The 115,343-nt window shown below is 31.0% G+C and carries 89 protein-coding genes, 1 riboswitch and 1 other annotated feature (1 of these 91 running past the window's edge); of the genes, 15 read left to right on the top strand and 74 right to left on the bottom strand.

The features are described from left to right. Window positions 1-228: 228 nt before the first annotated feature. The 5 genes from BUB36_RS04075 to BUB36_RS04095 all read right to left on the bottom strand — a co-directional run bounded on the left by BUB36_RS04075 (window position 229) and on the right by BUB36_RS04095 (window position 6,846). Window positions 229-1,410, bottom strand: a complete 1,182-nt coding sequence (locus tag BUB36_RS04075; RefSeq protein WP_073147304.1) for a transposase — start codon at window positions 1,408-1,410, stop codon at window positions 229-231. Between the two features lie 333 nt (window positions 1,411-1,743). Next, window positions 1,744-2,952, bottom strand: a complete 1,209-nt coding sequence (locus BUB36_RS04080) for a stalk domain-containing protein (RefSeq protein ID WP_073147306.1) — start codon at window positions 2,950-2,952, stop codon at window positions 1,744-1,746. 513 nt (window positions 2,953-3,465) lie between these two features. After that, window positions 3,466-4,659, bottom strand: a complete 1,194-nt coding sequence (locus tag BUB36_RS04085; protein WP_073147308.1) for a YcxB family protein — start codon at window positions 4,657-4,659, stop codon at window positions 3,466-3,468. Window positions 4,660-4,662: 3 nt separating this feature from the next. After that, window positions 4,663-5,160, bottom strand: a complete 498-nt coding sequence (locus BUB36_RS04090; protein WP_073147310.1) for a YcxB family protein — start codon at window positions 5,158-5,160, stop codon at window positions 4,663-4,665. A gap of 168 nt (window positions 5,161-5,328) precedes the next feature. Next, window positions 5,329-6,846 (bottom strand): peptidoglycan-binding domain-containing protein, encoded by a 1,518-nt coding sequence (locus tag BUB36_RS04095; protein ID WP_073147312.1) that lies wholly within the window; start codon window positions 6,844-6,846, stop codon window positions 5,329-5,331. A 580-nt stretch (window positions 6,847-7,426) separates the two neighbouring features. Here BUB36_RS04095 and pyrB point away from each other — a divergent pair. The 3 genes from pyrB (at window position 7,427) to BUB36_RS04110 (ending at window position 10,143) form a co-directional block, all read left to right on the top strand. Next, entirely contained in the window at window positions 7,427-8,353 is a 927-nt protein-coding gene (pyrB, locus tag BUB36_RS04100) for an aspartate carbamoyltransferase (protein ID WP_073147314.1), read from the top strand. Window position 8,354: 1 nt separating this feature from the next. After that, a complete protein-coding gene (locus BUB36_RS04105) occupies window positions 8,355-8,783 on the top strand; it encodes an aspartate carbamoyltransferase regulatory subunit (protein ID WP_073147316.1) in 429 nt (142 codons plus the stop codon). 76 nt (window positions 8,784-8,859) lie between these two features. After that, entirely contained in the window at window positions 8,860-10,143 is a 1,284-nt protein-coding gene (locus BUB36_RS04110; RefSeq protein WP_073147318.1) for a uracil-xanthine permease family protein, read from the top strand. 404 nt (window positions 10,144-10,547) lie between these two features. Here BUB36_RS04110 and BUB36_RS04115 read toward each other — a convergent pair whose 3' ends face one another. The 12 genes from BUB36_RS04115 to BUB36_RS04170 all read right to left on the bottom strand — a co-directional run bounded on the left by BUB36_RS04115 (window position 10,548) and on the right by BUB36_RS04170 (window position 25,829). Then, window positions 10,548-11,672: a DHHW family protein gene (locus BUB36_RS04115; RefSeq protein WP_073147320.1), complete on the bottom strand. Its 1,125-nt coding sequence runs from the start codon at window positions 11,670-11,672 to the stop codon at window positions 10,548-10,550. Between the two features lie 132 nt (window positions 11,673-11,804). Further along, complete coding sequence (locus BUB36_RS04120) at window positions 11,805-13,076, bottom strand: MBOAT family O-acyltransferase (RefSeq protein ID WP_330390405.1); 1,272 nt, start codon at window positions 13,074-13,076, stop codon at window positions 11,805-11,807. A gap of 265 nt (window positions 13,077-13,341) precedes the next feature. Continuing rightward, the gene (locus BUB36_RS04125) at window positions 13,342-13,881 is read right to left on the bottom strand and encodes a DUF4358 domain-containing protein (RefSeq protein WP_073147324.1); all 540 of its coding nucleotides are present in this window, start codon (window positions 13,879-13,881) and stop codon (window positions 13,342-13,344) included. A gap of 179 nt (window positions 13,882-14,060) precedes the next feature. Beyond that, window positions 14,061-14,702 (bottom strand): lactate utilization protein, encoded by a 642-nt coding sequence (locus BUB36_RS04130; RefSeq protein ID WP_073147326.1) that lies wholly within the window; start codon window positions 14,700-14,702, stop codon window positions 14,061-14,063. A gap of 136 nt (window positions 14,703-14,838) precedes the next feature. Next, window positions 14,839-15,060 carry a hypothetical protein gene (locus BUB36_RS04135; protein WP_073147328.1) on the bottom strand — a complete coding sequence of 74 codons (222 nt, stop codon included), beginning with the start codon at window positions 15,058-15,060 and terminating at the stop codon, window positions 14,839-14,841. Window positions 15,061-15,381: 321 nt separating this feature from the next. Then, window positions 15,382-17,757, bottom strand: a complete 2,376-nt coding sequence (locus BUB36_RS04140; RefSeq protein ID WP_084111674.1) for a glycogen/starch/alpha-glucan phosphorylase — start codon at window positions 17,755-17,757, stop codon at window positions 15,382-15,384. A gap of 8 nt (window positions 17,758-17,765) precedes the next feature. Further along, window positions 17,766-19,244 carry a 4-alpha-glucanotransferase gene (gene malQ, locus BUB36_RS04145; protein WP_073147330.1) on the bottom strand — a complete coding sequence of 493 codons (1,479 nt, stop codon included), beginning with the start codon at window positions 19,242-19,244 and terminating at the stop codon, window positions 17,766-17,768. Next, window positions 19,241-21,418, bottom strand: coding sequence for a TIM-barrel domain-containing protein (locus BUB36_RS04150; RefSeq protein ID WP_073147332.1), 2,178 nt, complete (start codon window positions 21,416-21,418; stop codon window positions 19,241-19,243). The genes malQ and BUB36_RS04150 overlap by 4 nt, the downstream gene beginning before the upstream one ends. A 14-nt stretch (window positions 21,419-21,432) precedes the next feature. Continuing rightward, the gene (locus BUB36_RS04155; RefSeq protein ID WP_073147334.1) at window positions 21,433-22,260 is read right to left on the bottom strand and encodes a carbohydrate ABC transporter permease; all 828 of its coding nucleotides are present in this window, start codon (window positions 22,258-22,260) and stop codon (window positions 21,433-21,435) included. Next, window positions 22,260-23,126 carry a carbohydrate ABC transporter permease gene (locus BUB36_RS04160; RefSeq protein ID WP_073147336.1) on the bottom strand — a complete coding sequence of 289 codons (867 nt, stop codon included), beginning with the start codon at window positions 23,124-23,126 and terminating at the stop codon, window positions 22,260-22,262. The genes BUB36_RS04155 and BUB36_RS04160 overlap by 1 nt, the downstream gene beginning before the upstream one ends. Window positions 23,127-23,206: 80 nt before the next feature. Beyond that, the gene (locus tag BUB36_RS04165) at window positions 23,207-24,580 is read right to left on the bottom strand and encodes an ABC transporter substrate-binding protein (RefSeq protein ID WP_073147338.1); all 1,374 of its coding nucleotides are present in this window, start codon (window positions 24,578-24,580) and stop codon (window positions 23,207-23,209) included. Window positions 24,581-24,791: 211 nt separating this feature from the next. Continuing rightward, window positions 24,792-25,829 (bottom strand): LacI family DNA-binding transcriptional regulator, encoded by a 1,038-nt coding sequence (locus BUB36_RS04170; protein WP_073147340.1) that lies wholly within the window; start codon window positions 25,827-25,829, stop codon window positions 24,792-24,794. A gap of 363 nt (window positions 25,830-26,192) precedes the next feature. Here BUB36_RS04170 and BUB36_RS04175 point away from each other — a divergent pair, with 363 nt between their 5' ends. Together BUB36_RS04175 and BUB36_RS04180 are read left to right on the top strand one after the other, a co-directional pair. Beyond that, window positions 26,193-26,534 carry a hypothetical protein gene (locus BUB36_RS04175; RefSeq protein WP_073147342.1) on the top strand — a complete coding sequence of 114 codons (342 nt, stop codon included), beginning with the start codon at window positions 26,193-26,195 and terminating at the stop codon, window positions 26,532-26,534. Window positions 26,535-26,951: 417 nt separating this feature from the next. Further along, entirely contained in the window at window positions 26,952-27,272 is a 321-nt protein-coding gene (locus BUB36_RS04180; protein ID WP_131821207.1) for a hypothetical protein, read from the top strand. Window positions 27,273-27,358: 86 nt separating this feature from the next. On the opposite strand, the gene asnS is transcribed toward BUB36_RS04180, so the two are convergent. The 46 genes from asnS to BUB36_RS04420 all read right to left on the bottom strand — a co-directional run bounded on the left by asnS (window position 27,359) and on the right by BUB36_RS04420 (window position 86,353). Next, complete coding sequence (asnS, locus tag BUB36_RS04185; RefSeq protein WP_073147346.1) at window positions 27,359-28,750, bottom strand: asparagine--tRNA ligase; 1,392 nt, start codon at window positions 28,748-28,750, stop codon at window positions 27,359-27,361. A 222-nt stretch (window positions 28,751-28,972) separates the two neighbouring features. After that, window positions 28,973-29,229, bottom strand: a binding site (T-box leader). 94 nt (window positions 29,230-29,323) lie between these two features. Next, the gene (locus tag BUB36_RS04190) at window positions 29,324-30,643 is read right to left on the bottom strand and encodes an aspartate kinase (RefSeq protein ID WP_073147348.1); all 1,320 of its coding nucleotides are present in this window, start codon (window positions 30,641-30,643) and stop codon (window positions 29,324-29,326) included. Window positions 30,644-30,959: 316 nt separating this feature from the next. Then, complete coding sequence (gene pyrE / locus BUB36_RS04195; protein WP_073147350.1) at window positions 30,960-31,592, bottom strand: orotate phosphoribosyltransferase; 633 nt, start codon at window positions 31,590-31,592, stop codon at window positions 30,960-30,962. Window positions 31,593-31,801: 209 nt separating this feature from the next. Next, entirely contained in the window at window positions 31,802-35,008 is a 3,207-nt protein-coding gene (gene carB / locus BUB36_RS04200) for a carbamoyl-phosphate synthase large subunit (RefSeq protein ID WP_073147352.1), read from the bottom strand. 18 nt (window positions 35,009-35,026) lie between these two features. Then, window positions 35,027-36,082 carry a carbamoyl phosphate synthase small subunit gene (locus tag BUB36_RS04205; protein ID WP_073147354.1) on the bottom strand — a complete coding sequence of 352 codons (1,056 nt, stop codon included), beginning with the start codon at window positions 36,080-36,082 and terminating at the stop codon, window positions 35,027-35,029. A gap of 473 nt (window positions 36,083-36,555) precedes the next feature. Then, on the bottom strand, window positions 36,556-37,122 hold the full coding sequence (locus BUB36_RS04210; RefSeq protein WP_073147356.1) for a hypothetical protein: 567 nt from the start codon (window positions 37,120-37,122) through the stop codon (window positions 36,556-36,558). Between the two features lie 578 nt (window positions 37,123-37,700). Then, window positions 37,701-38,300 (bottom strand): transposase, encoded by a 600-nt coding sequence (locus BUB36_RS04215; RefSeq protein WP_073147358.1) that lies wholly within the window; start codon window positions 38,298-38,300, stop codon window positions 37,701-37,703. After that, on the bottom strand, window positions 38,261-38,926 hold the full coding sequence (locus BUB36_RS04220; RefSeq protein ID WP_073147360.1) for a transposase: 666 nt from the start codon (window positions 38,924-38,926) through the stop codon (window positions 38,261-38,263). The genes BUB36_RS04215 and BUB36_RS04220 overlap by 40 nt, the downstream gene beginning before the upstream one ends. A 71-nt stretch (window positions 38,927-38,997) precedes the next feature. After that, window positions 38,998-41,223, bottom strand: a complete 2,226-nt coding sequence (locus BUB36_RS04225; RefSeq protein WP_073147362.1) for a S8 family serine peptidase — start codon at window positions 41,221-41,223, stop codon at window positions 38,998-39,000. 343 nt (window positions 41,224-41,566) lie between these two features. After that, complete coding sequence (locus tag BUB36_RS04230) at window positions 41,567-42,781, bottom strand: hypothetical protein (protein ID WP_073147364.1); 1,215 nt, start codon at window positions 42,779-42,781, stop codon at window positions 41,567-41,569. Window positions 42,782-42,842: 61 nt separating this feature from the next. Continuing rightward, on the bottom strand, window positions 42,843-43,427 hold the full coding sequence (locus BUB36_RS04235) for a hypothetical protein (protein WP_073147366.1): 585 nt from the start codon (window positions 43,425-43,427) through the stop codon (window positions 42,843-42,845). Window positions 43,428-43,470: 43 nt separating this feature from the next. Further along, complete coding sequence (locus BUB36_RS04240) at window positions 43,471-44,031, bottom strand: hypothetical protein (protein WP_073147368.1); 561 nt, start codon at window positions 44,029-44,031, stop codon at window positions 43,471-43,473. 531 nt (window positions 44,032-44,562) lie between these two features. After that, complete coding sequence (locus tag BUB36_RS20505; RefSeq protein WP_084111678.1) at window positions 44,563-45,354, bottom strand: sensor histidine kinase; 792 nt, start codon at window positions 45,352-45,354, stop codon at window positions 44,563-44,565. Next, entirely contained in the window at window positions 45,335-45,520 is a 186-nt protein-coding gene (locus BUB36_RS20620; protein ID WP_084111680.1) for a LytTR family DNA-binding domain-containing protein, read from the bottom strand. The genes BUB36_RS20505 and BUB36_RS20620 overlap by 20 nt, the downstream gene beginning before the upstream one ends. Continuing rightward, window positions 45,505-45,693: a hypothetical protein gene (locus BUB36_RS04255; RefSeq protein WP_073147372.1), complete on the bottom strand. Its 189-nt coding sequence runs from the start codon at window positions 45,691-45,693 to the stop codon at window positions 45,505-45,507. The genes BUB36_RS20620 and BUB36_RS04255 overlap by 16 nt, the downstream gene beginning before the upstream one ends. Next, entirely contained in the window at window positions 45,694-46,086 is a 393-nt protein-coding gene (locus tag BUB36_RS04260) for a response regulator (RefSeq protein ID WP_073147374.1), read from the bottom strand. A gap of 299 nt (window positions 46,087-46,385) precedes the next feature. Then, window positions 46,386-47,258, bottom strand: a complete 873-nt coding sequence (locus tag BUB36_RS04265; protein ID WP_073147376.1) for a transposase — start codon at window positions 47,256-47,258, stop codon at window positions 46,386-46,388. 691 nt (window positions 47,259-47,949) lie between these two features. Further along, window positions 47,950-48,216 carry a putative glycoside hydrolase gene (locus BUB36_RS04275; RefSeq protein ID WP_073147380.1) on the bottom strand — a complete coding sequence of 89 codons (267 nt, stop codon included), beginning with the start codon at window positions 48,214-48,216 and terminating at the stop codon, window positions 47,950-47,952. A gap of 68 nt (window positions 48,217-48,284) precedes the next feature. Then, complete coding sequence (locus BUB36_RS04280; protein WP_073147382.1) at window positions 48,285-48,701, bottom strand: hypothetical protein; 417 nt, start codon at window positions 48,699-48,701, stop codon at window positions 48,285-48,287. 355 nt (window positions 48,702-49,056) lie between these two features. After that, window positions 49,057-49,890: a hypothetical protein gene (locus BUB36_RS04285; RefSeq protein ID WP_073147384.1), complete on the bottom strand. Its 834-nt coding sequence runs from the start codon at window positions 49,888-49,890 to the stop codon at window positions 49,057-49,059. Window positions 49,891-50,451: 561 nt separating this feature from the next. Further along, entirely contained in the window at window positions 50,452-51,969 is a 1,518-nt protein-coding gene (locus BUB36_RS04290) for a putative glycoside hydrolase (RefSeq protein ID WP_242655713.1), read from the bottom strand. A 298-nt stretch (window positions 51,970-52,267) separates the two neighbouring features. Continuing rightward, window positions 52,268-53,806 carry a L,D-transpeptidase family protein gene (locus BUB36_RS04295; RefSeq protein ID WP_073147386.1) on the bottom strand — a complete coding sequence of 513 codons (1,539 nt, stop codon included), beginning with the start codon at window positions 53,804-53,806 and terminating at the stop codon, window positions 52,268-52,270. 472 nt (window positions 53,807-54,278) lie between these two features. Continuing rightward, window positions 54,279-55,985, bottom strand: coding sequence for a methyl-accepting chemotaxis protein (locus tag BUB36_RS04300; protein WP_084111682.1), 1,707 nt, complete (start codon window positions 55,983-55,985; stop codon window positions 54,279-54,281). A gap of 332 nt (window positions 55,986-56,317) precedes the next feature. Continuing rightward, on the bottom strand, window positions 56,318-57,217 hold the full coding sequence (locus tag BUB36_RS04305) for a fumarylacetoacetate hydrolase family protein (protein ID WP_073147388.1): 900 nt from the start codon (window positions 57,215-57,217) through the stop codon (window positions 56,318-56,320). A gap of 451 nt (window positions 57,218-57,668) precedes the next feature. After that, complete coding sequence (locus BUB36_RS04310) at window positions 57,669-58,241, bottom strand: biotin transporter BioY (protein ID WP_073147390.1); 573 nt, start codon at window positions 58,239-58,241, stop codon at window positions 57,669-57,671. A 948-nt stretch (window positions 58,242-59,189) separates the two neighbouring features. After that, a complete protein-coding gene (bioA, locus tag BUB36_RS04315) occupies window positions 59,190-60,539 on the bottom strand; it encodes an adenosylmethionine--8-amino-7-oxononanoate transaminase (protein ID WP_073147392.1) in 1,350 nt (449 codons plus the stop codon). A gap of 9 nt (window positions 60,540-60,548) precedes the next feature. Continuing rightward, the gene (bioD, locus tag BUB36_RS04320; protein ID WP_073147394.1) at window positions 60,549-61,250 is read right to left on the bottom strand and encodes a dethiobiotin synthase; all 702 of its coding nucleotides are present in this window, start codon (window positions 61,248-61,250) and stop codon (window positions 60,549-60,551) included. A 251-nt stretch (window positions 61,251-61,501) separates the two neighbouring features. Then, window positions 61,502-62,485, bottom strand: a complete 984-nt coding sequence (gene bioB, locus BUB36_RS04325; RefSeq protein ID WP_330390406.1) for a biotin synthase BioB — start codon at window positions 62,483-62,485, stop codon at window positions 61,502-61,504. Window positions 62,486-62,546: 61 nt separating this feature from the next. Next, window positions 62,547-63,128, bottom strand: coding sequence for a biotin transporter BioY (locus BUB36_RS04330; protein WP_073147396.1), 582 nt, complete (start codon window positions 63,126-63,128; stop codon window positions 62,547-62,549). Window positions 63,129-63,341: 213 nt separating this feature from the next. Then, a complete protein-coding gene (locus tag BUB36_RS04335; protein ID WP_073147398.1) occupies window positions 63,342-65,033 on the bottom strand; it encodes a C45 family peptidase in 1,692 nt (563 codons plus the stop codon). Between the two features lie 36 nt (window positions 65,034-65,069). Further along, window positions 65,070-65,852, bottom strand: coding sequence for a creatininase family protein (locus tag BUB36_RS04340; RefSeq protein ID WP_073147400.1), 783 nt, complete (start codon window positions 65,850-65,852; stop codon window positions 65,070-65,072). 118 nt (window positions 65,853-65,970) lie between these two features. Continuing rightward, window positions 65,971-66,987: an ABC transporter ATP-binding protein gene (locus tag BUB36_RS04345; RefSeq protein WP_073147402.1), complete on the bottom strand. Its 1,017-nt coding sequence runs from the start codon at window positions 66,985-66,987 to the stop codon at window positions 65,971-65,973. Next, window positions 66,987-68,021 carry an ABC transporter ATP-binding protein gene (locus BUB36_RS04350; protein ID WP_073147473.1) on the bottom strand — a complete coding sequence of 345 codons (1,035 nt, stop codon included), beginning with the start codon at window positions 68,019-68,021 and terminating at the stop codon, window positions 66,987-66,989. Before BUB36_RS04350 ends, BUB36_RS04345 begins: the two co-directional genes overlap by 1 nt. Before the next feature lie 5 nt (window positions 68,022-68,026). After that, window positions 68,027-68,899 carry an ABC transporter permease gene (locus BUB36_RS04355; RefSeq protein ID WP_073147404.1) on the bottom strand — a complete coding sequence of 291 codons (873 nt, stop codon included), beginning with the start codon at window positions 68,897-68,899 and terminating at the stop codon, window positions 68,027-68,029. 34 nt (window positions 68,900-68,933) lie between these two features. Then, window positions 68,934-69,911 (bottom strand): ABC transporter permease, encoded by a 978-nt coding sequence (locus BUB36_RS04360; protein ID WP_073147406.1) that lies wholly within the window; start codon window positions 69,909-69,911, stop codon window positions 68,934-68,936. Window positions 69,912-70,053: 142 nt separating this feature from the next. Next, window positions 70,054-71,766: an ABC transporter substrate-binding protein gene (locus BUB36_RS04365; protein ID WP_073147408.1), complete on the bottom strand. Its 1,713-nt coding sequence runs from the start codon at window positions 71,764-71,766 to the stop codon at window positions 70,054-70,056. Continuing rightward, the gene (locus tag BUB36_RS04370) at window positions 71,756-72,529 is read right to left on the bottom strand and encodes a gamma-glutamyl-gamma-aminobutyrate hydrolase family protein (protein ID WP_073147410.1); all 774 of its coding nucleotides are present in this window, start codon (window positions 72,527-72,529) and stop codon (window positions 71,756-71,758) included. The genes BUB36_RS04365 and BUB36_RS04370 overlap by 11 nt, the downstream gene beginning before the upstream one ends. 129 nt (window positions 72,530-72,658) lie before the next feature. Next, window positions 72,659-74,731 carry a sigma-54 interaction domain-containing protein gene (locus BUB36_RS04375; RefSeq protein ID WP_084111688.1) on the bottom strand — a complete coding sequence of 691 codons (2,073 nt, stop codon included), beginning with the start codon at window positions 74,729-74,731 and terminating at the stop codon, window positions 72,659-72,661. 129 nt (window positions 74,732-74,860) lie between these two features. Next, entirely contained in the window at window positions 74,861-76,798 is a 1,938-nt protein-coding gene (locus BUB36_RS04380; protein ID WP_073147412.1) for a TRAP transporter permease, read from the bottom strand. A 135-nt stretch (window positions 76,799-76,933) separates the two neighbouring features. Beyond that, the gene (locus BUB36_RS04385) at window positions 76,934-77,926 is read right to left on the bottom strand and encodes a TAXI family TRAP transporter solute-binding subunit (protein ID WP_073147414.1); all 993 of its coding nucleotides are present in this window, start codon (window positions 77,924-77,926) and stop codon (window positions 76,934-76,936) included. 223 nt (window positions 77,927-78,149) lie between these two features. Further along, window positions 78,150-79,493: a sigma-54-dependent transcriptional regulator gene (locus BUB36_RS04390; protein WP_073147416.1), complete on the bottom strand. Its 1,344-nt coding sequence runs from the start codon at window positions 79,491-79,493 to the stop codon at window positions 78,150-78,152. Continuing rightward, window positions 79,478-81,436: a transporter substrate-binding domain-containing protein gene (locus BUB36_RS04395; protein WP_073147418.1), complete on the bottom strand. Its 1,959-nt coding sequence runs from the start codon at window positions 81,434-81,436 to the stop codon at window positions 79,478-79,480. The genes BUB36_RS04390 and BUB36_RS04395 overlap by 16 nt, the downstream gene beginning before the upstream one ends. A gap of 96 nt (window positions 81,437-81,532) precedes the next feature. After that, window positions 81,533-82,594, bottom strand: a complete 1,062-nt coding sequence (locus tag BUB36_RS04400; RefSeq protein WP_073147420.1) for a 4Fe-4S dicluster domain-containing protein — start codon at window positions 82,592-82,594, stop codon at window positions 81,533-81,535. 314 nt (window positions 82,595-82,908) lie between these two features. Further along, on the bottom strand, window positions 82,909-84,063 hold the full coding sequence (locus BUB36_RS19055; protein ID WP_084111692.1) for an anti-sigma factor domain-containing protein: 1,155 nt from the start codon (window positions 84,061-84,063) through the stop codon (window positions 82,909-82,911). After that, window positions 84,032-84,796 carry an RNA polymerase sigma-I factor gene (gene sigI / locus BUB36_RS04415; protein ID WP_165613026.1) on the bottom strand — a complete coding sequence of 255 codons (765 nt, stop codon included), beginning with the start codon at window positions 84,794-84,796 and terminating at the stop codon, window positions 84,032-84,034. The genes BUB36_RS19055 and sigI overlap by 32 nt, the downstream gene beginning before the upstream one ends. Before the next feature lie 132 nt (window positions 84,797-84,928). Beyond that, a complete protein-coding gene (locus tag BUB36_RS04420) occupies window positions 84,929-86,353 on the bottom strand; it encodes an S-layer homology domain-containing protein (protein ID WP_073147422.1) in 1,425 nt (474 codons plus the stop codon). Window positions 86,354-86,487: 134 nt separating this feature from the next. Between BUB36_RS04420 and BUB36_RS04425 the strand changes: the two genes are divergently transcribed. The 3 genes from BUB36_RS04425 to BUB36_RS04435 are packed head-to-tail and all read left to right on the top strand — an operon-like array spanning window position 86,488 to window position 90,148. After that, the gene (locus BUB36_RS04425) at window positions 86,488-87,585 is read left to right on the top strand and encodes a GerAB/ArcD/ProY family transporter (RefSeq protein ID WP_073147424.1); all 1,098 of its coding nucleotides are present in this window, start codon (window positions 86,488-86,490) and stop codon (window positions 87,583-87,585) included. Continuing rightward, a complete protein-coding gene (locus BUB36_RS04430) occupies window positions 87,566-88,705 on the top strand; it encodes a Ger(x)C family spore germination protein (RefSeq protein ID WP_073147426.1) in 1,140 nt (379 codons plus the stop codon). The genes BUB36_RS04425 and BUB36_RS04430 overlap by 20 nt, the downstream gene beginning before the upstream one ends. A gap of 12 nt (window positions 88,706-88,717) precedes the next feature. Continuing rightward, a complete protein-coding gene (locus BUB36_RS04435; RefSeq protein ID WP_073147428.1) occupies window positions 88,718-90,148 on the top strand; it encodes a spore germination protein in 1,431 nt (476 codons plus the stop codon). Between the two features lie 169 nt (window positions 90,149-90,317). Here the strand turns inward: BUB36_RS04435 and truA are convergent, their stop codons facing one another. The 5 genes from truA to BUB36_RS04460 form a co-directional block, all read right to left on the bottom strand. Continuing rightward, entirely contained in the window at window positions 90,318-91,055 is a 738-nt protein-coding gene (gene truA, locus BUB36_RS04440; protein WP_073147431.1) for a tRNA pseudouridine(38-40) synthase TruA, read from the bottom strand. Between the two features lie 120 nt (window positions 91,056-91,175). Further along, window positions 91,176-93,137: an endonuclease MutS2 gene (locus BUB36_RS04445; protein ID WP_073147433.1), complete on the bottom strand. Its 1,962-nt coding sequence runs from the start codon at window positions 93,135-93,137 to the stop codon at window positions 91,176-91,178. A 978-nt stretch (window positions 93,138-94,115) separates the two neighbouring features. Next, on the bottom strand, window positions 94,116-94,349 hold the full coding sequence (locus tag BUB36_RS04450; RefSeq protein ID WP_073147435.1) for an FmdB family zinc ribbon protein: 234 nt from the start codon (window positions 94,347-94,349) through the stop codon (window positions 94,116-94,118). Window positions 94,350-94,434: 85 nt separating this feature from the next. Further along, window positions 94,435-97,974, bottom strand: a complete 3,540-nt coding sequence (gene nifJ, locus BUB36_RS04455; protein ID WP_073147437.1) for a pyruvate:ferredoxin (flavodoxin) oxidoreductase — start codon at window positions 97,972-97,974, stop codon at window positions 94,435-94,437. Window positions 97,975-98,135: 161 nt separating this feature from the next. Beyond that, window positions 98,136-99,302 carry a class I SAM-dependent methyltransferase gene (locus BUB36_RS04460; RefSeq protein ID WP_073147439.1) on the bottom strand — a complete coding sequence of 389 codons (1,167 nt, stop codon included), beginning with the start codon at window positions 99,300-99,302 and terminating at the stop codon, window positions 98,136-98,138. Between the two features lie 600 nt (window positions 99,303-99,902). Next, a riboswitch (SAM riboswitch) is annotated at window positions 99,903-100,006 on the top strand. A 267-nt stretch (window positions 100,007-100,273) separates the two neighbouring features. Here BUB36_RS04460 and BUB36_RS04465 point away from each other — a divergent pair. From BUB36_RS04465 to BUB36_RS04475, 3 genes are read left to right on the top strand one after another with little or no spacing between them, the layout of a single operon-like run. After that, complete coding sequence (locus BUB36_RS04465; RefSeq protein WP_073147441.1) at window positions 100,274-101,269, top strand: methionine ABC transporter ATP-binding protein; 996 nt, start codon at window positions 100,274-100,276, stop codon at window positions 101,267-101,269. Continuing rightward, the gene (locus BUB36_RS04470) at window positions 101,262-101,912 is read left to right on the top strand and encodes a methionine ABC transporter permease (RefSeq protein ID WP_073147443.1); all 651 of its coding nucleotides are present in this window, start codon (window positions 101,262-101,264) and stop codon (window positions 101,910-101,912) included. The genes BUB36_RS04465 and BUB36_RS04470 overlap by 8 nt, the downstream gene beginning before the upstream one ends. A gap of 12 nt (window positions 101,913-101,924) precedes the next feature. Next, window positions 101,925-102,749: a MetQ/NlpA family ABC transporter substrate-binding protein gene (locus tag BUB36_RS04475; RefSeq protein ID WP_073147445.1), complete on the top strand. Its 825-nt coding sequence runs from the start codon at window positions 101,925-101,927 to the stop codon at window positions 102,747-102,749. A gap of 131 nt (window positions 102,750-102,880) precedes the next feature. Here the strand turns inward: BUB36_RS04475 and BUB36_RS04480 are convergent, their stop codons facing one another. From BUB36_RS04480 to nuoE, 4 genes are read right to left on the bottom strand one after another with little or no spacing between them, the layout of a single operon-like run. After that, a complete protein-coding gene (locus BUB36_RS04480; protein WP_073147481.1) occupies window positions 102,881-104,647 on the bottom strand; it encodes an NADH-dependent [FeFe] hydrogenase, group A6 in 1,767 nt (588 codons plus the stop codon). Between the two features lie 19 nt (window positions 104,648-104,666). Then, on the bottom strand, window positions 104,667-106,319 hold the full coding sequence (gene nuoF, locus BUB36_RS04485) for an NADH-quinone oxidoreductase subunit NuoF (protein ID WP_084111698.1): 1,653 nt from the start codon (window positions 106,317-106,319) through the stop codon (window positions 104,667-104,669). A 27-nt stretch (window positions 106,320-106,346) separates the two neighbouring features. Next, on the bottom strand, window positions 106,347-106,739 hold the full coding sequence (locus BUB36_RS04490) for a (2Fe-2S) ferredoxin domain-containing protein (protein WP_073147447.1): 393 nt from the start codon (window positions 106,737-106,739) through the stop codon (window positions 106,347-106,349). Further along, window positions 106,739-107,266 (bottom strand): NADH-quinone oxidoreductase subunit NuoE, encoded by a 528-nt coding sequence (nuoE, locus tag BUB36_RS04495; protein WP_073147449.1) that lies wholly within the window; start codon window positions 107,264-107,266, stop codon window positions 106,739-106,741. The genes BUB36_RS04490 and nuoE overlap by 1 nt, the downstream gene beginning before the upstream one ends. Before the next feature lie 357 nt (window positions 107,267-107,623). Between nuoE and BUB36_RS04500 the strand changes: the two genes are divergently transcribed. Next, complete coding sequence (locus BUB36_RS04500; RefSeq protein WP_073147451.1) at window positions 107,624-108,787, top strand: PucR family transcriptional regulator; 1,164 nt, start codon at window positions 107,624-107,626, stop codon at window positions 108,785-108,787. A gap of 137 nt (window positions 108,788-108,924) precedes the next feature. Beyond that, complete coding sequence (locus BUB36_RS04505; protein ID WP_073147453.1) at window positions 108,925-109,818, top strand: DMT family transporter; 894 nt, start codon at window positions 108,925-108,927, stop codon at window positions 109,816-109,818. 229 nt (window positions 109,819-110,047) lie between these two features. Here the strand turns inward: BUB36_RS04505 and BUB36_RS04510 are convergent, their stop codons facing one another. After that, window positions 110,048-110,548 carry a hypothetical protein gene (locus BUB36_RS04510; protein WP_073147455.1) on the bottom strand — a complete coding sequence of 167 codons (501 nt, stop codon included), beginning with the start codon at window positions 110,546-110,548 and terminating at the stop codon, window positions 110,048-110,050. An 86-nt stretch (window positions 110,549-110,634) separates the two neighbouring features. Beyond that, a complete protein-coding gene (locus BUB36_RS04515; RefSeq protein WP_073147457.1) occupies window positions 110,635-111,435 on the bottom strand; it encodes a hypothetical protein in 801 nt (266 codons plus the stop codon). 1,347 nt (window positions 111,436-112,782) lie between these two features. On the opposite strand from BUB36_RS04515, the gene BUB36_RS04520 reads away from it, so the two are divergent. Together BUB36_RS04520 and BUB36_RS04525 are read left to right on the top strand one after the other, a co-directional pair. After that, window positions 112,783-113,157 carry a lactococcin 972 family bacteriocin gene (locus BUB36_RS04520; RefSeq protein ID WP_073147459.1) on the top strand — a complete coding sequence of 125 codons (375 nt, stop codon included), beginning with the start codon at window positions 112,783-112,785 and terminating at the stop codon, window positions 113,155-113,157. Window positions 113,158-113,257: 100 nt separating this feature from the next. Further along, on the top strand, window positions 113,258-115,343 hold the 5' portion of the coding sequence (locus BUB36_RS04525) for a hypothetical protein (RefSeq protein ID WP_073147461.1). Its footprint extends 104 nt past the window's final position; only the first 2,086 of its 2,190 coding nucleotides appear in the window; its start codon is at window positions 113,258-113,260; its stop codon lies off the right edge, out of view.

Raw genomic sequence — 115,343 nt, forward strand, 5'->3', positions numbered from 1 at the left:
TTGGGAATTTTGCTAAGTGTAACTAATAAATTTATACCCGTTTAGATAGTTGCAACACTAACTAGCCGTTAGAATAAGGAATAGATAAAAGGTAAAAATAGCAATGGAATAGCTAAAATCTATAAAAAAAGTAAAATTCAGAATGCGATAGCATAAAAAAGAGCATAGGAAAGCTAAGGTATTAGAAGATACTTAATACCAATATTTTAAAGAAATTAACAACAAAATTTATAATTGAGTTACAATAGACTTTATAGCTCTCGGATGATTGGTATTATTTGTTCTATAAAGAATAATTAAAGAAATAAGCTGAGTAATTCCAGCGAGTAAAATGTTAGATTTAGGGCAAAGCCATTTCAACCTATCTGCACGACCTTTTTCTCTAGTAACACCATCAAACTTCATAGTAAGAGAATGGTCGTTTGGACAGGTAGGAACTCCAAGCTCATTAAAGCCAGTTTCAGGTAAATCACTTTGATTGCGAGGATTGATAGAGATTATTGGAATAATACCTTTATCTTTACAAAGGTATTCATAATTATCACAAGCATCAAATCCAGAATCACCTAAGAAGTATTTATAAGAAAAACTAGGATGAAGAGAAGAAAAGTTCTCAAGTACTGGAATAAGGGTTTTAGAGTCATATTTATCTTTGAGGCTGTCAGGAGAATCTACATTACAATCTTCATCTGGCTCATAAAAATCAATATGCCTAACAATACCGAGATCATCTGTAACAATGTTAGCCTTAAGATAGTAACCAAAATGACCATTCAAATAGCATAGTTTAATATCATCATTAGCAGATGAGGTTTTTGGCATTTTAGAATAAGCATGATTATGAATATTAAAGTCCTCACCTTGACCTTTGCTCTTAAGTACTTTAGCAAGTGTTTTACTGGCTTTTAAAATAGAATTAAAGAATTTAGGATTATTTTCCTTAACATAGCCTTCAAAGCCTGTAGTATCAGAAATTAAAATAGAAGATTTAAAAGGATCAATTTCTTCACAAATTGGCTGTGTAATATCTACTAGCCTATGGAACATAAGATTTATCTCATGGTAAAAATCCGTCATAAATCTTGAGAATTGAGATTTGTGAGGAACTGATGTAAAGCCACATGCACTGCGTAGTTCAGAAGATATAGAGAGAAAAAGAATAAGGATTGAAATTTTTGGTAGAGAAAAGAAGCACTTAAATATAAGGGCTAAAATCATTGCTTGTAGAGAGTAGTCTCTTGGACGACCAGTACTAGAATAATAGCTTTCATAAAATTCATGAGGTATAAAAGACTTAATATCAATATAATTTTCAAAAAGTTCTAGAAACATTGGTTTTTTAGTATTTACAAAGTCATCAAAGTTTTCAAAAAAATCATTAAAGGTTAGTTGTTTGCAATTTGCTTTCATAAGGATTTCTTTCCCTTTCTAGACTATTTATGTGTTTTGCTATATATTAATAATTCGACATCTAGTGGGGGAAATCCTTTTTGAAAGCGTTAAAAAATATAGTTTTTTTTAATAGTTGTAGAGTTTTGCAACTGACTATTATACCCATTTTTAAGGGGGTGGCAAGGTTTTGATATAAATTTTAAGTAAAATCAATGGGTTAAGTTGAAGATTATGTTTAAATCTTTGACAATACCTAATCTAGGAAAGGGAAAAGAAAATGAAAAAAAGTAAGCCTCCAACAAATTCTTTATCCGCTGGTGGTCTTATTTTTTGATAAATACTGGTGTTTAACTACTTCTCATCAAAAGAATTTTCATCAAATATTATATTATCTAGATCTATTTGATTAGGTTTATTTGTAAAAACCTTTATCTTATTTCTCAATACATTTGAATCCTTTATTGTTATTTTATCATCTGATGAAATATCAAACAACGCTTGATCATAATCGCTAGTCTTTGTAAGATTATCTGTAAAATCACATTTAGTAAAAATTGCTGCGCTATTATTTATATCAATCATTGTATCAAGGCTTTCATTTTCTATAAATTTACTATTATCAAAACTTATATTCTTAGAGTTAGAAATAATCATAATTCCATAACTACATTCTGTGATTATAGAATTGGTAAATTTAAACCCATCTACTCCTGATAAGTCTAAGCCCAAAATTCCACAGCCAAATAGCCTAGTATTTTCAATGTCAATATCTATACAATCATTAAATACAAATACTCCCCCTTCACAATATCCTTTATCTGGGGTATGCCCTGCATTAATATTTATGATTTTTATATTTGTACAATTATTAAAAGTAAGAACATCTGCATATCTAGGTTCAACTAATATATTGACATTAACATCTCCAGCACCTTCGATTGTTAGATTATTTACATCTCGGATTACTAATTCATAACCGTCATATTTATTATTCCAGTATATATAAGGATTTTCAATATTATATATGTTTTCCCCAGTTAGATTAAAATCTTGGTTTTCCTTCAATATAATTTTTTTATTTGGACCTATAGCACTTATAAACTCTTCAGCATTATTTACCATAACTTCTTCTATCTCAATTGAAATAAGTACAGTATTACTATCTGCATCCCAATCAACCTTTGCCCCAGTGTTTTCAGCTATAAATCTTAAAGGAACCATAGTTCTTCCATTAATGATTGTAGCAGGTACTTCAACTTCGATTATTTCATTATTTTTAATAGCTATTCTACTATCTATGGGAAGTTTTAGGTTTAACCCTCTTTTATCACCAATAACAGTTCGAGTTTTCTCATCCCATTCAACTTTCATATTTAGCTTTTCAAAGATTGCTCTCAAAGGAACCAAGGTTCTTCCTTCTAATATAACAGGTTTTACATCGAATTCTATAGGTTTATTGTTTAGTTTAACCTGGATATCCTTACCTTCAGCACTTATATTTAGTGGATTTAACATACTGCATAATAATATTAAGAGCAATAATCCCATTGTTTTTTTCATATAATTTCCTCCTCGTATAATATCTTAGATGACATATTCAATAGAATTACCAGTAAAAATATGGAATGAAGCTGTTGAATATTCATCCATTAACTAGCCTTGTATATTTTAATCTACTGCAAGAAGTATAAAACCCATGGGTAGCTAGGTTTTAGCATCTTTTCTGGGGTGCTTAAAGTGAAGGCAACCATTAACTTAGCGAAGTTGTTTTGTGTGATAAACTTATATATTGCTGATGAGTTAGTGGGATGATATCTTTTCTGGGTCCCATCAGCTCACTTACTACATATCACACAAAATTAGCTAAGTCATGGTGGAGATTTGCGAAAGCAAATACTACCTTGACTTTGCTAAAACATAGCGGTGGCACAACACTCAAGGAAAAAATGGGGTCAAGGTTGAAAAGTTGAATTAACATAGTATGCTAAAAACAAGTGATAAAAAATAGCAAGAAAACTAAGAATTAATATAATTAAAAAGCAATTCAAAGCTAAAAAGAAGATATTACCTTCTCTAATAAAATTTAGATGCCACGCCTAAAGCAGTGTATATATATTCTAGTGGTTCATCAGAGAATATACCTACAGTTTCATCCTCATACTTCTCTCTAAAAAATTTGCTTATACTTCTATTATATGACAAAGAATACCATCCAAAAACAATCATTCTATTTTTAACCGTATTTATATCTTTTGTTAATAGGTATTTCTTCGCATCAACAGTCATTTTAAACAATTGCGTCGTAAAATCTTCATTAGCCTGCCTGTCAAAATATTCTTCATTTCTTACAAAGTAGTATGCATCAAGCTCTTCCTCATCGCCTTCATAAAATCCAGTGTTTTCAGGTTCAACTGGTCTTGGAAAAACGGGCACTAATACAGGACAATTAACACCGTATTTAGATGACTCGGCTACCCATCTTTTTAACATTATTTTTGCATCTTCTAAATCGTCGCTATGATAATACTTCTCTCTACAAGCGGCGTTAGGTCTTACTATTAAGTAGGTTTCACTATCACAATACGGCGGTATATACAAAAGATAAGGATAATGAAATTCCTCATCGCTATTAGCTGCCCTCTCAATTATGGTATTTTCATCAAATAACACATATCTTAAAGTTGTTTGTTCTTTATATAAATAAAATGCAGCTATATTAATACCTATAAACGTAGATAAACACAATATTTTAATTATCTTTCTTACTATATTTCCCTTAGGTGTCTTAAATCTATCTGTAATTAGTTTTAAATTTTCATCACTTATAACTCTTCTAGGAATTACTGCAATTTGAGATGGAGAATAATAGATTAGTACAATTCTCCTAAGTTTTTTTATCCTCCTAATATAACTCCTCGGTATTATTCTTTTAATACTTTTTTGAGATATCACAACACTATCTTCAGTAATTTGCAGGTTAGTTTTTTCAAAAAGTTGAGGATTTTTCTTAATTATTAATCTTGCTTCTATTTTATTGAAAATATAAAAAACAATAAAACCAATAAAGAATAGCATATACCATTTAATATCTGTCGTATTTGTTAAATATTCATTGGGTGTTTTTAAATAATACCTAAAGAATATAAACATATGAATTAATTGAATAGAACAAATTACCTGGATAGGTTTTGTTCGCTCAAATATCAAATTCGAATACTCATTACTATTTAGAGTATACTCAAAATTAAACAAAATATTATTTTCCATAAACTATCTCCTTTTTATTCTAATTTTTTTAGAAATACTATCTTTTATAAGAGATATTTGATTTTCAGAAGAAAAAAGGCTATTAGGTATAAAGGTAAAGGTATTCTTGGTTTTCTCTACAAAATACATATACTTCTTCCCAAAAATAACATATTTAAAATCGCTCCATTTTCTTTTCATTATAAGATTTTTTTGAGTTAGCACCACGTCGTTCTCATCAAACTCAAGATTTACTTCTTCTAACAAATAAGGATTTCTCAATATACTCCCTTTGACTTCTACAAAGATATCAATTTTGTATGCTATTACAGTTATTATGAAAAGAACTGTTAAATATTTACCTATCATAGCAGTCTTTAGAAATAAAAAACAACCCCATAAGTATAAAACCCAAATACAATCAAAAATCGCTGTTGAAAGCAACTTCTTCTTTAAAACAATATAGAAAATTTCCTTCAAATTTTTCTTGGAAATACTGTAAGTAATTGATTTATATTGCAAAATGACTCACCTCTCTTTATTCAATACTTATAGATTCTAAGGAATATTATATCATAAAATGATATTATTACCATATGCAACAAATCGCTTTCAGATAGTTGAAAGCGATTTGCTATATACAAATTTAAATATTAAGTTGTTATTGTAAACAGATGGTCCGTATTTTAATTATGCTTGGTAATCCTGTTTCATTATCTCTTTAATTTTATCCCATAGTTTCTCAGGAATAACACAGAAACCAGCTAATCCTGTAGCAATTTTTCCTGTAAGTTTAGTTCCTATTTTATAAGCTAAAGGCACCATCAATCCTATAAGCATAGCCCCTGACAAGTCTTTAAAACTAATGTTTGAACCTGGCTGCGGCATTGATTGTGAAAAACAAACTCTAGAAGTATTTGTTGAGGAATCATAATCCTGTGGTTTAGGCTCTAATTTTAACTCTTCATAAACTATCGCGTTGACAACATTGCCCCCACCAAGATCAACATCTAATGCTTTCTTTACACCAATTGTTACATTTGTGCCTTCAAAAGAAAATCCTTTAGAATCTATTTTTATGTTTGGAAAATTTTTCGATACATAAATTTGCGAATTTTCTTCTGTTTCTATAGCTGTTAATATATCTTCAAATGATTTCAAATTTACATCAAAGCCTGAGTCATTAATAACTGCGTCAATCTTATCACTTATATTGATTTTAGTGGAAGTTGTTCTTCCATCAGTTGTTACTTTTATCATTGAGTTAGTTGGGTCATAATCATAACCAATTTTATATGTAACACTAAAAGGGCCCGCTGGAAATGGTCCATATTCATACTCTTCATCCATTACATGGCTAGGCAATGTAACTTTACAAGCATTAGCTATTCCAGATCCTTCAAGAGCTGCTCTAATTACAGCACGCTTCTTCAAGTATGAGTTGTAACGTTTCCAATCAATTGCTTCTTGAATAATCCTTCTTGTTTTAGCACCCACTTTTCCGTCAACTAAAACATGCCAATCCCTTTGGAAATTCCTCACAGCTGTTCTTGTATCTCTACCAAAGATCCCATCTACTTCATCTTCATTGAGGCACTCTAATTTCACAAGCGATCTTTGAAGATGTGCAACATCTGATCCTACATAATGACGTTTGAGAACTCTATCTCCCCAATTACAAAATTCATATCCACTAGGTAAGGAAACACCTTCTTCATCTAAGCCTATTTCTTCTACCATGTATTCATAACTAGATGTAGTGCTATAAAGCTTTATTTCAAAATCATAATTTACTCTACCACCATCAACATTAGTTTCTAAGACATGCATCATATATTCTTGATTTTGTACAACGTCAACACTATGGCAAAGTTTAAATAAATCTCCAGCTTTGTTTCTTTTCTTTTCACTACCTTTACTGCTTGCTATTAAAAGACCACTTTCATCATAGATGTACAAATGCAAGCTACTATTATCCTCCCAATTCAGATAGAAATTAGCTTTCCCGCTACCGTTGAATTTTAGACGATAAGAGTGATATTGATAAAAATAGCTATCACCAAAAGAAGAAACAAAACCTTTATCTTCAAAACTAGAATCACAGCCTAAGTCAAAAGATTTTTCATATGCTTCTTTAGCATTATCATCATAGGGATTGATTTCATATCCACTCATAGGATTAACCTCAATTGTTTCTGGACGCCTCATAATATCTCATCTCCCTTATATTTTGTATTAAATATTTATTTGATTGTACATTCTTCAATATAATTCTATATTTTGAGAATTCTTAACTGGTTATTTCCTTCTCACTATATACAAGCAACTTTTTGAGGCAAAATGTAAACCCCCTAAATTCATTTTTAGTTATTAAAAAACTGTAGGGTCTTAACCCAAATAGCACTTCTCCTTTAATATCTCATATCTCAACCTTTACTTATTTATCACTGGTAATTATTCTCACAAGTATTTATGCAACTCACTCTATTGACATAAATTTTTCTGTGTGTTAACATTAGTACGATAAGTAAATACTGTAGCCTTTAATTTAACCCCGTGAGGTTAAAAAGGAGTAAGAAATTACATAGATATTGGTGTGCCGAATATAATGGCTGCCTAAAAACTATGCTAAGATTATTAAACCTTCTTTATCCTCATGGAAAAAGAAGGTTTTTTTATAGGTAATTCATTAAAGATAAATCTAACTAAAGCAAAAAGAATCAATGTTACAGAGTTTCAAATGCACCTTTAATTTGATCCAGCGAGGTCAACAAGGAGGAATGATATTATGGCAATGAATATTAGACACTTAATCAGTCTGGCAGATTACTCAAAGGAAGAGATATTAGAGTTAGTTAAGTTAGGAGAAAAAATCTATAATTCTCCTAAGGATTATGCTAAAAGTTGTGAAGGAAAGATAATGGCAACCTTGTTTTTCGAACCAAGTACAAGAACTAAATTCAGCTTTGAATCAGCAATGCTAAGACTTGGCGGAAATGTACTAGGCTTTAGCGATGCAAATACCAGTTCTGTTAAAAAAGGAGAAAGCGTAGCAGATACTATAAGATGTATTTCCTACTATGCTGACATAGCTGTTATGAGACATCCAAAGGAAGGTACTCCAAAGCTTGCTTCAATGTATTCTGAAATCCCTATAATCAATGCTGGTGATGGAGGTCATTTACATCCAACACAGACCCTTACAGATCTTCTTACTATCCACACTTACAAGGGTGGTTTAGAAAATCACGTAATAGGATTATGTGGAGACCTAAAATATGGAAGAACTGTTCACTCACTTATTAAGACCATGGCAAGATTCAACACAAAAAAATTCGTACTTATATCACCAGAAGAGCTAACTTTACCAGAGTCTTTAAAAAGATACTTAAAAGATAATTATGATGTGAAGATTAAAGAAGTACGATATATAGAAGAAGCAATAGAAGAGCTTGACATTTTATATATGACTAGAATTCAAAAAGAACGTTTTTTCAATGAAGAAGATTATTTAAAACTAAAAAATACTTATATTTTAGATAATGATAAAATAAGAAATGGTAAAAAGGATATGATAATAATGCATCCACTACCAAGAGTTAATGAAATTTCTTATGAAGTAGATAGTGATAAAAGAGCAATCTACTTTAAACAAGCTAAGATGGGCGTATACGTAAGAATGGCACTTATTACAAAGCTTTTGGAGGTGGAATAAAATGCTAGAGGTAAAACAAATACAAAACGGTATTGTCATCGATCATATCAAATCTGGAAATGGACTTAAAATCTTTAATAAGCTCCAGCTTTATAAAGCTGAAAGTCCAGTAGTTTTACTTATAAATGTTGAAAGTAAACTATTAGGAAAAAAGGACATAATAAAAATAGAAAATACATTCGATGTTGATTTAAATCTACTAGGATTAATAGATGAAAATATTTCTATAAACTTTATCAAGGATGGAAGGGTTATTGATAAGAAAAAGGTTATTATACCTGAAAGAGTAACAGGCTTGATAACATGTAAAAATCCACGCTGTATCACAAACTCAGATGATTATATGCAGCCAACCTTTACATTAATATCCAAGGAAAAGCTTGAATATAAATGTAACTTTTGTGATGAAATAACAAAATATAAGATATAATAATGTCCTATTATTAGGAAGTCCATAACATGGACTTCCAATTTATATGATATGTTTAAGAAAGGAGAATTATGTTATGAACAATGATAATATATTGTCACCAAAGGATATTGGTACAAATATCGCCCAAATATCCTTACAAAAGAAAATCATATTAGGTATTCAGCATACCTTTACCATGTTTGGCGCTACAGTTCTAGTTCCGATCATTACAGGTTTTGATATTTCCGTAGCCCTGTTCATGGCTGGTATTGGAACTTTAATATTTCACTTAGTTACTAAGGGAAGGGTTCCAGCCTTCTTAGGTTCTTCCTTCGCATTTATTGCTCCTATAATGTCAGTCTTATTATTAAAAACTGGAACTACTACTCCTAAAGAAGCCTTTGCTAGTCCTCTATTTGAAGAAGGGCTAGCTTATGCTCAGGGTGGATTAGTTATAGCTGGCTTGGTATATCTTATAATGGCAGGACTTGTGTCCATCTTCGGAGTGGAAAAAATAATTAGCTTCTTTCCACCTATAGTTACTGGACCGATCATAATGGTAATAGGTTTAAAGCTTGCTCCAACGGCTATAGATATGGCTTCAAGCAATTGGCTTCTTGCAATAGTAAGCTTTAGCATAGTTACAGCTGTTAGTATATATGGTAGAGGCTTCTTAAAGGTTTTACCTGTGCTTATAGGTCTTACAGGTGGATATATTGTTGCACTTTTAACTGGAAACGTTGATTTTACTCCAGTTATGGAAGCTAAAAATGTTGTGGCTTTACCTAGCTTCAAAATGGCTAAATTCAGTCTGGAAACTGTTATGATAGTAGCTCCTATTGCAGTTGCAACGATGATAGAGCATATAGGTGACGTCTTAGCTATAGGGACTACAGTTAACAAAGATTTTGTTAAGGAACCTGGACTTCATAGAACACTTATCGGCGATGGTATAGCAACATCAGTTTCAGCAATGTTTGGTGGACCTGCCAACACTACTTACTCAGAAAACACAGGTGTTTTAGCACTTACAAAGGTTTATGATCCTTCTATAGTAAGAATAGCAGCAATATTTGCAATTATTTTAGGTATAATGCCAAAGATTGGTGCTGTAATAAAGACAATACCTACATCAGTCGTTGGAGGTATTTCCATCGTATTATTCGGTATGATTGCATCAATCGGTGCAAGGTCATTGGTTGAACATCAGATAGATTTTGGAAAATCAAGAAACCTTATTATATCTGCAGTAATACTTGTACTTGGCTTAGGCGGTGCTGCATTACCAATTCCATATTTAAATGTTACTTTAGAAGGTATGGCATTGGCTGCAATAGTTGGTATAATTTTAAATAAGGTGCTGCCTCAAGATATATAAGATATAAAATTTAACCTTAAATAAACTTAATTCCATATAAAAGAAGCCATATTGACTAAAATAGAACCTATGTAAAGGACATTTTAGAATTATTAGGCTTCTTTTTTATTGTTCTTTTGATTTATTATTCTCCAAAATTATTATCTACTAGTTTATGAAAGAACCTAATAGTATTTTTGTAATTGCAAGTCCTAAATTCCAAGTTTTAGGAACTTACTAATAGGTCTTTTTTTCTGATCATTATTTACATACATCACATCCAGTAACCGTTATATACCATTTATTAAGTATTTTAAACCATATAGATTTCCAATAGTAAAACTTAATTTATACATATCAAAATATCCAGAGTTTTCAAGGATTTTTGATGTGTATAAATTAACTGTTTTACTGGAATATCTATATTATCTCAACAAATTAATGTTTCCATCTGTATCAAAGCTAGACACACTATATAGAAACAGAGCTTCTTTAATATCATGCTCTTTAATATATTTATGAGCATCAAGCTTGTAATATCTTAAATCCATTACATGAATCTCTTCATAGTGGTTTGCTAAAAATGGAATAAAGCAATGGGAATAGGAGTCTTTAAAAATCACTATTTTTTTATTATTCTTTATATTCGTTTTTATTGTCATTAAAGAGTGATTACCATCTAAAAATACAGAATACTTATCCTTTTTATCTAGATGCCTTAATTCGTATAAAGTATTGGAGTACCTATCTTCGTCTGCATAATATATTTTATATGTTATATCACTCTTTGGTCTAAAAATCTCAATGGCATCTGGAGATAAATGTCTATTATTTGCCTTTGAATAAAATGTACCATAGAAGGTATTACTAACTATCTGGGAAGTAAAATCCTCAATATCGTACGGTTTAATACCCATGGTTTCTGCAAACTGCTTATATGCATAATATGCACCCCTCATGGTCCAGTGGTGGTCTGTTTTAAAATAAATATACTCATCATTTCTATTTTTCAATGTATCGTATACATCTACAAAATCAATATTTGGATTTAAACCTTCCTTAACTTTTTCCATGGTTTTTAGTTGATCATAGGGACTTGCAAATAAAGGTAGTTTATCTTCGTATATTTTTACTGAATTTGGTACCAATAATAAATGTACTGAAATATTAGGCAGTCTATTTGCAAAATCGTTTATAATCTTAATGTTTTCTATTAATTGTTTATCAGGTTTCTTATAATCTTCTAATAAATATCCATCTTTTCCAAAAAAAATACCATTATTAATAGTCTTTAATGTTAATCTTTCTACATCAGATTTAATTCCTCCCCAAAAATCTCTAAATGGAAATTGATCTGTAACGTATTCTTCAAATTTTTTTGTAAATCTACCTGATATCAGGTTTTTTATGCTAAGCTTTGGTTTTTGAGCTAACATACGATTTTCCAGTTGTGAAAATCTTCTATCGGGTATGTACATATTTACAATATTTATACTGAGTAAAAACAATATAAATATTGATATAATTATTTTATTAGAGCTTTTTAGCATATATAATCACCTTTCAGTTCTTCTAATATAGATAAACAACATTAACATTTAAAATATATTTCAAAGAAAATAATGAACGCTTCTACATTTTTCCTTTGAAATTTATTAAACCTTGAAGTTGTTTATTTCTAACTAAAATCTAAAATATAGAAATGGATTATATGTGGCATCTACTAAATATGCCGTAGCAAGGAAGAGTATACTAAAGTAAATCAATGGCATCATCAAGCCTTCATAAAATGCTCTATGCCTTTTATTTAAGTTGTTTCCTGGTTTTTCATGTTTATTTTTTATAAATGGGGTGGATACAATGATTAAAATGATTAATAAAATCCCATAATTATATATATAAAATAAAAATTGAGTATCAAAGAAGCCTGAATTATTTAATCCAAACATCGCTTTTAAGTAACTTAAACCTACCCCAAAATCATCAAATACAAATAAAACCCAGCTAATAAGCAATAAAAAAACAACATAGCAATGTCTAATAGGTTTCCATAAATTCTCTAATATCTTTAATAAACCAGCTTTTTCAATGGTGATTATTAATCCAAAGTATAATCCCCAAATAACAAAATTCCAGCTTGAACCATGCCAAAGTCCAGTTAAAAACCATATTATGATTACATTTCTATATGTATTTAGTTTGTTTACTTTACTGCCTCCAAGTGGAATATATACATAATCTCTAAACCATGTACCCAGTGACATATGCCACCTACGCCAAAATTCTGTAATGCTCTCGGATATATATGGATAATCAAAGTTTTCTAAAAAGTCAAAGCCAAACATTTTTCCCAGTCCAATAGCCATATCTGAATATCCGCTAAAATCGAAATAAATTTGAAATCCAAAGGCTATTATTCCTAACCATGCTGTTGATACTGTTAAATCACTAATATCTGTATTTTGTATTTGACTCCATAATAGCCCTATATTATTGGCAAGTAAAACCTTTTTTCCTAAACCAATGATGAATCGTCTTACGCCTTCAGCAAATTTATCAATAGTCTCCTTGCGATTATTAATTTGCTCTACAACTGTTTGATATCGTACAATAGGCCCAGCGATTAATTGTGGAAATAATGTAACATATGTTGCTAATGCAATTGGACTTTTTTGAACTGGTGCTTCTTTACGATATACATCTATGGTATATGACATGGTTTGAAATGTATAAAATGAAATCCCAATTGGAAGGGGTAGATTAAGTAATTTAAAGCTTGTACCAAATATATAATTAATGTTCACAATAAAAAAATCTCCATATTTAAAGAAAGATAATAGACCTAAATTTATAACTACCGATGATAAAACAACAAGTCTTGCTTTTCTATCATTTTCTCTAAACCTTTCAATTAATAAACCATGACTATAATCAACAATTGATGAAAAAATCATCAATAATATATAGACTGGTTCACCCCAAGCATAAAAAATTAAACTTATAGCTAATAAGACTATATTTTTTATCTTAAGGGGCGATAAAAAATATATACATAATGTCAAAGGTAAACAAATATATATAAATGTTAAACTGCTAAATACCATAATAATTCCTTTCTAATCTTCTTTTTACTTTAACTCATTGTGCTAGCGGCTTAGGAGGTACTGTATATACATACTTAAAGACACCCAATAAAATAGATGAGTGTCTTTAAAATTTTTATTTTTCATTAAGAAAATTATCGAATATTTCTTCTATTTTTTCTGGATTATCGTAAGTAATATATATTAAATACTTACCGTTAACCTTTATAATATTATTTTTAACTTTTTCGTATTGATCTGGAAGATAAGTTGACCAAATTTGCTCTTGTTTTTCTTTTTGTTTTTCCAAAGCCTCCTTTAATATAGATACTTTAGATTCATCTGCTGCCTTTAGAACAAATATTTGATCTGATTTAACATTCATCATTTGCACTAATCCAATGCCTTGCTCAATATCTTCTTTATTAAGTAACTCCAGCATATTTTCAATCATTGGATCTGACTCCTCTGATGTAAAATCAATTTGCAAAATTCCAGGTAACTTTCCGTCTTTAAAGCTATCTTCAGGTACTCCCGCAGCCTTCATGTCCTTAGCTATTTGGTTTTTGATATCTTCCATTATGTCATTTACCGCTACATTAGGTTCTTGTTTACTACATCCACTAAAAACAAAAAGTGTCAAAACAACAAATGCTAAACTTATAATTTTTTTCACTATGCTTCCTCCTCCATTATCAAATCTTTTTACCGACATATATTTATACGAATAAAATAAAAAAAAGTTCCATGAAAAATAAAGATTTTTCATGGAAAATTATGCTACGATTACAAAGAGCCAGAGAAATTTTTCTCTGACTCTTTGATAATAACCTTCAACATTTTCTCAATAAATTTTTAATATCCTAACTCCTTATTAACTATTATTACGTGAATCCTATCTTTAACCATTTGCCTTCTTATAACAACATATTCACTGCATATTCTATCTTTACTATTACAATCCATACAATATCCTACCTCTGCACAAGGGGTTTTCTTGTTTAATCTCCTAGCATTAGCAGGAGCCGCCCATTCTCTATTTCTTATAATAGCTTCGTCTAAGTCTTTAACTATCTTATTAACCCCTACAACTACTATGACTTTATCGGGTCCGTATATCATAGCTGCAACTCTGTTACCTCTTCCATCAACGTTATATAGCTCACCCTCTTCTGTCAAAGCATTACTGCTTGAGAAATAAACATCTGCAGCAAAGCTCTTCCTATATATATCTTTTATATCATCTTGGCTCAATCCTTCCTTATACCTATCTAAAAAGTTATATTTTCCCCTCCTTAAAAAGTCTATTATTCCTGTCTCAAATAGTGTCATAGAGCCCCCTACGGATACTGTATCACCTTCTTTTATTAACCCTTGAATTTTACCTAGTAACTCTTCTTCATTTTGAACAAAATATCCCTTCATATTATTTTTTTCTAAATTTTCGATTGTACGTAAAACTCTCTTCTCAATAACAAAATTAATATTTTTATCCATATAAATCCACCCCTATAAATTTTATAGCTTTAATATTAGTTTAAATTAAAGCTCCATTATTTGCAATGTCCTCAATATAAATAAAAATCTATTACTAGCTTAAATTTCAAGCCAATAATAGATATTTTTTTATAATTTATTTAAAGCTATCAATATCGTAATCGATATCATAATAATCATCTTCATAATCGTATTGTAGTCTTTTATTGTTTTTAAGTTTGCTTTTATATTTTTTTCTTTTCTTATTCATCATAGTATCTAAGTCATTTTTATAACCATAGTTTTGTTTGCTCTTCATCTTCTTACTTCTTTTTTCCTTCATAGCAATATGCTCTTCAAAATCCATAAAAACTTTCATTTTTCCACCTCTAATTAAATTTTTAAAAGAATATAATCTCTTTATCAGATTGTAAAATAAGGTAGCCTTAGTAAAATATCATTACCAATTACTTAAATTTTACTACAGATAAACAATACTGCCACTTAAAACTGTTCATCTTCAGCATTATCTTATATATATAATTTAGCAAATCATTATATATATCACTCTCCTTAGCTACTTTAAATTTACAGCAAAACTATGGTATTAAAATTATACAGCATTATTATATTAAGTTCAATATTTTTCGAGTTGTATTCATAGATAATTTAAAAGAAGAATGGATAAACCATTCTTCTTTTAAATCTTTCTAGCTTCTATATTCCAAATTTCACTTGAATATTCTAAAATAGTTCTATCACTACTGAATTTACCTGCACTTATCATATTAATCCAGCATTTTTTTGCCCAACCAATCCTATCTTTATAGGCCTTCTCCACCTTTTCTTGAGCTTCTATATAATCACTAAAATCTCTAAACAAGAAATATTCATCGGGTTTGTGCCAAGCTGCTCCATTTAGCAAGGAATCGTATAATTCCTTAAACATTCCAGTTCCTTTATCGTCAAAGGTTCCATCGATTAAAGTATCTATAACTCTTTTTAATCTTGGTATTTTGTCATAATACTCTTTTGAATTATAGCTGTCTTTAATCTTCTTTATTTCTCCAATTCTTGCTCCAAATATAAAATTATTTTCCTCCCCTGCCTCTTCTACTATTTCTACATTTGCCCCATCAAAGGTTCCTATAGTAGGAGTACCATTTAACATAAATTTCATATTTCCAGTACCAGAAGCCTCTTTACCAGCAGTTGATATTTGTTCTGATATATCTGCGGCGGGAAAAAGCTTCTCACCATAGGATACCCCATAATTCTTAACAAATACAACTTTAATTTTACCTTTTATTTCTATGTCATTATTGATAAGAGTAGCAATTTCATTTATAAATTTAATTATCGCCTTTGCTCTTATATATCCGGGAGCAGCCTTGGCTCCAAAAATAAAGGTTCTAGGAATAATATCTAAATCTGGGTTTTCCTTTAGCCTAAAATATAAATCTAAAATATGAAAGGCATTTAATAATTGTCTCTTATACTCATGCAATCTCTTTATGTGTATATCGAATATAGAATTAGGATTAATTTCGATTCCCTCATAATCTTTAATATACTTTGCTAATTGATTCTTTTTTCTTTGCTTAATATCAAGAAACCTTTGAAGAATATTTTCATCATCCTTATAATTTTCTAATTTTTTTATCAATTCTAGATTTGTAATCCATCTATCAGAGCCTAGTAACTCTGTTATAAGTTCTGACAATTCCTTGTTACATAAAGCCAGCCATCTTCTAGGAGTAATTCCATTAGTCTTATTCTGAAACCTATCTGGATAAAGCTCATACCAATCCTTTAATTCCCGATTTTTTAATATATTTGTATGAAGCTTTGCAACTCCATTGGTTGTATGGGTCCCATATATAGCTAACCATGCCATCTTTACATTACCTTCTGCAATAATCCTCATTTTTTCTATTTTAGACAAGCTATACCCTTTTTCACTTAATTCTTTTACAAGGTTTTCATCTATCTCTTTAATTATTTCAAAAACCCTTGGCAAGCACTTTTTATAAATCTTACAGCACCATTGCTCAAGGGCTTCTGCCAATATAGTATGGTTTGTATATGCAAAGGTTTTTCTCGTAATCTCCCATGCATCTTTCCAATCAATACCTTCATTATCAATAAGTATCCTCATTAATTCAGGTATGGCTACAACTGGATGTGTATCATTAAGCTGTATAGCATGATATTTGGGAAACAACTCAAAATCTCTACCAAATTTATTTTTAAATTTCTTTACTAAGTCCTGAAGAGATGCAGATACAAAAAAATACTGCTGCTTAAGCCTTAAAAGCTTACCTTCTTCCTTTGAATCATTTGGATATAGTACTCTGGATATATCTTCAGCTCTATTTTTTTCCTCTACGGCTTCATCATATCTTTGCAAATTAAATAGATTGAAGTCAAAATCCTTTATTGCCTCACACTTCCATAGCCTGAGCCTATTAACATTGTTTGTTCCATAGCCAATAATTGGAGTATCATAGGGTACCGCCCTTACCTTTCCATCCCCAAACTCAACTATAGTCTGATCTTCTAGTCGTCTTATAGACCAAGGATCACCATATCTTAGCCAATTATCTCCTTCTTCAACCTGAAATCCTTCTTGAAATTCCTGTTTGAAAATTCCATGGCTATATCTAATGCCATAGCCTGTTAGAGGCAAATTTTTTGTAGCACTGGAGTCTAGAAAGCATGCAGCAAGTCTTCCTAGTCCTCCATTGCCTAAGCCTGCATCTTCTTCAATCTCTTCAAGCTTATTAATATCTATATTGAGTTCTTTTAAAGCCTCTTTAACATCATCATAAATGCCTAAATTCATTAAATTATTTCCTAATGCCCTGCCCATTAAAAACTCAGCAGAAAAATAATATGCTTGCTTTCCTTTAGAATATTCCTCCTCAGTTTTATTCCAATTGTCCACTATCTTTTCCATCAATGCCTTTGCAACTGCATTATACTTCTGGTAATATTCTGCCTTATCTAAGGTTTTACCGAAATCTATCTTAATAATTCTCTTTATATTGCTTTTAAATTCTTCTCTATCAATCATAGCTGCTCCTACCTTCCATAGAGTTTAGTCATTTTATATATTCTTTCTGCTAATTTATAATCTAATTCATGTTTTTTAACCCTCCAAAGCCAATTACCTCCTAAAGTTGAAGGTGTATTCATTCTTGCTTCACTACCTAAACCTAAGAAATCTTGCATTTGAGCAATAGCAATATTTGCAACCGAACTCCATGCACCTCTGATAAATCCCCAATTATATCCTTCTTCTTTATTTAGATTTAAATATCTTATGGCATGTTCTACATCATCAGGATTTGCATTTTTAAACCATCCATTTACTGTATCATTATCATGGGTCCCCGTATATACAACACAATTTTTTTCATAATTATGGGGAAGATAATCACTTTCTTCACGGGCATCGAAGGCAAATTGAAGCACCTTCATTCCTGGAAAACCTGTTTTTTTCCTAAAATTAATTACTTCTTCAGTAAGGAATCCAAGGTCCTCAGCGATTATATCAATATCCCCAAGAGCATCCTTTATGGCATCAAAAAGCTTTATACCTGGTCCCTTGACCCATCTTCCATTGATGGCAGTCTCATCACCATATGGTACTTCCCAATATGATTCAAATCCTCTAAAATGGTCTATTCGTGTAATGTCATAGAGTTTAGAATTGGCTTTAATTCTCTTAATCCACCATTCAAAACCCTGTTCCTCCATTACATTCCAATCGTATATAGGATTTCCCCACAGTTGCCCAGTCTTAGAGAAAGCATCGGGAGGACACCCAGCAACCTTTATAGGTTTATACTCATCATTCAATAGAAATAGTTGTTTATTTGCCCATACATCTGCACTATCCTCTGCAACATAGATAGGAATATCTCCTATAATCTTTATTCCTCTACCATTGGCATACTTTTTTAGATTTTTCCATTGCTTGAAAAATTCATATTGAAGATAAACCCAAAAATTAATTTCATCTTCATAATTTTCTTTATAGTACTTAATGGCTTCTAGCTTTCTCTGCTTAATATCTTTATCCCACTTTTGCCATGACTTCAAATCAAATCTAGTCTTGGCAGTCATATATAGTGAATATTCTTCTATCCAGTCAACATTGTTTTCCTTAAACATAAGTATCTTGTCTTTAATTCTTTTTTTTGCATTCTTGTAGGCACACCTTAAAACAGCCATTTTATTATTAAAAATTTTTCCATAATCAACCTTGCCTTCATCGTCACCAAAATCAATATATTGAAAATCTTCTTTATTCAATAACCCATCTTCAACTAATAAATCAAAATCAATAAAATATGGATTTCCTGCATAAGAAGAAAAGGATTGATATGGTGAATCTCCATATCCAGTTGTCCCCAAAGGCAGTATTTGCCAATACTTTTGTCCTGCCTTTTCAAGGAAATCAACAAATTCATAGGCTTCTTTGCCAAAGGTTCCTATTCCATAGGGACTTGGTAAAGAAGTTATATGCAATAATATGCCACTGCCTCTTTCAATCATTTTATGTCCCCTTTTTCAACTCTATTTATTATTAATGATTTTTTTATAATATTTCCTCTTAAATCTATAATCTCAAAATTTAATTTTTTAACATGCTTATTTCCTTTATTATTAATATTAATTCTATAATCATCATCTATCTTTTCAATATCTATTACAATTTCTGAATATATTCCCTTATCAAAGTCATAAGTAATTCCATCATCGTCATAGTAGGTGTAAGTAGCTTTATTATCAACAAAGGCTATTACATTAAGCTGTGTATTATCTAGCTTTTCTATATTATTGGCATGACTTCCCAAAACCAATATTTTATTTTTTCTTATGAAAATTGGTATTTCATTGATATTTATGTCGATATATTGGTGTCCTTTATTAATAACATCATAATCTCTATAATTATAATCAGAAGCTTTCCATAAAAGCATTTCCTCTGGCATCCATATATATCTCCCAATTGCATTTTCTTTATATATTGGAGTAACCATTAGAGAATCCCCAACTAATAACTGGTCTTCTACATATCTTGAATATTTATCATCGTATTCAAATGAAAGTGGAGCAAAATAAATATCATGATTTTTTACAGCTTTCATGTATTCTGAATATATATATGGTATAAGTGAATATCTTAACCTTATAGTATTTCTTAGTGTATCAGTACTTTCTGTATCAAAGGCATAGGGCTCTTGGTTTCTCGTTCCCATAGCTGAATGATTTCTAAAAAGTGGTGTAAATAGGCTAAATTGTGTCCATCTTATTATTAGCTCTGCATTAGCATCACTGCTAAAGCCCCCTGTATCTGCCCCTGAATATAAAAATCCACACATATTAAGTGATGGCATCATTTTTATATTTAAAAGTATATGCTCCCACCACGAATGATTATCTCCTGTCCAAATTCCTCCATATCTATGCATACCTATGTATGATGCCCTTGAAAATATTAAAAATCTTTTATTTGGTTCTATTTCTTTAAAACCTTCAGCTGCAGCTCTAGTCATATTGTAACCGTATAGGTTATGCACCCTATCATGATTGACAAGCTCACCATCTATATTATGGTAAAAGCTTTTATAATCCTCGGTATTGTTTGATAAATTTTCAAAAGAATCTTTTAGATTAAAAAAAGAATGTATATTTAGATTTTTATTCTTTGATTCTTTTGCAAGGTCTACAGCTTCTTTTAAACCCCTTTCAGTATAAAAAATTGCTGGCTCATTCATATCATTCCAAAAGCCATCTATCCCTAGGTCAATAAGCTTTTTATACTTTAAACCAAACCATCTACGAGCTTCTTTATTTAAAAAGTCTGGAAAATGAACCTTACCAGGCCAAACTGCTGCTATAAATGGATTACCCTCTTCATCAACACAAAAATAACCATTCTCTATACCTTCTTTATAAATTTCATAATCATCTTCTATTTTCACACCAGCATCAATTATTGGAATCAGTCTAAATCCTTTATCTTTCATTTTCTTTACAAAGCTTTTAAAGTTAGGAAACCTTTTCTTACTAATAGTAAAATCCTTAAAGTCCTCCATATAGTCAATATCTAAATATATAGAATCACAGGGAATATCATTTTTAATCAAGTTATTTGCTATTTCCTCGACTTTCTTTGCATCCTGATAGCTCCATCTAGATTGCTGAAAACCAAAGGCCCATTTAGGAGGTACATAGCTTTTACCAATGATTTTTAAAAATCTATTAATTATATCTCTTAAGCTTTTGCCATTTATGATATATATATCTAAATTTTTATCATTTATTGTTATTTCTAGTTCGTCTTTATGGGTAAAACCTATATCAAATAGGACTCTACCTGGATAATCTATAAATATACCAAATTTTTCAACCCCATTGATTACTAAAAAATTATGGGCACCATATAATGATTTCTTATCTGGAGTATGGTCAGCATCATCAGAACAATAAGATTCAAAAACTCCACCACGTTTATTAATTCCCTTTAGATTTTCACCTAGACCTAAAACTATGTCATTTTTATGCATTTTATATTTAAGTTTTAAAAATTGTTGATTTTCTACAGTAAAATATTGTAACTTCTCTTTATTTATTTCATTACCCTTAAACACTACTGCATCAGTTGAAACAGGATTACCAAATCTGTATTTCATTACACTATCGATAATTTTATATACTATCATATCTATTCCTCCAACTACTTAATTGAGCCGTCAGTAACGCCCTTGACAATATGTTTCTGTGCAAAGAAATAAAATATAATAATTGGAATCATAGCTATTACAAGACCAGCTAATGCTAAATGCCATTTTTTAGAAAATTGACCAAAGAAGAAGAACATCTTAAGTGGTATTGTATGCCACTCATGTTTATTAATTACAAGTTGGGGTAATAAGAAGTCATTCCATATCCACATGGCATTTAAAATACTGACTGTAACTGTTATGGGTTTAAGTAAAGGAAATATGATATGCCAAAAAACTTGAAATTTGTTGCATCCATCTAAAGTAGCGGCTTCTTCCAATTCCTTTGGTATGTTTTTAATAAAACCATGATATAGGATTATTGAAAGACTCGACCCAAAACCAAGATACATAAATATAAGTCCAAATGGATTTAAAAGTTTCAGTTTCCCCATCAGTCTTATCAATGGTAGCATTACCGACTGAAAAGGAATAAGCATTGCACTGGCGAATAAAAAGAATAGGAAGGAGCTTAATTTACTCTTTGTTCTTACCATCATCCATGCAGCCATTGAAGCAAATATTATAATTATAATGGTACTTGAGACTGTAATTAGCAAGGAATTAAAGAATGATCGAATAAAGTCAAGCTGGGTGAAAGCCTCAGCATAATTACCTGGACTAAAATATTTACCAAAGGGTAAACTCATAACATTTAAGAATATACCTTTTTGGGTTTTAAAGGAGTTTGTAAATACTATATACAAGGGGGATAAAAATAGTATTGCCAATAAACTACTTAAAATAGGTAAACCAACCCTTTTCATCCTACTATTTTCCATTACATTTCTACCTCCCTTTTCTTGCTATAATATATTTGAGTTAGAGTAATCACAGCTACAGTTATTAAGAATATCACTGCTTTAGCTTGTGCTAATCCAAATTTATTAAAAGTAAAAGCAGTTTTATAAATATTTAAAGATAACATTTGAGTTGAATTATGTGGACCACCGTTTGTAAGAGATAAATTTTGGTCAAAAAGTTTAAATGAATTGGATAGTGTTAAAAACAATCCCACCGTAAAGGCTGGAGCAACTAAAGGTATAGTTATATTCTTAAGCCTTTGTATAGCATTGGCTCCATCTATTTTAGCAGCCTCTTTAAGTGAATCGGGAATACTTTGTAATGCCGCAATATATATTATCATCATATAGCCAGAAAGCTGCCAAGACATTAAAATAACCAGTCCCCAAAAACCAGTAGATGTGGTTGACAACCAGCCTTCTAAAAAGCTTAACCCTAGCTTACCACCAATAGAATCGAATGTCTTTGTGAAAATAAACTGCCAAACAAATCCAAGAATTAATCCTCCAATTAAATTTGGCATAAAAAATATACTTCTTAAAAGATTGTTTAGTTTTGAATTTCTCGTAACAAGAAGAGCCAATCCAAATCCAATCAAATTTATAGTTAAAACCGATACTAATGCAAATTTGCCTGTAAAAATAAAGGAATTCATAAATGCTTCATCATTTTTTATTACTTCAACGTAGTTACTTAGCCCTACCCAATTGGCATCATTTACTATCCCATTCCAATCTGTAAAAGAATAATAGATGCCCATAAACATAGGAATAATTACTACAATTATGAAAGCAAATAATATTGGAAATACAAAGACACTAAACCACAGCTTAGAACTTTTCATATTGGCCTCCTATATATAATGAACATTAAAGCTCAAATTTTGAGGGGGATTTTCATCCCCCACACATTAGCTTGCTTGTTTTATCTCATTTCTGTCCATTTGGCTGTACAGTTAGAAATTACTTCTTCCCAAGTAACTTCACCAGCTAAATATTTTTGAATTTCTACTCCAAGAACTTCTTGACCCCAGCCTGTTGGATAGCCCATGAATACCCAAGGCATTGTCTTTCCTTCATTAGCATATCTCTTAACTGCCTTTCCTAATGAATCCTTTGGTTCTAGTCCGTCATATCCCTTTAATGGAGGAATAAAGAAGAACTTATTTACTACATAATCCTTACCAGTATCAGACGTATATAGCCAGTTCAAGAAATCTTTTGCTGCTTTTTTGTCGGCATCATTACTGCTTTTGTTTACTGCCCAATACATTGGAACTCCTACAGGAATTGAATCCTCTTTAGCTCCTTTAATAGGCATAGGAAGGATATCTAAATTTTTAGCAACATTTTCATCAATTTTACTCACTCCACCATATATCCAGTTTCCTTGTTGAACAATTGCTACTCTTTCGATTGCAATACCTTCATCAACTTGTGTAGCATAATCAACTGCGTTTAATTTTGCCTTTGAATCAGAGTTTGAAGAATAATTTACTTGTAAATCAATTATTTCCTTTAATGCGTCTCCATATTTAAATTCAACTTTATCTGCACTAAATGCCTCTAATGAGCTAGTGAACTCTTGAGAAAGTGCTGAATTTGAAGTATGTAAACCAGTTACCCAAGTTTCCTTTGCAGCATATTCAAATACTGCTTCTAAAAGTGGGTATTTATCCTTTAATTCACCAGATTTAATTTTTTTATCCAATTCTTTCACAGCACTTTCTAAACTGGCAAAGTCAACTATTTTTGAAGCATCTATTCCTGCATCCTTAAATATAGCTTTGTTATAAACAAACCCATAGCCTTCAATATTAAAAGGTAGTGCATATATTTTGTCCTCAACAGTTACCCCTGAAAGTATTCCATCAAGGGCTAAATCAACCCATGGCTGATCCGATAAATCTTCTAGCTTCTTCATCCAATCTTTTACGTCTTGTGGCCCTCCAACATTATAGATATCAGGTTCATTACCAGATTGGAATTTGGCTCTTAAAGCAGCACCATAATCATCTCCTCCGCCAACTGTTTGAATGTTGATTTTAACATTTGGATGAGTTTTTTCATATTCCCTTGCAGCTGCCTCCAATTCCTTTGCAATTTCAACCTTAAACTGGAAAATATCAACCTCTATAGCTGTATCTTTAGATGTCTCTGAGTCCTTTGAATCTTCTACTGCCTTTGTTTTATCTTCGACTTTATCCTTTGATGTTTCAGTTGTACAGGCTGCAAGAGCAGTTGCAAATAAAAATAAAATTAAAATGCCTACTGCTAAAAATTTTTTTGAGCTTTTCATTATTATCCCCCTTTTGAAATTAATATAGACTTTCATCTTTTTGCAGTCATAGTTTAAATTATGACAATTAGCAATTTTAATTTATAGTAATTTTAGATATATCCCCCCTATCCCTTTAATCATAATATTTCTAATAGTCTTCTTACGATAATTTTTTCGTTAGAAAACCAATAAATCTAATGTAAACCTTTTGATAGTATCTAAAATTGGCTTATACATCATCTTCTTGTTGTACTAGCTTTTTACATGATTCTCTTTCCAATAATTTTGTTTCTAAAATTATATGCCTATGATCTCCCTTCTTTTTTATCAAGTCGAATAAAATTTCTACACTCTTTTCTCCCATATATTCTCCTGGTTGCTTTATAGTAGTAATTGATGGATGAAAAAATTCTGCATATTCAATGCCATCAAAACCTATAACAGAAATATCATCGGGAATATTTAACCCCCTTTTGAGAATCGCCTTTGAAGCACCTATAGCCATAATATCTGACGTAGCAAAAACCGCTGTCAAACCTAAATCTTTATCTAATAACCTATTCATAGCATTAAATGCAGATTGGAATGTATATTCTCCAATCTCTAAAAATTCAGCGTTATATTTCATGTTATTTTTATGTAGAGCTTTTTTATACCCCTTAAGTCTTAGCCTACCAATACTTTTATCTCCTTCTCCTGTTGCAATAATTCCAATTTTTCTATGCCCTAGCTTACATAGATAGTCAACAGCTTTGAAAGCCGCTTCTTCATTTTCAATGATTACACTAGAGAAATTATCCTTATTTTCATTTTGAAATATACTTGTAGATGAAAGTACAATAGGAATTTTTAAATCTATAAGCTGGCTTTTATTCAGATTATCAAAATCTCCTCCAAGGCAAATTAATCCTTTTAATTTTTTTTCCTTTATAAGTTCAATAGCCGCTTCTATATCATTACAATCTCCAGTACTATAATGAAGTATTAAAGAATATCCTTCTTTATCTATTTTTTCTTCTATGGATTGAACTATCTTGGAAAAAAAGGGATTATGAATACCTTTCACTAAAACACCAATATTTTTTGAGTCACTTCTTTTTAGATTTCTTGCACTATTATTAGGTATATAGTTATATTGTTCTATTATCTGTAATACCTTCTCTCTAGTTCTCTCCTTTACATCAGGGTGATTGTTAATAACCCTCGAAACTGTACTGACTCCAACTCCTGCAATTTTAGCTATATCTCTAATATTTAAATTTTTCATATATAAATCCTTTCTTGGTAACGTTTTCGGAAACGTTACTGGAAACGTTTCCAATTTATATTTTTATTGTACCACAATTTAATAATTTATCAAATATTTTTTTATTTTAAATTTTTTACAAAGATAAATATAGCTGTTAATTAAAACTAGACACATTTATGAAAAAAACAAATTTATTTATTACATTCAGCTATCTTTTTTGAACAAAGGCAAATTTTCCTCTATTTAAACAATCCCTTTTATAATCTTTATATATAGCTTACAAATTATTTAAAATTTTTATATGTAACTTTTTCTATATATTGATTTGTAATCATATATATGTTATAATAGTCAAAAAAATACATATGTAGGAGTGATGTTATGAAAAAGAAAATTTTGGTTTTAGCTTTGATTCTTTGTCTTATTTTCATAATGGCATCTTCGGTTAATGCTGTATCTAGTTGTCCAAACTGTGGTAGTCCAACATACCACAATGTAATCGAAACTCGCAATTATGGTTTTATACGTTTCGTTCCTTGTAGATACGGTGAGGGGCATAGAGATGCAGAATATCATCTATGGCAATCTATGCATAATGAATGTGATGAATGTCCATATGAAACCCAAAGGGTATTTTTTGAAAGAGATATTATATTGTGTCCTGGTGAACCAATCCCTTATCTAGTTGACCCTGGAACCAAGCCTAAAAAACCGCCAATGTAAAATAGTTTTGAATTGACACTAAATTATTTTATTAAGTATTTTCTAACTTCTTAGTCCGTTTTTATTAGGTTGATTTAAAAAACATATAACTTTATAAATAGGCGATTGCGAAACTATTTAGAGAGTTATCCACAATCATTTTTTAAGTTTTTAAATATTGACTATTGAAAATACTGCATTTGCTAAGATAGCAAGTTAATAAAATAGCTTTAGTGATACTTAAAATTGAACCATATATGTATTCTGTGGATAAATTTTATATCAAGTGGAGGAAAGTTTTCGTTTTTCTCTATGAAAAGCTTGAAAATACTAGCTTATGAATTTTGCAATCGACTATATAACTTTATAAATGAAAGGAGGGTTTTTATGAGAAACAAATTTTTAACTTTAGTTTTGCTTGTCGGTATTTTTTTCATTATGTCATCTTCGGTTAATGCTATAGGAGGTGATATGGAAAATATTCCATCATTTACCTGTCCAAGATGCGGTAGCTCATCATATCACCAAGTAATCGAAACTCGCAATTATGGTTTTACACGTTTTCTTCCTCGTCAGCATGATGGTCCTTATCACTTAGATGCAGAATATCATCTATGGCAATCTAAACATTACAAATGTGATGACTGTCTATATGAATCCCAAAGGGTATTTTTTGAAAGAGATATTATATTGTGTCCTGGTGAACCAATCCCTTATCTAGTTAACGTCGGTAACGACCCTCAAAAACATCCACATTAATAAAATTTTCATATGTAAAAAATTGTTCCTTGTGTAATGTATCATATAATTAAGGCTGTTGTAAAATCAACAGCCTTTTCTTGCTCCTAAAACTCAGCAGATTTTGGAGTTCTTGGGAAAGGTATAACATCTCTTATGTTTGATATCCCTGTAAGATACATGATAGCTCTTTCAAATCCAAGACCATAACCTGCATGTTTAACTCCACCATATTTTCTTAAGTCAAGATACCACCAATAGTCTTCTTTGTTAAGTCCTAGTTCTTCAAGTCTACTCTCAAGCACGTCTAGTCTTTCCTCTCTCTGACTTCCACCAATTAGTTCTCCTACACCAGGAACTAATAGGTCCATAGCAGCTACTGTTTTATTGTCATCATTTATTCTCATATAGAATGCCTTTATATCCTTTGGATAATCAGTTACAAAAACAGGTTTCTTATATACTTCTTCTGTTATATATCTTTCATGCTCTGTTTGAAGGTCACAACCCCACTTAACAGGATATTCAAACTTTTTATCTGCCTTTTCAAGTATCTCAATAGCTTCCGTATAAGTAATTCTAGCAAAATCTGAATTCACAACATTATTTAGTCTTTCAAGTAATCCCTTATCAATAAATTTATTGAAGAATTCAATCTCTTCTGATGCATTTTCCATAACAAAGCTTATTATATATTTAAGCATATCCTCTGCAAGATCCATATTATCATTTAAATCGGCAAATGCTATTTCAGGTTCCATCATCCAAAACTCAGAAGCATGTCTTGCTGTATTGGAATTTTCAGCTCTAAACGTTGGTCCAAATGTATAAATGTTTCTAAAAGCGAGGGCATATGCCTCTCCTTCCAACTGACCACTTACCGTTAGATTGGTTTCTTTCCCAAAAAAATCTTTACTAAAATCTATGTTGCCATCTTCATTCATTGGAATGTTTTTCAAATCAAGGGTGGATACCCTAAACATTTCTCCTGCCCCTTCACAATCACTTCCAGTAATAATTGGAGTGTGAACATATACAAAGCCTCTTTCCTGAAAGAATTTATGAATGGCATAGGCAGTAAGGGATCGTACTCTAAATACAGCTGAAAAAGCATTGCTTCGAGGTCTTAAATGGGCTATTGTTCTTAAGTATTCAAAGGTATGTCTTTTCTTTTGTAGGGGATAGTCCCTATCAGAATCTGCTTCTAAAGTTACCTTTGTAGCTTTAATCTCAAATGGCTGCTTTGCATTTGGTGTAGCTACTAAAGTACCTTCTACTACAATAGCTGAAGCTATTGTAAACTTTGATATTTCTTTAAAGTTCTCAAGATTTTCTTCAAAAACTACCTGTATATTTTTAAAGAAACTTCCATCATTTACTTCAATAAATCCAAAGGCCTTTGATGATCTTAAAGTTCTAATCCAACCTGAAATAGTAATAGTTTTATCTATATACTTTTCTGTATTCCTATAAATATCTTTTACTAGTACAGCTTTCATTTCTTTACCTCCTCTTTTTTATAGTTGCAAATTAGATGTTCCATGTTCCAAGTTTTAAGGTCATTCTTTTAGATCTAAAAACCTTAATTCTTGATTCTAAAATTTTACTGGTAATAGTTTTAATTTTTCTTCTAGTCCTTTATTTTACTTTGTTTTAGCTATGCAATTTCTTACCAAAAAGTTTAAGTTCTTAAGCAATAAAAAAGTCCTTTGTCTCCTATAAATAGGGACGAAAGACTCATGTTTCGCGGTACCACCCTTATTGCCGCAACTATATTTTGCGACCACCTTAAACTGACAAAGGTTCTATGCCATCCATTGCTAACGGTTTGGTTCCGTCTAAGCCTACTCTCGAATACATTCCGATTTCGATTAGAAACTCCGAGCTGTTCTTCAATATAGGGTTCGCATCGGTCTCACACCATCACCGACTCGCTAAAGCTACCTCCTATATCTACTCTTCTCTTCATAGTCTTTATAAATTTACTTTTATTATCGATATTATAATATTTTAGTAATAATATGTCAAAGATTTTTCATTATTTTGTGCAAAATATTAATTATAATACATCATTAAACAACAAATGCATTATATATGGCTTTTATTGCATTTTTAAAATCCTTATCTTCAACTCCTACAATAATATTTATCTCACTAGAGCCTTGATCAATCATACGAATATTAATACCTTCATTGCCTAAAGCTGTAAAAAGCTTTGCTGATATTCCTGGCGTATAGGCCATATTATTCCCAACAGTTGCTATAAGTGCCATATTGGTATAAACATTTAAAGAATCAGGATGGCATTTTTTATTAATTTCATCAGTAATTATGTTAAGCTTACCATCAAGTTGAGAATCTGAAATGACTATGGAAACAGAATCTATACCTGAGGGTATATGCTCAAATGTAATATCATTCATCTCCATTATAGAAAGTATCTTACGAACAAAACCAATCTCTGAATTCATGTGATTTTTATAAATAGAAATTACCGTAAAATCTTTCTTTCCTGCTATACCAGTTATTATTTTATTGCTAGAATCTTTACTAACTTCACTTGTAATTATTGTACCTGGATTATCAGAATCATTGGTATTTCTAATGTTTATTGGTATACCTACATCACGAACAGGAAAAATTGCATCTTCATGAAGCACTGAAGCTCCCATATAGGATAACTCACGTAATTCTCTATATGTTATTCTTTCAATAGGCTTAGGATTATCTACAATACGTGGATCTGCCATAAGGAATCCAGATACATCTGTCCAATTTTCATATATATCAGCATCTGAAACCCTAGCTATTAATGCCCCTGTAATATCGGACCCTCCTCGAGAGAAAATTTTAATTTTACCATCTGGGCTACTTCCATAAAACCCAGGTATTACTGCATAATCGTGGTTTGCTAATACTTTTGACATTACTTCTTCTGTTCGTTTAATATCTACAGCACCATTATTATCAAAATATATAACTTCCTTTGCATCTATAAAATCATAATTCAAGAATTTTGCCATAATCAGAGCATTTAGATATTCTCCTCGGCTGACCAAATAATCTATTGAAATATTTTTAGTCATATTACTTCTAATTTCCTCTAAATAGAACTTAATATCTAAATCAATATCAAGTTCTTTAACAATTTGTACGTAACGATCACATATAATATCAAATACTTGATCGAAAGGTACAGAATACTTTATATGGGCATGACATAAGTAAAGTAAATCCGTTATTTTATTATCTTCACCATGGCGTTTCCCAGGTGCTGATACAACAACATAGCGACGTCTCTTATCAGCTTCTACTATTGCCTTAACTTTACGAAATTGATTGGCGTCTGCTACAGATGTTCCTCCAAATTTTGCGACTTTAATCTTTTCCATGGTTATCCTCCCCTCTTATTAGTAAGCTACTAGCCACTAGGTTTAATAAATTCTTTTATATTCTATTCAATATTATAAAATGAATTTTATAACCTTCAGAAATATAAGGTACAATAAGATAAAAGCAAGAATATTAAATATTCTTGCCCTCTATTATACTAAATTGAATTTTCATTTCCAACCATTAATTGACATAAAAGATTTTTTTTACGAAATAATTAATAATTATTCAATTAAGTATTGATGTATACTCAAAAAATTTAAATTGACCCGCCAAGCTAGTTCCTGTCCCCAGAAGGCTAAATTAATAACTTGTTTACTTAGTAAATATATATGGGTCCTTGCTCCATTGTTTCAATAGCTGTAGTTCCTCTTCCTTTACATATCCCATTTTAGCTGCTAATGGTAAGAGTATATCATAATTTGTTAAGGTTCTATATTCTACACCCTCTTGCTTAAATAGATCGTCTGCTTTTTTAAAGTTATAGCTAAATATTGCTACTACTCCTATGACATTAGCTCCTGCTTCTTTGAGAGCCTTTACAGCCTTCATAGAGCTTCCTCCTGTTGAAAGCAAATCTTCAATAAGAACTACTTTTTTTCCTTCAAATAATCTACCTTCCACCTGATTTTGCTTTCCATGTCCCTTTGCAGAGCTTCTAACATACACCATAGGTAAATTCATTTTCTGAGAAACCCATGCAGCATGGGGAATACCAGCTGTTGCCGTTCCTGCTATAATACCCACCTCAGGAAATTCCTTTTCAATTACTTCCTTAAATCCTTCAGCTATTTTATCCCTTACCTCTGGATAACTCATCGTAAGTCTATTGTCACAGTATATAGGTGACTTTATCCCAGATGCCCATGTAAATAGATTTGAAGTATCCTTAATCGTAACAGCTTTGATTTCAAGTAGCTTTTTTGCAATTTCCTTAGACATATTCATATTCATCCCCCTAACGTTTTTTTAAGTCTAGTTTTATAGTCTGCTGCTGATAGCTTATAGCTAGAAGAACTTGAGGTAAACTTGAGAGTCATAAACCTATAATAATATTAAGTCTAAATATTTATGTGAATATATACTCAAAAGTTTTGACCCTAATTTTTAATCTCAACCTTAATATTGACCATAAATATCTACCCTATAAATATAGCTTATATCTCACATATATTAATAACTTCTAGATCTTCTATCTTAATATCCTTCTTTATTATATCAATTATTGCAGCCAATGTATCTAGTGAAGTTAAGCAGCATACCTTTTTTTCAACTGCTCTTCTTCTAATTTTAAAGCCATCTGTTCTAGAATTACGACCCTTGGTTGGTATATTTACTACTAGGTCTATTTCTCCTTCATCTATCAAATTTAAAAGACTATTATCATCTTCTCCTATCTTCCCTATCTTGGTTGCCTCAATTTTATTTTCCCTTAAAAATCTTTCCGTACCTTCTGTTGCGAAGAAATGAAAGCCTAAGTTTTTCAAATCCATAGCTATTGGTAAAAATTCTTCTTTATAATTATCAGAAATACTTATGATTACTTTTCCGCCTCTAGATATATTAATACCTGCTCCAATCAGACCCTTATATAGGGCTGTATCCAAATCCTCACCAACACCTAAAACCTCACCTGTTGATTTCATCTCTGGTCCAAGGGCCACTTCTGTATCTGGAAGCTTTTCCATAGAGAATACAGGTACCTTAACCGCCTTTATTTTCTTGGAATTATTAAGTCCTGTTCCATATCCCAAGTCCTTCAACTTCTTTCCTAGCATTATCTTTGTTGCAAGGCTTATCATTGGTATTCCCGTTACCTTGCTTATATAGGGAACAGTTCTAGATGCCCTTGGATTAACTTCTATGACATATAATTGATTTTCATATAGAACATACTGAATATTAATTAATCCCTTAATATTTAAGGCCTTTGCTATACTATAAGTATATTCTACTATATTATTTTCAATTTCTTTACATATATTTTCGGCTGGATAAATTGATATGCTGTCACCAGAATGAACTCCTGCCCTTTCAAGATGTTCCATAATACCTGGTATCAGTATATCTTCACCATCGCAAATGGCATCAACTTCTATTTCAAGTCCCATCATGTACTTGTCTATAAGGACTGGATTTTTACTGTCTCTTTTGAAGACATCCTCTAGATATTTTTCAAGCTCTTCTTTATTGTAGGCAATTTCCATGCCCATACCGCCAAGAACATAGCTTGGTCTAACCAATACAGGGTACCCCAATTGTTCTGAAACTTTGAGTCCTTCTTCTAAAGTCATTACCCCTTTACCCTTTGGTCTCTTTATGTCTAATTCATCTAACAGTTTCTCAAACTTTTCTCTATCCTCTGATTTATCAATACTTTCTGCCGATGATCCTAGTATATCCACATCCATTTTATCTAGAAACTTTGCAAGCTTTATGGAAGTCTGCCCCCCATACTGAAGTATAACTCCCTTAGGTTTTTCTTTTTCGATAATATTGAGTACATCTTCTTCTGTAAGAGGTTCAAAGTATAGTTTATCCGAAGTATCAAAATCTGTGCTTACTGTTTCAGGGTTATTGTTAACAATAATTGATTCTATACCTTCCTCCTTAAGTGCCAACACTCCATGTACCGAGCAGTAATCAAATTCTATTCCCTGTCCTATCCTTATAGGTCCAGAACCTATTACCATAACCTTATCCCTTTGTGAAATCTCTACTTCATCAACCCTGTCATAGGTAGAGTAATAATAGGGAGATGCTGCATCAAATTCTCCACCGCAGGTATCAACCATTTTATATACAGCTTCTATATTATATTTTTTTCTCAATTCATATACTTCCATTCCATTGGTATTGGTCAAGATAGCCATACCTTTGTCTGAAAAGCCCTTTTTCTTAAACAATAGCATTTTATTCTCATCAATACTGCTCAAATCTGTATTTCTAATGGATTCTTCTAAATCCACTATATTTTTTATCTTATCTAAGTAAAACTTATCAATGCCTGTTAAAAATGAAATTTCCTTTATCTTTAGTCCTCTTCTAAACATTTCTGCTATATAGAATAATCTTTCGTCGTCACCCAGCTTTATTTTCTCTTTAAGCTCTTCTATTGATAGTTCATGTAAATCCTTATTATATAAATTGTATTGCCCTATTTCTAAGGATCTTACACCCTTAAGCAAAGCACTTTCAAAATTATTTGCTATAGCCATAACTTCTCCTGTTGCCATCATTTTTGTTCCAAGGGCTCTATTTCCTGTCTTGAATTTATCAAAGGGCCATTTAGGTATCTTAACTACACAATAATCCAATGTAGGTTCAAAGCAAGCAAAGGTCTTACCTGTAACATCATTTTTTATTTCATCTAAATTATATCCTATGGCTATTTTTGCAGCAACCTTTGCTATAGGATATCCTGTAGCCTTTGATGCTAAAGCTGATGAACGGCTGACCCTTGGATTTACTTCTATTACATGATACTCGAAGCTATTGGGGTCTAAAGCAAACTGAACATTACATCCGCCCTTTATATTGAGAGCATCTATTATCTTAATGGATGCATTTCTAAGCATCTGATATTCTTTATCACTAAGGGTTTGAGAAGGAGCTACAACTATACTGTCACCTGTATGGACTCCTACAGGGTCAATATTTTCCATATTACATACAGCAATAGCATTCCCCTTGTTATCTCTCATCATTTCGTATTCTATTTCCTTCCAACCCTTAACACTTTTTTCTAATAGTACCTGATTTACCATACTATACTTTAGTCCTTTAGATGCAATTTCCCTCAGTTCTTTTATATCATTTGCTATTCCGCCGCCGCTTCCACCTAATGTGAAGGCTGGTCTAACCACTAGAGGAAATCCTATTATCTTGCTGTACTCTACTGCCTCTTCCATATTATTAACAATTTGACTTTCTATAACGGGCTCTCCTATACGTTCCATCAATCCCTTAAATTTTTCTCTATCTTCAGCCATATCAATCGATTCTACATCGGTACCTAGAAGCTTCAAACCATATTTCTGTATTATTCCCTTTTTATTAAGCTCAACAGCTAGGTTTAAAGCTATCTGACCTCCCATACCCGCCATTATACTGTCTGGTTTTTCCTTAAGTATAATCTTTTCAATAACTTCTACTGTTAATGGTTCTATATATACTGCATCTGCTATTTCCTTGTCTGTCATTATTGTAGCTGGATTACTGTTTACAAGTACAACCTTTATATCTTCTTCCTTTAAAACCTTACATGCCTGAGTTCCTGAGTAATCAAATTCTGCAGCCTGACCTATGATTATTGGTCCCGATCCTATTACTAAAACCTTTTTAATCTTTTCTTTTATAGGCATAAATAATCTCCTTCCTCTCTATAACATTTTTAAGAACTCTTCAAACAAATAAGCTGTATCTTGGGGACCTGGTGATGCTTCTGGATGGAATTGAACACTAAATAAAGGTAAATTCTTATGTCTTATTCCTTCTATACTTCCATCATTTAGGTTAATATGCGTTATTTGGAGCTCTTCTTTATTTAAGCTATCCTCCTGAACCACATAGCCATGATTTTGTGAAGTTATATAGACCCTATCCTTCAATAAATCCTTTACAGGGTGATTAGTCCCCCTATGTCCATACTTAAGTCTTGTGGTTTTCCCTCCAAGAGCCAGTGAAATCAATTGATGTCCTAAACATATTCCGAATATAGGCTTTTTACCTATTAGCTTTTTTATATTCTCTATTATCTCTGTTAATTCTGCTGGATCTCCAGGCCCATTCGATAAAAATATTCCATCGGGATTATTTTCAAGTATTTTTTCTGGAGAAGTGTTGGCTGGATAGATAGTTAATTCAATGTTTCTTTTTATAAGTGAATCTAATATATTTTTCTTTATACCAAAATCAAGAACTGCAACCTTTGGAAGTAATGGTTTTAAAGTATATGTGTATCCTGTTGTTACCTTATCCACCGCTCTACTATTATTAAATTTCTTTATATCTTCATTATCAGCATCATTCTTTTTTCTATCAATTATTATTTTCCCTGCCATTGTACCCTTATCTCTTAAGAATTTGGTCAAGGCTCTGGTGTCTACATCCTTTAATCCCACAATCTTATTTTTTATAAGATAGTCATTGAGGGTTTCAATTCCTCGCCAGTTTGAGAAATTTTCATATATTTCTCTTACCACAAAGCCCTTAACCTTTGGACCAAGGGATTCTACATCATCGTCATTAACCCCATAATTCCCAATTAAAGGATAAGTCATAACTACAATCTGTCCATAATAGGAAGGATCAGTCAATATCTCCTGATATCCAGTCATTCCCGTGTTGAATACCACTTCGCCTACAGTCTCACTGCTATAACCAAAAACTTCTCCTTCAAATATTGTTCCATCTTCAAATATCAAATTTCCCTTCATCAAAACCCTCCTTTAAATTTAGTTATTTAAACTACTACCATAGATTAATTCTAAATATACCTGTGAATATATTATTAATGAAATGTATAAATCTTAAATTTATGCTAAAAAAGGTAGAATTTATTCTATGTGAATAATTTCCACCCGTGAGATATATCTATTGCATATTTAGTATATTATTTGTATATTTATTCATAATTGGCTAAAAAAATTTCTTTTTCCTCCACCTTACTGGCCTCACGGGACCAAGCTTAAAGGTATATTTAGTTATTTCTTCTAACTATGCTATCATATTAAGGTGACAATGTCAATAAAAAAGTCAAACATTATAAACTGTATAATTTTTCATAAAACAAAAGCGTCTCACGACGCTTTTGTACTACTTAAAAAGTTAGTTTTATCCCCTTAGCTCGAAAACATAGTACTAAAACGGTCACTTTGAAAATTTTAGTTCCTATGTCATCTTTGAATCTTTAATTTCCATTTTCTAGTTTTCGTACAACATCTAAAATGCTATATTTAGTCATAGGTTTAAATTGTTCATATATCTGTGAAGTTAATTGGGATATCCAAATATCTTCATTATTAACCATGAGCGAACGGCTACTTCCAACTTGAACTATAGAAAGTTTTATATCTTTATCATATGTATTTAATATTTTATTATATAAAGAATATAATGAAACAGCTTCAGTTAAACCTCCTACCAATATGGGACCTTCTTCATTATAAATCATTAATCCTGCAATGTTGTTATTTTCAAAAATAAAATCAAATTTGGAGTTTAAATCTATTATTTTACAGTTTTCATCAATATCCACAATAGGCAATGCTATATTAGATGTTTTAACAACTTTATCGGACATATCCTTAAAATTAAGAGAATTATTAGATTTAGATGAATTTTTAGCATCCATATATGCTATTTTTTTATATAAAGAAATACATTGTTGCTTTACCGTATTGGAAGCTCCAACTATTAAAGATGTGCTTATTATAGCAACTATCAAAAATATAATTATTAAAGTATTCTTTTTCATTATTTATTACTCCTTTCAATTGAGTATAGGTTTATCCATACTCATATAAAAATTTATTTTATATATATTTTGTTTTAAGGTCTAAAATTATAAACTGTATCTTCCCAAGTTTCTTTCCCAAAAAGTCCGTTATTCACTAAATTTTTATAGCCTCCTATATAATAAGCACATGTATAAGGATCCATAATTTTTACAAGATCCTTTGAACTATCGCTTTCATCATAGCCTATTATAACAATAATACAACTATTATAGTTACTGCAATTATTCGTTTCCTCATTTTCAATTCTCCTTTGCTTATATATTTTTATTTATACTCTTATGCATATTGAAAAAATTTAGCGTATAATAGGTCAATATAACATTTCAAATACTATCCTATATTTAAGTTTATTAGAAAATTTATAAAATAATTATGTTTTAAAATTTCTGATCAGAAATTCTAAATACATTATTTAAGTTATGCAATTTTAAAAACTAAATTGGTACTTATGGATAATAAAAGCTATTGAGGATAAATTATCCATATATTAGGATATAAATATTCTATTCAAAGAATAATAAAATTTAAAAAAGAATCAAGAAGCGATTTTAAGAGCTTCAAATATATCTTTTAAAGGTATATTGGCTTTAGAACTTTTATAAACAAAACAAATTAACTCTTTAGCCAATAGGCTATTGAAGTAATTAATAGTATCACCAATGGTTTTAATAGATGATTTATTAGATTTAAATCTAAATAACTCCAAAAAGTTGATTGCTAAAAATACAATCAAAAAATATCTTTCTATAGAAAGGATACTACGAACTCTATATTTATCGAAACTCAAATTAGATTTTAGATATTTATAGTTAGTTTCAATCTTCCATCTTACCAAATAGTATTCAATTATTTTATTTGTATCTAAATTAATATCAGTGGATAAAAGATATGCAGGAGATTCAAGATCTTCACCATTAATTTCATAGCAAATTAGAACTACTGCATTAGCGAAAGACCCTACGGGTCCTTCATATCTATAAACTCTATAACTTTTACCTTTGACGGTAACGACATCTAAGGTATTAAGGTCAATAGAGTCAGCAAACTGAGAAAGCTTAACTTTAAAACCAAAAGGATTAATTAACCTATTTGACTTCAAAGCACCAATAACATGAAATCCTTTTTTTTTAAGCAAGATTCTATCAAAGGCGTACTAGTATACCAGCTATCAATTAAGCAGTAAATAGAATTACAGTTATCTGGAGCATTAAAATCATTAATAAAATCCTTAGCAATATCAACTTTGCTTTTAAATTCTTTGTCAAGTTCTCTGCAGACATCTTTACAATAATAAGGTTGAAATTGCAAAGGTATAGATAGATCATTAAAAACAAAATTAGAAGTAACCACACAATGAGACCAAACTCTTTTGCCTTCGGCATGGGAATGATTAAAACTTAAGCCTTGTATTTTTTTAGCAGATTTTTTAACATTAACAGTATCGTCAATGACTAGAAATCCTACAGAGTTATCAGCAATATTGTTTCTAATAAAATAATTGATGTAATTAATACGATTTCTATTGAGCAAAGAATCATCCCAGTTAGAGCGGTTCAAAAACTTATATATAGAACTTTTATCTTTAGCTGATACAATACCTTCGGCAATTTTGGAGATAGTTTTATTGCCTTTTATATTTATTAAACCATTAATAATACTGGACAAATGATTAAATTGTGGTTTGCTCATTCCATAATTTACATCATCTAAATAGTTGTAAAGTTCAGGGTTTAAGTTTAAAATAGTAGATATAACTGGCATATTACTAACCTCCGTTTGTGTATTTGTGTGGTAACTTATATATAACACGAAGGTATAGTAATATGCCATATTTATTTTTTTGTATTAAGGATAAATTTCATTCTTATGGACTTAGGTAATTTGGCTCGACTTTCTGATTCTAAGTCTCTAGAAATGAATAAATAATAGGGCGATAAACCTTTATAGTCCTCCTTAGGAGTAATAACTACCTTTTTATCACCACTGGAATCTAACACTGCGTCTATTACTTCTCCATACTCATCAGTTATATATAATACTTCCTTATTTACTAAGTTTCGATTTAATTTCAAATTAAAGGTTACTGTCCATGGCTTATTTTTCTCTTCTATAACTTTCTCCTTCCATTCAAAAACTTCATCTGAGGTAATAAATACAATACAAGAAGCAGCTTCTTTTCCTTCGTTTACCTTAGCAGTGATTGAAGCTATACCTTCAGCAACACCTGTAACCTTACCTGTATCATCTACTTTAACAATCTTCTCATTACTTGATGTCCAAGCTATATTTTGGTCTACAGGCTCATTTGAAAGTATGACAGCATTTAATTTCTCACCTGTATTTTCTTTGCCAATATCTAAGGTTATGCTCTTTTTATCAAGGTTAATTATATCATAATCTACTTTTATATTTTTCTCCTTTAATGTGTCTATAACTCCGATAGCCGATGCTTTTAAAGGGTTCTTATTTAATTTTACTGATGTTAAGTTAGCTAAATCCTTCAATACATCAATGTCATTTAACTCATTGTTATTAAGGTCAATGCTAGTCAAATTAGTAATATACTGTAAACCTTCTAAACTCTCAATTGAACTGTTACTAGCATCTAGGCTTTTAATATTAGCTACATCACTTTGTAATAAATCTCCATTCTCTTTAGAAATGTGTTTTCTAATTATTCTTTCTAAATTCTTATCTGTAAAGGTAATAATATCATCTTGTTTAGTTAGAGCCTTCAAAGCACTATTTAGATTAACCATTTTTCCTGTTACGGTCTTTCCAGCTAAATCATCTAATTCTACTCCAGTCTCCATAATTATTTTTTTCACTTCAATTGGTGTCAAGTCCTTATCATAACCAAAAATAACTGCTGCAATCCCTGTTGCAAAGGGGGTTGCCATTGAAGTCCCTGACCAGCATGCATAGTAATCATTTCCTATGTATGGAGTAATTGTGCTCCATATATCTTCACCAGGAGCTCCAACATCGACTAAAGTAAAACCATAGTTAGAGTTCTCCCAAAGATTTCCTTTTTTATCTACCGCTGCAACACTCAATATATTTTCTGCATCTAGCCCTGATGGTGAATCGCCATATATATCATTATCCAGTCCATCATTCCCTGCAGCCGCTACAAATAGCATTTCAGAGTTTTTAATAGCATTATTTAACAAATAGTCGTCTGCCTGAGGAGGTCCTCCCCAGCTATTGTTAGATACTTTAATATCCATCATTTTTGTATAATTTATTGCTTCGATTATCTGCATTGTTGTTGCACCATCTAGTCCAAAAATCTTAAGGGACATAATCTTGGCATTAGGTGCAATTCCCCTTATTCCTATATCATTATGAACAGCTGCAATAATACCTGAAAGGTGGGTAGCATGCCAATCTTCTTCTACGGAATCAAAAACTGTATTGTCATTATTGATAAAATCCCAACCATAAATATCGTCTATATACCCATTTGCATCATCATCAATTCCATTATTAGGAATTTCATTTTCATTAGTCCAAATAATCTGCTCTAAATCAGGATGACTTATATCAACCCCATCATCTATAATGGCAACAACAACTTCATCAAGCTTAAGATTTTCCATAGCGTTCCATGCTTCTGGTGCATCTATATCTACATCTTGATATCCATAGTCATTTTCAACAAGCTGTTCTGTATTGTTTAATCCCCATTGTTTAGGATAAAGTTCATCTAGAAGCATTGATGAACGTCTATAATAAATATAGTTTGGCTGTACATATTCTACTTCAGGATTTTTTCTTAGTTCCTCTACTACATCCTCAACATCCTGGCTGCCCTCAATTTTTAATAATTCAATATCATCTTCTTTTAATACTCGTTTTGATCTCAAAGAAAATTTTTCTCTTTCGTCTATTAATAGCATTTTTCTAAAACCAGATTTATATTTGACTATAACCTCATCCTTTAAATATGAAGGCTTGTCCTTTAAGTCTTCAGCAAAGCATTCTTGTGTTGATACTACAAAAGTGCTTGTGATTAAAGTCATACTAAGTATAAAGATTAAAAATTTATTAGACAAATGATCTACCTCCTTGATTTTCTAACAATTGATAATTAAGCTGATACAACAACCTAATTATAATTTTCATACTATCATTGAGGTTTTGTAAATATAAATGTCGTAAAATGAGTAGCTTAGCATAAAAAAGTTAAGCTATCTATTTATTCTAAATAATCCTCTATCTACCTCACTCATAAATGTTTTTGTAACGCCCAATTGTTTTGTTAATTTATACATATAAAGGTACCAGAGTTGCAGTACTTGCAAAGTCTGGCACTTGTATTCATCAGTTTAATTGTATTTATATATGACTATCATATACTTAGAATATTAATTAATTTTATTTCTTAATTAAAAACTATTATTCAGTTAAATCATAATATAAGCTATTAGAGAAACTTTCACTGTCATAGAAAGAATCAACAGCATGTCCTTGATTTATTCCTGAACTTACTACTTCATACTCCCATTTTGTACTAAATTTATTTCGTCGTCCTGTATCAACATAGCTAGACTCTGCGCAAACAAACACCTCTGCTTTAAAATAATCATTTTCATCTACTAAATGATATTCATATGGATCCCACTCTGTACCCACTTGCACAGCTTTTTCACTACCACTATTTTCCACATGAAAAGAATAATAACCCTCGTCATCTTCTTCTACATGTACAGTTTCATCATAACTAGTAGTTATTCCAAAGGGTACTTTAGGGATATCTAACCAAAAACCAATATCTACAGAAAATCCTGAACCTATGTCATCTCCAAAAGCATAAGTTTGCATAGACTCTACATATTGACCTTGATCTGTGGCTACATGAAATTCAGCTCCAGTTACTTCTAAACTACAGCCTGAAAGTTCTATTTCTCTTGTTTCACCATACTCTTGGAGTATTGTTTTTTTACTGTTAATGTTTAGAGTCGATTTAAAAAACGATCCATCACTACGTGCATCCATTTCTTCAGGCCAATTATAATAATATCCAACTTCAAGTATTTCTGTATATCTGTCACCATAGATTTCATACTCACGTTCAAACTTATCATCATAATTTGTATTATAGGCACGTCTTTGTCTTCCACTAATTCTTCTTTTTTCTGGTTCTAATATCTGCGTATACCAATATCGATTATAAAAAAGTTGTTTTTGTGATGTAATTTTATATCCGTCAATATCTACATATATCATATCTTTATTGGCTTTATCTGTAAGTATTAATCTTGTGTCATTATCAATAATATACACACTTACTACTTCATAGTTGTTTGTTAAATCTCTTACATCTGTAATTTCATAATCTGTAACTCTTCCCTTAATATTAAAGGAATTCTCCCCCTCTATAGAGCCACTAGCGGAAAAGGTATTTCCTATTATTTGTAGGTTTACAATTTTTGCCTCTGTGTTCTCAGTACTTGAAAATGATAGTTTATTTCCTATAGCTGAAATATCTCGGAAAATCTTTGCTTTTCCATCGATGATACTATCATAATTTGCCCCAAAACTTATAGAACCAAATGATCCTAAAATTAATGAACATACTAACAATAATGTAACTATCTTTTTCTTTATCATAACCCTATTCCCTCCATATTCTATCTATTCTAAGCATACAATAGTTCATGATATACTAAATCTAAACACCCTTATTATAGTTCGTCCACATGTTAAATAGAAATATTTGTTCTAGTTCTTTAACCCAAGATTCATCTTTATTGTCGATTTTTTTAACTATTTTATCTAAATTTACGTTTCGAAATTTATAAGCATTTAGAATAACTTCCAATGTTTTAATGTCCTCTTTTTCTAATATAATCTTATCTTTATCATTAAATCTTTTTTTAACATCCCTATACGAATACAATATATCCTTAGTAGTCATTAAAGGGTTATGTAACCCTCTTATATGTTTCTTCAAATAATCATAGGATTTTATTGTTTTTAACTTTTTCAAAATTTTTATGAAGGAATCATTAATTTCATCTTCGTTTTGATACAAGTAATTTAAATCATCATATTTGATTTCTTTATTTTTTATAATTCTAGCTATCAAGCTGCTGTTTTCATTTACCAACTCATTTATTTCTAGAGTATATTCCTTTATCTCATCCATAACATGCTGTGTAAGTGTTTGTTTAAATTGATACAAAGTCAATAAATTATAAAATAATATAATAACAATAGCTCCAATTATTAATCTTATGATTTTTTCTTTACTCATAGTAACTCACATTCCTTTCCCAGAATCTCAAGTCAAAATATAGCTAATAGATATCAAAAATATATAGCTCATTTAGTTCATCAATCCATGATTTATCCTTCTTATTGATTTTTTCAATCATTTCATCTAATGTTGATTCATAGAATTCATAGGCATTTAAAATAATTTCTAAATCCTTAATGTAATCTTCTCTTAATATTGATGTACCTGTATCATCAAAATCCTTTTCAATACTTATATATAAATCTAATATTTCTAATTCAGTTGATTTGGAAATATGTAAATCCATATGTTTTTTTATATAAGCCTCAGGTTTGATTAATCGTAACTTAGTCAATATTGAAACAAAAGAATTGTGAATTTCGTTTTGATTATACTTAAAACGAGTTGAATCATCATATTTGAGTTCTCCTGTATTTATAACTTCAGTTAACAAGTCACTGTTTTCACTTATTAAATTTTCCATTTCTACTGCATATTCCTTTATATCTTCTATAGTATACTCGGTAAGTTTATATTTGAATTTATATAAAGTAACTAAATTATAGATCAATACAATACAAAAGACTCCAACTATCAATTTGGCAGCTTTTTCTCTATTCATAACATTATCCCTTCCTTATTTAGCTTTTGAATCAATTTACTTAACTTTTGTAACTGCTTCTTTTCATCATAATTTAAAGTCAAAATAAGGCTTATTAAGACAAATACTTCAACTATCTTTTCAACTTCCAGTTAGAAAATATGAATTTTAGATATCACAAGTTGATTATTACATATATTACCTTAAATGGAAATAAAGATATCGTGAAACAAACTTTTTTTGTCGTCAAATGTGTTTTTTTATTACTAACAAATCAATTTTTTTCATAAATTATCATTCTACAATTAAAAATTGACCTTTTGCGACATCAATGTAATCTTATTTGCCTTTATCTCTTTTAAATTAGACGTTAACCAAAATAAAACCTAGAGGACATAATATGCATACTTTGTAGTTTCACAAAGCTATTAAATTCTCTTCCACTTAACCCCCTGGGGAGTATCTTCTAATACAATACTCTGAGCCTTCAAATCATCTCTTATCTTGTCATCTAAGGCAAAGTTCCTTTCTTTTCTAGCTTTTTGTCTCTATTCAATCTAGAACAATTATTTCTTGTATGAACAAATTATCTTCTATAAACGTATTTAATAATACATTTTCATATTTTCTATCAATTATATCTTTAACTATATACAAGCCTAATCCTCTATCAGCACCTTTTCCAGAATAGTCTTTTTCAAATATTTTCTTTAAATCTGTCTTTACTGAAAAAGAATTAGCAATTAATATAGTTACATTATTTTCTTCATTGTGCATACCAACAAATATTTTCTTTTCTAATGAAGATTTAGCAGCCTCAATGGCATTATCCATCAAAATACCAACTATTCTACAAATATCAACTGATTCAATTGACATATCTTCAATATCTTCAAATATTTCAACATGAATATCTAATTTTAAGTATGAACACTTCTGAATTTTAGCAGTTAATAATCCTTTCAAGCTTAAATTTTTTACATGTTTTAGATAATAAATATTTCTATTATCTAGCTTTCTTTTCTCTCTTAGTACTTCTTTATAATAATATTCCTTAAGTCCTTTTATATCTTTATTGTCAATAAGGCCTTTTAGAGAAAGCATAATGTTTTGAAAGTCATGTATAAATTTTCTTCTATCATAAAGCATGTCTTCAATAATATTAGTATATAATATTATATTTTCATACTCTTTTTGTTTCTCTTCATAGTATTCTATTTTCCTTTTTGAAATAATATATAAATGTATATATGCTAACGTGATTATAAAATACACTGTGCACATAATAATCCCATATACTAATATAGCTTTTATTTTTATCGCGTTAACTACTAAACTTAACATATTCTGTCAGTTTTTTTGCATATTTTTTCGAGAGTGGATATTTCCCATTGTTTTTCATAAGTACATACATATCATTCTTTTTCTTACTAATTCTCTTAATGTATTTAATGTTTATAATACAAGATCTGTGAATTTGATAGAAGCTATCATCTAATTCTTCACGAATCCTTTTAAAGCGCTATAAAACTCAATTCTTCTATTCATCGTCTGCATGATAAGTTTATGGTCTGAAGGAGCTGTCTCAATACAAATTATCTTATTCAAAGGTAGATACATAATACTAGAACCAGACTTTATCATTATTTTCTTTTCTTCAGAATTTGCTTCACATTTTTTCATCTAGTCTATAGCAACATTAAAAGCTTCATATAATCTACTCTTGATATCGTCCACATTTTTTACAATAAAATCCAAGGCCCTAACTTTATACTTATGCGTTGTTAAAGATAATTCTATATGATTTGTGACAAATATTATATAACCATAAATGTCATACTTTCTAATCCTCTTAGCTAATTGGAGTCCATTCATATTATCGTTTAAGTCAATATCTAGAATATAAATATTTTTATTAGTTCCATTTTTCTTTACATATTCTAAAACTTCTTTACATAAAATAGTTTCAACTGTTATTTTCCCTTCTAATTTCTGCATATCAATGTAGTTATTTATATAATCTAAAATCTTTTTTCTAAATCTATTATCATCTTCGCAAATTACAAAATTTGTCATAAACTCACCTTCTAGTCAACAATTAGAAATGTCACATATACTTCAACAGCAGATATTTTATCTTATATGTTAATAATTAGTCAAATTTCAAGAAATTCCTTCGACTAAATTCGTCGACTTATAACTATTTTTGTTGAAAAAAGGTATGTTTTTCAATCTCCCAATAAATATATAACTTAAGTTCTGAAATTTTAAAAGCTAAATTGGTATATAAGGATACTTTCAACTTTAAAGGTTAAATTATCCATATATTAGGCTATCAGTATTGCCGTAAAAGATAATAAGCTTTTTAAAAAAGTTCAAGAAGCGATTCTAAGAGCTTCAAAAACATACTGTAAAGGAATATTATCTTTAGAACTTTTGTAAACAAAGGTTACTAAATCTATAGCCGACAGGCTAATAATGTAATTAATAGTATCTCCAATAGTTTTAATAGCTGCATTAGTAGTCTTAAATCTAATAAATTCTAAGAAATTAATAGCTAAAAACACAAGCAAGAAATATCTTTCTATGGAAAGAAAGCTGCGTACTCTATATTTATCAAAGCTTAGATTGGTTTTTAAATATTTATAGTTGATTTCAATTTTCCATCTTATAGAATAGTACTCCAATATTTTCTCGTTAGCTAAGGAAATATCTGTAGATAAAATAAACATAGGTGGCTCAAGATCTTCTCCATTTATTTCGTAACAAATTAGAACTACAGCATTTTGAAAAGACCCTACGGGTCCCTCATAACGATAGACCCAGTGCCCCTTACCCTTGATGGTAACAATATCTAAAGAACTAGGGTCAATAGAATCAGCGAGCTGAGAAAGCTTTGACCTAATACCAAAAGGCTTAACTATTCTGTTAGATTTCACAGCACCAATAGGATGAAATCCCTTTGTTAAGCATGATTCTATCAAAGGGGTACTAGTGTACCAACTATCAACTAAGCAGTAAATAGAATTACAATTATCAGGAGCAATAAAATCACTAATAAAGTCCTTTGCAATAGCAACTTTACTTTTAAAAGGTTTATTGGAATCCTTACAAACATCTTTACTATAATAAGGCTGAAATTGTAAAGGTATAGATAAATCATTTATAACCAAGTTAGAAGTAACTACACAATGAGACCAAACTCTTTTACCTTCGGCATGGGAATGATTAAAACTTAAGCCTTGCATTTTTTAGCAGCCTTTTTAACATTAACAGTATCATCAATAACTAAAAATCCTACGGAATTATTAGGACATTATTTTTGACGTAATAATTAATATAATTGATACGATTAGTATTAAGCAAGGAGTCATCCCATTTAGAGCTACTTAGAAATTTATAGATAGAACTTCTATCTTTAGCCGTTAAAATGCCTTGAGCAATTGTGGAGATAGTTTTATTACCTTTTATATTTATTAGACCATTAACAATGCTGGATAGATGATTAAACTGAGGTTTACTCATTCCATAATTTACATCATTTAAATAGTTGTAAAGTTCGGTATTTGTGTTTAAAATAGTAGATATAACTGGCATATTGCTAACCCTCCGTTTATTTATTTGTGTGGTAACTTACATATAACATGAGGTATAGTAATATGCCATATTCATTTTTTGGTAGCTTTACCAATTCAATTTTTTATTTTGCAGAACTTAAGTACATTATATATATATATATAATTGTCAACCTTTTATTTCCATTGTTAGATATATTTTTACTTTTTGAGAAAATTTATTTTCATATTCCTATTATTTCGAAATAGGTTGTTGCTATTTCTCTCTTTCCTTTATAATCTCTCTTACTTGAACATCTCTCAAAAAAAATCCAGTAAACAATCGTTTACTGGATTTTAATAATAACTTAAGATGGATCTCAGGTTATTTTAATCCTCCCTCTGAATATCTATTTCCAGGGTTCCATAATAAATATTCCTTTACTCCATTATCTTCTAAAGCCTTAATCTGAGCCTTTACCTCTTCAGCTCCATATCTTATATGTCCCTCTACCCAAGTAGCAGTAAAATCCTGAATCCAAGGTCTTATTATTGCTGGTGTTTCTATGTTTTTATTTCTCATAACTGAATCCTTTGTACAGCGATAAATCGTTTCATATGGGTGTGCATCTGGTACAGATAAACCATACACCCCATTTCCATAATGGCTTAGAACATCATAGAAGATACATAATTAACCTGTGGTTTTTTTAGGCAAATCTAATCGTTCAATATGTCTCCCGTATTACTATCCTGCAAAACAATTCTTCCTGTATAAAAATCCACAAATATTTCTCGATCGTTTGCTATACTTGCCCACCAATAGACTCCTTCTTTTTTAGAAAACTTTTTACTTCTTGGTGCCACGTATAGTAAATCTATATTTGACTCTATCTCTAAGTTTGTTTTTTTTATGATAGATATCGCCTCTTCCTTAGAAATTCCGTCATGAAATTTTATTGTATATATTACTTTAGGGTTTAGCCATCTATTATTATATGTATCTAACCATATTACTTTTTTGATATTTTTCTCATCAGTACCATATACAACAGTATATGGACGTCCAATTGGTGAATATATAATTTTTTCAATATGAACAATATTTTCTTTGTTTTTTACAGTATTAATTATCATGACTTTTTTTAAAATATTTACAATAGGAATTGAAAAAACTATTACTAATAAAATTATAATTAAAGATAATTTTATTATAGATTTTCTTTTTATTGATTAAACTCCTTTCTAAATATATAAATAATATATCTAATTTTTGATTGTATACAATCCTTCTATATAATTGTCATCTGAATCCCAATTTCTATATACGTCGGCGTAACTCCACCCATCATGAATAATATAATAATTTTGATTTTCACTATCTACATTATACTTATATCCCATATATGTAACATAATGTTCCCTATAATACGGATGGTCCCAATATAAAATTGTACCAGGTCTTTCGTTATAAATTTCTGTTTTAATAGTATCATATGATTGTGTTGCAAATCTTACTTTGATTCATGTATTTTTCTAATCCCTTTGCATAAGAAGACGGAAGAGTCGCATAATTACCTCCACCCACAGGAAATGTACCCATTTTGTCATATAGTTCATCTATAACATTAGTTGCACTTTGAGAACTTATAATTAAATTTGGATAACCTGTTTTATCCCAATAATATACTATATGGTAACCAGCAGTAGGACCACATCCATGATAAACATTATAGTAAGGCACATTGCTTAATTTCTCTTCAATAAAAGTACTTTGTATAGTAATTGATTTAACCTGCAAATCTATTTCCTCTAATAAAGGTCTTATATCTTTCATTGTATCAACATCAATTTTTATACTTCCATCATTTGTAAAGTCAATTATTTCTTTTCCTTTACCCACTGTATTTTTCTCTTCTACTAATACTCCATATAATGAAGGCCCATCGTATAATAATGTTAATTTTTTGTTTTTAAATTTTTCCTTTTTAAGCTCTATATAATTAGATAAGTAATCAGCATAAGGAGATTGTCCAAGAGCATATTCCATTATTTGTTTATTTTTTGGATTTACTAACATGTAGCCTATAATTTTATCTTCTCTTATAACGTTAAACAGGTATGCTGAAAGTTTTTCTTCGCTATTATATAGTTTGATTTTTTTACTTAATTTTGCTTTAGCCCAAACTTCAAAACCTTTATGAGTAGATATTTTTTCTTTAAATTCTTTGGTAGCATTTTCTATAGCTATTTCATTTGCAAATGTACTATAACAACTAATACTGATTAATAAACATATTAACATTATGCTTATAAATTTTTTCAAAATCTCACCTCTTTTTTTCTTTATTAGTAGCGTTTAGCATAACTTAAAACGCTTTGTGTTACTTTGTTTAAAACATAAAAATTTCTTATAACTCTGTAAAATTTTTTTATTTTCACGTAACAGTGGAGACGTTTAATTTGCCACGTATTTCTACTTCATCCTCTTAAGAATACCTCTATCGATATTTAATACTCTACTTAATTGACGATTACTTGCTCCATTTTGTTTTTTTATACCTTTTATTATGCTATTCCTTTCTTCTTTTGATCACGAATTTAAGCTGGTAACCACCTCAGATTTATATACTTGTTCCCAAATTCCTGATCAGAAATCTTACATGCATTATATTATATATATATATAATTGTCAACCTTTTATTTCCATTATTAGATATATTTTTACTCTTTTAGAAAATTTATTTTTGTATTCCTATTATTTTGAAATAAATTGCTGCTATTTCTCTCTTTCCTTTATAATCTCTCTTACTTGAACATCTCTCAAAAAAAATCCAGTAAACAATCGTTTACTGAATTTTAATAATAACTTAAAATGGATCTCAGGTTATTTTAATCCTCCCTCTGAATATCTATTTCCAGGGTTCCATAATAAATATTCCTTTACTCCATTATCTTCTAAAGCCTTAATCTGAGCCTTTACCTCTTCAGCTCCATATCTTATATGTCCCTCTACCCAAGTAGCAGTAAAATCCTGAATCCAAGGTCTTATTATTGCTGGTGTTTCTATGTTTTTATTTCTCATAACTGAATCCTTTGTACAGCGATAAATCGTTTCATATGGGTGTGCATCTGGTACAGATAAACCATACACCCCATTTCCATAATGGCTAGGGTACATCATAGGAGATACATAATCAACTATATTACTTACAGCCTCCCAGTATTGACCAAGTCCCATATCATCGCTGACTGAACCAACTAACCCATATATATCTGCTGATATATATACTTTAAGAGGTGAAATATGCTCTCTTGCATATTTTAAATATTTTTGTATAGTCAATGGCTTAGACTCTCCAAGTTCATTTCTATAGTCTAGATGCTTATCTAGCTTTCCTCCATTTGATGCAGGAAATCTAACATAATCAAACTGTATTTCATTAAAGCCTGCCTGAGCCGCTTCCTTTGATACTTCTATATTATATTCCCATAATTGTCTATCATGGGGCGATACCCATATTATTCCATCTTTATTGGTATAAGGCTTCCCATTGCTTCTACGTACTATGGCTTTATCTGGATTTCTTTTGGCATACTTAGGGTCTTTAAAGGATACTATCCTTGCTATTGTATAGATATTGTTATCTTTAAGTTTTTGCATAAAGGCTTTTATATCCTTAATAGGTGCTTTTTCATTTGCCTTAGGCGAAAACTTTTCAGCTGCCTTTGTGGCAAATAGCATATTACCATGATCATCTTTAACGTCAATGACAAAAGTATTTATATTAGTTCTTTTTGTCATTTCTATAAGCTCATCTAATCTTTTACCTGCAGCAGAATGTATGGTTACATATACCCCCTTAACTTCTACCCTAGGATTTTCAGGATACTCAATCTTTTCTTGAAGAGTCAAATCCAAGTCTTTATAGGCTTCACCTAAAAGCTCCATTCTATCGGCTACAGTATATTTTGCAGAAATCCATCCTTCATCATTATTTTCAGCATAATCAAACTCGATTTTATACCATGTGATTTCTCCTGCTTCATCCAGTTGCTTGTCTAAAATCTTTACAGGAGAACCCTTGGCAACTGCCCCAATGATCTTTGCTTCTCTGTTTCCTTGGGCTCTAACATTTAACTTGCTAGCACTTACGTATACTACATTTTCTTCCTTCTTAACTTCTTGTTCCCTTTTATCGTCTTCACCTTGCTCTTCTTTGATTTCAGTTTCCCTTTTTTCCTCTTTGTTTTGCTGATTTTCATTGCTATCTACTACCTGAATTTCTTCATTGTCAGTCTCACCTTTGCTTGTAGCAGGTATTTCTCCTTTGTTGCAACCTGTTAATCCAATGGTGATTAAAATAATTACTGCTAAAACCATTATTGCTATTTTCTTCAGCATTCTGCCACCCTTTCTTATGCACTATAAGAATAACCAACTCTAGAACTAAATGAATGTAAAGACTATATGTAAAACCATTCATCATTGCCCTAAAACCTATCCATAATAATTGATATATAAAAATCTTGAAATTAGAGACTAAAAGCCTCTAATTTCAGCTAGGGTTCTATGTCAGTTATTCATACAAAAATTATAACACGATTATTGCTTACTTTGTATGGTGAGTTAATAAGAAATTTTTACTATAATTTCTATGAAAAGTACAAAACATATCTATAAAATAATAAATTTAAAAGTCCTACTCTATTACTATAACAGCACTTTTACCTATTTCTATCCAATCATATATAAATTTAGCATGACTGGTATAATTTCTTACACATTTATGGGAACGAGGAGTAGTTCCAATAGTATATAGATACTCCTTCAATCCAGGATCAACTCTCTTGTCCTCTACTATTTGAAAAGCTACTGGTACACCATGAATATATGCTCCACCATTAAATCTTGTTGCATAAGGAGCATATCCATCTATTTCTCTAGTTTCGTCATGGAGATACAGAAATCTCTTCTTTTTTTCAATAGCCATATAATATCCTAATGCTGTTTCTTCTTTATATTTAGCCTTCGCTCCTGTAGTCGCAAAAACATAGGATATAAGGTTCCATTTACCATCTCTATATTCAAAAACCCCTTGATTTTGGTTTTTCCTATCTATTACTACAGCCTTTGTTAGCTCTTTAATAGAATTCCAAAAGCTTACATATTTTTTAGGAATCCAATATTCACCTTCAAATTGAAGGGTTCTAATTTTATAGTATTTATTATTCTTATCCAATATTGTAATTAGACTTCCATCAGAAATATATCTAAACTCTGAATTACTATTTGGCTCAACATAGGCAGGAGCCGCTTGATATCTTTTAACTCCATATTTGTCAACCATTGCTCCATCATATAAAGGTGCTCTGCCATTTCTATCTTTATAGTTGGATATATATGCTGTATTAGTATTATCGACCTCATTTTTTAGCTTGTTTATAGCTTCTTCCATTTTTTTAAATTGAAATTTTCTTTGGGTTCCTAATGGTGCAAATACATATCCATATTGGATCTTGTCATTATTTTTCCAAAATACTTTATACCATCTATCACTATTATATTTTTCGATATATTGCCCCTTCACTTCTTCTGCTAAATTTAACTTTTCATAAATCAAACCCTTTTTTAATACCCTTGCTTTAGTGTTTGGCTTTTCTCTAATATTTAGATTAGTCCTTAGAAGAAGAAGATAATCATAGCTGGTATTATATTTGTCATACTTCAAATCAAGATTGATGCTTGGCGGTAATTGTGTGTTAAATGTATTTAAAACAATATATTCTCCCTGAGTTCCGTCTTGATTAATACCTGATTCTTTTTCTTCTTTTTCTTCAGTATTCTCTTTTTGAGTATTTTTTTCTTCTGTATCTATAACTTCTGTGCCTTCTTTTTCTTCTGCTTCTATATCTTTTGTTATATTTCCTTGTAAATCCTCTGTATTTTCCTGTTCCTTTTCTTCAATTTCTCCTTGTGGTATCAATGTATCTTCTTCTGTTTTATGTTCTTCCTCAGCAATTTTAGTTAGTTCTTCATCTTCCTTTAAATCAGAAGCATTAACATCTTCTTCGATATCCCCTTGATTGCTTCCATCATTCTCTAATTTTTTATTCTCGTCAATTAGATTTTGTATCTCATTATCAAGGGGTAGAGTATTATCAGCATGACTACAAGGTATCTCTAAGCAACCGCTTATAAGTAATAGTATCATAACTGATATAAATATTCTTTTTTCCATAAAATCTTCTCCCTTAATTTAAAATATTAGCATTGCGCTTTAATTTTTATACTATACTATGTCTGTTAATAATCTTATCTGCAACATTATGTCAATCATTATTAATATTAACTCATTATAAGTATAAAGTGGTTACAAAAATTTTACAATAATTTTATTAAATTTTATCCTCAAATATTAAATTTTTTTATTTTCATCTAGGGACTCAAACGTTTTTTTTCCAAAAATAGTACTTGGAACATGGAACTTGCAACTAAAATTTGTTGTTAGACACCTTTGCCCTTTTTATCAATATAAAGCAAAAGAGAATGGTTCTGACCATTCCCTCACTTTATTGACAAGCTCCAATTTCTTTATTATCCCTTTAAATTTACTCATGTATTTCTTTATACGATATGCTTAATTATTCTCAACTCGCCTTAAACTTTAGCTTCCTTAAAAATCTGTCATATTACAAACTTTATCTATAAGATTATATCTTAAATCCTTTAACTATTCTCTCTAAATTATCGGCTAAAGCAGCTAAGGAGTTGGCATTTTGATTTATAATTTCCATAGAACTACTTTGTTGTTGTACCGAAGCAACTGTTTCTTCAATACCTGCAGAATTTTCTTCTGATATGGCTGCTATTTGCTCACTTGCCGTATTAACGGAATTACTATTTTGGGTTATTTCATTTAAGTTATCAGATATTTTCTTTATCATGTTTGCCATTTCTATAACCTGATCATTAATTTCTTTAAAGGATTGAGCAGTAACCTTAATTTGCTCAGATCCCTCATCTACATACTGATATCCTTTTTCAAGAGATTCAGTCATTAAGCTTGTTTCATTTTGAATCCCCATTACAATATTCGTAATTTCATTAACCGAATTTCCAACCTGCTCTGCTAACTTTCGAATCTCTTCTGCAACCACTGCAAAACCTTTCCCTGCTTCCCCTGCTCTTGCAGCTTCAATGGCAGCATTTAATGCTAAGAGATTTGTTTGTTCAGATATACTGTCGATAACCTGCACTAATTTAGATATGTTTTCAGAATTTTTTTCTAAACGCTTTACTTTAGTCACCGAATCTCTAAAAATCGCATTTATATCATTCATTTTTTCTATGGAAATTTTCATCTGTTGATTTCCTATACTTGCAACATTCAAGATATCCTTTGATGAATTTTCTAATATACCACTATTAATATTGGCATTTTTAATTAATTCTGTAAGGCTTCCTATGGAAGATGCAATATTATTTGCAGAGTTGGCTTGCTCCTCAACGCCACCAGCCATTTCCTGCATGGTTGCTGATATCTGTTCACTTCCTTCTTTAACCTCTTTAGCTATATTACTCAAAGTATCTCCTTGCTGACTAATATCTAAAGACGAATCTGTGATTTCTTTAACCATACTCCGTAAATTATCAAGCATTTGATTCATTGCCTCTGATAATTTTCCAATTTCGTCCTTACCCCTGTAATCGATTTTTTCCACCGTCAAATCTCCCTCTGAAATACGATTTGACATTTTAATAACTTTATTGAAATTAGAAGTAATACGTTTGCTAGTAATGAAAACAGCAACTGCTCCAATTACTGTAACCCCTATAATGCACATTATTAATGTGGTGATTGTTTTTCCCACAATTATATTTGTTCTTTCTATGGATTTGTGTCGTCCTTCATTTACTTTTCCTCTTAATTTTTCAAAAACACTAAAAGAACTCTTGCTTGTGGAAGATATGTTTATATTTGCAAAAATAGCATTTTGTTCATCATCTTTTTCTAGATATGGAATAATTTTATTTTTGAAAGTCTCATTCATAGTTTTATTATTATTAGCAATTATATTAAATAAAAACTTCAAATCCTCTGTATCCATTGCAGGTTCTATTTTGTTTTGCAGCTCTATAAATTCTTTATCGTATCTATCATATTCTTCAAGTAAAGATTTTGTTTCCATAGAAATATAATCAGAGATTACACCATTTTTAGCCTTTAACAAATATGCCATATGGGCTATAGTTACAGCTCTTTCCCCTTTAATTTCCATATCTGCTATACAATGTTGAATATCAAATAAAAAACTAGCTACGTATGCTGTAGCTACAACAAACAGCATAATAACAATAAATAATATCACCCCATACTTATGCCCTATTCTCATATTTTGCCATCTCAATAATTTCAATTTCTTTCCCTCCTACTATAACCATATATTACTATATTATAAAGCATTTTTTAGTAATATTGTGTCACTTTTTGTAGTTTTTTGATTTTTTTTATATATTTTTAGTTATTTAGGATTATAGACCTATTTTATATTATAGATTTAATTTCTCATAAATATAGTTAGAATAGGAGGCGAACTATAATTATTCTATATTAATTCCTCAAATTAGGGATAAAATTATCTGACAACAGGTTTTAGTTACAAGTTCTATGTTGCAAGTTTTCAGGTCATTCTTTTAAGTCTAAAAATCTTAATTCCTGATTCTAAAATTTTACTTGAATTCCTATATACTATTCTTCAAACTTATTAGTTAATGTGCCAATCTTTTCAATATAGCACTCTACCTTATCTCCTGGCTTAAGAAACTTAAAGGGCTTAAATCCTAAACCAACACCTGCAGGAGTACCAGTAATAACTATATCTCCAGCCTTTAGCCTCATACCTTTAGATAAATCATTTATAATATAGGGTATATCAAATATTAAATTCTTGGTATTAGAATTTTGCCTAAGTTCATCATTTACTTTGCAAGCAATATCAAGCTCTACTGGAAAAGGAATTTCATTCTTATAAGCAATATATGGTCCCATTGGACAATGGGTTTCAAGACTTTTCCCTTTGAACCATTGTCCATGTTTTCTCTGAATATTTCTAGCAGATATATCATTTACAATAGTATATCCAAATATATAATCCTCAACCTCTTCCTTCTTTATATTAATCCCATCTTTACCAATAATAACAGCAAGCTCCACCTCATAATCAACCATATCTGTTATTTCTAAGTGGTTTAAAATAATATCTCCATCACCTATTGCAGGAGATGCAATCTTTGAGAAATAAATAGGAAATTTGGGTATATCATCAGTTCCTCCTGGAAGTCCCTGTGTCTCCTTTGCATGATCGATATAATTTTTACCAAGACAAATAATATTTCTCTTAGGATAGGGTATAGGAGCGCAGAGCTTTACATCCTTTTCTTCTATTCCTTTAAAATTATTAAACCCCATAATTTCTTCCATATCCTTTATTAGAGTATCATCAGCAATTTCAATAAAATCATTCATGGTTTCAGGATAATCCTTATCCATTGCTTTAAATATATCCTTTATAGGAATAATCCTTTTATCTTCCTTTAAAACAACACCTATCTCCTCAGCTCTATCATATTTATAGGTTGCAAAATACATATCCACTCTCCTTTCTTATTTTAATAGTATTTCATGTATAGAATTTACATAGTAAAACTTAATTTATACATGTACAAATATGCAATGTTTCTGGGCATTTTGGACATGTATAAATTAAAGTCTTTACTTAAATTTCTATACAAGATATCAAAACTATATTTAAATTTCTATATAGTTCTTCTAAATCCTTTAATATTTAAACTGTTTAGGGTTAAATAATCTAAAAAAGTATTAAAAAACCAAAAAATTATTATTTTAATTTCCAGTTTTTTAATACTTTTGTATTCAAATACTATTTGATTTTTATTATTGTAACCTATTGTGCTAGTCTCTATCACATTATCACTTTTATATTCTTTTGTATTATTTCCTATTGTTATTAGATATTTCCTTGTTAATACAGCTATAAAACTCCTTTATTGGATTCTAATTATTAAATATATATTTTAGATTATTTAATAAATCCAGTTCTTCTGATAGCAGGAATAACAAATAAGGATGTAAAAGCAACTATAGCAACCTTAACTAAATCCTGAATTATGAATGGATAAAAACCAGCATTCATTGCAGCTGTAAAGGACATAGACTTTCCTAAATAAAAATTAATTATCCCATATAGATATGGAACTCCAACTGCATAAACAATAAAAAGCCCTATAATTCCTGCACCAAAAACTTTGCTAAAACCTATAAACCCTTTAATTTCACCAATATTTTCCGTTAATTTCCCAATTATAGCTGCACATATGATAAAACCTATAAGATAGCCAAAGGTTGGTTTTAATATATGAAAAAATCCTCCCGTTCCACCTGCAAATACAGGAAGTCCTATTAAACCCATTAAAACATAAACTAACTGTGAAAAAAAACCTAACTTTGCTCCTAAAAACACCCCTGCATACATGCAAAATAAAATTTGCAGTGTAAATGGAACTGGCTGTGTAGGAATCTGTAAGTAAGCTCCAATTGCTGTCAATGCTGCAAATAATGCTACTAAAATCATATCACGTGTACTTAATTTCATAATCAGTCTCCCTTCATTTGTAAATTATAAATATATAGTACCTTAAGGAAGTTTAATTGTCAACTGTTTTAGTTTACTATGTTAACGTTTAAAGTTAACATTTATCCTCTATTACAGGAGCTGGTTCTTTTTGCTATAACAAATTTTACAGCAACGTTACAAACTATTTACATCTGTTTTAATAGACTGTAATTTCCGATATTTTAGTTTATAATTATATTATTCTATAATTGAAGATTGGAGGAATAATTGATATTAAACATTAAAGAAGCTGGTAGATATGCGAATTTTCTACAAAAAAACATCGATTTATTAAAAATTTATTTAGATTATGGAGCTGCAAAAAGAATTTAAGATAATCTAGCTATAGAGATTTGGTTGATAATGTATAATAATTTTTCATCGATCCTTTATAGCCAATAGCTTCGATATTCATTATTCACAGCTCATAATCTCTTTATTTCATTATTTTATTTCTTCAAAATAACAATAATTCATCACTAAAACAGTTTGTAAAAAGTAAAATAATCCCGTTTTAAATTTTTAGACCTAGTTTTTTTCAGCTTTACTATAAATTCTTATATTATATAGTAGTTAATATTCTTTCATCCTATTATTTCATGGATTTGAAGTAAAATACCATATAGAAAATGTTCAAAACTTCGAAAAAGGTTAATTTTTTCATTTAACTTAAAAAATATTATAAACAATAATACACGCTTCTACATTTTTTCTATGAAGTTTATGATACTTTAGAGTTAGTTGTCTTTAGCAGTATATGAAACAAATCTACACCAATATAAAATGAAAATATATATTTTCACAGTAGCACAATTGATCAGTTTAATTAAATTCTGAAATTAATAATCAATAAACTTAAGAACTAGTAAAAGTCTATGAGATATCTTATGTAATTTGTCTCATAGACTTTTTTTCTTGGTGCTATAGTTATATTATTCCAAAGTATTCCTTAACCGACTTCCTAGCCACATCTATCATCAAATCTATTTCTTCTTCATTTATAACGTATGGAGGCATAAAATACACTACATTCCCTAATGGACGAAGCAATACCCCATGCTTTAAGGCATTTTTATATATTTTATAGCCAACCCTTTCCTTCCAATCAAAGCCTTCCTTAGTTTCCTTATCCTTCACAAGCTCTACAGCTCCTATCATTCCAAGCTGTCTAAATTCTCCTACATATGGAATATCCATAAGATATTCCTGCACTTTTTGTTTAATAATACGTGATTTCATTTTATTTTTTTCTAATATATTTTCATCTTCAAATATATTTAAGGTTTCACAAGCTACAGCACAACCTATTGGATTTCCAGTGTAGCTATGGCTATGAAGAAAAGCCTTTAATGTGGTATATTCATCATAAAAGGCATCGTAAATTTCATCAGTCATTAGTGTAAGAGATAGCGGCAAATATCCAGCCGTTAAACCCTTTGATACACACATAATATCAGGTGAGACCTCTGCATGTTCACAAGCATACATTTTTCCTGTTCTTCCAAAGCCTACAGCTATCTCATCGGCAATAAAATGAATATCATATCTATCACATATTTCTCTCAGCTTCTTTAAATAAACTGGTGAATATATTTTCATTCCAGCTGCACCTTGAACCATAGGCTCTATAATAGCTCCTGCTATTTCTTCATGATTTTTTTCTATAGCCCTTTCCATGTACTCAAAGCACTGGGCATTGCAGGTATCTCTATTCAAGCCATATTTACATCTAAAACAATCAGGTCCTTCTACCTTATAGGTATTTAAAAGCAATGGCTTATATATCTTACTATATAAATCTATTGCACCTACTGAAAGAGCTCCTAATGTCTCTCCATGATAAGCGTCAGTTATAGCTATAAATTTTGTTTTCTTTGGTTTCCCAGTTTGCTGAAAATATTGAAAGCTAAGCTTAATAGCTACTTCAATTGCTGATGACCCGTTATCTGCAAAAAAGACCTTAGTGAGCCCCCTAGGTGCAATATTTACCATTCTCTCAGCCAGTTCAATAGCAGGTTTATGAGAGAAATTTGCAAATATAACATGCTCTAATTTATCCACTTGATTTGCAATTGCCCTATTTATTCTTCTATTACTATGCCCAAAAAGATTTACCCACCAAGAAGATACAGCATCTAAATACCTTCTACCTTGTATATCATATAAAAATACCCCTTCTCCTCTATCAATTACTATGGGTGGAAAATCTTCATAATCCTTCATTTGAGAACAAGGATGCCAAATATACTTTAAATCTTTAGATTGTAGTGATTCCATAATAGCCCCCTAGCTTATTATTTTATTAACATCTATTTTCTTTTCAAACTCAGCCTTTAATTCTTCATATCCATTTTTTTTATAATTATTTAAGTCATCTATAACAGCTATGATTTCTTTATTGGTTATTTCCTTTATGGTGTCAATATTGTCCTTTACATGTATTTCATCTGTATATCTATTTATAATAATCCCTTTAATATCTAATCCTACACTTTCTGCAAATTTAACTGTCAAAGCAGTATGATTTATAGTTCCTACACCAGCCCTTGCCACAATTATAACTGGTAAATTTAAATCCTTGATTAAATCGTATATAAAATAGCTTTTATCTATAATAGGTACTATTATTCCCCCTGACCCTTCAGCTACCAAAAACTCATACTTTTCCGACAACCTTCTATATGTATTTAATATCTTTTCTCTATCTATTTGGACATTTTCAAGTTTTGCTGCAAGATGAGGTGATACTGGAGTCTCTAAACAATATGGATTCATTACCTCGTATGTTTCATGGATTTTACTTACTTCTTTTACTAGCTTTACATCTCCTGGTATCAATTTTTTGTTTTCTCTAATCCCACCACTAAGTACTGCCTTAAAGCAGCATGTATTTATTCCACTTTTTCTAAGGACATACACTAATCCAGCAGTAACTATAGTTTTACCTACATCTGTATCAGTTCCGACTATGAATACGCCTTTATTCAAACTTGACACCCCTCTTTATAGTTGCAAGTTCCTTGTTCTAAGTTGCAAGTCTTCAGGTCATTCTTCTAAATTGCTTTAATTCATATACATACTTTTCCTTAAAAGCTAGACCATCCTTATAAATATATATATTCGCCAATAAAACTTAAAAAGCGAAAGTAGCCACTGAAGTTTCCTTTTAGCTCCCTTTATAAACCTGTTTTATCCTCTTTTTATTCAGATGATAAACTGGTTTGTAAAATTATCCATTATTATAATTCAAATCCCTCACACATTATCATTTCTTTATCTTGCTTTATATTATTTCCTATAGTTGTCAAATAATTTCCTGTCAATGCCCCATTTACTCCTGCCTTAAATCCTATATTTTGCTTATCCTTTAGAGCCATTCTTCCCCCAGCATATCTTATATAACAATTAGGTATGATATATCTATATAGGGCCATTGTCTTTAAAATCTCATTAGGCGACAATACCTCTATATCTTCTAATGGCGTTCCTTTAATAGGGTTAAGTACATTTAAAGGTACCGATTTTATACCTAACTCCTTTATTTCAAATGCCATTTTCAACCTATCTTCTCTAGTTTCTCCCATACCTATAATTCCACCACAACAAATCTCAAGCCCAGCCTTCATTACATTTTTAATAGTCTCTATCCTATCTTCATAGGTATGAGTAGTACATATCTCGCTATAATAATCCTTAGAGGTTTCTAGATTATGGTGATACATACTTACTCCTGCTTCTTTTAGTTTGGTAGCTTGTTCATAATTAACTATACCATGGGATGCACACAGTTTTAGATTAGTGTCTCTACTAAGTTTTTTGTAGATATCTACTATTTTTTCAAAGTCCTTATCCCTAATTCCTTTTCCACTGGTTACGAGTGAAAATCTATGGACACCTGATTTCTCCATTTCTTTAGCTCTTTCTAAAATCCTATCATAATCTAAAAGTTCGTATTCATCTACTCCAGTTTCATAATGAGCCGATTGAGCACAAAACTTACAATCCTCAGAACATTTTCCAGACTTTGTATTCATTATTGTGCATAAATCAGCCTTTTTACCAACGAACTGCTTTCTAATCTTATTAGCACCACAAAATAATTCTTCAAGGATTTCTTCATCATTCTCATCAATATTTATAAGCTTTATGGCCTCATCATAGGTAATTTCTCCACCATTTAATATTCTTTGGGTAACTTCAGAAATAATCTTTTTCATATCCATAAATATATCTCCTCAAACACTGCAAATTTTTTATGAAACATAGGGAATTATCCACCTTAACCTATCTTCTAATTCTTCCAACATAGCCTGTTCTTCTTAATATTGGTATTATTTTTACAGCGGTAATGCTAATTAAGATACTTAAAACTATATCGGGTAAGATATATGGAATAAATCCAGCTGCTAATGCTGCACTAAATGTAAATGTTGCCTTACCAAAATAATGCTTAACAATCATATATAAATATGGAACTCCTAGTCCATATACTATTAAAAGACCAATTATTACAGGTATAAAAATCCTTATGAAAGTAACCTTTTCAAGTTTTTCCGTTAATTTTCCTATTATAAGGGCACAAAATATAAATCCTAGTAGATACCCAAATGTTGGTTCAAATATATAGCCAAATCCTCCACCTTTAGTAAATACAGGAATACCCAAAAGCCCAACTCCCACATAAAGTATTTGAGAATAAAAGCCTAGTCTAGTTCCCAATAGTACCCCTGCATATGCACAAAACAAAAACTGAAGTGTAAAAGGCACAAGTGGATTAAATGGATTATATATTTTTATAAATGCCCCAATTGCTGTTAATGCTGCAAATAATGCTACTAAAATCATATCACGTGTATTTAACTTCATAGCCAATCTCTCCTCATTTTTGTATTAAATATATAGTAACTTAAGGAAGATTGATTGTCAACCGTTTTAGTTTATTTCGTTGACATTTATCTATTTATTTTGTCTAGAACTCTATTCTTTTTATCTTTTTATTTTTCAGAATAAAATAGCAATATATTTACAAAAAAAATAAACCTCCAATACTTCTAGAGGCTTATTTTTTGAATTTAATAGCTATTTACTTGTTTCATCTGTCAATGCTTCATTAGGATAAGTTCCATTTATATAATGAGTCTTCATTGTCTGAGCTATATTCTCCTGCCATTCTTTTAAATTTTGACGCAATTCATCATCTGTTATAAAATTATTATCTAATTGATATCTTATATTGAACATCTTTTGATTATATTTATTATATGCCCAGTTTTCTGTTAAAAAAATAGGTCTTTGTATACCACCCTGACCATAATAACCATTTCCTGTAAGCAGAGCTAAATTAATGCTATGATCAGCATTTCTTTCCTCAGTATAACCAGTACATTCATTATCGTCGCCATCACCATCTGTATCTTGATAATCATAGAGCAAATGCCTTTTTTCATTACTGTATAAATACATATCGTTTAAAATTTCTGGAGGTTCGCCTGCAAATGGAAATATAGGGATAAAAATTGTATGACTAGGCTCTCCTTGAGCTAACCACATAGTTATCAGTTTCCCATCATCACTATCTGATGCTTTACTTCCTGTAATAACAACACTAAATGTAGTACAGAAACGACTTAAATGCCAGCCTGTAGCTTTTTGAGCTTCACCATTTTCATTTGTATATGGAAGATCGCCTATACTTCTTGCCAGTGTCTCAATATCATAAATTTGTCCTATGCCATATGCACCTACCTCTTTTTGGATAAAATACCGATAATCCTTATCATGGGGATCATCCATTCTAATTCCTATACGTCCCCACCGCTTAACTGTACTCGTTGAATATTCTCTATCATCAATACCATCCTGTCCTTGTTCTCCATTGACAACCTGATTATCTTCAACATAGGTTCTATGCTCATCTACAAAATATTTAAAACCATCATCTCTTTCATAATCTACTCTAGCAAAATTTGTTCTCCAATCATATCCATTATACTCTCCGTCTGATGGATTTTCTAAATCCTTATCATCTTCATGAACAGCTGGATAGATAGGATATGAATATCCTGGAAAATTCTGTGGAGTATATTCTTCGCTTACATTATCTCTAGTAAAATCTGCACCACTAACTTCAAAGGTTGCCATATTCCCATATTTATCAAAAACCATTATTATTGAGTTAGTGTTTCTTGCAGTAGAGCCATCATACCAGCCATTATTAGTATCTCTAAGTAACTGTTCTACTTCATCAACGGTTTCACAACTACATAAAATCATATGATTTAAAGTCTTATTATCGATTCCATTTGGGTCTTGATCTGGAGTAAATCCCTGTTCTTGTTGAAAATCTCTGGAAAGTGTATGTGCACTTGTCTGTACCAAGCCAAGTCCTTTTTCATTTGCTCCAGCCCATGGATAATACTTATATGGATGTATAGGTTCAGTTATTGGAGTAAGGTCTATAGGTTCATTTGTCCTTTCTTTTTCTTGTTCTTTAACCTTTTTAGGATCTGAATAATAAACCTTCGTATCAGCATCTGTTACCCCTACATAATTAAATTTATCAAATTCGTTATTTGATGTTTTATGATAATAAGCAAATGTCTTCCAACAATTCTCACTTCCCCAAGAATCTCTATTTTTCCATATTACAGGTCTGCCATCTACTGTAGCTGAACCCGTCGCTCCTGCAATGCTACACGCCCAAGCTGAAGCAATATTCATTCCGAAGAACATGACAGCAATAAGAATACAAAATATTTTTTTCCTTCTCATATAATCTCCTCCTCATATTTCTTCCATTAATGGATACTATACATAATATCCATCATCAATTATTGAAGCTTCTTCATTAAAAAAATACTCACAAACAAAAGCTTCTAGTCTCTTTAATATAAGCTCAGTCATTTCCTTGCCTAATTCATAAGATGCTAGTGTAGCATCACCTAATGCTCCATTTTCTGTTACCTTATCAAAATCCCATCTTACCCCAGTAAAGAATTTTCTTTTTCCATATAGAGAATCTGTCAATTTGCTTTTTTCCAGAGAGTTTTCCTTTACAAGCCATGGAGCAATGTACATGCTCTGTGATACCTCCCCTTCACAGGCATGCCCTCTGATTTTAGATAAACCCTTTGTTTCTAATAAATCCTTAGCTATATCTGTTCCACTACCTATCCACGCTGCATCTATGCCAAGTTCTTCCTTTAGCTTCACAATAGCAACTCCCAAAGCTGGTCTATTGCCTCCATGGGCATTCAATAATAATATTTTTTTAATTCCATGCTCCTTTAAGCTCCAACCTATATCCATTATAATTGATATAAAGGTGTCTGGCTTTAATGTCATTGTTCCAGGAAATTTCATATGATGATAGGAAATACCGTAGTTTAATGGTGGGCAAACTATTACTCTAGGATATAGCTTTTCTGCTAGCAGTTTCCCCATCTCATATGCCCTATCACTATCTGTTGCAAAGGTTAAGTTTGGTCCATGCTGTTCGTGTGAACCTGCTGGAATAATTGCAACTTCAATATCCTCCTTGTATTTCTCAAATTCAGTCCAAGATAACTCCGATAGCACTAATCTATTCATTAAAAATGCCTCCCCGATTATGATTTTTATATATAGAAATCGCAATAAATCTTTTACATTTTGCTCCCTTGAATATCCTAGAGACATTGTCTATTCAAGAAATCAAAATGTAGCTTTACTAGTGCGTTCTATATAAATGACATTCAACAAAGTGACCCTTTTCAACCTCTACAAGCTCTGGGGCTACCTTTGTACATATCTCCATACATTTTATACATCGTGGAAAAAATCTACACCCTTTAGGTAAATCTATAGGGTTTGGTGTCTCCCCTTTTATCTTCTTCAAGCTTATCTTATAGTCAGGATCAGGACTCGGTACAGCTTCAAGTAAAGCCTCTGTATATGGATGATATCTCCTTTTAATAATATTTTCGGTTTTCCCTATTTCAACTATTTTTCCTAAATACATAACTCCAGTTCGCTGACATAGGTATCTGATAAGAGAGATATCATGAGATATATACATACTTGCTAGCTCTCTTTCACGAATTAAATTCTTGAGTAGATTTAAAATGCCAGCCCTTATTGATACATCCAACATAGACACTGGTTCATCGGCTACTAAAAAGGTTGGGTGTAAAATCAAAGCTCTAGCAATAGCTACTCTTTGCCTTTGCCCTCCACTCATTTGATGGGGAAATCTATCCATAAAATTTTTTGCTGGTTTTAAACCTACATCATTTAATGTTTTTTCAATAATCTCAAGTCTTTCTTTATATGAAGCCCCTATCTTATGGATAATAAGAGGCTCAAGGAGAGTATCTTTTATTTTGAATCTTGGATTTAATGATTCATATGGATCTTGAAATACCATCTGCGTCTTTTTTCTAAATTTTTTTAACTTTTTTCCCTTTAAGCTTGCAATATTTACTCCATTACATATAACTTCTCCTGTCGTAGGCTTGTAAAGTCCTAACATAACCTTAGCAGTAGTAGTTTTTCCACATCCGCTCTCTCCAACAATGCCTAAAGTTTCTCCCTTATCTATATGAAAACTTATTCCATCTACTGCCTTTACCTTTTTTTCTTTCTGATTTAATCCTCCTCGCTTTCCTTTAACCTCAAAGTATTTGCTCAAATTCTTTACAATAACAACCTTTGAAGCTTTAGATTGGGTTAAACTATCAGAGTACATCAAACCATTACCCTCCTTTTACGTATCTTCATCCATGTCTCTTCTTTTCCTGCCTCAGCCCTTAGATCTTCTGCCTCATAAAATCTATGACAAGCAACATACCCTCCTTTTGTACCTTGAAGCATAGGTTCTTCATGGAAGCATTTTTCCAAAGCAAAAGGACATCTTTCATTAAATCTACATCCCTTAGGCGGTTTAAGAAGATTTGGAGGTGTACCTGGTATAGATATTAAATTTCTCTTTTCTCCTGTAATACTTGGGAAAGCATTTTTTAAACCCATTGAATATGGATGATTAGGCTCTTTTAATACCTCAATAGCATTTCCAAACTCCATAACCCTTCCACCATACATTACTACTATTCTGTGACATGTCTGTGCAATAACTGAAATATCATGGGTAACCATAATCATAGAACCATCATAGCCAGCTAAAAGAGTATTTATCCTTTCAAGTATTTGAGCTTGAACTACAACATCTAATGCTGTTGTTGGCTCATCTGCAATTATTATTTCAGGATTTAATGCAAGTGCCATAGCAATAATCGCCCTCTGTTTCATTCCACCGCTAAATTGATGGGGAAAGTCATTTAATCTTCCCTTTTCAAGCCCAACCAGATTAAATAGCTCCATAGCTCGACTATAAGCCTCTTTCTTTGAAACTGCTTTATGAGTTAAAATAGCTTCAACGATTTGATCTCCAACCTTATATACTGGATCTAAGGCATTCATAGCACTTTGAGTAATCATAGAAATTTCATTCCAACGTATTCTACGAAGCTGCTCGTTGTCCATTTTTGTTATCTCTCTGTCTTTAAAATAGATTTCTCCATTTGCTATATATCCATTTGAAGGAAGTAATTTCAAAATAGCCTTTATCAGTGTTGTCTTTCCACAGCCAGATTCACCTACTAATCCCAATACCTCCCCTTTTCTTAAGTAAAATGAAACATCTTTCACAGCCTTTACTATCCCATCTGAAATTTTGTAACATACATCTAAATTTTCTATGTTTAATAATAAATCATTATACATATCCATTATCTCTCCCTCAGTTTTGGATTAGCAACTTCTTCAAAGGCTTTACTCATTAAAAATCCTGATAATACTAATAATGTTATAGCTATTCCTGGCGGTAACATCCACCACCAAGCTTTGAACATCGCTTGAGATGAATAACAGGAATAAAGAATTTTTCCCCAGCTTGATAATGTTGGATCTCCAAACCCTAAAAAGCTTAAGCTTGCCTCTGTCATAATTGCTGAAGCCATTGATAGAGCCACGTAAACAAGGGATAGTGGTAATACGTTTGGTGCAATATGCTTATAAAGTATTCTAAAGTCACTAGCACCAGTCAATCTAGCTGCCTCTATAAAAGTCCTATTTTTTAAAGTAAGCACCTGTGACCTTATAACTCTTGACGAATTTCTCCATGTGATTAATACAATTGCTAAAATAATATTTTTAATTCCTGGTCCAAGTACAGCTACTAAAATAAGTGCAAAGGGCAGAAAGGGTATGCCGTAGATTATATCTACAAGCCTCATAATTACATTATCAACTTTTCCTCCATAGTAGCCAGCAATTAATCCTATATTGGTGCCTATAAATACAACACAAATAGCTGATAATATTCCTACTACCATAGCAATTCTAGATCCCATAATCATTTGACTAAATACGTCTCTCCCCATCCACGTAGTACCCAATAAATGCGAGCTTGAAGGTGGCTGTAGCCTTTTTATTGCTCCATTGTCATCAAAATTCATTGCCATAGGATCATATGGTGCTATAAAGGAAGCAAAAATTGCAATTATTAAAAATACAGTAAATATTATTAACCCTATAAAGCCTGCTTTGTTTCTGGTTAAAATTTTAAATAAATTATTTAAGCTCTGCTTAGCATCTTCCATTTGCCAAAGCCCCCTCTTGTATAATAGTAAATTGCTAATTTATAACGACTCTCGGATCTAAATAAGCATATAATACATCAGCTATTAAATTAAAAAGGGCCGTCATTGTACCTATTAAAAAAAACGCCGTTTGTGCTAATGGATAATCCCGTGCTGAAACTGCAAGTACAATCTCTCTTCCCATTCCAGGCCACCTAAATACTGTTTCAATTAATACAGATCCTCCTATAGCAAAACCTGCTTGCACTGCGAAAACAGTAATTACTGGTAAAAGGGCATTTCTCATAGCATGCTTATATAATATCTTCTTCTCTTTGACACCTTTAGCCCTTACAAGTTCTATGAAATCTTCCTTAACTACTTCAAGCATCGATGATCTCATAACTAATAAAGGTGTAGCAGCAGAATATAGACTTGCAGTTAAAGCAGGTAGTATTAAATGCTTTAAAAAATCCGCAGAAAAGAATTTATCATATAAGCTTACAAAATTGGTACCTGGTGTATTCATACCACCTAATGGCAAAAGCTTCAGCTTAAAAGCAAATATTGATAGAAAGAGCATACCAGTCCAAAAGACTGGAGCACATCTCACAGCAAGCACTAAAATAGTACCAACTGTATCAATTTTAGTACCCCTTTTCCAAGCAAGTAATGCTCCTCCAAAAACTCCTATGCATAGAGATATTGCCAGTGAAGTTATCATTAAAACTAAAGTATTCCAAAATCTTTCACCGATAACTGTAATGGCAGGTTTTCCATATTGAAACGAATTTCCAAAATCTCCTCTAAGCATACTTTTAATATAAATAATGTATTGCTCAAGCAATGGCTTATCTAAACCATACTGCTTCAATAAAAGCTCTTGAGATTCCTTATCTAGTCCCGAATCTATATACATACTTACAGGATCACCTGGTACTACTCTAAATAAGAAAAACAATATTGTTACTAAAATAAATAGTGTTAAAATCATTTGCAGTATTCTTTTTAAAATATATTTCATTGACCTCATAAGATAGTCACATCCCTCTTATCGTGTATAATACATAAGGATATTCATTTTAGGAATACAAATATCAAGAATACTTGCAACCTAAAATGATTTAGATTTTTTTATTATGTTTATAGTTATGGAAGCTAAAAAATTAATATGTTTAATTATCTGAATAATATCCCTTCACCTTATAATCCTTTGGAAAATATATCTTTCCTTCTTTATCCCATCTAAAACCTGCTTCCTTGAGTATTTCTCTTGCCTTTTCAATGTCATTCCCAAGTTTTTCAACATTCTCGTTATGCCAAAATTTATTTACTGCTGCAACTGTGGAATATGCTGGAACCGCTCTGCCTCCAAATACTAATTCAATAATCTGATCTTTAGGTATAGCATATGTTAAAGCTCTTCTTACATTTACATCATTAAACGGAGCCTTTCTCATGTTATAATGAAGCATATAATATCCTTGATCATCTATTTCATCAAAGGCTAGGAAGCTACTATCTTTAAGCTCCTCAATCTGAAGAGGTAATAAATTAAGACCTGCAACATCAATTTCTCCAGACTTCAATCCCTGTACTACTCCATAAGTTTGTGCATAGGGAATTCTTAATATCCCTTTAACCTTTGGCGCATTGAAATGCTCATCAAAACTACTTAGCTTGAATTCTTCATTAGGTCGCCAATATTCATACTTGTATGGACCACTTCCTATAGCTGGTAGGTTTTCCCAAGATAAGATTCCTTCTGCTCCTCTTTCCTTATATTCCTTCTCCCAAATATGCTTAGGAAGTATTCCTACTAATGCTAATCCATTAGAGATAAATGGTGCAAAAGGTTCTTTCAACACAAATCTAATGGTTTTGTCATCCACCTTTTCAACCTTGTCTAATTTTTTGAGTTTAGATAGATAATATGGCGATTTTACTTCTCGTGCAAAATCGAAGGTGAATTTTACATCATCTACGGTTACGGCTTTTCCATCGTGAAATTTCATTCCATCTCTCAATACCACTTCTATTATCTTATCATCTACTGTTCTATAACTCTGAGCTGCCCATGGAATTGGCTTACCGTCTCTGTCAATTCTTATAAGTGGATCGTATATTAATCTAAGCATATATATATCCTGACCAGTCTTTGTAGTTAGAGGATTTAGTAATTTTAAATCACTAACAGTACCAAATCTAATAATCTTCCTATCTACCTTTGGAGTAATATTCACCCAGTTCCAAAAGCTATATAAACCTTCACCCATAGCCATTATTGCATTTTCAAAATTCTCTTTGTTATAAGCCATTGTTAGCTTTCTATGAACTAGTGGAGGCTGAGGCACATCTTGAGCCAATATTTCCTGCATTTTATAAGCCTTTTGCTTTCGAACTTCCCAATCCATATTACTAGCAAATTCTTCGGCAAGTTTATCATATTCTGGATTTTCATAGCCCGCAATATTGTAACCACCTTCAACTGCCTCACTAGAATGATGCAACGAATACAACCAATGGAAAGGATCAATCCTTTCTGCTTTACCGCCCCATTGAATCATAAAAGCATCGTGCTTATGTGCCTTCATCCCTTCCGATGACATAGTTGCCCATTCTAGAGCAGTTGTATTTACCTTAAATCCTAATTTTTTCCATGAATTTGCTATCATAAGTCCAGCTTCATATCTTACTGGATCATAGGTTTGACTTGTAATCCATAAATTAATTTCTGGAACCTTTGTTTTTTCTGTAAAAGCTTCTTCCTTTACTTCTTTTTGATTTTCTTCCTTAACAGTATTCTTTGTAGAAGAACATGCTGCCAAATTAAAAATCAAAAGAAAAATTAATAAGAATGAAAAACATTTTTTAAACCTAGTTACCATCTAAATCCCCCCTATTTGAATTTACCTTATCTATAAATAACCGAAATATATTTAATTGCTCCTCATACATTTCAGTCATCATCTCTGGATGCCATTGTACGCCAAATAAATCCTTATGTTCTTTATGTTCAAAGGCTTCAATTATGTTGTCTTCCGACCAACCTGTGGGTATAAGTCCTCTGCCAAGCTTTTCAATAGCTTGATGATGATAGCTGTTAACCCATATTTTTTTCTTTTTAAAGGCTTTGAATAGCTGGCTACCTTCATCTAATTTCACTTTATGACATGGATTATACTTAGGCAGCTTTCTTCCCGAATGAGATATATTTGATAAGTTAGCCGCAGTAATATTTTGATACAGAGTCCCTGCAAAAAAAACATTGATTAGTTGAAATCCCCTACATATACCTAAAATTGGTTTCTTATTTTTAAGCACTTCATCTAAAAGTTTATATTCAAACTCATCTCTTTCTGGAACAATTTTCCTAACTCCATCTATAACATGATTAGTATAGCTCAAAGGATTAATATCTGGGCCTCCTGTAAAAATAAAACCATCTAACCTATTAGCTATTTCCTTTATATTCTCTACTTCTTTATTACTAACGGGTAAAGCTAAAGGAATTCCACCTACCTTTTCTACAGCTCTTAAATAATCCATAGTAGCCATTAACATATCCTGATCTATCTGTCCCCTTTGTCTATTTTCTCCTATTTCAAATGCTCTTACATAATAAGTAGTAATTCCTATTAAAGGTTTCAAATTAATCTCCTCCATTCTATCCCAACTATTAACAAAGCAAATTTTATGCCAATATTTTAAGAAGTCAAATACTAAAAACTGGACTGTTTGCAAAAAAATAATAGGTTAAATAGTAAACATTTTCACCATTTAACCCATTTTAAGAAAATTAATTGCTTGTATTCCAAATTCAGTTATCTCTGTACCAGCTCTACCCTTATGTATATTTACCATAGAATAATTTTCAAGATTTATTAATATCCCTCTAACCTCTTGTTCTGTAATAAATACCCCATCTTCATTTATTATTTTAGATATTCCTTTTCTTCCTATTCTTTCCTTTTTTCTGTATTTGTTCTCTAATATCTCCAATACCCTCATATATTTCGGAAATTGGTTTCCAATCCTTCGCTTGAATTTTTCCATTAATTCCTTATCATATTCATTCAATGCATTATAATAGATATCTTTTTGTGAAAGAAAAGGCATGTCATCTACATCAACTATGTCCTGCCCTAAATTGGCAAAATACTCTAAATAATTTCTAAGTTCTCTTACGTTTCCCTCCCATCTATGAGTTAAAAGCTTTTCTTTAGCAGCTGCTGTCAATTCAAACTTGGCTCCCAATTCTCTTTTTAGTTCTGTAATAATTAAAGGTATGTCCTCTATTCTTTCTCTTAGAAGAGGAATTCTTAAAGGCAATACATTTATTCTAAAATATAAATCCTTTCTAAATTGACCTTTTCTAACTAATTCCTCTAAATCTCTATTGGTAGCAGCTATTATTCTAACATCTACATTTATTACGCTATCTCCGCCTATTCTCATTACTTCCCTTTCTTGCAACACTCTTAATAATCTAGCTTGAAGCTTAATAGGCATTTCCCCAATCTCATCAAGAAACAGCGTACCCATATGAGCTAACTCAAAAAGCCCAGGTTTACCTCCCCTTCTAGCTCCAGTAAAAGCTCCTTCTTCATATCCAAACAGCTCACTTTCTAAAAGATTTTCAGGTAAAGCAGCACAATTAACCGCAACAAACTGATAATTTTTTCTGTTTGAATTATTATGTATTGCTTGAGCAAATAATTCCTTTCCCGTACCACTTTCACCTAGTATTAAAACAGAAGATTCAGACCCTGCCATTCTTTTTGCAATATCCTTACATTTATTTATCTTAATGCTATTTCCTATTATATCTTTGAAGTAATATTTAGCTCTATGTCCTTTCCCAATAAGCTGAGCCCTTAATTTATGCTGTTTCTTTTCTACATCACTAAATCTTTTCACTATAGCAAAAGCACCATATAACTCATTATTATCAATAATTGGAACAACTGTAACAACAATATCACAATTATTAATTCTAACTAACTTATCCTCTACGGATTCTAAAGTTTCAAGTACAAATTCGAATGGGATTTCTGGAAATACCTCTGAGGCATATTTTCCTACTACATCTCCTACTTTATACTTCAATATCTTTCTTGCACTTAAACTGTAGGAATAAATTATACCCCTTGGATTAATTCCTATAACACCTTCATTTAATGTCTTAAATAAACTGTCTAGCTGGCTTTCTAATTTTATATTTTTACCTATTATTTTTTGTGTTCCAAAGCTAATAGGAATTATTTCATTAAAATATTTTTTTATTGTATAGCCCTTCAGCAAAGAGTCTAGATTAAGCCTCACAGAAATATCCATAATAGAACTAATATCCAATACCCGTTCACCAATGTCTATTATTTCACGTGCTGAATCTGGTACATATTTTATCTCTCCTGGAGTAATAGCAATATCTATATTTGGAATATCACCCATATCAGGATATACAGGAATTAATTCGATATGTTTTGCCCCTAACTGATAGATTAAAGAAATTGTTTCAACTGCCATTCTAGGACCTACGTTTACAAGCATAGCCTTTGTTCCCTTTGGCAAACTCAGGATTTTATCAAAGCCTTTTTTTGAAATAGTTCTATTGGCCTTAATTATTTCACACCGACTTTTAACATGTCTTTTTACTGCTTCGAAAATTGAATATGTAGATATCAGTACTAAATCTGCTATAATACCCTTTTCTATGCTTCGATCTTCAAAGCAGTAAGCCTGTACTTCTATTCCTTCTTGAAATAAACGCCTTATTTGTTCTTTATAAAAATCTGCGGTATTTTTATTAATAGCAGCTACTGCCAATTTCTTAATACTTAAATCCTTCATATAGAATATTCACCTCATTTCTTCTATATGTAATACATTCTATTGTTACTATATTATTCCTTTAATATTAAAACAAAAAATCGCTATGGAAAAAATTATCTCCACAGCGATTCCTTTATTTTAGAAGTACTAGAAAATGCTTGTGTTTTTACTACTAGTTTCTATGTTATTTTGAACCTTTTTCTTATTTCTTAAAAATACTGCTAACCCAATCCCTAAGCCAATAACATCAGTTATCAGTCCTGGGTAAACCAAAATAATAGCACCAATAAAAAGTATAAAGCTTTCAATTTTAGTAAGCTTACATTTTAGATACTCTTCATTTGCAGCTCCAAGCAAACATATACCTATTAGTCCCGTTGCTATGGTCATTATCATGCTTAAAGGCCTTATATCTCCTTGCATTAAAAGTATAGGAGAATATACAAACATAAAGGGTATGATTATTCCTGCCGATGCCAGCTTAAATCCAGTAAAAGCAACGTCTGTAGGATTTGCTCCTGAAAGTCCCGCAGCAGTATATGAAGTCAATGCAACAGGTGGTATTACAGCGGATAATGTTCCAAAATAAAATGCAAAAAAATGAGCTGCTAAAGGATTTATACCCATATTTATAAGTGCAGGAGCTGCTATACTAGCTGTAATTATATAACACGCTGTAGCCGGAAGCCCCATACCTAAAAATATAGATGCTACCATAACTAATATTAAGGCTAACCAAGTTTGACCCATGGATAACTTTAAAATATTATGGGCTAAAACCTGACCTAAACCTGTCATTGATACTACCCCAACTATAAATCCAACAACTGCACATGCTATTGCTACTGGAACTGCATTTTTAGCACCATCTTCTAAGGCTTCAAGTATATCCTTAAAGGACATCCTTGTTGATTTTTTTAAAAAGCTGACAACTATTACTGATATTAGGCCATAAAAAGCAGAATATAAAGGAGTTAATCCCTTTACAAGCAGTACCAATATAATTAAAATTGGTATCATTAAATGTCCCTGTTTCTTTATAACTATCTTTAAATCTGGTAGCTTATCCTTACTAAGCCCTTTCAAATTCATCTTTTGTGCTTCTAGATCTACCATTACAAATATGGCAAAATAATAAAATAAAGCTGGTATAATCCCTGCTACCATTACCTTTAGATAAGGAACACCTAAAAATGATGCCATCATAAAGGATGCTGCACCCATTATTGGAGGCATCAATATCCCTCCCGTTGATGCTGCTGCTTCCACCGCTGCTGCAAATCTAGGTACATATCCAACCTCTTTCATTAAAGGTATAGTAAAGGCCCCAGTAGTTGCAACATTTGCCTGAGAGCTTCCGCTTATGGTCCCCATTAATCCACTTGCCATTACTGCAACCTTAGCTGGACCTCCTCTAAATTTACCTGCAAAGGCCAAGGAAAAATCATTGAAGAATTTTGCAGTACCTGATTTATTCAAAAATGACCCAAAAAGAATAAACATAAATACGTATGAAGCTGAAACCATCAATGTTACCCCATAAATACCATTATCAGTAAGATACATTCTTGTCAGTATCCTTTTCCATGTAAAGCCTTGATGTGCTAAAATCCCTGGGAAAAGATATCCAAACTTCGCATAAAAAATAAAGCCTATTGATAAAGCAGGTAAAATCCATCCCACTGCCCTTCTAGACGCTTCTAATATTAATAATACAGTTATTATGGCAAAGCAATAATCTATAGTATTGGGAGTAAGTGACCTATCTATTAAGCTATCATAGGTAAAATAAATATATAGTCCTGTCATTGTTCCTAAAAGGCTAAATATCCAATCAAAAATACTTGGTTTGTCCTTGGAAGACTTATTTGTTGCAGGATACATTAAAAACGTAAGAGCTAACATTAAACCTAAATGTATGGCATTTTTCTTAATTACTATCATTAAGCTAAAGCTGTTCATCCAAATATGAATTACTGATGTAACTATAGAAAATATCATTACGAAAAATGCTGTTTTACCAAACAGTCTTCGGGTGCTAATTTCTTCTTCACAGCAATTCTTTTCTATCACGCCTTCTTTCATTTATTTGCCTCCTTATATTTATTAAGCTCTAACATCTATGATCCTCCTGTCTATTCAAATGATGGTCTGACATAAATGCTAGAGCTTTTAAATTGTAATTTTAAATTATAGATAAATTAATCTATTTATCAATCTTTATGGTAATAAATATTCTGGAATCTCAATCCCTTTTTCTTTATAATATTTAACTGCACCTGGATGCAATGGTACAGGAGGAAGTCCTTTAATCGCTTGATCAAGCCCCATAAATTCCAAAGCCTTGTGGGAACCCACTATAGATTCATAGTTTTCATATATTGTCTTAGTTAATTCATATACTAGCTCTTCACTGAGATTAGCATGACAAATAAGTGTTGATTTTACACCTACAGTTTTTACATCCTTATCTATACCTGTATAAAGTCCCTTTGGTACTGTAAACTGTCCATAATAAGGTGCTACTGAATGAAGTTTTTCATAATCACTATCACTGAATTCAAGTATCTTTACCTTTGTCTTACTTGCAGTTATTTCTGACACTGCTGAAGTAGGTAGTCCACCCTCTGCATTCATCCCATCAACCTGTCCGTTTTGTATAGCACTTGAAGCTTCACTATACCCTAAATACTCAGCATTCAAATCTTCAAACTTAAGTCCTCCAATAGTTTCTAGTATAAGCTTAGTACTATATTCTGTACCAGAACCTGCTGAACCTACACTAAAGGTTTTACCCTTTATATCTCCTATAGAATTGATACCTGATTTCTCTGTTACTACAAATTGTGTAACATCGGGCCATAGAGCCGTAATAAATCTTACGTCTTCAAATTTATTGTCCTTAAATCTTTCTTCTCCATTATAGGCGAATAAAGTAAGGTTAGCCATTGCAATACCTAATTGAGCTTCTCCATCCTTAAGCATATTTAAGTTTTCAACTGAGCCACCAGATGATTGTACTGAAGCTTGTACCTTTTCACCTAATTTTTCATTCCATAATGTAGTAAATATTGTCCCTACAGGATAATATGTTCCTCCTGTACCACCTGTTACAATTGTTACAAATTGTTTTTTGCTGCCAGCTTCTTGACAACCAGTAAATATTGCTAAGGTCATACAAATCATTAGAATAATGGCAATCCTTTTCTTCATCAAAATTCCCCTCCTATTTTTCTATTCATTATTTTATAGTGCAAATACTATGCCAAACAGTTTAGTCTATTTCTAAAGTTGTGAAAATATTGAATTTTAACAGTTTTTCATGCATTAATCTCAAATTTTTTATTTAAAATACTTTACTAAAACGTGCAAATTTTGCATACTCTGAATTTTTTGCAGAAAAAGACCGTTAATTTAATTCACTTAACTTAACGGTTTATATTCCATATTTCTTTATTTTATTCCATAGAGTTCTTTCACTTATCCCCAAGATTTTTGCTGTTTTTCTTTTATTCCCAATCTTCTCAAGTGCTTTTCTTATTACTTTTTCTTCTATTGTGTCAAATGTTTCATATACGCTTACAATAAGCTTATCATCTGAGATTTTTACATTATCGTTATTTATTATTTGATAAGGCAAATCATAGATATCTATCATTTCGTTTTCAGTTAGAATGACTGCTCTTTCTAATATATTTTCTAGTTCTCTGATATTTCCTTTATAATTATAGGTCTTAAGAAGCTGTAATGCTTCAGGAGAGACAGCTTTAATATTTTTATTTAAAGTACTATTATATTTTTTTATAAAATGCTCTACCAATAAAGGTATATCCTCAATTCGTTCTCTAAGACTGGGCATTTTTACATTTATTACATTTAGTCTATAATAAAGGTCCTCTCTAAAATTACCTTTATCTATTTCTTCTAATAGATTTTTATTAGTAGCTGCAATAATTCTAACGTCAACCTTTATCCCTTCTTCGCTCCCTATGGGATATACAATTTTATCCTGAATTACTCTTAAAAGCTTTACCTGTATATCAAAATCCATTTCACCTATTTCATCTAAAAACAAGGTTCCACCATCGGCAAGCACAAACTTACCCTTCTTTGTTTTTATAGCTCCTGTAAAGGCTCCCTTTTCATATCCAAACATCTCACTTTCAATAAGATTTTTAGGTATAGCTCCACAGTTTACAGCTTCAAATCTTCCTTTTTTTCTTTTCCCATTATAATGAATCTCCCTGGCTACCAGCTCTTTACCTGTTCCACTCTCTCCTGTGATCAATACATTTACATCTATATTCTTAACCTTGTTGATTAAGTTAAAAACATCCTTCATGGATTTAGATTTCCCTATAATTTTGTCAGATTTTATTGTAGATAGCTCATCCTGCATATCCTGCAGTCTACAACTTAAGTCTTTATGCTCTAGTGCTTTGTCAATTATTATCTTTAGGTTGTCTAAGCTTAGGGGCTTTAAAACATAATCCCAGGCTCCCAGTTTCATAGCCTTAATGGATGAGTCTATACTACTATATGCAGTCATTATTATGATCTGACATTCTGGTATTTTATTTTTAATATATTTAAGGACTTCTAAACCATTAATTTCCCCAAATTTTAAATCTAGTAGAATAACATCAAAATAATACATAGAAGTATATTTTTCTACAGTTGAAAAATTATTTGCGACCAATGTTTTATATTTATCTTCAAATGCAAATTGTAAAGATCTGCAAATAGCTTCTTCATCATCAATTATTAAGAGTCTATACATAATATTTCTCCTTTTTTTAATAGACCTAAGGTTATTATAAACTTTGTCCCTATACCTAATTTGGATTCTACTGAAATTTCTCCGTTATTCTTTTTAACCATCTGCTGAGTTATTGCCAGCCCCAGCCCCACTCCCTCTTTTTTTGTAGTATAATATGGTTCAAATACCTTTTTCAATGTTTTTTCATCGATACCTTTTCCATTATCTTCAACTATAAGCTTTATATATTGCCCATCTACTGCTGAATATACTTTTATCTTTGGGACACTATTTACTTTTACAGCATCTATAGCATTTAAAAGTAAATTCATTAGTATATGCCTAAGTTGATCTCTAGATACTAAAACCTTTGCATCTTTGTGGATATCACAAACCATTTCTATATCATGCTTCTTTATTTCTCTACTTAAAAATCTTAATGTATCTTTAACAACCTCTATGATATTTAATTCTTCTTTTTTTCCCCTTCTGTGCCTTGAATAATTTAAAAGATCATTTATAAATTTGTCTAATCTATCAATTTCCCTCGGTACATCTTCCAGCAAATTTTCTCTAAATCTTTCACTGCCAATCTTTTCAGGCATAAGCTCTACATATGCCTTTATGGCAGTTAATGGATTTTTTATTTCATGGGCCACAGTGGCAGCCAATCTCCCTAGGGTTTTAAGCTTGTCGGTTGCCATAAGCCTTTCTCTTAACATTTTTTCCTCAGTTATATCCTTTATGCTGATTACTGCTCCAAAATTATCGTTATCTATGGAAATTGGACTTAAATTATATTGATATGTGCTGATATCATCAATACTGCTTACTACCTCCTTATTTTTTATTTCAATACCCCTTTGTGTCACTTCATTTATATCATTATTATCTATTATCTTCCCCAAAACAGTGTCATTAAGATAAGTAAAATCCTTTTTATTGTCTATTAGCCTTTTAGCTTTATCATTCATAAGTAATACTTTTTTATCTCTATCAACAACTAAAATATAACTAAATATGGAGTTTAGTATCTTCTCCTTTAATATGTTTTCTCTTTTTAACTCAATAGTTCTTTCCTCTACCCTCTCCTTTAATTGTCTATTCCATTTTATTGTAAATATAGTTATAAGAACTACTAATAAAAATGCCACACCTAATGCTACTAATATATTCTTCAATATTTTGCTATTGTCATAAAAATATTCACCAAACCACTTCTTATATATTTTATCGTAGGTACCATTACTTATTATCTTTTTTATACCGTCATTAAATATATCAATTATTTCGTTATTGCCATCCAAAACAGCGACACAGTAATTTTCTACAAGTAGATCTTCCCCTACTGTCTTTACATATTCTTCAAATCCCTTTTTTTGTATATAATAGGCTCCTGTAAGCTTATTACCAACATAGGCATCTATTTCTTTATTTATTAGCTTGATAAGTGCCTCTTCTTGATTATTAACTTCAATAAGATTTTCAATATCTCTATTGGCTAATAGATATTTGCTTATATCATTTTTCTGAATAGCAACTCTTTTATCTTTTAAATCATTTATCTCATGTATATATTTATTATCATTTCTAACAAATATTGAATTTGGAGTTTGAATATAAGGCATAGAGAAATCATAGTTTATATCTCTGGTTTTTGAATATTTCATACCCTGTATAGCATCTATTTCTCCATTGTTTAATGCATCTATTGCTTTATACCATGGCATAGGTATTATTTCTATCTCAATGCCTTCTTCTATTGAGATAGCCCTCATTATATCAATATTAAATCCTTTATAAATTCCTTTTCCATCAACATATTCAAAGGGAGGGAGAGAATCATCTCCAGCAATTGTAATGGTTATATATACTTTTTCATTATCATCAAGGGACCTAGCATGAATATTATTAGGTACTAACATTAAAAATATCAGTATAAACAAAATATATAATTTCTTCATATTGTCCTCCATAAACTAAGTTGTTGTTAGTACAGGTTTATTACATGAAGGAAAAGAAAATATTAAAACCTACTCTATAGAAAATTGTATAATAGTTTATTTTAATAAATCTAAAGGTTCTCTAATATATGGTCTTATCCCATATCTTTCCTCATATTCTTTCAAAATCTTGTCCATAGTATATTTAGAATCCTTCATCTTATTTATCAAATCCATAGCTACCCCTTGACTAAAGGGACATGTCGATAAGCATATGCCACAGTCGGTTCCTATTCTTCTCCACATTCCATAACATTTTTCTTGATTGATTTTCCATCTCCTAACGCCATCTATATCTTCCATATCTTCAGAGGGTATAGCTTTACCTGGGCAAGTTTTAGAGCATTTATTACATACTTTACAAAACTCTTTGATTCCAAAATCCTGTCTTTCATCTGGAATTAAAGGCATATCCGTAGTAACTACTCCAAGTCTCACTCTTTGTCCATATTCCTTAGTAATCAGTAAACCGTTCCTTCCTATCTCTCCTAGTCCAGCATCTTGAGCTACGAGAGGTGCAACAACTAAATAGTTACCATCCATATGATTTCTTGCTTCATATCCCAATTCCCTGATATAGTAGCTAATCCACATACCTATTATTGCTGCATCGATATAGCCCTTTGTAACAGCTATAACTTCTTCGCATTGTGGGGCTCTATTTATCATATCCTTATCCATTTCCACAGCAAAAACTATTCCATACCTATGGAATTGATTAATTTCTTCTCCATAGGTTTCACAATTTCGTCCTCTATGACTATAGTAAAAATAATCTTTCATTCTTGCTATTCCTGTTAGTTTTGCTCCAAAATATATTGAAAGCTTTTTTATTTTCCTTGTTATTTCGTCGGCCTCTACCTTTACCTTATTATCATTAACCTCTCCCTCTACATATTTTTTTATATCTGATAAAAACCTAAATCCTGCATCTGCAATTGGAGAGTGAAGGGGATGAAAGGTTGCTGTTCCTTCTCCACATATATTGGGTAAAGCCTTAAGCTCATCATCTATCTCTTTTTTATTCGGATTTCTTTTATAGTAATCTTCATATTCCCTAGACCCTTGATGGTAACTCATCCTTGCAAACATAGTATCTCTTTCATCTATCCTCTTCATATCAATCATCCTTTATAAGATTTCTTTAATTTATTATATCATTATTAGCAAACGAGTAACAAATATTCAAAACCCATAGATTCTTATGGATAATCAGCATTGTAGTTCAATATAAATTTCAATAATTTTTTATTTGGAACATATCCCTTAATACTTCATATACTCTTAGTATAAAGAACCTATTTTTTCTTTGTCTGCTGAAATAGAATCCAGTAGCTCCCTACAATGAAGACCCTTGTTGTTATAGCTACTTCCGATTCTATTTATATAAAAGTCAGGTAATCAATATCCATATTGATTACCTGACTTCTTAATTATTTTCCTTTATCTTCTTTTTTGTTCTTATTTTTTTCTTTATCTTGTTTATTATTTTGGGGCTTTGATTTTTTATCATTATTTTTTTTATGATTATTATCTTCATCATCTTTTTCAATATAGTTTTGAGGTTTATTTCTGTTATGATTTTCATTATTATTTATAATAATCTTATCCTTCTTATCTTTTATGTCTTTTTTATTGTTGTATTTTATATTATTAATTTTATTACTTTTATTAACTTTGCTGTTTTTATTAGGTTTTTCTTTCATATCATTTTCTTTTAGTATCTTTTTAACTTTTTCATTATTCTTATTCAAGCTTTTCTTTTCTCTATGCTTTTGGTCAGATTTGCCATTATTATTTTTTATAGAATCTTTTTCTTTATTGATTTCTTCTTCATGTATATTTTTTTTCCTCTTGATTAGTTCATTTTTTTCTTTAGCTATATCACTAACCTTTACATCATGAATCTTAATATTTGCCTTATTATCTGAAATAATCTTATAAGCTTTATATTTACCCACAGATACTTTATTTTCTTTTGCTTTTTCTAAATCTTCCTCATCGGCCTCAATATATATAATCTCTATTTCATTAAGCTCCTTATCTTCTGATATCTTTTTGAATATCTTATCTTCAATTAAGGCCGAATGTTGTGGATTATCATCCATTACTACATCGGAAATAAGCACCGCATTATTTTGACCGTTTAAATAATCCTTGTCTAAAGCTGCTTTAATACTTGCTATAACTACATCTTCAATCTTCATACCAATCATATCATCATTTATAAGTTCTTTTCCATCCTTATTCATATAATTTACTCTCTTCACAATATATTTTTTGTCTATCTCAAATTCTAAACTTGGATTTATATCTAAACTGACTACAGCATATGCTTGAAAATTCCCCATAAAATCGATTCCTAAATTTCCTATAATAGTGATTATTGCTAGAATAATAATAGCTGCAAGCCCAATTAAAGGCTTAGATAGTTTATTGCTTCCCTTTACAATATCCTCATCTATGAACATTATTTTTTTCCCAATATCAATATTTCCTTTTTTCTTTAGCTTTATATAATTAGTATCATCTGTAAGAACTATTATATAGTTCTTTTTAACTTCTATTACTAAGCCCTGATATACCACGTTTTTGCCTCCCTTCTACTTCGGAGATATAATCTATCAATAGGTCTAATTCACTATCTATTATTAAAGCCGTTGCTATAATAAATTTTCTATTTCCCTTTAAAACCTTTTTACTTACTCCTATAGTATCAATAATCTTTTTAGCAGGCAGCATTTTTTTCCTATATAATTCTTTCTTAATATCTTCATTTTCCACAATACTCTTTGCTATGTATATTGAATTTAATCTAGTATCCATATGTTTTGGTGATTCTTCTACTAGCTCCTCCAAAGTAATATTAAAGGTCTTCAGTGTATCCTTTAATCTCAATATCTGTTCCTTTATATCGTATATTTGGGCAAAATTACTGCTTTTTGATTTATCTTCAATGCCAATTTCCATCAGATTCAAATTGTCTATAGATATAATATTATTAGATTTCCTTGTTTTTCTATGAAAATCTATTATTCTGTTTCTAATAACTGTTTCTGCATATCTTATAAAGCTGCCCTTAGAAAATTCATATTTATCTAAAGCCTCATTGAAGGCTTCAAGTCCAATACTGAATTCATCGTCATTTTCTATCTCAATATATCTATTTGTTACTTTCGTAATACTCTTAACTATAAAAGGGGTATATTCCTTGATAAAATTTTCCCTTTCTCCATTGTCTCCATCCTTAATCTTTCTCAGTCTATCTTCTATAGCTATAGATACTTTCTTTCTTTTAAATAGTTCCAAAAATGGACCCAAACTCTCACCACCTTTTACAACATAGATATACGTAATATATAAAGATTTTAAGGTCTTCAAATATATTATAATTGATTTGTTCCACGTAAAAAAAGCACTGGATTTTTCCAGTGCCCCCTAAATTATCATATATTAGTTTACTAAAACTATCTTATATACCCTTATCTCACTTACTTTGCCATCATCTAAAATAAGCAATACATTATCATCCTTTTCTAAGTCCCACAGTTCTGCTTCTTCATCATTTACATATACTTCAAGGGAAGCTTTAAAATCATATATTCTTACTTTATCTTCCTCTTTAATTGATATTTGATTTTCATCTTCATAAATATCAATTAATTTACCAGTTATACCTATGGCATCATAATTTCTGTCTACTTCAATTCTTTCAACTTCATCATCTTCATTTATCTTTAACTCGACCTCGTCTCCAACCATTAAATCTTCTAACTTTCCTTCTTCATCTTTAAATTCTACCTTTATATCTGAGTCTACTTCAAATGAAATAATTTCTTTAGATGAAAGGATAGATATTTCTTCATCATCTACTTCAATCAAAAGTCCTTCATATATATCATAATCTAATTCTCTATCAACTTTTATATATTCTGCCTCATCATCTTCATTTATTCTTACTTTAACTTCATCCCCTTTCTCTATGTCATCTATATTTCCTTCTAAATCATCTTCAAATACCACTTCTGTTTCATCATTTATCTCAAATCGTTTATCTTTGCTTCCTATGCTTATTTCAATCCATTCATAATCATCATCTATGTCTTCTACTTCTCCTCTATATATTTCAAACTCATCTTGATCAACGTCCTCATCAATCTTATCATCTAGCCTAGCTATCATTACAGCCATTTCTGCTCTAGTTACTGTATTTAATGGTCTGAATGTTTCATCTTCATATCCTGTTATAATTCCTTCTTTATCTGCAATATATATATACCCTACTGAACCTTGTGGTATAAATGCTGCATCCCTAAAATCAAGGTCTGAATCCATATGATCCTGTGCTTCATCTTCATAACCTAATACCCTTATGATATACTTTGCCACCTCATGACGTTTAGCTGGTTCATTTAATCTAAAGTATAGAATATCAGCTTCATCCAATATTCCTTTTTCTTCTGCCAGTGCAACATAGCCATATGCCCATTCTTGCAGACGATCTTTTAGCTTAAGTTTCTTCTTTCCTTTTTGGATTTTTTCCTTATAATCTACCGCAATATCTTCTTCTCCCATGACTCTCAAAGCCATGACTACTGCTTCTAATTTAGTTACTGCATTTCTTGGAGCAAATAATCCATCTCCAATACCCTTTACAACTCCCTTTTCCACCATTTTTTCTATGGCATCCTCCGCCCAATCACAATCATCAATATCCCTAAACCTTTTAGCATTTCCTGATGGAAAAAAAACTTTTTTAGCTAATCCAGGGGGTAATTTTTTCCCCCCATCTTTTTTCCAAGGATCTGCAAATGCTACTGAAAATCCTGATGTTGCAACTAATGTTAATACTAATGTTAACGATAATATCCTTTTCATTTTAATCCTCCTTATCTATTTCTGGTATAGATTACGAATATATTTTAAATTTTAGGGTCTTCTTTTTAAAATTTTTTATGTATTATTTAGCATTAAATGAAGATACTAGATTTATAGGTGGTGAATAGTAATACATGAATAATAGTCTTACTGATAGGCAAATTGCCTTTATTCTCTTTGGAATAATAGTTGGCTATGGTATTATGCCCATGGCAAAAAATGTAGCAGAAAATGGAGGTACTGGAGGATGGTTTGCTTTATTAATTGCAACCCTTATAACTGCTATATTTACATACATAATTACATATCTCGGATATGTTCATAAAAATAAAACAATATATGAATATAGTCAGTTATTGTTAGGAAAATTTTTTACAAATATATTTATGATTATATATATCATATATTTCTTTATGTTCTTCACTATGATAATAAGAATGGCTAGTGAAGTTATCAGGCTTACTATACTATTGAAAACACCAGTATGTGCCATGTGCTTATTATTTCTTGTAGCTGTATATTATGCTGTATCAAAGGGTATTAGAGTTATTGCAAGAATTTGCGAAATATACGGTTTGATAATAATTATATTTCTCTTGACTATCCAGCTAGCAATATTCACTCAAGGAGATATTATTAACTTAAAGCCTTTTTTTGTGTTAGAAGATATAAAATCATATATAAAGGCAACTTCCACAATAATATTTCCATTTATAGGTATAGAAATACTTGCTGTAATCCCCTTGGACAAGAAAGAAAATAGCAAAAAAATATTTGGATATAATATCTTGATGGTAGTATTTATAGGTATTTTATATATACTTGTGGCTGAATCTTGTATTTCTGTTATGGGAGTTGATGGAATCATATATTATAAAGATTCTTTACTTGCTACAATAAGAAGAATCGAGATTCCCCATCTTCAGTTTTTAAGAAGGTTAGACGGTATTTTTCTTCCAATATGGATTATGACTCTATTTTGCACCTTTATTTTAAGTGCATATGGATCGGTTTTCCTTACTAGTAAACTATTTAAAAATACTTCTCATAAAAAGATTACATTTGTTGTTGTTATTACCTCTTTTATAATAGCCCAGATTCCAAATACCATTAATCAAATAGAAAAACTCATGGATTATATATCATATTTAGGCATAATAGTCTCAGGTATAATACCTGTAATACTATTTGTAGCAACGAAGGTGAAAAGATATGATACAAAGAACAAGTAAATTATTGATATCATTACTTATATCAGCTTTATTGTTAACAGGCTGTTGGGACTATACAGATATTAATATGATGTGTATTACTGTATCTATAGGTGTAGATTCTATTGATGGTAATATAGAGTTTTCTGGTGAGATAGCTAAAATAATATCTCCTACCGATGTTCCAAAGGAACAAAATCAAGCTTCTGGTGTATATAATTTACTATCTTATGGCAAAACCTTTGAAGAAGCTAGGATAAATTATAATACCATAAATCCTTTTCCAGTTTTTTTAGGGGCAACACGTGTTGTTGTTTTTGGTGAAAACTATGCAAAACAAGGGATAGAAGCATATCTGCATAGAATAGATTCTCTATATGATTACAGAAAGACCCTATTAACTGCTGTAAGTCGTGAAAGACCTAAGGAATTATTTGAAAAAAAGGTAGAAAAGGAACTTTCTGTAGGATTTTTGATAGAAGATATATTAACACATTTAGAAGAAAATGGTCAAGCCTTATATCCAAAAGTTGGTGAATTGCTTTCTGATATTTCCTTTGGTAAAATAGGCTATCTTCTGCCATATATAGGTATAGAAAATAACTCCATCAAATACTTGGGAATGGTTGTAATGAAGGATTCCAAGATGGTAGATATTCTTAAAGTCAAAGATACATCTGGATTATTGTATCTACTATCTAAAAATCCTTCTTTAGTAGAAACAATCCCTAGCACCAACCATGAAGGTAATTTTCTTTCTTTTAGAACAAAGATTAAAAAAAGAAAGGTAAAAACTGATTATATAGATGAAAAGGTTATTATTAATATAGATTTAAATTTAACATCGGAGCTGCAGTATCAACATTATATGGACTTATTAAGTGACCAAGACATTAAAAAATACGAGGCTATAATATCAAAAAGGGTAAGAAACAGTGTTATTTCCATTATTGAAAAATCGCAAAAAGATTTTAAATGTGATATATTTAGATTTGCTAAAATCTTTAAGGGTCAGCATCCTAAAATTTATGAACAAATAGATTGGAAAGAAGCATTTCCAAATGCTGAAATAAACGTGGATGTTAAAACTAAAATCGTAAATACAACTTTATCTGATACCACTGCAAAAAAGAAATATTAAAGGGTGTATATAATGAATAAAACTAATATATTCATAAATAAAATAGATGAGTTAAAAGAAAATGGTTTAGATATATCTATAAGAAAATTATCCTTTAATAACATTGAAATATATATTCTATATATCCAACAACTTACTGATAGAGACAAGCTGTCCACCGACATAATCAAGCCCATATTGTTAAACAAAGACTGTAACAATATTTCAGTAGATAAATTGGCAAGTTCTGTTGTTTATATAGATAATATTCTTATTGATGATTCTGAAAATAAGATTATTGAATATATTTTAGAGGGTAAATCCATTATAGTACTTTCGAATGATAATAAATATATAGTAGCAGATACTCTAAAGATAGAAAAAAGAAAGACAATGCCCCCACAGGTTGAAAGTACCTTAAGGGGTGCAAAAGACTCCTTCAATGAAAATCTAGACAACAACTTATCATTAATCCGCTATAGAATAAAGGATCCCAATCTGAGAATCGATAAATTTATTATAGGTAAACGCTCGAAAACCAATGTAGCTGTTGTATATATAAAGGATATTGTCAACCCAAAAATCATTAATGACGTAAAAAAAAGGCTCAGCTCTATAGCCATCGATGGTGTATTTGAGTCAGGATATATTCAAAAATTTATTTTAAATAATGCCTTTGACCTGTTTCCACAGTGCGGTATTGTAGAAAGATCAGATACAGCTTGTACAAATATAATAGATGGTAAGATTTGTATCATGGTAGAAGGAATCAGCTTAGTATTAACTGTACCTAAAACCTTCATAGAGTTTTTAGACGCCAGTGACGATCATTATGATAGTATATATATATCGGTTTTTTCTAAAACCTTAAGAATATTATCTATTTTAATATCAATAACACTTTCTTCTTTATATGTTGCTGTAGTTGCATTCCATCCAGATATTTTGCCTCCTAAATATATTTTAGCAATGGCAACTGGCAGGGCAACAGTTCCCTTTAATGCACTTTTAGAAGCTTTGATAATGGAATTCGTAGCAGAGGTTTTAAGGGAAGCCAGCATTAGACTTCCCCAACAAATTGGTCCTGCCATCAGTATTGTGGGAGCAATTGTTATTGGTCAAGCAGCAGCTGCAGCTGGGCTCGTAAGTTCTCTTATGGTTATAATAGTATCATTGTCTATTATGACTTCCTTTGCAGCAGGAGATTATTTTATGATTAATCCAATTAGAGTGCTAAAGTACATTATGATATTGCTATCTGGAGTCTTTGGAATATTGGGTTTTACCATAGGGTTTATTCTTATAACAATTAATTTATGCTCTATTGAAAGCTTTGGGGTATCCTATGTTGCCCCGCTATCACCCTTTAATTTTAGGGATATAATAAATTTCTTTATAAGTGATATAACTTTATCCAAAAAAAGGCCTAAGTTTTTGCATACCCGTGATAAGACAAGACAGTAAGAATCAAGCGTCTCATGACGCTTGATTAGGTTGAGGTTAAGGTTGAAATTAGAGACATTCTTATGGTTCTTCTTAATAAGATAGCTTAGACATTTTAATATTTCAAAGGAAATATTAAAACTCCCATGATAATAACTAGTATAACAGGTTAATTTTACTTAGAAACATTCTAATATTCTACATCGTATAAAAATAATCCTTGAGGAGGAGCAGTTGGTCCTGCAATGCTCCTGTCTTTCGCATTTAATATCTCAGGTATTTTTTCTGGTTTTATTCTTCCTAGTCCCACTTCTATTAGTGTTCCTGTCATAATTCTTACCATGTTGTGTAAAAATCCACTTCCTTCAAATATTATTTCTATAATAGAATCATCCTTATTTATATCGATATCAAATATTTTTCTTACTCTAGATTTTTTCTTGGACTTAGCTGTTGTAAAGCTAGTAAAGTCATGTTCTCCAATAAAATGGGATGCAGCCCTTTTCATATTAATCAAATTTAAGGCTTCTGGAATATGGGTTATATATTTCCTCATAAATGGATCATGGTATTTACGATTCAATATTCTATATAAATATCTCTTACTCCTTACATTATATCTTGCATGAAATTTTTCACAGATGTTCTCTACCACTTTAACAACTATATCATCGGGTAAATATCTATAACAATAATCTAAGATTTCATTAGTTGTCATTTTGCAGTTTGTTTTAAAATTAGCCACCTGTTTTAAAGCATGAACACCTGCGTCGGTCCTTCCTGAACCAATGATCTCAATATCTTCTCCTGTCATTTTACTTAAAACATTTTCTATCTTCCCTTGTATGGTCATCTCACTATCCCCAAGTCTTTGCCATCCTTTGTACCTAGACCCATCATATTGAATTATAAGCTTTATATTTCTCATAACTAATCCTACCCCTTGTCAGAATTTTCACTACTACTTAGATTTTATAGCTTAATTTAGGACAACACAAGAATAAATTTGTATATTTAGATAATGGTTCCATATATCCCAGCTTCCTTGTTAATTCTCTACCTCTATACTAAGTCCTTTTACATATTTCCTATTTATGAGCTTCTTTTTCTTTCTTTTTTCCTTTGTTTCTAAAACGATATCTAGATCATAATTATCTAAATCTGGATACAGCTTCTCTGCCTCTATATGCAAAGTCAATCTCTTTTTATTTATCTTTATTTTCTTCTTCTTCACCATAACCCCTACTTCACCTTTACTATCCTCTAATTTATAGACAATCCCATAGGTGTCTAAACTACTAATATATACTCTATCACCAATATTAAATTTTTTATCAACCTTCTGTTTCTTTATTTTTTTCTTGTCTATTTGATATTTCTTGACTTTATTAACTTGTTTTTCATGATATTCCGTTATTTCGGTATTTTTAACCTCATTTAACTCTTTCAGTTTATTATACATCTGCCCATAATCCTTAATTTCCTTATGTGATATTTCATGGGCTCTTTCTATAATCCTTTTATCCATACCTAGTCTAAGGGCTATATTAAATCCATTGCTCTCTCCAGATTTACCTATTTTCAATTTATATAAAGGCTTTAATGTCTTTAAATCAAATTCCATACATCCATTTTTAAAACCCTCACTTTTGCTTGCAAACTCCTTTATTTCACTATAATGGGTAGTAGCTAATATAGTAGCACCCTTTTTATGAATTTCTTCAAGAATAGAAGTTGCTAGCCCCATACCCTCGGTAGGATCAGTTCCTGCCCCAAGTTCATCTAGAATAACTAAGGAGTCCTTATCTGCACACTCTAATATACCTACTATATTACTGATATGGGAAGAAAATGTACTCAAGTTTTGCTCTATACTCTGACCATCACCAATATCAACCAAAATGTCATTAAATACTGCAAATTCTCCAGTATTTTGAATCGGAACATGCATACCCGATTGAACCATCATTGTCAATAGACCTACCGTTTTTAAAGCTACTGTCTTTCCTCCAGTATTTGGTCCCGTAATTACTAAACTTCTAAATTTATCCCCTATAATAAAATCCAGAGGTACAGCATCTTTACCAATGAGAGGATGCTTTGCACCCTTGATATTTATATATTTTTTCATGTTTAGCTTAACTGTATTTCCTTCTATGGCTCTGCTAAACTTTGCCTTTGCAAATATGAAATCATAATAAGCCATGGTTTCAATATTAATTGTTAGTTCTCTGTTATACCCCTTTATTAAATCTGTTAAATAAGATAGTATTTTATATTCTTCCTTTTGTTCCTCGATTCTTAATATCTCTAATTCCTCCTGTATTTTCCCTACAGCAGCGGGTTCAATGAAAATAGTGGACCCAGAAGAAGATGTATCAACGACTTTTCCATTTATATTTTTTCTATACTCTCTCTTTACAGGTATTGCGTATTTCCCTTCCTTAAAGCCTATAAGATTATCTTGTATATACTTTTTATAAGCAGGAGAATTTAGTATATTTTGGAATTTATTCTTAATTCTATCCTCTAATATTCCTATTCGCTTTCTAATCTTGCTTAATTGTGGTGATGCCTTATCATCTACTCTCCCATTTCTGATACATGTATCTATTTCTTCACTGACGTCTTCGAGGTCATAAATAGATAGTGCATAGGTAGATATATTTGGAGAAATGGATGTTTTGGATTTCATAAAGCTTTTCATTCTCCTTGAGTTCTTTATAAAATCTGCTAGTATTATCAGTTCTTCAGGATTTAGTATATAATCAATATTCAATCTTTCCATTATCCTATCAATTCCACTTAAGCTATGGAGTGGCACTCTAAAATTACTTTCTAATAAATTTTTAGCCTCTGTAGTTTCCATAAGCCAATTTTTAATAATATCTATGTTTATTGAAGGCTCTAGTTTCTTAATTAATTCTCTTCCAGATTCTGATAAAGCATATTTTGTCAACATTTCTTTAATTTTGTCATATTCTAACATTTTTATAGTTGTCTTATTCAATTTTAATCCCTCCATGATTTAATATAATAACTTTAAAAATATTTTTATGTCTGTAAACCAGTAACATTTAATCACCCCTTTCTAAATTTCTGTTGTAAACATAAAATATACATCTAAAACAAAGTTATAAAACGATAAATAAAGATAATTGTTTAAATAAAAAAGACCGCAAACAAACATTAGGCTTGTTTACAGTCTTTTAGAAATATCAATCATAATAATTGAAATATAATCCTTATCATCAAAATTATTTTCTGTAAAAATATCCATATATAACATTAAAATGGTATATTAAAGCTTAATACGACAATATTGATTATACACTTATACCAAAATTAGACATAAAGATACCGTGGTATTAAGCCACGGCATTTATGATCATTTCAATTTATATATGCCTATGTTCTTAACTATATAGAACTTCCTAATAAATCAACATTTTGATTTCTTCAATAGCTAGCTCTACTAAGCTGCTAAACAAAAATGTAAATGACTTATCAGGATTTCTATTATATGGACACAAATTTTCACCCTTAAAATAGGTCTAAAACTGTATGTCCAATCCACCAAAAGAAAAGCACCACAAATAGACCTATAAACCTAGGTTTTTAAAAGCTTCTTTTGATGCAAATATTAAATTTGATTAATTTAGTTAAGAACAAACTCCAGCATAAAACACCTCGTAATTATCTTCTTGATAATTATTGTTTTCAATTATATAGGATTTACATAGTAAAACTTAATTTATACATGTGCAAATATGCAATGCTTCTGGGCATTTTGGACATGTATAAATTAAAGTCTTTACTTAAATTCTTATATAGATTTTCACTAGTAAAACTTAACTTATACATATCAAAATATCCAGAGTTTTTAAGGATTTTTGATGTGTATAAAGTAACTGTTTTACTTGAATATCTATAGTATATATTATTTACAGACTAGAATCAATGTATATACACATATTTTTTCATAGTCTTATTGTCCACAACATGAACAGCAGCTTCCACCTACGTTTTCACTGCAAGATGATTCTTTACTATGTCCTTTAGCACCAGTATTAGGACAACCACCTATTCCGAATGTAGAAAATTCTTTTTTTACATCGGTGCTTTGGCATTTAGGACATTCTTGTACACTATCCTCTATAGTTTTTACAAGTCTTTCAAATTTATTATCACATTGTCTGCATCGGTATTCATAGATTGGCATTACCTCACCTCCCTATAAATATTATAATGATTTAAGTAAATATTTCAAGAAAAAAGAAAGGGCTAATTGCCCTTTCCTTCTATCTCTAATATTTCATTTCAGCCATACGCTTGTAAGTTTCGTATCTTTCCTTTGCATCCTTTTCTGCTTCTTGGAAAAGAGTAGTCGCAATTTCTGGGAATCCAGTTTCAAGAGCAGTATATCTTACTTCTCCTTTTAGGAATTCTTGGAAATCACCCTTTGGCTCTTTTGAATCAAGGATGAATGGATTCTTACCTTCTTCCTTAAGAGTTGGATTGAATCTCCATAAGTGCCAGTATCCTGCATCAACCGCAAGCTTTATTCTTTCTTGAGCTTTACCCATACCAGCTTTTATACCATGATTTATACATGGTGCATAGCAGATGATCAAAGAAGGTCCTTTATAGCTTTCAGCTTCTACTAAAGCCTTCATAAATTGGCTGTTGTCTGCCCCCATACCTACTTGTGCTACATATACATAACCATATTGAGCAGCTATCATCCCAAGATCTTTCTTTTTAACTCTCATACCAGCAGCAGCAAACTTAGCTGTAGCAGCTGTTGGAGTAGCCTTTGAAGCCTGACCTCCTGTATTTGAGTAAACCTCTGTATCGAATACGATAACATTTATATCTTCACCTGATGCAAGAACATGGTCTAATCCACCGTAACCGATGTCATAAGCCCATCCATCTCCACCAACAATCCAAACGGATTTCTTAACTAGATAATCTTTCTTCTCAATAATCTCATCTACTATTTCTTTAGCCTTTCCGTCAAAGGTATTTCCTTTAATAGCTGAAATCACTTTAGCTGAAGCTGCTTTAGAAGCTTCTCCTTCATTCATTACTTCAATCCATCCCTCAAATGCTTCTTTTACATCAGCTGGAATTTCAAGCTCTAAGGCTTCTTCCATAAGTAATTGAAGTTTTTCTCTAATCTTCTTAGAAGCGATCGCCATACCATATCCATATTCAGCATTGTCTTCGAATAGTGAGTTAGCCCATGCAGGTCCTTTACCCTCTGCATTTTTACAGTATGGTGTAGATGGAGCACTACCTCCCCAAATTGAAGAACAACCTGTAGCATTAGCAATCATCATTCTGTCTCCATATAATTGAGTAACTGCTTTAATATATGGAGTTTCACCACAACCAGCACAAGCTCCTGAGAACTCAAATAATGGCTGAGCAAATTGGCTTCCCTTTACAGTAGTCTTAGCCATAATATCATCTTTATAAGTTACGTTATTAACTGCGTAATTCCAGTTAGCAACTTCTTTTTCCTGTGTAGCAAGAAGCTTCATTTCTAATGCCTTGCCCTTTGGAGCTGGACAAACATCTGCACAGTTTCCACAACCTGTACAATCTAGTGGAGAAACTTGTATTCTATACTCAAGTCCATCCATACCTTTACCTATAGCCTTCTTAGTAGCAAAGGTTTCAGGAGCATTTGCTCTTTCTTCTTCATTCACTAAGAATGGTCTTATAGCAGCATGAGGACATACATATGCACATTTGTTACATTGGATACAATTATCTATTTGCCATTCTGGTACATTTACTGCAATACCTCTCTTTTCATATGCAGCTGAACCAGCTTCAAAGGTACCATCTTCAGCTCCTTTAAATGTAGAAACTGGAAGTTCATCACCTTTTTGAGCATTTATTGGTCGTAAGATATTTTTGATAAAGTCTGGCTCTTCAGTTGTAGCAGCAGCTTCCTGTGCCACTTCTCCAGCCCAAGAAGCAGGAACCTCTACCTTTACTAAGGCTTCTCTTCCTTTATCAACAGCTTCATGGTTCATCTTAACTACTTTTTCGCCTTTTTTACCATATGTCTTAACAATAGCATCCTTAAGATAGTTCATAGCCTCATCAACTGGAATAACTTTAGCTAAAGCAAAGAATGCTGATTGCATTACCATATTGATTCTAGTTCCCAGTCCTATTTCAGCAGCTATATCGTACGCATTTATGATATAGAAGTTAATATCATTCTGTGCAATATATTTTTTCATCTCAGCTGGAAGCTTACTATCTAGTTCCTCTTGGCTCCACTGAGTATTAAGAACGAAGGTTCCTCCTTTTTTGAGTCCCTTTAACAGATCATATTTATCAACATAGGATTGATTATGACAAGCTACATAATCAGCTTCATCTATAAGATAAGTAGATCTGATTGGTCTTTCTCCAAATCTTAAGTGAGATACTGTAACCCCACCTGATTTTTTAGAATCATATGCAAAATATCCTTGAGCATAAAGGTCAGTATTATCACCAATTATCTTAATCGCATTTTTATTAGCTCCAACAGTTCCGTCTGAACCTAATCCCCAGAATTTACATCTCTTTGTTCCAGCAGGCTCAGTTACTATATGTTCTTCTAATTCTAATGAAGTATTAGTTACATCATCCTTGATACCTATTGTAAATCCGTTCTTTGGCTCATCTTTCTTAAGTTCGTCGAATACCCTCTTAATTTGAGAAGGTGTAGTATCCTTTGAACCAAGACCATATCTACCACCAACAACCAGTGGAGCGTTTTCCTTGCCATAGAATAATGTCCTTACATCTTGATATAAAGGCTCACCTAATGAACCTGGTTCTTTTGTTCTGTCAAGTACAGCTATTTTCCTAACTGTGCTTGGTAATACATCAAAGAAGTATTTTTCTGAGAAAGGTCTGTAAAGACGAACTTTAATTAAACCAACCTTTTCTCCCTTTTGAAGTAGATAGTCTATTGTCTCTTCAACAGTTTCTACAACAGAACCCATAGCAACAATTACACGTTCAGCATCTTCAGCACCATAATAGTTAAACGGCTTGTAATCTCTGCCAGTAATTTTACTTATTTCAGCCATGTAATTAGCTACTACGTCAGGTACTTCTTGATAGAATTTATTTGATGCTTCCTTAGCTTGGAAGAAAATATCTGGATTTTGAGCAGTACCCCTAGTAACAGGATGCTCAGGGCTAAGTGCATTATTTCTAAATGCCTTAATAGCATCCCAGTCAACTAACTTAGCAAAGTCATCATATTCAATAACTTCTATTTTTTGTATCTCGTGTGAAGTTCTGAATCCATCAAAGAAATGTAAAAATGGAACCCTAGTTTTAATTGCTGAAAGATGGGCAATTCCACCAAGATCCATAACTTCCTGTACTGAACCAGATGAAAGAAGAGCAAAACCAGTTTGTCTTGTAGCCATTACATCTGAATGATCACCAAAGATTGAAAGGGCATGTGTAGCTATTGCTCTTGCACTAACATGGAATACTCCAGGTAATAGTTCTCCTGCAATTTTATACATATTAGGTATCATTAAAAGTAATCCCTGTGAAGCAGTATAGGTTGTAGTTAATGCTCCACCTTGAAGTGAACCGTGAACAGCACCAGCAGCACCAGCTTCTGATTGCATTTCTGTTACTGATACAGTTTGTCCAAAAATATTCTTTTTACCATTTGCTGCCCATTCATCAACAAACTCAGCCATATTTGATGATGGGGTGATAGGATAGATAGCTGCAACATCAGTAAACGCATATGAAACATATGCAGCAGCTGTATTACCATCCATTGTCTTCATAGTCTTTTTAGCCATCATTTTGACCCCCTTGTTATGTAAATATTTAAAAATAATCCACATTACATCTTAAGTATAGTATACAATATACAATTAGTCAATGGCATGTTTTTAACAATCTTTATACAATTATGCATCCATAGCACCATTAATAATTCTAAGGCTTAAAAGCTTCAAATTCACAGCTTTTTCAAAAATTCATCTCCCATTGCCCCTTCAATATAAGGTTCAACACCCCAAAACTTTTTAAATTTCTTATACTCACTTACTGCTTCCTTATTTAATTTATTATTCTTAAATGCTCTTATAAGTATATTTTTAGGTGTATGCTCCATATCTATAAATTCCAGCATTTGAACTGAATACCCCATTATTTCAAGAACACTGGCCCTAATACTATCTGTAACAATAGTGGAAAGCTTTTCTCTAATTATGCCATACTTTTCCATGGGCTTCATGATAGGGTTATGGATTTTATTGAAAAGTTCATGTTGGCAGCATGGAACAGCAAGAATAACATCAGCCTTCCAATTTACTGCTTTGGTAATGGCATCGTCGGTTGCAGTATCACAGGCATGAAGAGATACCACCATATCAATTTTATCTATTCCCTCGAATCCTTTAATATCTCCGTGTATAAACTTTAACCTATCGTAATTCAACTCATCAGCTATTTCATTGCAAAAATCAATTACATCCTTTTTTAAATCCAGTCCAATCACATTTATATCCAAGCCTAATTCATAAACAAGATAATGATATAAAGCAAAGGTAAGATAGGATTTTCCACATCCAAAATCAATAATATTTATAGTTTTTTCTTTATTAAGATAAGGAATACAGTCGGAAACCATTTCTAAAAACCTATTCAATTGTTTAAATTTATCATATTTTGCTGCTAATATCCTTCCCTTTTCATTCATTACCCCAAGTTTAATTAAGAACTCATAGGGCTTATCTTCCTCTAATATATAGCTTTTCTTTCTGTTATGACTGAGGTTCACTCTTTTTCTTGTAGGTGATTTTTTAAGTATCTTTATCTTTCCTTTTTTGCTTACTAAAACTTGATAATCAGCATCTACAGTATATATAACCCCCTGCTTAAAATATGATTTAATAAGATTATTTATTTCGCCTTCGGCTTCATAGTAAGTATAATTTTTATGAATTACATTTTTATCGTAATGATATGTAAATTGAAATAGAAGTTTATTTTTTATGAGTACAGGCTTTACAGAAACTTTATTAAAGGTTTTTCCGCTTTTTTTTCTTACGTTACTCAACACAGCATGTATAAACTTCTCTTCTTCTATTATAATATCTAACAATTTCAATTTATTATCCATAAACTCTCTCCTAATATAGATTTATTTATATATTATCCTCGTTAATTCAAAATTATAATATAAACCCAAATATGTTAAAAGCTAATTATTGTTAGAGTTAAAATTATTTGAGAATTGTACTATAGGGTCTTAAATTCAATCTTTAATTTATGCAATAAAAATATCTTGATCGTAGCTGTTGAATCTAGATGTATAAATTAAACTTTCATCTTAAAACCCTATATAGGAATTTAAGTAAAGACTTTAATTTATACATATCCAAAACGCCCAGAAACGTTGCGTATTTGTACATGTATAAATTAAGTTTTACTATGTAAATCCTATATAAATATGCATTTGAAAGTTTTAATTTAGTCATATAGTCCTTAGCTATGAATTACCCTATCCCAATGAATTTTTATAAATGTTTATGTATTTTCTTTATTAAGAAAACTGCATAATTCTAACCTGGCAAAATTGCATAATATATATAATATAGCTTTATGAAATTTAAAACTATATGTAGTAGATGGTTTTGGCAGAAGGTAATTATGCAATTTTCTCTATTGACAAAATAATAAATTAAGTTATAATATAAAACATGCAAATTAAATATTAAAACTCTTATCGAGAGTGGCGGAGGGACTGGCCCTACGAAGCCCGGCAACCGGCATATTATGCATCGGTGCTAATTCCAGCGATATTTTGATATCGACAGATGAGATTAATTATAAAAAATTACCTCCTTCGATGTCGAAGGAGGTTTTTTATTTTGTATACTATTTTATCCATTTAAATTGATTTAACAATCTAGCATTTTGAGATGCCTTAGGGAATTTCAATATTTCATTTGAGTGATTTTTTATAAACCTGTTTTTCCCTTCAAAATTCTATAAAAAAAAACGGATTTATTACATGAATGAAAAGAAAATATTAAAATCCCAGCGATAGAAACTAATACAACAAGTAAAATTAAAAAAGGGGTGAAGCAAGTGATAAGACTTAAAAATCTAACCAAGATATATAAAAAAGGAAAGCATGAAGTAACCGCTTTAAAAAATATAAATTTAGAAGTTAGCAAAGGCTCTATCCATGGAATAATCGGTTTAAGTGGAGCTGGAAAATCATCATTAATCAGATGTATAAATAGACTTGAAGAACCTACTTCAGGTGAAATATGGATTGATGGTATAAATCTAATGTCTTTAAATAATAAGAATCTGAGAAATGCAAGAAAGAGAATGGGTATGATTTTCCAAGGTTTTAATCTCTTATGGAGTAAAACCGTTTTTGATAATATTGCATTTCCATTAAAATTATCAAGGTTGCCTGAAGCTCAGATTAAAGAAAGAGTTATATCTTTACTGGAATTGGTAGAACTCTCTGACAAAGCTAATTCTTATCCTTCTCAGCTTAGTGGTGGACAAAAGCAAAGAGTAGGTATAGCTAGAGCCCTTGCCAATGAACCTAATATACTCTTATGTGATGAAGCTACTTCGGCATTGGACCCAAAAACTACAAAGCAAATTTTAACCCTACTTAAAAGTATAAATCAGTCATTAGGCATTACCGTAATTGTTGTTACCCATGAAATGGACGTAATTAAAGAAATATGTGATTATGTAACAATACTCGAAGGTGGAGAAATCATTGAGGAAGGAAATACAATAGACGTCTTTTCTAAACCTAGCAATGAAATAACAAAGCATTTTGTTGAAAGTCCCAATTACTTACCAAAGGATTTAGTAGATGACATAACAATGAGCCTATCCTTTATGAAGGGAAGTGCAAAGATACCTATAATCTCAAAGTTAATAAAGGAGTTTGATATTGATGTTAATATTTTATCTGGACAAATTGAATATATACAAAATGAACCATTAGGTAAGCTGACTATAGGAATTAGTAATATATCAGATAATTTAGATGATATTATTTCATATTTTGAATCAAATAATGTAAAAGTAGAGGTGATTACAAATGAATGATATACTTGCTCTCCTTATACCATCATTTATCGAAACACTATATATGATAGGAGTATCGGCTTTTTTTACAATACTTTTGGGATTGCCCCTTGGAATAATCCTCGTAATTACAGAAAAAAATCATATAATGCCTTTACTTAAGCTCAATAAATTTCTTTCTACAATAATTAATATTATAAGGTCACTACCAGCAATAATACTCATAATTTTGATTGGTCCCTTTGCTAGATTCATCGTTGGAACTTCTATTGGAACTACGGCAGCTATTGTTCCATTAGTTGTAGCAGCTACACCATTCTTTGCAAGGATAGTGGAAACATCCCTCAGGGAAATAGACTCAGGAATTGTTGAGGCATCGATTTCCATGGGTGCAACACCTTTGCAGATAATTATTAAGGTTTTACTACCCGAGGCAATGTCCTCAATTGTCTTAGGGATTACTATAACACTTATAAATATTCTAGGCTATTCTGCAATAGCAGGAATAGTAGGAGGAGGTGGACTAGGAGATTTAGCAATCAGATATGGTTATCATCGTTTTAGAACCGATGTTCTAATAGCATGTGTAGTTCTACTTATTATAATAGTTCAAATCACACAATTTCTAGGTAATAGTTTAGCTAAAAAATTAAATAAAAAATAGGAGGAAAAAATTATGAAAAGAAATATTTTATTAATTACCCTTAGTTTATTGATACTTTCTATTGGCTTAGTAGGATGTACTGGGAAAACCCCAGATAAGGAGATTTCAAAAACCGATGATGCAGTTTTAAAGATAGGAGCTACACCAGTACCCCATGTCGAAATTTTAAATGTAATTAAACCGAAGCTTGAAGAAAAGGGTATTAGGCTAGAAATAATAGAATTTACTGATTATGTAAAGCCTAATCTTTCTTTAAATGAAAAGGAAATAGACGCTAACTTCTTTCAGCATGCTCCTTATATGGAATCCTTTGCAAAGGAACATAATATAGAATTATTTAATGCAGCTAAAATTCATGTGGAACCTTTGGGTCTATATTCAAAAAAAATTAAATCTATTGATGAATTAAAGGATGGAAGTATTATCTCAATTCCTAACGATCCAACCAATGGTGGTAGAGCCTTACTACTGCTAAAATCTAAGGGTTATATTAAGCTTAAGGAAGATGCAGGGTTAGAAGCCACAGATAAAGATATCATAGAAAATCCTAAAAATTTAGTATTTAAACCTATAGACGCAGCTCAGCTACCAAGAACCCTAGATGATGTTGATGCTGCTATAATCAATACAAACTACGCACTGGAAGCTAGTTTAAATCCTTCAAATGATGCTTTATTAATTGAAGGAAGTGATTCTCCTTATGCAAACATTCTTACTATCAGACCTGAAGACAAGGATAATGCAAATATAAAAGCCCTCATTGATGCTTTACAATCCGATGAAGTTAAAGAATTTATTGAGAAACAATATAAAGGAGCAATAGTCCCTGTATTTTAGTTTTAATTAAAGGCATATTTTTGAGTAGAGAAATAGACTGAATGTAAAAATGAAAAGCACAATAAAAAAGTCAAAGCCCATCTATCTCAGCCTTGACTTTTTGTCATATCTCTTATTTATCTAATTTATCATCAAATCCTTTCTCTTGCTTCATAATGGGTATGAAGAAGCTTATGGGCTTTCTCTCCAAAGGGTTCACCAAGATATTCTTTATATAGTCTTAGAATTTCAGGATTTTCATGGGACTTCCTAAGTTTTTTCCTTCTATCCTCTCTATAGATAGCTTCTTGCCTTTTCTTAACTATCTCATCATTGCCATGATGGTATGGCTGTCCTCCACCACCGATGCAACCTCCTGGACATGCCATGATTTCTATTGCATCATATTTTGATTTATTTTCTCTAATTTCTTCAAGAAGTTTTCGTGCATTACCTAAACCATTGGCAATGCCTATTGTTAATTCTTTATCTCCTATTTTAACCTTACCTTCACGAAGTCCTTCTATTCCCCTTAATTGATTAAATTCTACTTCTTTAAGTTCTTCTCCTGTAATCCATTCATAGGCTGTACGAATGGCAGCTTCAATTACTCCTCCAGTAGTACCAAAGATAACAGAAGCTCCTGTAGTCTCTCCAAGAGGTCTGTCAAATTCTTCCTCAGGCAGGTTTTTGAAGTCTATTCCAGCTTCTTTGATCATCTCCCCTAATTCACGGGTTGTGATGACAATATCCACATTATTTCCTTCATCCTTTGTAAGTTCTGGACGCTTAGCTTCAGCCTTTTTAGCTATACAGGGCATTACTGATACTACTACTATATTATTGGGATCAATATTATTTTTCTCAGCATAGTATGTCTTTACAATAGTTCCAAACATTATATGGGGAGATTTACAAGTAGAAGGCACTTCCAGAAGTTCTGGAAATTGATGTTCTATGAACTTAACCCATGCTGGGCAACAACTTGTAAGCATAGGTAAAGTCTTATTATTTTCTATACGGTATATTAATTCTTTTGCTTCTTCCATTATCGTTAAATCTGCTCCAAAATCAGTATCAAAAACACCATCAAATCCCATACGCCTAAGTGACGCTACAAGTTGTCCAGTCACTATTGTTCCAGGTTCCATCCCAAAAAGCTCCCCTATTGCAACACGAATAGCTGGTGCTGTTTGTACTACTACATGTTTGTCGGGGTCATTTAATACCTTCCAAACCTTATCAGTATGGTTAACCTCTGTAAGGGCTGCTGTAGGACATACAGCAACACATTGTCCACAATATGTACATGAGGATTCTACCATAGGAATATTGAAGGCTGGTCCCACAAATGCATCAAAGCCTCTGCCAATTCCCGATAGAATTCCACAGGTTTGAACTTCATTGCACATGGTCTCACACCGCCTGCAATATATACATTTGTTTGCATCCTTTACTATAGCATCACTTGATAAATCCCTTGGATAATTCATCCTCTCTCCTTCCCATTTAATCTCTCTCACTCCAAGCTCCTTAGCTAAGGCTTGAAGTTCACATTCAAGATTTTTGGGGCAAGTAAAACATTCATTTGGATGATTGGAAAGTAGCAACTCTACAGCCATTCTACGTGCTGTAATGGCCCTGAGAGTATCAGTTCTAATTTCCATCCCATCCACTGCCTTTGTTACACAAGACGGCACAAGCTTGTTTCTATTATTTTTTGAGTCTATCAATTCCACCATACAAACTCTGCAGGAAGCTGTTTGATTAACCATTTTTAAATCATGTAAATCCAGATGACATAGGGTTGGAATTTTGACTTCGGCTTCATGTGCAGCTTCTAAGATCGTTATGCCTTTTGGTACCTTCATCTCTTTATCATTTATTTTAATATTAATCATTTCTTTAGTATTTGACATAGTTTCACCTCGCTTTAAACTAAGATCTAATCGTAGTCCCATCTTTATTTGTAGCAATATATCTACCTTCTTCTTGGTAATTATCCACATCTTTAATAAGGGCTAAATATTCATTCCAAAAGTGTTTCATTGTGCTTATAACTGGATTAGGTGCTGTTTGACCTAAACCGCATAAGGAGCCATCTTTAATCATATAGCACAATTGCTTCATTGCATCTATATCAGCCATTGTTGCTTTCCCACTGGTAATTTTATTAAGCATTTCATACAAGCGTTTTGTTCCTATACGACAAGGAGTACATCTTCCACAGGACTCATCCATGGTGAATTCAAGATAAAATTTTGCTATATCTACCATATTATCAGTTTCGTCCATGACTATCATTCCCCCTGACCCCATCATGGACCCTATTGCTGTCAAGCTGTCATAATCTATTGGTGTATCAAGGTCTTCTTCTGTTATTACTCCCCCCGATGGACCACCTGTCTGTACTGCCTTAAATTTTCTTCCTCCTTGAATTCCTCCACCTATATCATAAATAATTTCTCTTAATGTTATTCCCATAGGAACCTCAACAAGACCTACATTATTGATCTTTCCCGCCAATGCAAATACCTTTGTCCCTTTACTTTTTTCAGTGCCTATTGATGCAAACCACTGGGGTCCCTTTAATATTATTGGAGGTATATTGGCAAAGGTTTCAACATTGTTAACACAGGTTGGATGTCCAAAGTACCCTTTCTCTGCTGGATATGGCGGCTTATAATTTGGTTCACCACGTTTTCCTTCACAGGAATTGATAAGTGCAGTTTCTTCTCCACACACAAAGGCACCTGCCCCATATTTTATATCTATGTCAAAGCTAAAATCTGTATTAAATATATTCTCTCCTAAAAGCCCCATTTCACGAGCTTGTTTTAATGCAATATTAAGCCTTTGTATAGCAAGTGGGTATTCGGCTCTTATATAAATAATCCCTTTATCAGCTCCAATGGCATATCCTCCAATAGCCATTGCCTCTAAAACACTGTGAGGATCGCCTTCTAATATGCTCCTATCCATAAATGCTCCAGGATCCCCTTCATCAGCATTACAAATTATAAATTTAGTTTTTCCTGGCTGCTTACTGGTGATCTCCCATTTCAATCCAGTAGGAAAGCCTCCTCCACCTCGTCCTCGGAGTCCCGATTTTTTTACTATATCTATTACGTCTTTCTGAGACTTTGTTGTAAGTACTTTTCCTAAAGCCTCATATCCTCCCAAAGCTATGTATTCATAAATATCTTCAGGATTTACAAGTCCGCAATTTCTTAGAGCTATACGAAGCTGCTTCTTATAAAAGGGCATGTCTTCTTGTTTATGGGCCTTTTTTCCTTTGTCTGGTTCCCTATATAAAAGCCTATCTACAGTTCTACCTTTAATAATATGCTCATCAATAATATCCTTTGCGTCCTTTGGCCCAACTCTCACATATAGAACATTGTCAGGTTCTATTTTTACTATGGGACCTTGCTCGCAAAAGCCAAAACAACCTGTTTTTATAACTTGAACTTCATCAGCATAGCCTCGTGCTTTGAGTATAAGTTTTAAATTTTTAAATACTTTTTCACTATCACTGGCTAAACAGCCTGTACCACCACAGACCATTATATTTGTACGAAATTTACTCATTTCAAACCTCCTTCACCACTAATTTCTCTATGCTCTTTCAAAATCAACATGTAAAATCAAATTTTCTACTGGTTTTCCTCCCTTTATGTGTTTTTCAATAATTTCATGTACTCTTTTTCCCTTTACATTTCCATATAAAACTGGCTTTTCACCTGATATATTGACTTGTACCGTAGGTTCTGAATGGCAATACCCTATGCAACCAACTGGAATAACCTTTACATTATTTAGTTTTTCCTTTTTTATTTCTTCTACAAACTCATTTAAAGTTTCTCTTGCTCCAGAAGATATTCCACAGGTTGCCATACCTACAAGTATTTCTATTTTATCTTCATTGATTTCACCATGTTCCCTTAAATTCACCTTATCCATGGATTCTTCTCTTATCTTTTTAAGTTCTTCTAAGGACTTAACCTTCATTAGTGCTTCACCTCCTGATTTCGATAGGTATTAATAATCTCATCCAGTTCCTCTTCCTTCACACGTCCATATACTTTATCATCTATCATTACAACAGGTGCAAGACCACAAGCTCCTATACATCTAACATCCTTCAATGTAAAAAGCCCATCTTCAGTGATTTCATTGGATTCAATTCCAAGCTTTTCCTTCAGTCTTTCAATAATCTTATCAGCTCCCCTTACAAAGCATGCTGTACCCATACATACACTTATGGTATGTTTACCTCGTGGCTTAGTTGTAAAATAAGAGTAAAAGCTTACTACTCCAAAAACTTCTGCACCAGGTATTCCAAGTTTTCTAGCTACATAAAGCTGTACATCTCTAGGGAGATATCCAAATATATCCTGAGCCTTATGAAGTATCTCAATTAAAGCTCCTTTTGTGGTTTCAAGCCCATTAATAAACTTTTCTAATTCTTCAAATTTTTCCTTTGGCAAATTCTCATTTGCAGTTTCTGCTGCACTTATCTCTGCTGGTTTTGTCATAATCTTCACCATCCTTCCTTAACATCTCTTTAATACCTCTTTACCTATTTAATATTTCCTTATTCAGTCATATTTAATACGAATTTCTTCACATTTATTATCAGTAAATCTTTGATTTTTATAAAAAATACAATTATAGACAGGTAATTTGATATTAATGAAGAAATATTTCAAATATATAGATTTCCCATAGTAAAACTTAATTTATACATATCAAAATATCCAAAATTTTTAAGGATTTTTGATATGTATAAATTAACTGTTTTACTGGAATATCTATAATAAAATTTTTTGATAAATGATAGATACTGTAAATATAATGAATTATGCTTTTAATAATTTAAAGGGGATGTTTTCATGTCTATTACTATTTATGAAGCAACAAAATTAGATAACTTAAAGAACTTCAGACTTATAGCTGGTGAATGGGGACTTGATAATAAAATAGAAAAAATAGGAATACTGGAATATGAAATGGTTGACAAAATTGAAGGACAGTTTGGTAAAGGAGACTTTGTGATAAGCAGTTTTTTCTTTGCCCGAAATGATATAAACTTATTAATTGAATCCATCAAAAGTCTCATTGAAGATGGCGTCAGTGGTTTAGGAATAAAAAATGTTTATTATAACGAATTGCCTGTAGAAATAATAGAATATGCCAACGAAAAGTCCTTTCCAATATTTATCTTCAATAACAGTGTATACTTTGAAGATATTATAACTGATATTATGGATGCTATTAGAAACAAGGATAATTATGAATTGCTTGAAACTAAAGTTGATATAATTATTAAAAACAACATAAGTAAATCAATGGTAAGAGAATTGGCATTTGAAATAAATAGTTCATTCAAGGAAAATTTTATTGTGACCTATTGTAAAGAAAAAAAATATCTAAATAATGCAAATATTATTAGATTATTAGAAAGCTTTAAGAAAAGTAAAACTAAAAGTATTTATAATTCTGTATTTAAATACAGAAGTGGTATACTTATAATTTTTAGCTATGAAAATCTAGACGAAAGCAGTGCATTAAATAATCTATATAAATTAATAGATGATATCGGAATTAATAACGACAAATATATTATTGGAATAAGTAATAACTATTTAGGTTTAGATAAGTTACATATAGGAATTAAGGAAAGTTTTTATGCTGTTAAAGCAAATGAAATTTCTAAGAAAAATATAACTTTTTATAAGGATATCGGAATATATAAAATAATAATGCCATTTATTAACGAAGTATGGATGCAAGATTTTTACGAAGAAATAATTTTACCTTTGAAAAGTTATGATGAAAAATATAATACTCAGATTTTAAATACTGCTATAAAATATGTTGAAAATGATGGGAATATAAAAAGGACTTCCGAGGAGTTATTTCAGCATGATAATACTATCAGATACAGAATTAATAAAATAAAAGAAATATTAGGTATGGAAAATTTAGAAGGTAGCTTCTATGAACAACTTTCTATAGCTATAAAGATTTATAAGATCAATAACAATAGTTTTTGATATATTTTAAAAAAATCACAAAAGAATAGCTTCGACTTATAATTTATCACAAAGGAAAATCTATCTTCAAAAAAGAATTTTTTCTTTAAGAAGAAAATTGAACATGAAATTAAAAAAATAAGGAATGAGGGTGGATTATGTCAAGACAATTAAAAGCAGATTTAGCATTACTATTTGTAACTATAGGATGGGGTGCATCCTTTATATTAACAAAGATTGCTTTAACGGATTTGGAAATATATAATTTTTTAGCTATTAGATTTCTTCTTGCCTTTATTATTTCTTCAATATTTTTTATAAAAAAAATGATAAAACTTGATAAAAAGACAATAAAATTAGGAATATTATTGGGAATAATGTTGTATTTACATTATGCCTTTCAAACTGTTGGATTAAAATATACTACTGCATCTAAATCAGCATTTATAACAGGACTTAATGTAATAATGGTACCTATATTTTCACCCCTTCTATTAAAGAAAATCCCAAAGAAAGCCTCTATATATGGTGCTATACTAGCTTTTATCGGTATGGGATTATTATCATTAAGTAATATGACATCAGTAAATAGTATTAATATAGGGGATGTTTATACATTTATCTGTGCTGTTATATTTGCTCTTTATATAATAGCTGTTGGTAAATTCACATCAGATGTAGAGTCAATATCCTTTGCAGTAATTCAACTAGGGGTGGTAGGTATTCTTAGTCTGATTACATCCTTTGCTATCGAACAACCCGTTATATCTACAAGTAAAGAAGCATGGATAAGCATATTGATATTAAGTATAGTTTGTACTTCAGCTGCCTATATCATTCAAAATGTGGCCCAAAGATTTACAAGTTCAACCCATACAGCTTTAATTTATACAGGTGAACCAGTTTTTGCAGCCATATTTGGATACATTTTCTTTAGAGAACTATTAAACACAATGGGTACTGTAGGTGCTATTTTGATATTAATGGGCATGATTACAGCAGAAATAGATTTTCAAATGTTAATGAATCGAATCACTAGAAGAAAATTTTAAGACAAAGGAAGGTTTCCTTTATCTTTATTGGAATAATTTAAGAAATATATAATGCACCAAAGATAAATGTATAACAATTAAGTATAATATTAAAAATTAAAAAGCAATAATAGCAAACTTAATCAATATAAGACATGTGAAGCGTCTCTGCGTCTTGTTATATTAATAATTATCTTTTCAATCATAATACATATTAATCAAAGAAGAATAATCGTAACCATATTTTCTCTTACTTATCAAAGATTTCATTATAATATCTTAAAGGGTCTGAATTCGAATCAAATTTTCTTCCATTCTGCGTATCTATTATGTTTTTTCTCTGCTCAATTTCTCCAATTAGTTTGTCAATTTCCTTTGAGTGTATTCTTAATTTTCTCATGAATTGCTCATCTACTATAGTAGAATAAATTTCATTTTCTTCAGTATAGCTTTGGATCTCTCTATATATTGTTTCAAACTTCTGAGACAATTTATACATTCTATTTATTTTAGCAATATTTTTATTCATATAAATATATCTACTTAAAATCATAAGTTCTCTCATTGTTAAATATTCTTTTTTTAAAAGGGTATTTATATAAAATGAACTATCACTAAATTCCCATGTAGTGAGCATAGTAATATTGCCAATAGCAAGTTTCAACTTATTATTCTCATTATATTGATTTATATTTACTATCATTAAGATTAAAATAATTAATATCAATATAAAATATTTATTAAATTTCATTATTTAAATACCTCTCATTATGAATGTGCTAATATTTTATCTAAGAAAAAGGCATACGACTATGCCTTTTTCTTTTAATCATTGTCTTAAAAATTTTTTTGGCTATTTGCAACACTTGGAGGACTATATATTTGTTCCGCTCCTTTAAAAGTAAATCCAACACCATAAGGATATGTAACAGATGGAGCTACACCTACATGATTATGTCCATATTTAAATGAAAACTTAACATTGCTTGCTTTTCCTACTTCAGTTAATGCCATTACTCCATAACCTGACTTACAAAAATAATTTTGTAACCCCTCATCATAACCAGTCAAATCAAAACTATCTTGGCATGTATTCATCTTTTTCTCACTCATGCTAGATCTCCTTGTTACTGTTTTAGAACTATATTTATCATAATATGTCTTTATATGATAATTTAACCAATATTGATAGTAATCTGGGTCTATTTGAAAATCACCATTCCAACCTACTCCGATAGAGTCAGTAAATTGAAATGCAGGTACTACATTCCACTCCCAACCAAATTCAGCCTCAACTTTTGTTCTATTTGTATCGCTATCATATCTGTGTGTATTAATATAATTGTAACAATACATATCTGCTGATAAAGACCGAATTTCATCAAGTGTTTCATTACCTTTTATATTTCTCAATTTAGTAATTTGAATTTCTGAGTATCCCATTCTCTTCAATTGCTCCGTTGGTAATTTTTTGCGTTTTAATAGTACTTTTTTAAATTCTGTTTCAATATCCATACTGTCTATTTTAAAGATTTCTTGATTATCGAAGCCTTTTTTAGTTAGTTCTTCTTTGTTTAATTTCTTCAAAGATTTAATCATGTCTATTTCATTTATTGGTTTTATGTTTTTATCCTTCATTTCTTCTTTAACTAATTTAATATTGATTCCAGTGCAAAAAGTCAAAAATTGATTTTTTTATACAAGGCAATCATTTGAACTTGCATAATTGTAGGGATTTTTAATGCTTAATTGTGATTTTTTACAAGTATACAGGTAAAGAATTTCAAAAAAATCCTCAAAAAAAACTTTTTGCACCAGAATCAATATTAGCTTTATGTCTTTCCATACTAGGAATAATACTTTCATTTACTTGTGTACTTGCTTCTGCATATGCTCTAAATGAAATCATTATCATAATGCCAATCAATATCAAACAAATATTTTTTTTAAAACATAAATTCCCTCCAAAATATTTTTAGTAATAAAAGGGGTCAGGGTTGAAAAGTTGAATTATATACTATGCTAATTCAACTTTTCAACTCTGATCCCTTTTACTCTATTCCCATGTAATCACATTTATCACAGCCATATCTACATGGAAATATATTAGCTTTCCCTAATTTGTGATATTTAGTTATACTTTGTATAAAATTGGTTATAATCATAGCTAAATTTGGTGTTACTATTTTTTATTAGAGGAAAGTCTTTTGCATGAGGCTTTTCTCTATTTTCATTATTACCATTTTACCTAATAATATATCCTATATCAGATTAAATAATCTGCATAGCTTTAAGTCAGATTATTTAATTTGACATGGAGTCTTAAGATAAGATAATTTGCAGTTTTTGGTTAATTATAGGGTAGAATAAAGTGCTGTTTAACAAGTTAAGTCTGTTCTTTGGTTTACAGCTTTAGAGTTTTTTTCTTTTTGAATTAAATTAAAAAAATAACATCCTTAAAGCTATTATGTTCTTTAGATGCTATAATTTTTATTATGATATTTTTTTATATCCACAAGAATCGTCTGAGACTGCTGAAAAAACCTATTTTTTTAGCAGTTTCGGACTGGACCATTGTCATCTATAGCTGTTTGTCAATGACCTTCTTTATTTTACTACGCTCAATTCCCTTAGGTGGTAAAATATTTATCTTGATTTTTTCACTTAAGGCAGTATTGAACTAAAGGGACAGTCCCTTTGGTTTATTCCAATCAAGACAAACGAAACGTCCCCTTGTCTCCCCTTGTCTCCCACATATCAAAATATCCAGAGCTTTTAAGGATTCTTGATGTGTATAAATTAACTGTTTTACTGCAATATCCATATATAGCAAATTTATTACTTTTTTACAATATTATATTGACAAATTTGGATATAAATGGTTTAATGGTATTGTATTATAATTATATTATTGTATTATAATTACTATTGCTGACAAGCAAGCTATCCAGCTTGTCAAATATAAATCCTAGGAGGGCTTTTTGTATGAAGAAACTTGGAGCAATTTTAATGTTAGGTGCGTTAATGATAGTAATGGCAATTCCAGCTTTTGCACAAATTGACACACCAGTGAACGGCGGAACAGTTGTACTTGCTGGCGAACCTTCTCAAATTACACCGTACAAAATTGTCTCTGTGGACAACGGTAACGGTAGATGGGATTATGGAACAACACTTACCATAACCCTCAAGAAAAAGGTATGGTCCAATCTCGACCACAACACCAAAGTACATAGGTCTAGTTGTGAAATCGACGGCAACTATGATAACAGTGGTTGGGTAAAAGCACGTACAACATCCAAATCCAGTGCAATTGGACCCCGTAATTCTGTTGCTTATTGCAACTGGGATGTTAAGTAAAACAGGATAGCAAGTGGAACCACTCTTGCATAAGAGTGGTTTTACTTTTTCTTGACTTTAGGCAACTTATGATTTAAATTAAGTTAAGGAGGTTGGCAAGTTGAAACGATTTATTGCAATATTTTCCTTTTTTATGTTTCTAATATTATTTGTAGCAAATTATTCTACTTACAAGACAGAAAGCTACAATAAGTTGATTACCTCATCTTCTGCTTTTGGGTTTGAGTTGACTATTCCAGAAGATGACTATAATTCTAACCCTAACTACTTACAGTATCTCAAACAGTCTGCGATAGATAATGACGTTAACCTAATTCGCACAGTCTCATACTATGATAACGAAAAAGGTATATCTTATACTATTGATTATATTTACTTAGTAACTGATACAATATTTTTTAGAAATATACCTATGAAAGAGGGACGGATTTTATCAGCAGATGATATGAATAATTCATCGGTATTTATATCAACAGAGAACACAGATGCAGATGAACAAATTGGTGTCATTGCAGATTTTGGAGGAGGTCACTATTATTCAGTTCATGTATTAGATGATATTCTAAAGCAATATAAATACTCTGGAAAATATAGGATTGAATGTAATTCGTATGATCAATTTACAGAGTTTTTAGATGATTATGTTTCTTATCTAAAATCAAGGACTTCAGGGGTTGAATTAACAAGAGATATGTTTATTGCCATAAATAGTGAAAGCCAGCTTAAGACAGAAAATACAGTAAGTTTGACTGCAATCATCGTTTTCTTTTTCTTGATAATATTCTTTACTTTTTTATTCTATCTAGTATCACAGACAAAATCAATATCAGTTATGAAACTAAATGGATTTACTACAAGAGAAATTTGCTCACGTATTTTTATCAAATTCTTTACAAAAATATTTATAATTAGCAACATTGCGATTTTACCCTTAATGCTCCTAATTCCCAACAATAATATGGAATTTGTTATAAAAGTATTTGGCACAAACCTTCTTATCTTTATACTTATGCTTTTATTACTCTCATATATGTGTGCTATCTATACTCGCTATATTAAAACGACATACTGCATAAAAGGTAAAAAGCCAATTGGTGCTATTACATTGTTCAATGGAATTTTTAAGATTGCTGTATCTGTTGTAATCATACTTCTTGCGGTAAATCTAATCGGGGATATGCAACGAATCTCCGAGAAGCAAAACAACCTTGAAAATTGGACTACTGCTTCTAACTATGGTGTTTTCTATCCCATTAGGACTGGTGATGATAGTACCGCTATCCGATCCAGCAAATATCCTTTAGATGTACCTGCTTATGATTTGTATCCATTTTTGAATAATGAAATGCAGGCTATTTATATCAATTCAGATTTATATACCAGCGAAAGCATAGAAGCAAATGTAAACAATGACTATATAAGAGAAATTACCGTAAATCCTAATTATTTGAAAGAGTACCCTATTTATGATGAAAATGGTGAACCCATTGACATAAGCGAGGATACGCCCTATGCAATATATCTTGTACCCGAACAATACAAAGATATGGAAGAATATAACTATGAATATTTTTCTTATGGGAGGGAACAATTTCATAAATTACATACAGATTTATATAATCAAGAGGCAAAACCCGAAAGTACAGAAATAGTCTTTATCTACACTAAATCTGGTCAAAATGTTTTTTCTTTCAATTCCAATGTTTTGCCAGAGAATAATAATCTCATTCCCGACCCAATAATTTTTGTTATGACTGAAGCAAATTCATTAGTTCCTGATAGGTTCTACAATTCTACTGGTAACCAAACATTGTTTATAAAACTGATTGATAATGACACTGAATTAACATATTCTACATTGCTAGACACTCTTAAAGAGTATGGATTAGACGATAATTTCCCTTATTTGATAAGACCTAATGAGATTATCCTGCAAGAAATTAATAATTTGCAAATACATGCAACAGTAACAAAGTATGCTCTTCTTGGTTTGAGTGTACTGTTATTGGCAACTATAGTTCAAAGTATTTATTTACTATTTCAGCGTAATAGGTTTGAATATTTTTTAAAAAAGGCATTTGGACATACATTTTTGCAGAAATACAAAAATATATTCCTGCTCTTATTGCTTACAAATATTATAGAATGTATAGCTTGTTTCCTATTCATATCTACTGGTTTTTACT

It is taken from the genome of Paramaledivibacter caminithermalis DSM 15212, from assembly GCF_900142245.1.
Taxonomy (GTDB): Bacteria; Bacillota; Clostridia; order Peptostreptococcales; family Caminicellaceae; genus Paramaledivibacter; species Paramaledivibacter caminithermalis.

Coding starts and splice junctions, on each gene's coding strand:
- BUB36_RS04075 (WP_073147304.1), bottom strand. CDS start 1,410: ATGAAAGCAAATTGCAAACAACTAACCTTTAATGATTTTTTTGAAAAC.
- BUB36_RS04080 (WP_073147306.1), bottom strand. CDS start 2,952: ATGAAAAAAACAATGGGATTATTGCTCTTAATATTATTATGCAGTATG.
- BUB36_RS04085 (WP_073147308.1), bottom strand. CDS start 4,659: ATGGAAAATAATATTTTGTTTAATTTTGAGTATACTCTAAATAGTAAT.
- BUB36_RS04095 (WP_073147312.1), bottom strand. CDS start 6,846: ATGAGGCGTCCAGAAACAATTGAGGTTAATCCTATGAGTGGATATGAA.
- pyrB (WP_073147314.1), top strand. CDS start 7,427: ATGGCAATGAATATTAGACACTTAATCAGTCTGGCAGATTACTCAAAG.
- BUB36_RS04105 (WP_073147316.1), top strand. CDS start 8,355: ATGCTAGAGGTAAAACAAATACAAAACGGTATTGTCATCGATCATATC.
- BUB36_RS04110 (WP_073147318.1), top strand. CDS start 8,860: ATGAACAATGATAATATATTGTCACCAAAGGATATTGGTACAAATATC.
- BUB36_RS04115 (WP_073147320.1), bottom strand. CDS start 11,672: ATGCTAAAAAGCTCTAATAAAATAATTATATCAATATTTATATTGTTT.
- BUB36_RS04120 (WP_330390405.1), bottom strand. CDS start 13,076: ATGATTTTTTCATCAATTGTTGATTATAGTCATGGTTTATTAATTGAA.
- BUB36_RS04130 (WP_073147326.1), bottom strand. CDS start 14,702: ATGGATAAAAATATTAATTTTGTTATTGAGAAGAGAGTTTTACGTACA.
- BUB36_RS04135 (WP_073147328.1), bottom strand. CDS start 15,060: ATGAAAGTTTTTATGGATTTTGAAGAGCATATTGCTATGAAGGAAAAA.
- BUB36_RS04140 (WP_084111674.1), bottom strand. CDS start 17,757: ATGATTGATAGAGAAGAATTTAAAAGCAATATAAAGAGAATTATTAAG.
- malQ (WP_073147330.1), bottom strand. CDS start 19,244: ATGATTGAAAGAGGCAGTGGCATATTATTGCATATAACTTCTTTACCA.
- BUB36_RS04150 (WP_073147332.1), bottom strand. CDS start 21,418: ATGATAGTATATAAAATTATCGATAGTGTAATGAAATACAGATTTGGT.
- BUB36_RS04155 (WP_073147334.1), bottom strand. CDS start 22,260: ATGGAAAATAGTAGGATGAAAAGGGTTGGTTTACCTATTTTAAGTAGT.
- BUB36_RS04160 (WP_073147336.1), bottom strand. CDS start 23,126: ATGAAAAGTTCTAAGCTGTGGTTTAGTGTCTTTGTATTTCCAATATTA.
- BUB36_RS04165 (WP_073147338.1), bottom strand. CDS start 24,580: ATGAAAAGCTCAAAAAAATTTTTAGCAGTAGGCATTTTAATTTTATTT.
- BUB36_RS04170 (WP_073147340.1), bottom strand. CDS start 25,829: ATGAAAAATTTAAATATTAGAGATATAGCTAAAATTGCAGGAGTTGGA.
- BUB36_RS04175 (WP_073147342.1), top strand. CDS start 26,193: ATGAAAAAGAAAATTTTGGTTTTAGCTTTGATTCTTTGTCTTATTTTC.
- BUB36_RS04180 (WP_131821207.1), top strand. CDS start 26,952: ATGTCATCTTCGGTTAATGCTATAGGAGGTGATATGGAAAATATTCCA.
- asnS (WP_073147346.1), bottom strand. CDS start 28,750: ATGAAAGCTGTACTAGTAAAAGATATTTATAGGAATACAGAAAAGTAT.
- BUB36_RS04190 (WP_073147348.1), bottom strand. CDS start 30,643: ATGGAAAAGATTAAAGTCGCAAAATTTGGAGGAACATCTGTAGCAGAC.
- pyrE (WP_073147350.1), bottom strand. CDS start 31,592: ATGAATATGTCTAAGGAAATTGCAAAAAAGCTACTTGAAATCAAAGCT.
- carB (WP_073147352.1), bottom strand. CDS start 35,008: ATGCCTATAAAAGAAAAGATTAAAAAGGTTTTAGTAATAGGATCGGGA.
- BUB36_RS04205 (WP_073147354.1), bottom strand. CDS start 36,082: ATGAAGGGAAATTTGATATTTGAAGATGGAACAATATTTGAAGGAGAA.
- BUB36_RS04210 (WP_073147356.1), bottom strand. CDS start 37,122: ATGAAAAAGAATACTTTAATAATTATATTTTTGATAGTTGCTATAATA.
- BUB36_RS04220 (WP_073147360.1), bottom strand. CDS start 38,926: ATGCCAGTTATATCTACTATTTTAAACTTAAACCCTGAACTTTACAAC.
- BUB36_RS04230 (WP_073147364.1), bottom strand. CDS start 42,781: ATGATAAAGAAAAAGATAGTTACATTATTGTTAGTATGTTCATTAATT.
- BUB36_RS04235 (WP_073147366.1), bottom strand. CDS start 43,427: ATGAGTAAAGAAAAAATCATAAGATTAATAATTGGAGCTATTGTTATT.
- BUB36_RS04240 (WP_073147368.1), bottom strand. CDS start 44,031: ATGAATAGAGAAAAAGCTGCCAAATTGATAGTTGGAGTCTTTTGTATT.
- BUB36_RS20505 (WP_084111678.1), bottom strand. CDS start 45,354: ATGTTAAGTTTAGTAGTTAACGCGATAAAAATAAAAGCTATATTAGTA.
- BUB36_RS04255 (WP_073147372.1), bottom strand. CDS start 45,693: ATGAAAAAATGTGAAGCAAATTCTGAAGAAAAGAAAATAATGATAAAG.
- BUB36_RS04260 (WP_073147374.1), bottom strand. CDS start 46,086: ATGACAAATTTTGTAATTTGCGAAGATGATAATAGATTTAGAAAAAAG.
- BUB36_RS04265 (WP_073147376.1), bottom strand. CDS start 47,258: ATGCAAGGCTTAAGTTTTAATCATTCCCATGCCGAAGGTAAAAGAGTT.
- BUB36_RS04280 (WP_073147382.1), bottom strand. CDS start 48,701: ATGATAATTAATACTGTAAAAAACAAAGAAAATATTGTTCATATTGAA.
- BUB36_RS04290 (WP_242655713.1), bottom strand. CDS start 51,969: ATGCTGAAGAAAATAGCAATAATGGTTTTAGCAGTAATTATTTTAATC.
- BUB36_RS04295 (WP_073147386.1), bottom strand. CDS start 53,806: ATGGAAAAAAGAATATTTATATCAGTTATGATACTATTACTTATAAGC.
- BUB36_RS04305 (WP_073147388.1), bottom strand. CDS start 57,217: ATGTATTTTGCAACCTATAAATATGATAGAGCTGAGGAGATAGGTGTT.
- BUB36_RS04310 (WP_073147390.1), bottom strand. CDS start 58,241: ATGAAATTAAGTACACGTGATATGATTTTAGTAGCATTATTTGCAGCA.
- bioA (WP_073147392.1), bottom strand. CDS start 60,539: ATGGAATCACTACAATCTAAAGATTTAAAGTATATTTGGCATCCTTGT.
- bioB (WP_330390406.1), bottom strand. CDS start 62,485: ATGGATATGAAAAAGATTATTTCTGAAGTTACCCAAAGAATATTAAAT.
- BUB36_RS04330 (WP_073147396.1), bottom strand. CDS start 63,128: ATGAAGTTAAATACACGTGATATGATTTTAGTAGCATTATTTGCAGCA.
- BUB36_RS04335 (WP_073147398.1), bottom strand. CDS start 65,033: ATGAGAAGGAAAAAAATATTTTGTATTCTTATTGCTGTCATGTTCTTC.
- BUB36_RS04340 (WP_073147400.1), bottom strand. CDS start 65,852: ATGAATAGATTAGTGCTATCGGAGTTATCTTGGACTGAATTTGAGAAA.
- BUB36_RS04345 (WP_073147402.1), bottom strand. CDS start 66,987: ATGTACTCTGATAGTTTAACCCAATCTAAAGCTTCAAAGGTTGTTATT.
- BUB36_RS04350 (WP_073147473.1), bottom strand. CDS start 68,021: ATGTATAATGATTTATTATTAAACATAGAAAATTTAGATGTATGTTAC.
- BUB36_RS04355 (WP_073147404.1), bottom strand. CDS start 68,899: ATGGAAGATGCTAAGCAGAGCTTAAATAATTTATTTAAAATTTTAACC.
- BUB36_RS04360 (WP_073147406.1), bottom strand. CDS start 69,911: ATGAGGTCAATGAAATATATTTTAAAAAGAATACTGCAAATGATTTTA.
- BUB36_RS04365 (WP_073147408.1), bottom strand. CDS start 71,766: ATGGTAACTAGGTTTAAAAAATGTTTTTCATTCTTATTAATTTTTCTT.
- BUB36_RS04375 (WP_084111688.1), bottom strand. CDS start 74,731: ATGAAGGATTTAAGTATTAAGAAATTGGCAGTAGCTGCTATTAATAAA.
- BUB36_RS04380 (WP_073147412.1), bottom strand. CDS start 76,798: ATGAAAGAAGGCGTGATAGAAAAGAATTGCTGTGAAGAAGAAATTAGC.
- BUB36_RS04385 (WP_073147414.1), bottom strand. CDS start 77,926: ATGAAGAAAAGGATTGCCATTATTCTAATGATTTGTATGACCTTAGCA.
- BUB36_RS04390 (WP_073147416.1), bottom strand. CDS start 79,493: ATGTATAGACTCTTAATAATTGATGATGAAGAAGCTATTTGCAGATCT.
- BUB36_RS04395 (WP_073147418.1), bottom strand. CDS start 81,436: ATGAAGAAATTATATATTTTGTTTATACTGATATTTTTAATGTTAGTA.
- BUB36_RS04400 (WP_073147420.1), bottom strand. CDS start 82,594: ATGAAGAGGATAGATGAAAGAGATACTATGTTTGCAAGGATGAGTTAC.
- BUB36_RS04420 (WP_073147422.1), bottom strand. CDS start 86,353: ATGAAAAGGATATTATCGTTAACATTAGTATTAACATTAGTTGCAACA.
- BUB36_RS04425 (WP_073147424.1), top strand. CDS start 86,488: ATGAATAATAGTCTTACTGATAGGCAAATTGCCTTTATTCTCTTTGGA.
- BUB36_RS04430 (WP_073147426.1), top strand. CDS start 87,566: ATGATACAAAGAACAAGTAAATTATTGATATCATTACTTATATCAGCT.
- BUB36_RS04435 (WP_073147428.1), top strand. CDS start 88,718: ATGAATAAAACTAATATATTCATAAATAAAATAGATGAGTTAAAAGAA.
- truA (WP_073147431.1), bottom strand. CDS start 91,055: ATGAGAAATATAAAGCTTATAATTCAATATGATGGGTCTAGGTACAAA.
- BUB36_RS04450 (WP_073147435.1), bottom strand. CDS start 94,349: ATGCCAATCTATGAATACCGATGCAGACAATGTGATAATAAATTTGAA.
- nifJ (WP_073147437.1), bottom strand. CDS start 97,974: ATGGCTAAAAAGACTATGAAGACAATGGATGGTAATACAGCTGCTGCA.
- BUB36_RS04460 (WP_073147439.1), bottom strand. CDS start 99,302: ATGGATAATAAATTGAAATTGTTAGATATTATAATAGAAGAAGAGAAG.
- BUB36_RS04470 (WP_073147443.1), top strand. CDS start 101,262: ATGAATGATATACTTGCTCTCCTTATACCATCATTTATCGAAACACTA.
- BUB36_RS04475 (WP_073147445.1), top strand. CDS start 101,925: ATGAAAAGAAATATTTTATTAATTACCCTTAGTTTATTGATACTTTCT.
- BUB36_RS04480 (WP_073147481.1), bottom strand. CDS start 104,647: ATGTCAAATACTAAAGAAATGATTAATATTAAAATAAATGATAAAGAG.
- nuoF (WP_084111698.1), bottom strand. CDS start 106,319: ATGAGTAAATTTCGTACAAATATAATGGTCTGTGGTGGTACAGGCTGT.
- BUB36_RS04490 (WP_073147447.1), bottom strand. CDS start 106,739: ATGAAGGTTAAGTCCTTAGAAGAACTTAAAAAGATAAGAGAAGAATCC.
- nuoE (WP_073147449.1), bottom strand. CDS start 107,266: ATGACAAAACCAGCAGAGATAAGTGCAGCAGAAACTGCAAATGAGAAT.
- BUB36_RS04500 (WP_073147451.1), top strand. CDS start 107,624: ATGTCTATTACTATTTATGAAGCAACAAAATTAGATAACTTAAAGAAC.
- BUB36_RS04505 (WP_073147453.1), top strand. CDS start 108,925: ATGTCAAGACAATTAAAAGCAGATTTAGCATTACTATTTGTAACTATA.
- BUB36_RS04510 (WP_073147455.1), bottom strand. CDS start 110,548: ATGAAATTTAATAAATATTTTATATTGATATTAATTATTTTAATCTTA.
- BUB36_RS04515 (WP_073147457.1), bottom strand. CDS start 111,435: ATGAAGGATAAAAACATAAAACCAATAAATGAAATAGACATGATTAAA.
- BUB36_RS04520 (WP_073147459.1), top strand. CDS start 112,783: ATGAAGAAACTTGGAGCAATTTTAATGTTAGGTGCGTTAATGATAGTA.